Raw genomic sequence first — 113,615 nt, 5'->3', positions numbered from 1 at the left:
TGGCCGAAAGAACCAGGCGTGCCCCCGACATGCCCAACGGATGACCGAGCGCGATGGCTCCGCCATTCGGGTTCACATGTGCCGCATCGTCGGGCAGGCCGAGTTGGCGGAGCACGGCGAGGCCCTGGCTGGCGAAGGCTTCGTTGAGCTCGACGACGTCCATCGCGCCGATGGCGAGGCCGAGCCGCTCGAGCAGCTTCTGGCTGGCGGGGGCCGGGCCGATGCCCATGATCCGCGGCGGGACGCCCGCCACCGCTCCGCCGAGCACCTTCGCGCGCGGGGTCAGGCCATATTTCTCGACCGCCGCCTTGCTGGCGACGATGATCGCGGCGGCGCCGTCATTGACGCCGCTGGCGTTCCCCGCGGTGATCGTGCCGTCGGGGCGAACGATCGGCTTGAGCTTGCCGAGCGTCTCGACGCTGGTCTCGCGCGGGTGCTCGTCGCGGTCGACGAGGATCGGGTCGCCCTTCTTCTGGGCGATCGACACCGGCACGATCTCGGCCGAAAGGCGGCCATTGGCCTGGGCCGCGGCGGCGCGGCGCTGGCTCTCGACCGCGAACTTGTCCTGGTCGGCGCGGCTGACCTGGAATTCCTGCGCGACGTTCTCGGCGGTCTCGGGCATCGAATCGATGCCGAACTGCTGTTTCATCAGCTTGTTGACGAAGCGCCAGCCGATCGTCGTGTCATAGACCGCGTTGGCGCGGGAGAAGGCGCTTTCGGCCTTCGGCATGACGAAGGGCGCGCGCGACATGCTCTCGACGCCGCCGGCGATGATCAGGTCGGCCTCGCCGGCCTTGATCGCGCGGGCCGCATAGGCGACCGCGTCCATGCCGGATCCGCACAGGCGGTTGATCGTCGTGCCAGGGGCGTCCTCGCCGAGGCCGGCGAGCAGGGCCGCCATCCGGGCTACGTTGCGGTTGTCCTCGCCCGCCTGGTTGGCGCAGCCGAACAGGATATCGTCGATATGCCCGACGATGCCGGGATTGCGCTCGCGCAGCGCCCGCATCGGGATTGCGGCCAGGTCGTCGGCGCGGACCGCGGCGAGGCTGCCGCCATAGCGGCCGATCGGGGTACGCGCTGCGTCGCAGATATAGGCGTCAGCCATGGGAATCTCCTTCGGAATCGTCGATGATCGGGCCGCCTACCGTGCGGGAGTGGCCCTGGAACTGGGCGACCGCACGACCGTCGCGGGTGCGGATGGCGACGCCGTAGGCGCCGCTGCGGCCGGCCATAGCGGCTTCACTCGCTTCGGCAACCAGCTCCTCGCCGGGATGGGCCGGGGACAGGAACAGGATCGAGGCGCCCTGCGCGACCGTCGCCACGTTGCGGCTGTTGCAGGCATAGGCGAAGGCGGTGTCGGCCAGTGCGAAGATCATGCCGCCATGGATCGAGCCGAGGCCGTTGGTCATGTCCGGCCGGATTTTCATCGCGATGCGGGCATAGCCGACCCGCGCCTCCTCCAGCACGATATTCCAGACCGGCGCCGTTCCCTCCTGCGCGAGCAGACGTTCGGCGACGCGGTAAGCTAGGGCGTCGCTCATGCGGGCTCCGACATGCCGATGGCGGGGGAAGGCGCGTAGATCGCATCGCCGGTCGCGGCGGCGATGTTCGACAGCACCGAGCCGAGCCGGGCGGTGCCGAAACCCCGCGCCCAGTCCAGCGGACCCTGGGGATGGTTGGCGCCGAAACGCATCGCGGTATCGACCCCGGCCGCGTCGGCGATGTCGTCGGCGAGCGCGTCGAAGCCCGAATTGGCCAGCTGGGCGAGCGTGCGCAGCACGACCTGGCCCGGCCGGTCGGGCAGCGCCAGCAGCTGCTTGCCGACCAGCTTCGCGAAACCGGCGGCCAGCGCCAGCGCCTCCGCGTCGCGCGTGGTGACGATCAGGGTCGGGGTGGCGGCGAGGTCGCGGGCGGCGTCGAGCAGGATATCCACATCCGCGCGGTCGGCGAGGCGGCGGCCGTCGCCCATCGCCAGCAGCTTGCCATCGATGCGAAGCGCTCCGGGTTCGATGTCGGCGGAGCGGGCCACGGTGCCGCCGGCTGCCTCGGCCAGCGCGATCAGCGGCTCGATCTCGCCCGCATCAGGGCCGGCCTCGATGCTGCCGGGCACCGCGCCGGGTGCGACGAAGGGTGGGGCGGGGAGGTCGGCGGCGTAATCATAGACGCCCTTGCCGCTCTTGCGGCCGAACTGGCCGGAATCGTAGATCGCCTTCTGGCTTGCGTGCGTGCGGAAGCGGGTCTTGCCGGCATAGCCCTCGAACACCTGGCAGGCGACGGTGTAGTTGATGTCGTGGCCGATCAGGTCGGCGAGCACGAGCGGGCCCATGCGGAAGCCGCCCGCGCTTTCCAGCGCATGGTCGATCAGGGCCGGGTCGATCCCCTCTCCGAGGGCGGCGAAGCCTTCGCCATAATAGGGACGGGCGACGCGGTTGACGATGAAGCCCGGCACGTCGCGGACGCGAACGGGAAGCTTCTTCCAGCTGCGCATCAATGCTTCGAGCGTGTCGATCACGCCGGGCGCGGTGCGCGAGGAGGCGATCAGCTCGACCAGCTTCATCGCGGGGACGGGGTTGAAGAAATGGAGGCCGGCGAAGCGTTCCGGCCCCGGAACACCCTCCGCCATCGCCTCGATCGACAGCGAGGACGTGTTGCTGGCGAGGATCGCGTCGGGCGCGACATGCTCGGCGAGCGCGCGGAACAGGCCGGTCTTGACGTCCATCCGCTCGACGACCGCTTCGACCGCCAATGCCGCCGGCGCGGCGCTGGCGACGTCGGTGCTCCAGCCGATCCGGTCGGCGATCGCGGCGGCGGCGGCCTCGTCGACGGTGCCGCGCTTCACCAGCGAGGCCAGCGACCTGGCGATACCCTGCCGCCCGCGCTCCAGCGCGGCTTCCTGGGTGTCGATTACCCGAACCGAGTGGCCTGCCTGCGCCGCGACCAGCGCGATTCCCGCGCCCATCGTGCCCGCGCCGACCACGGCGATGATGCTTTCCGTTCCGATCGTCATAAACTCTCTCTGCGGCATCAGATAAGATGTATCTAGTCTCCAAATTATCCCTTGCCAATAATTGTCTGACCGGGCAGTCTATTAAAAGGAAGTCGAGGATCGTCTATGGCCTATGAAACGATTGAGCTCGTCGTCGAGGACGGCGTAGCCCGTCTGACGTTGAACCGGCCGGACCGGTTGAACAGCTTCACCGTGGCGATGCACGAGGAGGTCGCCTCCGCGCTCGGCACGATCGAGAGCGATCCCGCGATCCGCGCAATGCTGCTGACCGGCGCGGGGCGTGGTTTCTGCGCTGGGCAGGATCTTGCCGACCGGGCGGTGGCGCCCGGCGGGGAGGCGGTCGATCTCGGCGCCTCGGTCGAGAAATATTACGCGCCGCTCGTCCGCCGCCTCGCGGGGATGGACAAGCCGGTGATCTGCGCGGTCAACGGTGTTGCCGCCGGTGCCGGCGCCAACATTGCCTTCGCCTGCGACATCGTCTTCGCGGCGCGCAGCGCCAAGTTCATCCAGTCCTTCGCCAATATCGGCCTGATTCCCGACTCGGGCGGCACCTGGGTGCTGCCGCGTCTCGCGGGGCAAGCGCGCGCGCTGGGGCTTGCGATGACCGGCGATCCGCTGCCCGCCGAGAAGGCCGAGGAGTGGGGCCTGATCTGGAAGTGCGTCGACGACGAGGCGCTGGCGGAGGAGAGCATGAAGCTCGCCCGCAAGTTCGCCAGCGGCCCGACGCGCGGCCTGGTCGCGACCAAGCATCTGATCCGCGGCTCGATGATGAAGACGCTCGACGAGGAACTCGTCATCGAAGGCCGCTGGATGCGCGATCTCGGCTTCAGCGACGACTATCGCGAGGGCGTGAGCGCTTTCACCGAGAAGCGGGCCCCCAGGTTCACCGGGCGCTGACGCCCGTTCCCAGATTGAGGAAGCCATGACCAAGACGCTCAACAACTATGCCGTCGACCAGTGGGTCGCGAGCACCACCGAGAAGCTGCCTGTCCTGTCGGCGATCGACGGGTCGCTGGTCGCCGAGGCGGGCAGCAAAGGACTTGATTTCGCGGCGATGCTGCGCCACGCCCGAGAGGTCGGCGGCCCGGCGTTGCGCAAGATGACCTTCCACGCCCGTGCCCGCGCGCTCAAGGCGCTGGCGCAGGCGATCATGGCCCGCAAGGAAGAGCTGTACGCCCTGTCGGCTTCGACCGGCGCGACGCGCGTCGATGGCTGGATCGACATCGAGGGCGGGGCGGGCACGCTGTTCACCATGTCGTCGCGCGGCCGCCGCGAGCTGCCCGACGACGTCATCCTGACCGATGGCGACCTCGAGCCGATCGGCAAGACCGGCAGCTTCGTCGGCCAGCATGTCTACACCTCGCTCCAGGGCGTCGCGGTCCACATCAACGCCTTCAACTTCCCGGTCTGGGGCATGCTCGAGAAGCTCGGGCCGACGCTGCTCGCGGGCGTGCCGGCGATCGTCAAGCCGGGCACCGCGACCTGCCAGGTCACCGAACATGCCGTCCGCATCATGATCGAGGCCGACGTGCTGCCGCCGGGCGCGCTCCAGCTGATCGTCGGCGGCGTCGGCGACCTGCTCGACCATCTGACCTGCCAGGACGTCGTCTCCTTCACCGGATCGGCGGCGACCGCGATGAAGCTCCAGACCCACCCCGTCATCGCGCGGGAATCGGTGCGCTTCGTGGCCGAGCGCGATTCGCTCAACGCCTCGATCCTCGGTCCCGATGCGGCGCCGGGTACCCCCGAGTTCGACCTGTTCGTCAAGGAGGTCGCGCGCGAAATGACGGTGAAGGCGGGGCAGAAGTGCACCGCGATCCGCCGTGCGTTCGTGCCGGCCCAGTGGCTCGACGCCGCCGAGGAAGCGCTGAAGGGCCGTCTCGCCAAGGTCGTCGTCGGCGATCCTGCGCAGGAAGGCGTTACCATGGGGCCGCTCGCCGGCATGACCCAGCTCAACGACCTTCGTGCCAAGGCGCGGGAATTGGCGACCGAGGCGACGCTGGTCTTCGGCGACATCGACACGGTCGCAGTGCAGGGCGCCGACGGTACCAAGGGCGCGTTCGTCTCGCCGCTGCTGTTCCGCCGCGACGACCCCTGGACCGCCAAGCTCGTCCATGACGTCGAGGCGTTCGGCCCGGTGTCGACGCTGATGCCGTATACGGATTTCGAGGACGCGATCGCGCTCGCCAATCGCGGTCTCGGCTCGCTCGCGGTTTCGCTGTTCACCTATGACCCGCAGGTCGCGCGACGGTTCGTGATCGGCGCGGCCGCCTATCATGGCCGCATCGTCATCCTCGATCGGGACAGTGCGAAGGAATCGACCGGTCATGGCTCGCCGCTTCCCATGCTGGTCCATGGCGGCCCCGGCCGCGCCGGTGGCGGCGAGGAAATGGGCGGCGTGCGCGGCGTGAAGCATTATATGCAGCGCAGCGCCCTCCAGGGACATCCGCGCAGTCTGAGCGTCGTCGCCGGCCGCTGGCTGGCAGGGGCGCCGCAGCCCGAGGGGGCGGTCCATCCGTTCCGCCAGCGCTTCGGCGAGCTCGAGATCGGCTATACGCTGCGCACCGCGTCGCGCACGATCACGCTCGAGGATATCGAGCATTTTGCCAACTTCACCGGCGACACCTTCTACGCGCACATGGACGAGGAGGCGGCCGCGGCCAATCCCTTCTTCCCGGGCCGGGTGGCGCACGGCTACCTGATCCTGTCGTTCGCGGCAGGCCTGTTCGTCGACCCGGCGCCGGGCCCCGTGCTGGCCAATTACGGTCTCGAAGGGCTGCGCTTCGTGAAGCCGGTGTCGCCCGGCGAGGCGATCAAGGTCGCGTTGACCGTCCGCAGCAAGACGCAGCGCAACGACGAATATGGCGAGGTTCGCTGGGCCGTCTCGGTAACCGATTCGACCGACGAACTGGTCGCGACCTACGACCTGCTGACGATGAACGCGATCTGAGGGCGGGGCGGGCGGTCCTCCTGGGGTCCGCCCGAGCCCGGCCTGGCTTGATCGATCGGACGGCGCATGCCTATGGACCATCGTCCCCTTTTTCGAGAGCTCCCCCGATGATCATTCTCAGCGCCCGCGACGTCCGCGAACTGCTTCCCATGACCGATTGCATCGGCCTGATGCGCGAAGCGATGACGGCGCTTTCGGAAGGGCGCACGCACCAGATGCTGCGCCAGATCTTCCCCGCGCCGGGCGGGGTCTACGGCGTCATGGGCGGGGTGATGCCGGGCAGCTACGGATCCAAGCTGATCAGCGTGGTCCATGCCGCGGCGGACGGCGTCTCGCGACCGTCGCACCAGGGCGTCGTGCTGCTGTTCGATCCCGCGACGGGCGAGCCGAGCGCGGTGATCGAGGCGGGATCGGTGACCGCGATCCGCACCGCGGCGGCGAGCGCGATGGCGACCGACGTCCTCGCCCGCCGCGATGCGACCGTGCTCGGCATCCTCGGCACGGGCGAGCAGGCGCACGGCCATGCGCAGGCGATCTGTGCGGTGCGTCCGATCGCGACGATCCGGATCTGGGGCCGCGATGCCGCCAAGGCCGCGGCGCTGGCGGAGCGGCTGGGCAAGGAGCTGGGCGTGGCCGCCGAGGTCGCGGCGACTCCGGCGGATTGCGCGCGGAGCGCCGATATCCTCTGCACGACGACCGCCGCCGCCGAACCCCTGCTGCGCAGCGAGGATATCGCGGTAGGCACCCATATCAACGTTGTCGGATCGAGCCGGGCGGGGCCGAGCGAGATCGACACGCGGCTCGTCGCCATGGCGCGCTTCTTCGGCGACAGCCGGGAATCGGTGCTGAGCCAGGGCGCCGAGTTCATCAACGCCCGCGCCGAGGGCCTCGTCACCGATGACCATTTTCTGGGCGAGATCGGCGAAGTGCTGCTCGGTCGCTGCGAAGGCCGCCGCGACGATGGCGAAATCACGATCTACAAGTCGCTCGGGCACATCGTGCAGGATCTGGCGGCGGCGCAGCATGTCGTGCAGGCGGCGGCCGGAGCCGGGCGGGGCGTGACGGCCGATCTGTAGCGCGGATTGTTCCCCGTCGTCGGGACGACGGCATGACGCCGCTCAGTCGCCCGAAGCCTTCAGATTTTCCGCGACCCGCCGGAGCAGGCTGGTGAGCTGTTCGAGCTCGGCATCGCTCATCCCGGCGAACGCCTGGCCGTAGATCGAATCGGCGCAGGCCCAGGCTTCGTTGCCGGCGACTTCGCCGGCATCGGTCAGCACCACCTCCATGACATGTTCGCGACCGGGGCGGGGGCGGCGGCGGACAAGCCCGTCTGCCTCCATTCGCTGGATGATCCGGGTCATCGTCGGCAACTTCTCGCTCGAATGCGCCGCGATCTCGCTGACGCTGGCCACCCGGTCCTGATGCAGAGTCATCAGTACCCGCCAGCGCGGCATGTCCAGGCTCGTGCCGCGCAGCATTTCCTCCATCCTGCCGCGATAGCGTCCGCTGGCCCGGGCGATCCAGTAGAAGGGCCAGCTGCGGTAATTGAACCGCTCGGCCCGGGCGGGGGGCCCCATGTCATGCTTCGCGGCCATATGTTTCTCCATGCGCCGACCTTCTGTATCCGGATGGAACGGCGGCGACAATCTAGTTGAATATTCAACTCTTCATGATATGAACAGGTTGAATATTCAATCTGAGGGATCTCGCGTGGCGTCGGACAACATCTTCGTCGAACGATTCGAGCTTGGCGGCACCGGTCCGACGGTTGCGGTCAAGGATTGCATCGACATCGCCGGCAAGCGCACCAGCGTCGGCAGCGAGGCCCTGGCCGACGCGCCGCCGGCGGCCGCGCACGCGGCGGTGGTCGCGGCGCTTCTCGCCGGCGGTGCGCGCATCGTCGGCAAGACCAATATGCACGAGTTCGCCTATGGCGTGACCGGCGTGAACCGCTGGCTCGGCACCCCGATCAATCCGGCCTATCCCGACCTGATCCCCGGCGGATCGTCGAGCGGCTCGGCGGCTGCGGTTGCGGCGGGGCTCGCCGACATCGCGATCGGCACCGATACCGGCGGTTCGATCCGCATGCCCGCCACCTGCTGCGGCGTGTTCGGCCTGAAGCCCAGCTTTGGCCGGGTCAGCCGCGAGGGATGCGTTCCTGCCGATTCGAGCCTCGACTGCGTGGGGCCCTTCGCACGTAACGTCGCGGGGCTCGAGACGGCGATGGCGCTGATCGACCCGACCTTCGTTCCGGCCGGCCGGCCGGCGTCGGTCAGGATCGGCTGGGTCGAAAGCTCGGCCGATCCGGAGATCGCGGCCACCGTGCTCGCCGAGATCCGGCGCAGCGGGGCGGAAGTCGTACCGGTCGACCTGCCCGGCCTCGACCAGGCGTTCGAGGCGGGTATCACCATCATGGCGGGGGAGGCCTGGTCGACCTTCGGCGACCTCGTCGAGGATCCGCGGCTCGGCGCCGACGTCCGCGCCCGGCTGCACGGCGCCAGCAAGGTCTCGGCCACGCAGCTCGCCGAGGCGGAGAAGATCCGCACGCGCTTCACGGCGGCAGTCGACCAGGCGCTGACCGGGGTGGACGCGCTCGCCCTTCCGACCCTGCCGGCGCTGCCGCCGGCGCTCGACGATCTCGGCGATGCCGCGCGGATGCTGCGCCTGACCGCGCTGATCCGGCCGTTCAACGTCACCGGCCATCCGGCTCTCACCATTCCCGTCGCGGGCCGGCCGATCGCTACTCAGCTCGTCGGCCGGCGCAACGACGACGAGACGCTGTGCGCGGTCGCCGCACGCCTTTGCGAGGGGATCGCGGCGTGACCCTCGAAAGCGAGATCGCCATCCTCCGCGCCGAACTCGCCGGCCTGCGCGCCGAGCGCGAAGTGCGCGCCGTCGTGATGCGCTATTTCCGGCTGTGCGATACGCTGGGGCCCGAAACCTCGATGGAGGATGTCGGCCTGTGCTTCACCCGCGACGCGCTGTGGGAAGGGCGGGGGCGCTACCGCGAGGCGTTCGGCCGGCACGAGGGCCGCGCCGCGATCACCGCGATGCTCGGCAGCTATGCGGCGCCGGTCGCCCATTTCGCGATGAACGCGCATTTCCTCTCGACCGAGACGATCACCCTCGACGGGGCCGATACCGCGACCGGCCGATGGTCGATGCTGCAGACCTCGACCTATCGTGACGGCCGTTCCGACCTGCGCTCCGCCGCGCTGACGATCCGGTGCGCGGTCGAAGACGGAGTCTGGCGCATAGCCCATTTCGTCACCGAGAATCTCTTCGCCCGCGACGTCGACCACTGGTCCGATGCCGCCCCTATCTCCGTACCCGACAGCTCGTCAAAGGAGCCCTCATGAGCAGCAGCACAGATTTTGCCACGCTGGTGCGGGACGATCGCGTCCTGACGCCGATGTACACCGATGCGGCCATCTTCGAGGAGGAGATGGACCGGATCTTCAAGAACACCTGGGTCTGGGTCGCGCATGCCAGCGACGTGCCGACCGGCAATACCTTCAAGACGTCCTATGTCGGGCGCGAGCGGGTTATCGTGACCCGCGACAAGCAGGGCCAGATCCACACCTTGCTCAACCGCTGTCGTCACCGCGCCGCCACGGTGTGCGAGAAGCGCAAGGGCAAGGCCAGCGTCTTCGTCTGCCCTTATCATGGCTGGAGCTATGACGTGGACGGCAAGCTGCGCAAGGTGCCGCATATCGCCGGCTATGGCGAGGGGCTCGACACCGACGAGCTCGGCCTCGTGTCGCTGCGCACCGAGGAATATAACGGCATGATCTTCGCGACCTATCGCGACGATATCGAGCCGCTGGTCGATTTCCTCGGCCCGGCGAAGAAATGGATCGACCTGTTCATGAAGCAGGGCGGCGGCTACGGCGTGAAGACGCTGGGCGAGCATCGCTTCCGCTTCCCGGGCAACTGGAAGATCCAGCTCGAGAACACCACCGACGCCTATCATTTCCCGATCGTCCACAAGACCTTCCTCGACTCGCTCGACGCCGAGGCGGAGAATGTGTTCGACGTGCTGGGGCAGGGCGGCTGGGTCGAGGACCTGGGCAATGGCCACAGCGTCATGGTGATGATCCCCGATCTGATCGACCTCGAGGACAATCTCGACGCGCCGATCCCGCAACGCTTCGAGGAATTGGCGGCCGAACTGGCTGCCGAAGGCATGCCCGACGATCAGGTGCGCCGCGTCGTGCGTGCCGTCGGCGGTTCGGGTTTCAACCTGAACATGTTCCCGAACATCGCCTGCTCGATGGCTTTCTTCCGCGTGCTGCGCCCGGTTTCGGTGGACGAGACCGAGATCACCCATGTCGCGATCGGCATGGACGGCGGTCCGGTCCCGGCCAACCGCATGCGCCTTCGCCTGCACGAGCATTTCCAGGGGCCGATGGGCTTCGGCACACCGGACGACGCCGAAGGCTGGGAACGCGTCCAGCGCGGCGCCAATGCCGGCGAGGATTTGTGGATCATGGTCAATCGCGGCGTCGACGCCCCCGCGGGCGTCGCTGCGCCGGGGCATAATGCCGGCGACGTCAGCGCCGAGACCGGCATGCGTGCCGCCTATCAGATGTGGAAGAGGATGATGACCGCGTGAGCACGCTCGCCGAAACCCGAACCGAAACGCCCGCATCCGCCGCGCCGTCGCTGCAGGACGCGATCCAGTTCATCTGGGCCGAGGCCGACATGCTCGATCGGCTCGACTACAGGGCCTGGCTGCCGCTGTGGACCGAGGGCGGCCGCTATGTGATACCGACCGAACGCGACATCGCCGACTATGACGACCGCCTCAACATCGTGAACGACGATGCCGAGATGCGCCAGGCGCGCGTCAAGCGCCTGCTGTCGGGCTTTTCGATGTCGTCGGCGCCCCCGGCGCGCACCGTGCGCACCGTCTCGCGCTTCGTGCCGGTCGCGGTCGAGGACGGTGCGATCACGCTGCGCGCCGCGATGATCCTGGTCGAATATAAATATGAGCGGATGCGCACCCTGGCGGCCGACGTCGACTACCGCATCGTGGCGACCGGCGACGGCCTGCGGCTCGACCGCAAGATCGTCACGCTGGTCAATTGCGACGATTACCAGCATGGTATCGGCTATCTTCTGTAGGCAGGTATAAGGTGATGTTCATGAGCGTCGAAGAACAGGCGGCGACGTTCGTCGAGGCGCGTAGCGCGGCGGTCGGTTTCCCCGATTATCCGGGCGCGCTGCCGGTCGATCTCGATCAGGCCTATGCGGTCCTGCAGGCGGAGATCGGCCTGTGGCCCGATCGGATCGCCGGCTGGAAGGTCGGGCGGATCGCGCCGCCGCTCGTCGAAACATTGGGTGAAGACCGTTTCGCGGGCCCCATCTTCGCGACCAGCATCCAGCAGGCCGGCGGGGACAATGATTTCCCCGCCATCGCCAACGGCTTCTCCGCTTTCGAGGCGGAGTTGGTCATCGTGGCCGCCGCCGATGCGCCGGCCGACAAGAGCCGGTGGACCGTCGAGGAAGCAGCGTCCCTGGCAGGGGCGATGCACATTGCGGTCGAGGTCGCGGGTGGCCCCTTTGCGGCAGCAAACGATCTCGGCCCGCTGACCACCATCGCCAGCTTCGGCGGCAATAACGGGCTGATCCTGGGGCCCGAGGTGGCCGACTGGCGATCGCGGTCGTTCGACGACATCCGTTGCACCACCACGATCGACGGGACCGTGGCAGGGCAAGCCGCGGCCAGCGCGATCCCCGGTACGCCGCTTGCCGCGCTCGCCTTCGTGCTCGGCCGCGCCGCGCGGATGGGATTTCCGATCCGCAAGGGCGACCTGATCTCGACCGGTGCCATCACCGGGGTTCACGTCGTCGGGATCGGCCAGCGCTGCGAGGCCGATTTCGGCGAGTCGGGCGTGATTTCGTGCAAGGTCGTGAAGGCGAGGCCCGCCGCCGTACGTTGACGGCCGCGCGCGCCGACGCCTATTTCGCGAATGTCCGGAAGATCGCGGCGTCCGCTGCTTGGCCGGGGTCTTCGGCCGCGCTAGTAAGCCGGCAATCGACGATCGAAGGATAGGTGAAGCTCTTGGTCCATCATCACGGCGCTGACGATCTGGCCCTCGGCCGTCCCGCCGAGCAGAGTTCGGCCTGTCAGTGGTCCGCTGCGGGCTCGACCCGGGCGGACGCCGCGTTCGTCGTCGAAGGCATTATCGACCGGCCCGATCGGGAATATGCCAATCACACCGCCGAAGAGCTGTTCCCGTGGTGGCAGGTCGATCTGGGCGATGCCTATCGGATCGATACGGTTCGCCTGTTCAACCGGCGGACCTGTGCCGAGCGGCTCGCCCGTTTCAGCATCCTGGCCTCGGTCGACCAGTCTAACTGGATGACGATCTACAGGCATGACGGGACTTCGATCCTGGGGGCGGGCGACGACGGCGCGACGATCGCGATCGATCGCCCAAACCTGTCTCGCTACGTCCGCGTCCGGATGGACGGCTTCGGTCACCTGCACCTGCGGGCCGTCCAGATATTCGGGCATCGTCCCGATCGGAGCGACAGCGAAGCGTTCGCCGCGTTCGCCGCCAGCCACTCCGCCGAGCGCGATGCCGCGGTCGCCGGCCGCACGGGGAGAATGCTCAACATCGGCGCGCTCAAGGTGTTCGCCGACGAAGAGCGATACAGCCCGCCCATCATCAGGTCGCTCGAAGACGGCGGATATGAGGCGCCGGAGCGGAGCATTCTCTACACGGCACTACGCCCCCAAGATCGCGTGCTTGAGATCGGAACGGCGGTCGGCGTCCTCTCGATGACCGCGGCGTCGATCGTCGGGGCGGAGAATGTCGTCACCTACGAGGCAAACCCTTATATCCTCGAGGACGCTCGCCGGAACTTCGGCGTCAACGGCTTGGGCGAAATCCGGTCCTTCAACGCCGTTTTGCAGGCACGGGCAAAGATGGCGGGCGTTCCGCCGACGATGCCGTTCGCCGTGTCACGGGACTTCTGGGCGTCCAGGCTCGGCGCCACGATCGACGATCCGGATATCGTCGACGTCGTCGACATCCCGACCGCCAGCCTCGAGGATGCGATCGAAGCGCATCGCGCCAATTTCCTCGTGTGCGACATCGAGGGGGGCGAAGCCGATCTCCTGCTGCAGGCCGACCTGCGTTCGATCGACACGATCGTCATCGAAACCCATTACTGGGCCGCCGGCAAGCGGGCGATCTCCGACCTGGTCCGCAAATTCACGATCGATGGCTTCGATATCGATCTCGATCTGAGCGCGCATCATGTCAGCTGTTTCCGCAGGGGGCTGTGCTAGACCCGAATGCGGCTTCGGCTTCTTACCAATCGCTGAGATTGCCGAAGATCTGCTCCATCAGCCGGTTGAGCCGCAACTTGTCGTCGCCCCCGATATCGCGGAACGCCTGGACATAAAGCTTGTTGGCGATGCTCCAGGCATTCTGCTTGGCCTCCAGTCCGCGCTTGGTCAGCGATACCTCGGTCACCCGCCCGTCCGATGCCCGCGCCTCGCAGGTGACGAGGCCGTCGGCCTGCATGCGCTGGACGATCTTGGTCATCGTCGGCAGCTTTACGATGGCGAGTTCGGCGATTTCGCTGACGCTGGTCGCCCTGTCCTGCTGCAGGCACATCAGAACGCGCCAGCGCGACACGTCCAGCTCGACCCGCTTCAGCGCCGTTTCCAGCCGCTGGAGATAGCGGCCGACCGCCTGGGTCATCCAGAAGAACGGCCAGTTGTGCGGGTCGAATCCGGACGCGTCGTCGTCGGGCGAGCTGTCGCGCTCGGCATTGTCCATCATGATGTCGTTCTCTCTCCCCCGTCTGGATGGCGTGCAATGGCGGCATCCGCCTAGCCCGAGTGTCGCACGCCGTCACGCCATCAACGCATATAGAGGCCGCCATTGATGTCCCAGGTCGCACCGCTCACGAAACCGGCGTCGCGGGCGCACAGGCGCGCGGCGATATCGGCGACGAAGTCCGGGCTGCCGAGCTGGCGGACCGGGATATTCTCCAGGAAGCGCGGCATGTTCTCCTCGGAGATGGTGCGGTGGACCATCGGCGAGTCGATGGGCCCCGGCGCGATGGCGTTGGCGGTGACGCCATAGGCGGCCAGGTCGCGCGCGAAGACCTTGGTCAGGGTGATGATCGCGCCCTTGGACGCCGCATAATGCGCGCCCGTCGCGGTGCCGCCATTCTGCCCCGCCAGCGAGGCGAGGTTGACGATGCGGCCATAGCCCTGCGCCTTGAACAGGCGACCGAAGACCTGCGATCCGACGAAGGTACCGCGCACGTTGATCGCCATCACCGCGTCGAATTCGTCGGGAGTGATGTCGAGCACCGGCTTGGCGGCGGTGGCGGCGGCATTGTTGACCAGTCCCTCGACCGAGCCCCAGCGTGCGACCAGCGCGTCGCGGGCGGCTTCGAACGAGGCCTGCTCGCGTACGTCCAGCGCGATGCCGACGGCGGTAGCGCCGGTCGGATCGATCTCGGCCGCCAGCGCCGTGGCGGCATCGGCATCGAGATCGCCGATGCCCACCCGGAAGCCGCGCTGCCGCATGCCGCGGGAGATCGCCGCGCCCAGGCCGCCCGCGCCGCCGGTGACGAGGACGACGTCGCCGCCGATGCCGTCGGTCATGCCGGGATCACCAGCTCGCGGCCGAGGCGCGCTTCGACGCGCATATATTTCCACAGCCGATATTCGCCGACCTCGATGGTGCGGAACAGGTTGCACGCCGCGACGGCGGTCTCGCGATCGGGAATCTCGGCGAGGATATAGAAGGTCCAGGGCCAGCCGGTGGGCGAGGTGCCGACCATCGTCTGGTCGTCGTCGATGGTGCCGAGGATCTCGACGCCGGGCAGGTCGCGGATGCCCTTGAGCATCTCGCCCGTCGCCGCCCACACCTTGCCGATGTCGCCGGCGGGAAGATCGAAGAAATTCTGCAGCACCGCGCCGCAGAAGAGGACGCGAAGACGCTGCTTCTCAGTATCGGCCATGGTTCATCCTTTCAGTTCAGGCTTTCCGGTTCAGGGAAATCCGGGGGGGGATTCGAGGCCCAGCAGCACCTTGCCGGCATTCTGCCAGGTCGTGTCCGCCAGGAAGGCATGTTGCGGGATGATCTGCGCATCCTGCATCAGGCGCGCGATCCAGTGATCGGCGAAGACGCCGGTCGTTCCGCCTATGCGGTAGATGTCCAGCGTGATGTCGGCCGCGACGCGTGCGGCGTTGGTCGATGCCAGGCGCAGGAGCGCGCGCGTCTCGACGGACAGGTCGTCGCCCGCGACCAGGGTCGCATAGGCTTCCTCGGTGATCTCGTAGAAGAACGCGCGTGCCGACCGCAACGCGGCCTCGGCCTTGGCGATGTCGGTCTGGACATAGGGCCGGTCCGCAAGGGTCGGCTGGCCGGTGATCGAGGTCCGCCCGCCAGCCAGGCCGATCATCTGGTCGAGCGCGGTGCGCGCGATGCCGAGACCGACCACCGCCAGCACCTGCGCCGCCAGCGGCATCGACGGATAGCGATAGAGCGGCGTGTCGAGGCTCGACTTGCCGCCGCGCACGAACGTCCACGCCTCGGGCACGACGACCTTGTCGATCGTCATGTCGTGGCTGCCGGTGCCCTTCATGCCGATGACGTCCCAGTTGGGAACGATCCGCACCTTTTCGGCCGGCATCACCGCGATCAGCGGCAGGCCCCCGGTGGGGCCGCCGCCCTCGACCTTGATGCCGACGCCGATCACGTCGGCACCGGTGCAGCCGCTGCCCCAGCTCCAGCGGCCCGAAACCTCGAGGCCGCCGGGAACCGGTATCGCCTTCTGCGGCGGGAAAATGCCGCCCGCGAAGACGACGTCCGGTCCGTTGGCGTACATCGCTTGCAGCGTCTCGACCGGTAGCGCCGAGAGGTAGACCGCCGAGAAGCCGAAGCTGGCGACCCAGCCGGCCGACCCGTCGGCCTTCGAGATCGTCTCGATCAGGCGGAGGAAATCGGCCGGCGACTTCTCGTCGCCGCCGAAGCGCTTGGCGACCATCGCGCGATAGACGCCCGCCGCTTTCATCATCTCGACGACGTCGGTGCTGATCTGCTGATTGCCGGTGAACTCGTCGCTGCGCGCGCGCACCGCCGACAGCAGTTGTTCCAGCGCGGCCGTCCGATCGGTCTGTTCGGGCTTCACTTGCTCCATCGCGTCCATGCCGAATGCTCCTGGCTGGTGGGACGGGGGCGGATGTGGTGCGTCGCGCCGACGATGTCGACGGCCGCGCAGCATCTTTCCCTCGCCGAAATCTCCTCCCGGCCGACGCTATATATATTACGTGAAAATGCAACTAACTTATGACGGGGCGGCTGATATTGCTTTGCTGCATCCTTGTCACTCAGCAGCATGAGCCCCGTTTTCCGCGAGTGCCGCAGCATAAGGCCGGAGTCCCAGCGCCAGAAGCGCGACCGCCGCGATCGAGGCGCCGGCGGTGACGAGGCCAAGCGAGCTTCCCACCGCGGCCGGTCCGCCGAACATGTGATCGTTGAGCAGGCCGACGAGCAGCGAGCCCAGCGTCAGGCCGATGAGCGAATTGCTGCACAGGAAGATCGCTGCGACCCGCGACCGCATGGCGGGTGGTGCGATGATCTGCATGACGGCGGTCGACGGCGGCATCGGGAAGGACGCGAAGAACAACGCGACGGCCAGTAGCGTCAGCCCGATGCCGACGGACGGCGCGATGAGAAGTTTGTGTCCCCTCCACCGACGAGTCTTTGACCGGATCCGGATTTTCGGTTCACAATTCATCTAATTTTTGTTGGGGGGCAATCTCACGGGAATGCGGTTTCGTCAGAAGTTGCCGAGATCGTGCGGCTCTGCAGAAATTGGGCAGGAAGCAATTCCCGGAGGAACCGAGTAAGCGATAGGGCGCAGTCTTCCGACCGTCTTGCAGCAGCCTCGGCATTATTTCTCGGAGGTACAATCGCGGCGCGATCACGCAGCCGGCGTCTAGGTGCCGATCAAAGCGGCGAGGTCGACCGGCGCAACGTTTCCGACGGATTGCAGCCATATTTGGCTGTGTAATAGCCGGCATATCTACCGAAGTTGACGATGCCCGCTTCGGTCATCGCCTCGGTCACGCTGATTCGGCCCTTCGCGTTGATCAGCTTGTGATGCAGCTTCTCGATGCGGAATTGACGGATATAGGCGGCCGGGGTGGTGTCGAGGAAATCGCGAAAGCCGTTGTGGAGGCTGCGAACGCTGACCCCGACTTCCGATGCGAGCAGTGCAGTGGACAGGGGGTCGCGAAAACGCTCCCGAATGACCGCCTTCGCCTTGTGCACGTGGCGCGGCGTCGCCGAGGACATGGTTTTACGCTGTGAATAATCGAGGCTGTGGACCTGGTGGCTGAACAGGAGTTCGCACATCAGGGTCGTGTAGCAGCGTTGCGTATTGAGGTTCTGCATCAGGTCGGGGGCAAGTTCGAACTGGCGCACGATATGACCGAGATAGTCCCGCCACAGGGCCGGTAGCGAACTGGTCGCCGGGGAAATCGGATCGAACTCGATGGGATGGCTGATCGCTATGCCATGCGCTTCCAGCACATAGCGACGGACGATCGCGGCCGGCAACCGAACCGTCAGATGTCGGGACGCCGATGTCAGGTGGATATGCGGGGTCGTGCCCGGGGAGCTGATATGCAGAGTGCCGGTGGTGGCCTGGGCCATCTCGCCGTCGTGGCGGAGCGTGCTACAACCGCTGATCAGGGCATGGATCAGATAGCAGTCGTTGAGATTAAGGGGTTCGATGTCGACGTCCGCGCCGTAATGAATGTCGGCGATCAAGGCGTCGCCGATCTCCACGAAGCGGAAGTCCGCGTTCATCGCGTCGCCGTTGACGGTCATCCTGTGCGGTGCAAGTCGTTCGGAGACGAAGGCCCGCGTCTGGGCGGCGGATTTCGATCGGAAATAGGTGATCGGGCGATGATTCATCGCCGACATGGACATCGACCGTCCGAATGGTGAACCCGTGTGAAAAACCGCGTAGCCCGTACCATCGTCATCCCTCCGCCAGCATGGCCGCAGACGATCCCTATACGAAGAGAGGATGAAGGATGCTTATGAAAATGCAACAGATTCTCCGTAGTTCCGGGATCATCCACGGCGGAAACGAAGCCGCTCCGAGATAATTCCTGCTGGTCTGTCACGGGCTTTTGCCGGGCTCCAGCCCAACGCGCTGCTGCCCAGCATGCCGGCCCTGGTGTGAGAAGCTATTGATATCCGGTATTTATTGGCGCCGATTGTCTATCGCGTTGTTCGGACCCGAAGCCGATGCCGGCTTCACTGTGGAGCGCAGCGGCACGACCGCCGCGGGCTTCATATCGAAACATTGATGCAGATTGCGGGTCGTCCATGCAGATTGCGGATAGTTGCGCCAAGGGCCGTGTCGCAAAAGGCTCGCCAATGACGATTTTTGTCTGGGAGAATTCCGGAATGCGTGTGGCGGTACTGGGCGGGGGGCATGGCTGCTATGCGGCGGCGGTCGAATTGAGCGAGCGGGGGCACGAGGTCTGGTTCTGGCGGCGTGGCGCGGAGGCGTTCGCGCCGGTGCTGGAGAAGCGCAGCATCCGGGTCCGGGACTCGAAAGGCGACCGCGACGTCGCGATCGCGCATCCCACGCTGTCGCTGGAAGAGGCGATCGGCGCGGCCGAGCTGATCGTGATCCCGCTGCCTGCCGATACCCATGAGGATCTGGCCGTCGCCTGCGCGCCGCATTGGAAGGATGGGCAGGTCGTGTTCCTGCCGCCGGGGACGCTGGGCTCGATCCTGTTCGCCCAGGCGACACGCGCCGCCGGCAACGCCGCCGACGTCAGCTTCGCCGAAACCGGCACCTTGCCCTATCTGGTCCGCAAGCACGGGCCGGCCGAGATCGTCGTCAGCGCCTATGCGACCCGGCTGCCGACCGGCGTGTTCCCGACCAGGAACGCCGAGCACGCCTTCGCCCTGCTCGAACAAGCCTATCCCTCGATCGAGCGGATCGAGGACGCGCTGTCGGGCGGGCTGATGAACGCCGGCCCGATCATCCATCCGCCGCTGATCCTGATGAATGCCGGACCGCTCGAATATTTTCCGGCCTGGGATATCCACAATGAGGGCACCCAGCCGTCGATCCGCGCGGTGACGACCGCGCTCGACGATGAACGTATCGCGCTGCGCGAGGCGCTGGGTTACGCCGCGCCGCATTTCCCACTCGCCGATCACTATACGCTCGACGGCGACGAGTGGATGTACGGCAACGCCGCGCATGAGAAGCTGACCGACAGCGGCGACTGGCGCGAGAAGATCGACCTCAAGACCCATCGCTACATGCGCGAGGATACCGCTCTCGGGCTCAGCATGCTGGTCTCGATCGGTCGGTGGCTGGGGACGCCGACCCCCGTTGCCGAAGGCCTGCTCGCCATGGCGTCGGCGATCACCGGGGAGGACCTCTACCGCGACGGTCGCACCCTCGAACGCTTGGGGCTGGCGGCCCTCGACCGGCAGGCGATGAAGGATTTCCTCCGCGATGGCATCTGAGATCCTGAAGGTCGGGGCGCTCGGAGCGGGGCGGATGGGACGGGGCATTGCCGTCGCCTTCGCCCTGGCCGGCCATGAGGTCGTCCTGATCGACGTGAAGCCGCGCGATGTCGACGGCGTCGCCCGGCTCGCGGCCGATGCGATGCGCGAGATATCGCAGGATCTCGCTTTCCTGGCGTCGGTCGGGGCGATGGACGAGGCGGCCGTCGCGGCCGCGCTCGGCCGCGTTACCTTCGCCGGCCGCGCGGCGGCGCCGGCGGCGATCGCGGCCTGCGACCTGCTGTTCGAAGGCGTGCCCGAGACCGTCGACGCCAAGCGCGAATGCTTCGCCTTCGTCGGCGAGCATGCCCGCGACGCCGCGATCATCGCCTCGACCACCTCGACGATCGACGCCGATACACTGTCGCCGCTCGTGAAGAGGCCCCAGCGATTCCTCAACGCGCACTGGCTCAATCCCGCCTATCTGATGCCGCTGGTCGAGGTCTCTCCATCGGCCGATACCGATCCCGAGGTGGTGAAGCGCCTGCGCGACATCCTCACGGCGATCGGCAAGGTTCCCGTCACCTGCAAGGCATCGCCCGGCTATATCGTTCCGCGTATCCAGGCGCTGGCGATGAACGAGGCAGCGCGCATGGCGGAGGAGGGGGTCGCATCGGCCGAGGATATCGACACCGCGATCCGGGTCGGCTTCGGTCTGCGCTTCGCGGTGCTGGGGCTGCTGGAATTCATCGACTGGGGTGGAGGCGACATTCTCCATCATGCCAGCGCCTTCCTGTCGGAGAAGATCGACGCCGGGCGCTTCGCGGCACCGGCGATCATCGGCGAGAACATGGCGCAGGCGCGGCGCGGGCTCCGCGATGGCGCGGGCTTCTACGATTATGATGGCGTCGACGTCGGTGCCTATCGCACGGGACGGCTGGCCGATTTCGTCGCCCTGCTGCGCCAGCGCGGACTGATGCCGACGTTCGCCGACGGCGCGGAGCAATGATCATCGACGGGCTCGCCGCGGTCGTCGGCGCCGAACATGTTTTCGGCCCTGACGCGGTCGAGCCGCGCTATCTGGAGGACGAGACCGGCGGCGAGGCAGGCCGCCCCGCCGGCATGGTGCGCCCGGCCGACGCCGGACAGGTCTCGGCGGTGCTCGCGCGGTGCCATGCCGTCGGCCAGCCGGTCGTCGTGCAGGGTGGGCGCACCGGCATGGCGCGCGGCGGCCTTCCCCGCGCCGGCGAACTGATCCTGTCGCTCGAACGGATGGCGGCGGTCGAGGCGATCGACGGCGACGCCGGGCTGATGACGGTTGGCGCGGGTTGCATCCTCGAAGTGGCCCAGAACGCGGCGGCGGAGGCCGGCTGGCGGCTCGCAGTCGACATCGGCGCGCGCGGAAGCTGCACGATCGGCGGCATGATCGCGACCAATGCGGGCGGGACCCAGGTGTTGCGCTATGGCATGATGCGCGACCAGGTGCTGGGGCTCGAGGCGATCCTCGCCGACGGCACGGTCATCTCGTCGCTCGGCAGCATGCTCAAGAACAATACCGGCTACGACCTCAAACAATTCTTCATCGGGTCGGAAGGAACGCTGGGCATCGTCACCCGCGCGGTACTGCGGCTGCGCCCGCCCGCGATCGGCCGCCAGACCGCGCTCTGCGCCGTCGCCGATTATCCGGCGGCGGTTCGGCTACTGGCGCGGTTGGAGCGGGCGATGCCGGGCCAGCTTTCGGCCTATGAACTGATGTGGAGCGACTTCTTCGACGCCGCCTGCGCGGTCACCGGGCAGGCCTATCCCTTCGCTGATACCCATGAACTGATCGTCCTCGCCGAAACCGAAAGCGCCGACCCCGACGCATTGACCGCGGCGCTCGAGGAGAGCTTCGGCGACGGCACCGTACATGACGCGCTGGTCGCCCAGTCGGATCGCGACCATCAGCGCTTCTGGCGCTTCCGCGATGCGATCGGCGAACTGGTCGGCGCCATGGCCGTCGTCGAGCCGTTCGACGTCAGCGCGCCGATCGGTGCGATCGGGGGCCTCGTCGCCGACCTGCGCGGACGGCTGCGCGTCGAAGCGCCCGGAAGCCGGCCGATCTGCTTCGGGCATATCGCCGACGGCAACCTTCATCTGGCGCTCGAACTGGCAAGCGAGGCGCAGCGGCCGATCGCGGAGGCGATCGTCTATGACGCGGTGCGCGCGGTCGGCGGATCGGTGTCGGCCGAACATGGCATCGGCACGCTCAAGCGCGCCTGGCTGGGCCACAGCCGCAGCCCGGCGGAAATGGCGATGATGCGGACGATCAGGGCAGCGCTGGATCCGAAGGGGATACTGAATCCCGACCGGATATTTTAGCTTATCCAAGATCCTCCCCATCTGCGATGGGGAGGAATATATCGTTCAGCAGGGCCGCCGGCTGCGCAATGTGTCCGAGGGGCGGCAACCATATTGCAACCGGTAATATTGGGCGTAGCGGCCGAAATTGACGATGCCGCATTCGAGCATCAGTTCGGTCACGCTGGCCTCGGGGCTGGCGTCCGTCAGCGCCCGGTGGAGCTTCTCCAACCGATGGCGCCGGACATATTCGACCGGGGTCACGCCCAGGAACTGGCGGAAGCCGTTCTGGAGGCTGCGCACGCTGACCCCCACCTGGGTGGCGAGATCGGTGACCGAGATGCTGTCGTCGAACGAGGCGTGGATGATGTCGCGGGCGCGGCGAACGTGCCAGGGCGAGATGTCGTTGCCATAGAGCGCGATCTGGTCCGAGTAGCTGTTGCAGTAGTTGCTCAGGAGCAGTTCGATCATCAGCATCGAATATTGGCGCTGGGTGCGGTTGTTGGCCATCAGCATCGGACCCTGGGTGGTCTGGTCGATGAGATGGTTGAGCAGGTTGCGCCAGACGACCGGCAGTTCGCGGCCGCTCTCGCGCCCCGGATAGAAGACCAGCGGCCGGTTGGCCGGGATGTTCATGATCCGGGTCAGGTAATCCTCGAAGGCGGAGTGCGCGATCCGCACCGTCAGGTGGCGGCAGGCCGGGGTCATATGGATTCGGATCGGCGCGCCGGGCGAACTGATGTGCAGGTTGTCGGGGCGGATCGCGCCTTCCGAGCCGCCGGCCCACACCTCGCTCGATCCCTCGATCGACGCATGGACCAGGAAATGAGCATCGAGTTCGCCGGGGTCGATCCAGACGTCGGTGCCGTACTGGATGTCGACGATCTGGGTCGGGGCCACCTCGATGCAGCTGAGCTTGGCGGACATGCGCTTCGGGTCGCCCATGTCCATCCGGTGCGGCGCCAGCGTCCTGCCGACATAGTCTACGATTTCGCCGGGGTCGTTCGACTGGAAATCGCGCGTCGCCCGCCGACGGCCGTTGCTTCTCGCTAAGGTCAGCATATCGCACCTCCTGGCCCGCGCCGCTGCGGGCAGTGGCCGGATGCAGCCGGCTCTGGCGCCCAGGCTTTCCGGGAAGCGAAGGACAATCCAAGTTAGTTGAAATGTCAAGTGGTGCGCCGCCGGCGCGGACTTGTTGTGCGATATGCGGCTTGCCGGTTCGCATTGCGGATAGCGGCCGTCGATCGCTCGCGCCTAGCCTGCCGCATCTTTCGCAAAGGCTTGAGGAGTGGAAATGTCGGACGTCATCGATCAGAAGGGCAGGCTCGGCGCAGCGGCCCGCGCCTTTGTTTCGGCTCCTGGACAGATGCTGATCGACGGCCAGTGGGTCGGATCCGAGTCGGGCCGCACGATCACGGTTACCGATCCGGCCACGGGCCTGCCCATCACCACCATCCCGGCCGGAACCGCCGGCGACGTCGATCGTGCGGTCAAGGCCGCGCGCAGGGCGTTCGAGGGCAGCTGGGCCGCGTTCCGCCCCGTCCAGCGCGAACGGCTGCTGCTCAAACTCGCCGACCTGCTCGAACGGCATGCCGACGAGTTCGCCGAGCTTGAAACGCTCGACAACGGCAAGCTGCTGATGATGGCGCGGCACGGGGATCTCAACATCGCGATCGACTCGCTGCGCTACATGGCAGGATGGGCGACGAAGATCGAAGGCACCACGATCAACCCGTCCTTCGCCTATATCCCCGACATGCAGTTCACCTCGCAGACGCTCCGCGAGCCGGTCGGCGTGGTCGGGCAGATCATCCCATGGAACTTCCCGCTGGTCATGGCGGTGTGGAAGATCGCCCCGGCGATCGCTGCGGGTTGCACCGTCGTCCTGAAGCCGGCCGAAGACACGCCGCTGACCGCGTTGCGTCTGGGACAGCTGATCTGCGAGGCGGGCTTCCCCGATGGCGTCGTCAACATCGTCACCGGCGATGCCGAGCCGGGTGCCGCGCTCGTCGACCACCGCGACGTCGACAAGATCGCCTTCACCGGCTCGACCGAGGTCGGCCAGATCATCCAGCGCCGCGCGGCGGACACGATGAAGCGCATCTCGCTCGAGCTTGGCGGCAAATCGCCGGTCGTGATCCTCAAGGATGCGGATGTCGGCATGGCGGTGCAGGGTGCGGCGCAGGCTGTGTTCTTCAACCATGGACAGGTCTGCACCGCGGGCTCGCGGCTGTTCGTCGAGCGTCCGATCTACGACGCGGTCATGGACGGCCTGGCCCAGGTCGCCGAGGGCTTCACGCTCGGATCGGGCTTCGATCCGTCGGTGCAGATGGGTCCGCTTGTCTCCGCCAGGCAGCGCGAGCGGGTGCAGGGCTTCCTCGACATCGGCCAGGAGCAGGGCGGCCGCCTGATCGCCGGCGGTAAGGCGGTCGACGGCGACGGCTTCTTCTTCCGTCCGGCGGTATTCGCCGACGTGCGGCCGGACATGACCATCTACCGCGAGGAGATCTTCGGCCCGGTGCTCGCCGCGACACCGTTCGACGACCTGGAGAGCGCGACCGCGATGGCGAACGACAGCAGCTATGGCCTCGGCGCCAGCGTGTGGACCAACAACCTGTCGATCGCGAACCGCATGGTCCGCAAGCTCAAGGCCGGAACCGTCTGGGTGAACTGCCACAATCTGCTCGATCCGGCTGTGCCGTTCGGCGGCTACAAGATGTCGGGTTATGGCCGCGAGCTTGGCCATGTCGTCCAGGACCTCTACACCGAGAGCAAATCGGTCACCATCGCACTGGGGTAAGGGCCATAGCCGACGTCTCGAAACTCGAAGGTCTGATCGACCGGGCGAGGGCGCTCAACGCCATCGCCGAGGTCGATATGGACGCCGTCGCGGCCTGGGGCGCGCTTCCGGATGGGAGTGCGCCCCTGGTGCTCGTGAAGGACAATATCGCCGTCGCCGGCATGCAATGGACGGCCGGGTCTCCGGGCTTTGCGCACGTGCGGGCGGAGATCGACGCGACTGCGGTCCGGCTGTTGCGTGACAAGGGCGCGGTCCTGCCGGTCAAGACGACGCTCCACGAACTGGCCTTCGGGGTCACCGGCGCCAATGGCTGGACCGGCGCGATCGCAAATCCGGTCGATACGGGCCGCGCGTCCGGCGGGTCGAGCGGCGGATCGGCGGCGGCGCTCGCCATTGGCCTGGGCGACGTTTCGCTGGTCACCGATACCGGCGGATCGGCCCGGATCCCCGCCGCCTTCTGCGGCCTCATCGGTTTCCGGCCGTCGATGGGGCGCTATCCTTCGGACGGGCTGATCGGGCTGTCGCCGAGCCGCGACACGATCGGCCTGATGGCGCGCGAGCTGCGCTGGATCGAATGGGCCGATACGATCCTCTCGGGTGAGCAGCCCCGCTCGCCGGCGGAACGCGCCTTCACCATCGGCATCGCCTCCGACGCGGACCTCGGCGAGGTTGAGCCTGCCGTCGCCGATGCCTATCGCGGCATGATCGACCTGCTCCGGGCGGGCGGCCACCATATCGTCACCGTCGATCTGGCGCAGGTCAACGCGCTCGACGACGCCTGCGGCTTTCCGATCGCGCTCTACCAGACGCACGAGACGTTGCGGGCTACCGCGCCGGATCTCAGCGGCAAGCCGTTCGAACATCTGCGCGCGGCTGTCGCCAGCCCCGATGTCGCGCATCTGCTGGGCCTGGCGGCGGACGGCGCGGTCAGCGCTGCGCAATATGCGCAGGCGATCGGCCAGAACTGGCCCGCGCTGCGCAATGCCTATGCCGCGATCTTCGCCGGGATCGACCTCATCCTGCTGCCGACCGCGCCGCTGGTCGCGCCCGCGATCGACACCGGTGCCGAGCTTTTGCTCAACGGTGCGTCCGCGCCGACCTTCCCGACGATCACGCGCTATACCCGGCCGGACAGCATGGCGGGCCTGCCCTCGATCAGCCTGCCGTTCGGCAAGGACGGGCAGGGGATGCCGATCGGTATGATGTTCACCGCCGCGCGCCACGCCGACGGGACGTTGCTCGCCTTCGCGCGGGCGTTGCTGAACGAGCACAGTTATCCGGTCATCCAGTTTTTGCCGGATGTTTCGTACCCATGACGCACAACGGCTGCCGAAACTGGATAGTCGACCGCCCCGTTAATTGAGACGCTCCCCTCGCAAGATCGGCTGAGACCGACGCGAAATTCGCAGGTCACTATAATGCGAAAGGGGTATCTCATGGTTTCTACAGGTTGGACGAAGCGCCGGATTCTGACGTCGGCGCTGGTCGCCGGGGCGCTGTGCGGCGTGAGCCAGCAGGCGCTGGCGCAGGGGGCCGCGACGGAGGGCGAGGTCGCCGGTCTCGAGGAGATCACCGTCACGGCGCGTCGCCAGACCGAAAATCTCCAGAGCACGCCGATCTCGATCACCGCCTTCTCGGGCGAACGGCTCGAGGCACAGGGCATCACCCAGGTCAGCCGCATCCAGGATTTCACCCCCAACCTGACCTTCGCCAACATCCCGTCGAACAGCGGCATCGCGTCGAACGCGGCGGTCTATATCCGCGGCATCGGCCAGAACGACTTCGCCCCGACCGTCGAGCCGGGGGTCGGCATCTATATCGACGGCGTCTATCTCGGCCGCACCGCCGGCGGCGTGTTCGACCTGATCGACGTCAATTCGGTCGAGGTGCTGCGCGGTCCGCAGGGCACGCTGTTCGGCCGCAACACGATCGGCGGCGCGATCAATCTGACGACGATCCAGCCGAGCGACGAGTTCAAGCTCAAGGGCGACATCAAATATGGCACCGACGACCGCATCAACGTGCGCGGCATGGTCAGCGGCCCCATCGCCGAGGGCCTCTACGCCAAGGTCAGCGCCGGCCTCTTCTCCCAGAGCGGCTATGTGAACGCGCCCGCGCTCGGCAAGAAGCTGGGCAACCAGGACACCAAGATGATCCGGGGCGCGCTGCGCTTCGCGCCGGTCGACAGCAAGTTCGAGGCGACGATCGCGGGCGACTATACCCGCGACAAGAGCAACGGCGCACCGGTCACCATTTCCGGCATCGACCCCACCGCGACCGGCAGCTTCGTGGCCTTGCAGAACGGCATCGCCAGCGGCTTCGGCGCTCTGCCCGACTGCTTCAGCGCGGCCGGCGCGGCGAACACCCAGTGCTACAACCAGCGGCTGTATTCGAAGGACACGAACAACGCGACCGCGCGGACCTTTTCGGACCTTGAGCTGTGGTCGGCGTCGCTCACCGCCTCCTATGACCTGACCGACGACATGCAGATCAAGTCGATCACCGCGATCCGCCGCATCAACGGCACCTTCGCGCAGGACCGCGACGGATCGAACCTGCCGATCAACCATGTCTACGACGATTTCACCCAGAAGCAGTTCAGCCAGGAATTCCAGTTCACCGGCAAGGCGCTCGACGACCGGCTCAACTGGGTCACCGGCCTCTATTTCTTCAAGGAAAAGGGCCAGGATCTCAACCGGATCGACTTCCTCGTCGTGTCGGCGGAATCGGGCGGCTATTATGATTACAAGAACTGGGCGGCCTTTGCCCAGCTCGGCTACAAGATCACCGACAAGCTGACGCTGACGGGCGGCCTGCGCTACACCCAGGACCGCAAGGACTATCTGCCCGACCAATATGTGATCTCGACCCTGGCGCCGTTCCTCGTCATCCCGCCGGGCACCCGCATCGTCCCGTTCCAGACCGTCAAGGCCGACGTCAACAAGTGGACGCCGATGGCCAACCTGTCCTACCAGGCGACATCGGACGTCATGCTCTATGCGACCTATTCGCAGGGCTTCAAGAGCGGCGGCTACACCCAGCGCATCTTCCCGCCCGAGCCCAACCTGCCCAACTTCAAGCCCGAGACGGTCGACTCCTACGAAGCCGGCTTCAAGGTCATGGCGCTCGGCAATCGCCTTCGTCTGAACGGCGCGGCCTTCTACACCGACTACAAGGACATGCAGCTGCTGGTGGCGGACGCGACCCGCGTCGGTCCCTTCATCACCAACGCCGGCAAGGCGCGCATCCAGGGCTTCGAGCTGGAGACCAACTTCGCCCCCGGCGACGGCTGGCGCCTCAATGCCGCGGTCGGCCTGACCGACGCCAAGTTCAAGCAGCTCAACGCGGGCGTCCAGGGCCTGACCCTCGACTCCAAGTTCGTCTACGTCTCGAAATGGACGGTCAGCGCGTCGGGCGAGAAGGAGATCGGCTTGGGCGACAACGGGTCGGTCACGCCCCATGTCGACTGGTCCTACCGCTCGGGCTTCTTCACCAACGCCAACGGCATCAACAACCCCGAACTCTACCAGCCCGGCTACAGCGTCTTCAACGGCAACATCCGCTGGCAGAGCGACAGCAAGACCTTCTCGCTGACGGCCGGGGTCGACAATATCGCCGACAAGAAGTTCCGGACGTTCGGCGATTACCAGCCTTCCTTCGGCTTCTTCATGCAGGCCTACGACCGCGGCCGGCAATATTATGTGAAGGCGGGCTTCTCCCTCTGATCGACCGGGACGTGACGATGACCAGGCTTTCCATGACGCGGCGGGGGCTGATGCACGGCATCGCCCTCGCGGCCGCCATCCCGCTCGCCTGCGGCAAGGCGATGGGCGCCGCCGTCGCAGCGGTAGACAGGCGGACGGCCTCGACGGCCGCGCTGCTGCGGGTGGCCTTTCCGCATGCCCGGCTGACGCCGGACTTCTACCGCCGCGTCGCGGAAACCTATGTGACGGAGATCGCGGCGAAGCCCGCCGCGATCTCCGAGCATGATCGCGGCCTGGCACTGCTCGACGCCAGCCATATCGCGCCCTTCGCCGACCTGCCGCCGGTGATCCAGAAGGGCCTGGTCGAGAAGGTCGACCAGGAGCCCTTCTTCAAGGCGATCCTGTGGCGCGGCGCCGAGCTCGTCTACCGCGACCGATCGGTCTGGAAGATGGTCGGTTATGAGGGATCGTCGCTCGAATATGGCGGCTATCACGACCGCGGCTTCGACGACATCGACTGGCTGCCCAAGGCTGGAGTTCGCTCGTGACCGCTCGCTTCCATCTCGACGACGGCTCGGTCTTTGTCGTCATCGGCTCGGGCGCCGCTGGCGGCACCCTGTCCAACGAACTGGCGCAGAAGGGACATAAGGTCGTCTGCCTGGAGGCCGGCCCGCGCCTGTTGCTGACCGACATCGTCAATGACGAGGCGGTGATGTTCGAAAAACTCACCTGGCTCGACCGCCGCATGGCGACCGGCAAGCCCGACCCGAACTTCCCGGTCTGGGGCTGCAAGACGGTGGGCGGCACCACCATGCACTGGACGGGGGCCTGCCCGCGCATCGAGCCGCACGAGATGCGCGCGCGGACGACCTATGGCGACCTGCCGGACACGACCTTGGTCGACTGGCCGGTGACGCCGGAGGAGATCGCTCCCTGGTACGACAAGGCCGAGGTCCGCATGGGCGTCACGGGCAAGCATGGCATGCCCTTCCTGCCGGCCGGCAACAACACCAAGGTGCTCGAGGCCGGCGCGCGGCTATGCGGCTATACCGACATCGACACGCACAACATGGCGATCAACTCGGTCGAGTACCAGGATCGGCCGCCGTGCCAGCAGCTCGGCTTCTGCACCTCGGGCTGCGCGGTCGGCGCCAAATGGTCGACCCTCTACACCGAGATCCCGAGGGCCGAGGCCACCGGCAAGTTCGAGCTGCGCCCGGAATCGATGGTTACCGCGATCGACCTCGACGATGCGGGCCGGGTCGCGAGCGTAACCTATCTGAGCAAGGGCAAGACGGTCACCCAGAAGTGTCGCGCGGTCTCGGTCGCCGGCAATGTCGTGGAGACCACCCGGCTGCTGCTCAACAATCGCAGCGCGCGCTTCCCGAACGGCCTCGCCAACCGCAGCGGGCTCGTCGGCCGCAACTATATGCGCCACTTCACCATCCAGGTGATGGGGGTGATGCCGGGCAAGGTGAACTTCCACCGCCAGACCCACCTCGCCGGCGTCGTCCGCGACGAGCGCGCGCACAGGCCCGAGCGCGGTTTCGCGGGCGGCTTCCTGATCAGCACCGTGCCGTTCACGCCCGAGATCCTCGCGAAGAACATGATGATCGGCGGCTGGGGCGACGATCTCACGTCGGTGCTCGACAAATATGATCATCTGGCGGGCATGCTGCTGACCGGCGAGGACCCGCCGCAATTGTCGAACGGCATCACCCTGCATCCGACCGAGCGGGACGGCTACGGCCTGCCGGTGCCGGTGATCCATTATGAGGACCACCCCAACACCATCGCGATGAAGACCTATGCCTGGAAGGCGGGCCGCAGGATCTACGAGGCGCTCGGCGCCGAGAAGGTCGTCGAGATGGGCGACTATATCCCCGCCACCCACAATATGGGCACCGCGCGGATGGGCACCGATCCGAAGGCGAGCGTCTGCACGACCTATGGCCGGACCCACGATGTCGAGAATCTGTTCGTCTCCGACGGCAGCCTCTTCCCGACCTCGGCGGGCTGCAACCCGACCCTCACGATCGTTGCGCTGGTGCTGCGCCAGGCCGAGCATATCGACGGCCAGATCCGGGCGGGGAAACTCTGATAAACCCAGGCCGTTGCACCATCCGAGCGCGATGGCCGTCCAACCCTATTCGAGCCGGGGATCAGGTCCGAAGCGGTTGAGGCCGATCGTTCCAGGCAGGAAGGTCAGAACGAGAGCGGTGAAGACGAGAGGGAGGCCGATCCACAGCTCGATCGGCGAAGGGTCGGTATCAGCCTCCGATCCGGCCCCGTAAATGACCAAGATGAACCGGATCGTCGCGAGAATATCGAGGCTCAGGATGGCAGGCAGCATCAGTGCCCACCAGCCTGGGCGGTCCTGGTCATGGAGGCGACGCACCAATAGCGCGAAAAAGGGCAGGGCAAACGTAAGTTTGAGGATCTGATTTATGACCAGCGCTGCTACCAGTGGCAGCAGCGTTGATATGATGAAGGCGAAAACGGTGCTCAGCAACGCCGTGGCGATCCAGTAATATACGACCTCGGTTCGACGGGATCGGCCGGAGAAATCCAGGCTCTTGGCGAGAGTACGCCCGAGCAGCGCGATATATTCCGTTTTGTTGTTATGGGCCATCGACGCCACGCCTCCTGCATGGAAGGCATAGCGTTCGTATAGCGTTGTCGGCAATTGGTCAGAACTCGCCGATTGATCCGATCTGGTGCTGCGCCGGGCAGGCCGCGCGACCGGGCGAGGAACCTCCGAGAGATGCGTGCGCCGATCTTTTTCGCGAAGGCCGGGCTGCGCTTTGCAATAGGTGTCCGCCGAGCGCCACCGCCATAGACCGAGGGTGACTGTCCTCGGAGATCGATCATGCGGATCATCATTGCCGGCCATCTGAAATTCGCAGGCGGCGATATTTGCGGAGAGATCGTGCGGGGCGGGGCGGCGCATATCGCCGCGAGCCGGGCCGAGGCCGGCTGCCTCGCCTATGACTGGTCGGTCGACCCGCTGGAGCCCGGGACCCTCCACGTGTTCGAGGAGTGGGAGTCGGAGGCCGCGCTGGGAAGCCATTTCCGGGACCGGTCCTACCACGCCATGCGTGCGCATCTCGAAAGCCACGAACTTATCGGGTTCGACGTGAAGCTCTATTCCGTCGCGGGCGTCGAGCCGGTCTATGCCGAAGACGGCCGGCCGCGCGACACGATCTTCGGCGTCCGTATCGCTTGAGCGATTGCTCCCGGGAGCGGGCGTCCGTTCCTCATATTGCCAAGCGGCCACCGCGCGGCGCATCCTGCGTGCGGCAGGAGATTTCGCATGACCCCAGTGATCACCGGTTTCGAATGCTCGCCCGACCGGGGCAGGGGGCTGGCGCGCGACATGCGTATCCGCTGGGCGTTCGAGGAGGTCGGGCAACCCTACGCCGTCCGCCTCCTGTCCTTCGCCGAGATGAAGCAGCCGGCACATCTGGCCCGGCATCCGTTCGGGCAGATACCGACCTACGAGGAGGACGATCTCGTCCTGTTCGAGTCCGGTGCCATCATTCTGCATATCGCCGAACGCCATGCGGGCCTGCTTCCCGACACCGCGACCGCGCGGGCCCGTGCGATCGGCTGGATGTTCGCCGCGCTCAACACGGTGGAACCGCCGATCCTCGACCTTCAGGTCGCCATGGTGCTGGAAAGCGACAAGCCTTGGCACGGGGATCGCCTGCCCGCCGTTAAGGCCCGTATCCGCGATCGCCTGCAGCAGCTGTCCGATCGGTTGGGCGATGCGGACTGGATCGACGGCGGATTCAGCGCCGCCGACCTGATGATGGTGTCGGTGCTGTTGCGGCTGAAGAGTTCGGGTCTGGTGAACGACTATCCGAACCTTGCAGCCTATGTCGCTCGGGGCGAGGCGCGGCCTGCCTATCGGCGCGCGTTCGACGCGCAGTTGGCGGTGTTCGAGGCGGCGTCGGCGGGCGGATAAGTCTTCCAGGGCGGAAGCGGACTTCCTCCTTTACCCCGCAATGCCGAGGTGGTTCGGCAGGACGGATCGGGCGCGCGGGGCGTCCGGCCGCCCGCGGTTCCGGCGCTCTCCTGGCCCAGCCGAATCCCACCTGCATTCGGTGGCGAAAAGCGGCTTCCCCTTGCAGGGGGCGTCTTGGTGCATGGCCGGGACCCCGGCACCATGGTCCCATAAGAAAACCACATGTCAGGGGTATGACGATGAAAAGGGGTATAGGGATTCTCATGGGTTCGGCCGCGGCGGTGGCTGCGTTCTCGCCGAACGCCGGCTGGGCGCAGGAAGCGGCAGGACCGGTCGTTGCCAGCGGTCTCGAGGAGATCACCGTTACCGCGCGGCGGCGCGAGGAGAATATCCAGTCGGCGCCGCTCTCCGTTTCGGCCTTCAGCAGCGCGGCGCTCGAAGAGCGCAACGTCCAGAGTTCCTCGGATATCACCAGCTTCGTTCCCAACGTCCAGTTCGATAGCGCCGCAAGCGAGGCCGGCGGCGGCGCGTCGAGCCAGATCTCGATCCGCGGCATCGGCCAGACCGACTATGTGCTGACCGTCGAGCCGGCGGTCGGCGTCTATCTGGACGGCGTCTATATCGGCAAGTCGATGGGCTCGCTGCTCGACGCGGTGGATATCGACCGGCTCGAAGTGCTGCGCGGCCCCCAGGGCACGCTGTTCGGCAAGAATACGATCGGCGGCGCGATCCAGCTCATCTCCAAGCGGCCCACCGACACGCTCGAAGGCTATGGCGAACTGACCAGCGGCAGCTACAGCCGCTTCGACGCCAAGGGGGCGATCTCGGGGCCGCTGAGCGAAACCGTCCGGGCGCGCCTGTCGGGCGCCTATCAGAGCCGGGGCGGCTTCGTGAAGCGCGTGACGGAAACCGGACAGGACACCGGCGACCGGCAGGGCAATATGGACCGGCTGAGCGGCCGCCTCGCGATCGAGGCCGACCTGACCCCCAACCTCACCGCGACCCTCGCGCTCGACGGCACCCGCATCCGCGAACAGTCGCCGGGTCAGGTCCTGGTCAAGGCCGACGAGGGTGCCGCCTTCTCGGGCGCCTATAATGCCGGCGTGCCGGGCGGGGTCTGCCTGCCGACGGCGGGCGCCAGCCGCTTCGCCAATCCCTATTGCTTCAACAGCCAGTGGGTCCGCCCGCTCAAGTCGCTGGAAACCACCAACAGCGGGCCCAACCAGGCCGACACCGACGTCTATGGTGCGGGGCTGAACCTCGAATGGAAGGTCGGCGGCGCGACGCTCAAGTCGATCACCGCCTGGCGCAAGGTGAAGGTCGACATCGCGCAGGACATCACCGCTTCCCCCCATTATTTCAACTTCATCGAGCAGCACATCAAGACCGAGCAGTTCAGCCAGGAATTCCAGCTGCTCGGCGATCTGGCGGAAGACAGGCTCCATTACGTCCTCGGCCTCTATTACCTGCACGAGAGCGGCACCCAGCTCTTCCCGGTCGAGCTCACGCTCGTCCAGTTCCTCTCGGGCGGCAAGATCCGCAACGACAGCTATGCAGCTTTCGGACAAGTCAGCTACGACCTGACCGACCAGTTCTCGATCACCGCCGGCCTGCGCTATTCGGACGAGACTCGACGCTTCAACCCGGGCGTGCAGGCGTTGCAGGGCTATGTCGCGCAGACCGACGTGCCCGGCTTCGTCAATCTGTTCGACGGCGCGGTCGGCCCGGTCGGCACGCCGCTCTTCCCGGCCGGCTGGTACTCGCGCGGGTCGAAGTCGACCACGCCGATGGTGTCGGCCAACTACAAGTTCAACCGCGACGTCATGGCCTATGCGAGCTTCTCCAAGGGCTTCAAGGGCGGCGGCTTCACGATGCGCTATTTCCCGCCGGTCATCCCGGCGGCGGGCACCGACCCGGACGACATCGTCTCCTATGCCGGCCCCGAGAAGGCGACTTCCTACGAGATCGGCCTGAAAAGCGAGCTGTTCGACCGCCGCCTGCGCTTCAACGTCGCGGCCTTCTACACCGACTACAAGGACATCCAGGTCACCTATAATATCGATCCGGACGGCGCGGGCCCGATCGGTGCCTTCGTGCCGGTGCTCGCCAACGCTGCCTCGGCCAAGATCAAGGGCTTCGAGGTCGAAGCGTCGGCCCGGCTGGCGGACTGGCTCCGGCTCGACGGCAGCCTCGGCTATACCGATGCCGACTATAAGGACTTCTCGGCGCAGGCGCTGGCGAATTATCCGGGGGCAGGAGGCTTCCGCGTGCCGAACACGCCGAAATGGACCGCGAACATCGGCGGCACCGCAACGCTGTTCGACAGCGACGACAGGGGCAGCGCGCTGGTCCGGGTCGACTATGCGTACCGGAGCAGCCAGTTCAAGGAGTTCAGCAACGATCCGACCCTGTTCCAGAAGAGCTTCGGTCTGCTGAACGCGAGCGCGACCTACAGGCTGCCCGGCGACCATATCGAGCTGTCGGCGGGAGCGACCAACATCACCGACAAGACCTATCTCGTCAGCGGCGTCTCCAACACCGGCATCGGCTATACCCAGGCGACCGTGTCGCGGCCGCGCGAATGGTTCGTCCGCGCCAAGTACCGCCTCTGACGGCGCCGGCCGCAGCCTTCAACACCAGACACAGGATGGTCATGCCGACACGTTTCAGCATCATGGTCACCGGGGCCCTGCCGATGAAGGACTATGTCCCTCTGGCGCAGCAGGTCGAGGCTTATGGCTTCGACCAGATGCATATCGCCGACGATCTCGTCTTCCGTCCGGCATGGCCGATCCTGACGATGATCGCGATGAACACCGACCGCCTTCGGCTCGGGCCGTTCATCGTGACGCCGCAGGTCGCCAATCCGGTCTACCATGCCGCCAACCTCGCCGCCCTCGACGAACTCAGCGGCGGTCGGATGGTGTGCGGCGTGGGGCGGGGTGGCTTCAACCCGCTGCTCGGCATCACCAATCCGGTGAAGCCGGTGAAGATGCTGAAGGAAGCCTGGCAGCTGATGACCCGGATGCTGGAGGGTGACCGGGAACCGTTTGACGGCGAATTCTTCAAGGCCACCGCCGATCTCTATTTCCAGTTCGACGTGCCGCGCGCCATCCCGCTGTTCATCGGCACCTGGGGGCCGCAGATGGCGAAGATGGCCGGATCGATCGCGCCGGGCATCAAGATCGACTGCACCGCCAGTCCCGAGCATATCGGCGAGCTGCGCCGCCAGTTTATCGCGGGCGCCGAGGCGGCCGGGCGGGACACGAGCGCGATCGAGATCATCGCGGGACCGCTCGCCTCGATCGACGAGGATCGCGCCGCGGCCGAGGACAATATCCGCGGCATGCTGGCGCTGCTCCAGCCCTTCCTCGCGCCGATGACCTTCGCGGCGGGAATCACGCAGGAGGAGATCGCCGCCTCGTACGACGCCTTCACCGCCGGCGAGGTCGAGAAGGCGAAGGCGCTGGTCACCGACAAGGCGGTGCGCGCCTTCAGCCTGACCGGCACGCCGACCGACGTGATAGGCCAGATCGAGGCGATGATCGCGGGTGGGGCAGACCATATCGCCTTTGGGCCGCCACTCGGCCCCGATCCGGCCGGGTCGCTGCGCCTGATCGGCGAGAAGATCCTGCCGCATTTCCGCAAGGCGCGGGATCGCTGACGAGAACCGGGAGAAGAGCCATGGTGACCGAAGCCATTTTCGACGAACTGGAACAGGCCTGGACCGACAAGGACATCGATCGGCTGGTGTCCTTGTTCACCCCCGACTGCATCTATGAGGACCTGGCGCTAGGCGCGCGCCATCACGGCCATGCCGGGGTGCGCGAGTTCGCCGAGGGCGTGTTCGCGACAATGCCCGATTTCAACCTGCGCTTTCCCGTCCGTCTGGTCACGCCGGAGCGCGGATCGAGCCATTGGACGATTACCGCGCATTGGAACGGCGCCTTCGAGGGAATCGACCGGACCGGCCATCCGATCGAGTTCCACGGCCTGTCCTCCTACGTCTTCCGCGACGGCCGGATCGCCCACAACATCGACTGCTGGGATTATGTCGCGATGATCAAGGGCTTCGGGGTTCTGCCGCTCGGCCTGGCCGCGCTGCCGACTGCCGAATCCGCCGCGTAATTTCAATGAACGTTGCGCGTTCGGGCTAGACAGGCATGGCGATTGGGATGATCTTCGAAGGCCGGGGGAAGCCGAAGGCGCCTTGTGGGCCCCGACGGGGGCGGTCGGCTCGATGGGAGCAAGCCATGCTTGGATTTGGACCTGCCTTGCAAGAAATGGCCAGCGACCATCGCTTCCTGGCGAACAGCGTCGCGCCGGCTTCCGAGACCGTCCACCGCCACAGCTTCGCCAGCCCTCGGCCCGCCGACGCGCTGGACAGCGTCAGCCGCGTCTTCTTCCCGCACGAGGTCGTCGTGCGCAGCAGCGACAAGCATCTCGACTTCAACCATTGCTCGGCATCGCTCGGTGACATCAGCCTGAACCAGATCGCATACGGCGCCGACGTCGACGTGCTGATCACCGAGCTGCAGCGCACCCATTTCGTCTTCGTGGTCGCGCTGATCGGACAGGCGGTGGTCGAATTCAATCAGCAGCACTGGTCCTTCCAGAGCGGCGACTGCGTGCTGCTGGCGCCCAATGTCCGCTACAGCTTCCAGATGGGCCAGGATCACACCCATCTCGCGATCGGCATTCCCTGCAACCGTCTGATCGGCAGCGGACGTCCCTACGAAGCCGTTCACAATGTCGTCGAGCGCGCCGCCGACGCTCCAAATGGCGGCGCCGCCAACCTGATGGGCTTCATCGAATATCTCTGCGCGGAGTTGCATCGCGGGTCGCCGATCTTCGGCCTGCAGGATGTGGTCGCCGCGAACGAGAACAGCTTCCTCACGATGATGCGCGCGGCACTGTTCGATCGAGAGGTGCCGGTGCGGCAGGCGTCGGTGCTGCCGGTCTTCGTCCGTCGCGCCGAGCAGTTCATCGCCCAGCATCTCAAGGACGATATCCAGCTCAGCGATATCGTCGAGGCGTCGGGCGTGCCGGCGCGGACGCTATACCATGGCTTCGAGCGCTTCATGGGACACAGTCCGATGCGCTGGCTGCGCCTGCGGCGGCTGGAAAGCGCGCGCGCGGACATCATCGCCAGCGGTGGCGATATCTCGGTCACGGCGCTCGCCAACCAATATTGGATCGGCCATGGCGGCCGCTTCGCCAACATGTATCGGGAAATCTATGGCGAACCGCCCTCGGCGACGCTCGGCCGCTCGCGGCAGGCGGCGCTGGGCGGATCGGCCGGCACCAGATCTTCGCGGCGCATACAATGACGGCGCCCATGACCTAATCGGCATCCGCCCGGTCCAACGAGGAAGGTCTCTCGCCGACCCGGGCCATCAGGAGCAAGAAGCGTGAAATTCCAGGCTGTTTCAGCGGCCATGCTAGTGGCTGCGCTGGCGTCGTGCGCGCCGCATCGGTCGGTCGATGTCGATTGGCCGCTCCACGGTCTCGACGCCGGCGAGAACCGGTTCAGCACCCTCGGCGCGATCAACCCCTTCAATGTCGGCCAGCTTGGCGTCGCCTGGTATGCCGATTTCGATGCGCGCTCGCTGCGCGGCGTCGAGGGCACGCCGCTGGTCGTGGATGGAGTGATGTACGCCTCTGGACCGTGGAGCAAGGTGATCGCGCTCGACGCGCGGACCGGGCGCAAGCTCTGGGACTATGATCCGCAGGTCGCGGGCGGGATCGCCCGGCGCGGCTGCTGCGACGTGGTGAATCGCGGCGTCGCCTATGCCGACGGCAAGGTCTTCGTCGGCGTCCTCGACGGGCGGCTGGTCGCACTCGACGCGAAGACCGGCAAGCCGGTCTGGACCGTCCAGACCACCGACCGGGAGCAGTCCTACACGATCACCGGTGCCCCCCGCATCGTCAAGGACAAGGTGGTGATCGGCAATGGCGGCGCCGAATATGGCGTGCGCGGCTATGTGACCGCCTATGACGTCGCGACGGGGAGGCAGGCCTGGCGTTTCTACACCATCCCCGGTGATCCGAAGAGGGGCTTCGAGAACGGCGCGATGGCGATGGCCGCCAAGAGCTGGCACGGCGAATGGTGGAAATATGGCGGCGGCGGCACCGCGTGGGACTCGATGTCCTACGATCCCGAGCTCGATCTGCTCTACATCGGGGTGGGCAATGGCGGGCCGTGGGACCGCACGGTGCGCAGCCCGGGCGGCGGCGACAACCTGTTCCTGTCGTCGATCGTCGCGGTTCGCCCGTCGACCGGCGAATATGTCTGGCACTTCCAGGAAGTCCCCGGCGACGAATGGGACTATACCGCCACCCAGCACATGATCCTCGCCGATCTCGAGATCGACGGGAAGCCGCGCAAGGTGCTGATGCAGGCGCCGAAGAACGGGTTCTTCTATATCCTCGACCGGACCGACGGTACCTTCATCTCGGGTACGCCCTATGTGCCCGTCACCTGGGCGAAGGGGCTCGACCCCAAGACCGGCCGACCCGACATCGTGCCCGAGGCGCGCTACAGCAGCACCGGCAAGCCCTTCCTCGGCATGCCGTCGCCGGCGGGCGGGCATAGCTGGCAGCCGATGAGCTTCAATCCGAAGACCGGCCTCGTCTACCTGCCGACCGCCGAGATCCCCTATGGCTATGTCGCGGGCAAGGCCGAGGATTTCCGCTTCGACCAGCGCGGCTGGAACACCGGCCAGGATCCCGGCAAGACGGCGATGCCCGAGGATCCGGCGATCCGGGCGCAGATCCGCGGCATGATGCGCGGCGCGCTCGTCGCCTGGGATCCGAAGGCGGGCAAGCGCGCCTGGTCGGTGCCGATGCCGTTGCCATGGAACGGCGGGGTGCTGTCGACCACCTCCGGCCTCGTCTTCCAGGGTACCGGCACCGGCGACTTCGCCGCCTATGACGCGAGCAGCGGCAAGCGGCTATGGTCGATGTCGATGGGATCCGGCATCGTCGCGCCGCCGATCACCTATGCGATCGCGGGGGTGCAATATGTCTCGGTCGCGGTCGGCTGGGGCGGTATCCTGCCGCTCAACATGGGCGAGGCGCTCAAGGCGTCGGTCAAGCCGCGGGTCAACCGGGTGGTGACCTTCCGGCTCGGCGGCACCGCGACGCTGCCGCTTCCGCCCGAGGCGCCAGAAGCGCCGCTCGCCCCGCCGCCGTCGACCGCCAGCGCGGCCGTGATCGCGCAGGGACGCGAACTCTACCATGTGCGTTGCTGGATGTGTCATGGCGACAGCGTCGTGAATCACGGCGGCGTCCCCGATCTTCGCCGGTCGATGGCGATCGCAGATCCCGACACTTTCCGCGCCTTCGTGCTGGAAGGCGCCGCCGAACCCCTCGGCATGCCCAACTTCTCGAAGGATCTGAAGCCCGGCGAGGTCGAGGCGATCCGCGCCTATGCCATCAAGCGCGCCAACGACCTGAAGGCCGATCCGTCCATGCCGTGACGGCGGGGCGGAAGCCCCGAGCTTCCGCCCCCGACGGTCGGGCTCTAGGCGGCCAGCACCGCCTGCGTCGCCGGGTCGATCAACGTGCCGGTGATGCGAATGCCGGCGCCGTCGACCTGATAGGTCTTGTTGAGGAAGATGAGGATCGAGGTCAGCGCCTCGGCGGCCGCCGAATTGACAAGGGCACCGCCATGGATGCCGCGCAAGCCGATCGCATTGGCGAGCGCCACCACCTGCTCGCGCGCGGCCTTGTCGTCGCCGAAGATCAGCACGTCGCAGCCGATATCCTCGTCGGTTGCCAGCTTGTGCGCCGCGACGTTGTGGAAGCCCGAGACGACCGTCGCGCCTTCGCCCAGCAACCGGGCGGCGCGGACGGCGGCGCTGCCTTCTTCGGGCAAGGAAACCCGCATGACCTTGGGCGGGACGAGGGGCACCGTTGTGTCGACGACGACCTTGCCCGCCACATGCGGCGCGATCTCCCGGAGCGCGCCTTCCTGGGCAGCGAACGGGACCGTGACGATAACGAGCTCGGCACCCGCCGCCGCCTCGGCATAGCTGGCGGCCTTCACGCCATGGCCAAGCTCGGCGGCGGTCGCGCGCGCGCGGTCGGGATCGCGCGAGCCGAGCGTCACCGTGGCCCCGGCGCGCGACAGGCGGCGGGCGAGCGCCGCGCCCAGCTTTCCGGTGCCGCCGATCACGGCGATGGTCTGCGAAAGGGTCATGCGAAAGGCTCCAGGGATGGGATCGGCTCGTGGCCGATCGGTTGATATAGCGTGGTGCGCTGGCGGGCCGGACGACCGGCGCCGGCGGCCAGCGCGATCATCTCGGTGCGGTCGAAACATTGGCCGTTCCGTCCGCCCGCCGAGCGGGTGATCGATTCGTCCATCAATACGCCGCCCAGGTCGTTGGCGCCGGCGTCGAGGACGGCGCGGGCGCCGTCGGTGCCCATCTTCACCCAGCTCACCTGGATGTTGGCGATGACGGGATGGAGCACGATCCGGGCAACGGCGTGCATCAGCACCGCCTCGCGGTAGCTCGGGCCCGAACGTGCCTTGCCCTTGCGCCAGATCGGCGCCTCCATATGGACGAACGGCAGGGGGACGAACTCGGTGAAGCCGCCGGTTTCGGTCTGGAGCGCGCGAACCCTCAGCAGGTGGCGGGCCCAATGCTCATAGCCGTCGACATGGCCGAACATGATCGTCGCGGTACTGCGCAGGCCGACCCCGTGCGCAGTGCGCATCACCTCGATCCACTCGTCGGCGCCGAGCTTGTCGGGACAGAGGATCGCGCGGATCTCCGGGTCCAGGATTTCGGCCGCGGTGCCGGGCAGGGTCGAGAGCCCCGCCGCCTTCAGCCGTGCCAGATAATCCTCGAGCGGCAGGCCCAGCGTCTGCGCGCCGTGGGTCACCTCGAGCGGGGAGAAGGCATGGATATGAACCGACGGCGCGGCGGTGCGGACCGCCCTGACGATATCGAGATAGGTGTGGCCGTCGAATGCGGGGTGAATGCCGCCCTGCAGGCAGACCTCGGTCGCTCCCCGTTCGACCGCCTCGGCGGCGCGGCGGCCGACCTCGTCGAGGTCGAGCCGATAGGCGGGGCCGCGCTCTGCCTTGGTGCTGCCCTTGGAAAAGGCGCAGAAGCCGCATTTGTATAGACATATGTTGGTGTAGTTGATGTTGCGGTTGACGACATAGGTCACCGCGTCGCCCACCGTCGTGCGCCGCAGCTCGTCCGCCGTCGCGGCGATCGCCGAAAGGTCGCCATCCTCTGCCCGGAACAGCGCGACGATGTCGCGTTCGTCGAGCGTCGCGCCCGATGCGGCCTTTGCCAGGATCGCGGCGGTGCCCGGGCGTGCGCGTGGCGCGGCGTCGAGGCCGATCCCCGGAACCGCGCCGCCTTCTCCCGCGGACCAGCCGTCGCTCTTCGGCAGGCCGCGCCCGTCGACCATCCGCCTGATCCGCGGCGCGAGCGCGGGGTCGGCCCAGCGGTCGACCGAGCGGGCATGGGCCGGGCCGATGGCGAGCCGCTCGATCAGGGTGCGGCCCGCCTCGGCGGTCGCCTGCGCCAGCACCGCGAGATGCGGCCAGGGGGCCTCGGGGTTCACATGGTCGGGGGTCACGGGCGAAACGCCGCCCCAGTCGTTCACCCCCGCGCGCAGCAATGCCGTCAGCTCGGCGCGGTCGTGGAGATTGGGCGGCGCCTGGATCGTCATGTCCGGTCCCAGCAGGAGGCGCGCCGCGGCGATCGTCCAGAGATGCTCTTCGAGCGAAGGCTCCACATGGTCCGCCATCCGCGTGCCGGGCTTGGCGCGGAAGTTCTGGATGATCACTTCCTGGACATGGCCGTAGCGGGCATGGAGGTCGCGGATCGCCAGCAGCGCCTCGATCCGCTCGCGCCGCGTCTCGCCGATGCCGATCAGCAGGCCGGTGGTGAAGGGTATGCCTGCGCGACCGGCCGCTTCGATCGCCGCGAGCCGCGCGGCGGGCAGCTTGTCCGGCGAACCGAAATGCGGGCCGCCCGGTTCGCACAGCCGATCGGACGCGCTTTCCAGCATGATTCCCATCGAAGCCGATACGGGGCGCAGCGCGGCATAGTCGTCCGTATCCATCAGGCCGGGGTTGAGGTGCGGCAGCAGGCCGGTCTCGTCGAGCACGGCCTGTGCCATGTCGCGCAGATAGGCGAGGGTGCTGGCATGGCCTGTCGCCGCCAGCGCGTCGCGTGCCGCGGCATAGCGGTCCTCGGGCCGGTCGCCGAGGGTGAACAGCGCCTCGCGGCAGCCCGCCGCCTCGCCGGCGCGGGCGATCGCCAGCACCTGCTCGCGGCTCAGATAGGCGGCGCCCGCCTGGCGCGGCGTGGTGGCGAAGGTGCAATAATGGCAGACGTCGCGGCACAGCCGGGTCAGCGGGATGAACACCTTGCGGGAATAGGTGGCGAGCGCGCCGTGCGCGGCGAGGGTCATTGCCTCGCTCTCCGCGATCATCCGCTCGATGCTCATGGCACCGAGCCGCGCCACGACATCGTCGGCGGTCAGCCGATCGAAATCATATCCGCTGGCCATCCGATCCATCCCCTCGCGCCGTCGATGCTGATGCGGCTCACTTAGCCCCTGGCGATACAGCCGGAGCAAGCCGTTTCTAGCCATGGACGCCTGGTTCTGGCCAGTGATGGCCGCCTGGGCTGCGCTTTTCGGTAAAGGTTTCCGGGCTGATTAAGCAAATGGCGCCGAACGCCTATAGCCGCTTGCGAAACTCGCGCGGACACATGCGGTAAAGGCGGCGGAAGCGCGCGGCGAAATAGGACGGGTCCTCGAAGCCGCAAGCGACCGCGATCTCGCCGATCGACTGTTTCGTGTGCATCAGCAGGTTGCAGGCGCGGACCAGGCGCCGTTCGATCAGATAGGCGTGCGGGGTCAGCCCTACGCTGTCCTTGAACAGGCGGATGAAGTGGAAACGGCTGACTCCTGCCACGCGGGCCAGCTGGTCGAGCGAGAGATCCTCGGCGATATGCGCTTCGACATGGTCCTTCACTCGCTGGAGCACGGGGCTCGACAGCACCGATCGCGCCGCGGGCTTCACCACGATCGCGCCATTGTCGGAACAGAGCAGACTGGAAATCAGGTGGTTGGTGATCGTCTCCATCAAAAAGGCGGAGATCGGGCGGGGCGACTGGATCGTTGCCAGTATCGACTGCATCAGCAGCAATATGCTCGGGTCGTCGAACACCAGCCTGGCCTGCAGGTTCACGCGCGCGGGATCGCCCTTGAAATGCTCTGCCCAGGCGGCCTGCATCAGTTCATAGGGCAGATAGACGTCGAAGATGTCGAGCGGTTCGCCGGTCCAGCGCCAGTCGCAACCGAGAAAGGCCGGGGTCAGCGTCAGCGATGCGCGACGCAGTTCGGCGCGCTCCCATTTTCCCTCTACCGAACGGTCGACGATGCCGTCCGGATTGATCGACAGGCTGATCACCGGATCGGTCGACTGATCCTTGATCGTCGCTGTTTCCCGGTCGAGCCGGTGGATGAAATAGCTGACCGAGCGGCGCGACTCGCTGTAGCAGCGAGTCAGGCATTCGACCCCTGCGGGCAGATCCCCATACCAGTCGAACCCTGCCTTTGCCGACATGTCGCGATCACCCCAGACGGGCGCTTGTTGCCACGTCATTCAAGCTGCGTGAAAGTTCAATTAAAAGCAATTTATTCCGGTTTTGCGCAATTCCTATCGCGCCGACTGGAAGCGATACGCGCATCCTCCTCTCCAGGCGATCAAAGTTGCCGGAGATATTATGAGCATCGTAGAAGCAGACGACGGCTACCCGCTCCACGACCTTCGCGTAGAGGTCGTCGCGTCCGACGATGGGAAGCCGTTCGTCTGCAAGCATCGGGTCGGAGATTATTTCACCGTTACTGACGATGACCTAATCACGATGGGCGAGGGGGTTCGTTTCCCGATGTATTCGCTGGCCGCGATCCTGCCGCTGTTGCCGCCGAAGCAGCGCGACCTTCATCCCAACGACTGGATGAACACCGATGCGGTGATCGCCTGTCCCGATCCCCATTGCGGCGGGCGTTTCCGGATCATCCGCGAAACCCGCCGGATGCACCGGCATTCCGAGAATTCGGCCCTGCCGCTGACCGGAGCGCCGCTCGAAAAGACCCAACAGGCAGAGGACGATGCATGACGATTCCCCGCGTAGATCTGCGCCCCGACTTCTCGGTTCCCCGCGTCATCAAGGGGAACTGGCAGATCGCCGACGACCATAGCAGCAGCGTGCGCGACGATGACGACATGTACCGGCACATGGTGTCCTTCGTCGACGCCGGAATCACGGCGTTCGACTGCGGCGACGTCTATTATGGGGTGGAGGAGCGGATCGGCCGCTTCATCGAGCGCTTCCGCCGCGAGCGGGGCGTCGAAGCGGCGTCGAAGGTCGCCGTTCACACCAAATATATCCCGGCTTTCCTGCAGGAGGACGAGCTTCGCACCCACAGCCGCCAGACCGTCGTCGACACGATCGACCGCTCGCTGTCCCGGCTGAAGGTCGACCGGCTCGACCTCGTCCAGCTCCACTGGTGGAACTATGCCATCGACGGCAATGTCGAGGCCGCGCTGATCCTCAAGGAGCTCCAGCAAGCCGGCAAGATCCATCATATCGGCGGCACCAACTACAACGTCGCCGAGCTGGCGAAGATGGTCGATGCGGGTGTCGATATCGTCGCCAACCAGGTGCAATATTCACTGACCGATCGCCGCGCCAAGAACGGCATGGAGCAATATTGTGCGGAAAACCGCATCCACCTGCTCGGCTACGGATCGATCGGCGGTGGGCTGCTCTCGGCCAAGTGGCTCGGTATTCCCGATCCGGGCCGTCCGACCTTCGAAAATGTCTCGCTCGACAAATATTACCGCATCATCGTCGATTTCGGCGGCTGGGCACTGTTCCAGGAACTGCTTCGGGCGCTCGACGCGATCGGGCGCAAGCACGGGGTCGCGATGGCTGCAGTCGCCAGCCGCTACGTCCTCGACCAGCCGACCGTCGCGGCGGTGATCCAGGGCGCCCGTCACGATCGGCATCTTGCCGAGAACCTCAAGCTGTTCGAATTCGCGCTCGATGCCGATGACTGCGCGGCGATCGACGCGGTGCTCGCGCGGTCGATTGGCCCAGCGGGCGATTGCTACGATCTCGATCGCGACGAGGATCGCGATGCGATCGAGAATGTCGCGACCGAATATTTCGACGTCGAGGACGGCAAGCTCGTCATCCGCCACCGCGACCCGGTCGTTCTGGCCGAACCCTATGGGCATCATATCAAGGCATGAGCCAGGCGCCCCTGATCGGCTATGGCGACCGCTTCGAGGTCGCACCGGGCGAAAGCCTCGGCTTCCACGTGAGCGCGCCGTCGGGCGGCTTCGAGGCGAGGCTGATCCGGCTGGCGCGGCGCGCCGAGGACCAGGTAGCGATCGCATCGGCGATCGACGGCCGCCATGCCGGCCGGGAAGAACCGATCGTGACGGGTAGCTTCATGGCGGTGCCCGATGGCGTACCGCTGCCCGCCCGTCCCGGGATTTCGCTGTGGATACGTCCGACGCTGCCGAACGACGGGCGCGACCAGGCGCTGCTCGGCTGGCACGAGACGCACGGGCTGCTCATCGATGGCGACGGTCGCCTGCGCCTGCGCTGGGGTCCCGCCTTGATCATTGCGGACACGCCGATGGCCGCGCTGCGCTGGAGCGAAGTGCGGGTGGACACCAAGGACGGCCGGATCAGCCTGTCGGTCCATGTGGTAGACGGGGATCGTCCTGACTGGTCGGGCGAGGCCGATCTGCCGTCATTCGATCTCAATATCGATCCACAAGCTTTTCATATTGCAGCGATTGTCGAAGGTGGTCATGTCGCCGCCTGCTTCGACGGCAAGATCGCGCGTCCCCGCATCGCGGATGGCGAGCAGCTGCTCGCCGCCTGGGCGTTCGCGCGGGAGATCGGGAGCCCCGTCGTCGTCGACGAAGGTCCCGCCGCCCGCCATGGACGGCTGCTTCAGACGCCCCAACGCGGGGTCACCGGTCCGGGCTGGGACGGCGAGAGCCAGGGCTGGAGCGAGAATCCCGATGGCTATGACGCAATCGCCTTCCACAGCGACGACCTGAGCGATGCGGGCTGGCCGGAAAGCTTCGCGGTCACTCCGCCGGCGGACCTGCCGAGCGATGCCTATGGGATCGAGCTGCGGAGCGGGGACCAGCGCGATGTGGTGCCGTTCTTCGTCATGCCGTCGCCGGACGCCGCGCCCGCGCCGCTGGCGCTGCTCGTCCCGACGTTCAGCTATCTGGCCTATGCCAATGAGCGCCATTGGTGGAGCAATCCCGGGGTCGAGGCGATCGCGGGAAAGCCGCTCGATGCCATCGTCGCGCCGATAGAGAAATGGGCCGAATGTCAACGGCTTGTCAGTGCTTATGACTATCACCGCGACGGTTCGGGCTGCGCGCATGCATCGCTCCGTCGACCGCTGGTCAACATGCGCGCGGACTATGTCCATCCGCTGTTGCGCGGCCCGCACCAACTGGGTGCCGACATTGCCACGATCGAATGGCTGCGCGCGACCGGCCAGCCCTTCGACATCGTCACCGATCATGTCCTCCACCAACGGGGCCTCGAGGCGCTGAATCCCTATCGCGCAGTGATGACGGGTAGCCATCCGGAATATGTGAGCACGGAAATCTTCGACGCCGTGGAGCAATATATTGGGGATGGCGGCCGGCTGATCCATCTCGGCGGCAACGCCTTCTATTTCGTGACCTCGATCTTCGCCGAAGAGCCCCATGTGATGGAGGTCCGTCGCGGCTATGCAGGGACGATTCCGTGGCAGTCCGAACCCGGCGAAATCCGCCAGGCGGCGACCGGCGAGCCGGGAGGCATTTGGCGCTGGCGTGGCCGATCGGCGCACGGCGTGCTGGGAACGGGCACTGCGGCCGTCACCTTCGGCGAGGGCCGGCCCTATGTCCGCGAACCCGCCAGCCATGATCCCGCGCTGGCCTGGATATTCGAGGGTACCGATGGAGCGCAGGTCGACGCCCGCGCCGAACTGCTCGGCGGCCCCTCCGGCTTCGAGGTCGATGCGATGCGCAGCGATCTCGGCACGCCGGCCGACACCGTGCGCCTCGCCACCGCCACCGGCTTCGATCCGGCGCTGACCATCATCGCCAGCGAGGACGTGTTGTCGACCGGTACCAGGGGCGCGATGGAATCGCACATCGCCTATCGGCGGCTGGCCGGGGGCGGGCGGGTGTTCTCCGCGCCATCGATCGCCTGGACCAGCTGCCTGGCCGATCGGGGCGGCGACAACGACGTCGCCCGGATCACCGCCAACGTCATCCGCGCCTTCACCCGACCCGAGGGGCCGGCCGACCGGGAGTCTCCCAATGACTGACGCCATCACCGCGACCGTCGAGCACAGCTTTCCGGGCAAGACGCCCGATCAGATCTTCCGCGCCTGGATCGACCCGGACCTGCTGCCGCAATGGCTCGCGCCCGATCCCTACGACCTCGTCCATGCCGAGATCGAAGCCGTGCGGAGCGGTCATTACCGGCACGACATCGTCGGCCCGGACGGCAAGCATGTCGTGATCGGGGAATTCCTGCGCTTCGAGCCGGGACGGCGGCTCCGCAAGAGCTGGAACTATCGCGGTCCCAATCCGGCGCCGCGCCCGGAACCGACCTTCGTCGACGTCATCATCGAACAGGGAGAAGGCAATAGCAGCCGCCTCATCCTCACGCATCATGGGCTCCGCGATCAGGTGGAGTGGAACCATTACGACAGTGGGTGGCGGGTCTGCTTCGAACGGCTGGAGACATTGGACCTGTAATCATCAGTCATTGAAGAAGGGGAATTGAAATGGACGCGAGATATATAAAGCGCGCTCTTTTTATTACGGCTTCGACCTTGCTGTTCCTGCCCGCCGCACCCGTGCTGGCGCAGGCCGCCGACGCTGATACCAGCTATAATCCGGCCTCGCTGGGCGACATCGTGGTGACCGCTCGCAAGCGCGAGGAGTCGGTCCAGACCACGCCGCTCTCGATCTCCGCCTTCGGTGCCCAGGCGTTGCAGGACCGCAACGTCCAGTCGTCGGCGGACATCGCCAATTTCGTCCCCAACGTCCAGTTCGACAGCGCCGCGAGCGAATCCGGCGGTGGCGCGTCGAGCCAGATCTCGATCCGCGGCATCGGCCAGACCGACTATGTCATCACGGTCGAGCCAGCGGTCGGCCTCTATCTCGACGGCGTCTATGTCGGGAAGTCGGTCGGCTCGCTGCTCGACACGGTCGACATCGAGCGGATCGAGGTGCTGCGCGGGCCGCAGGGCACGCTGTTCGGCAAGAATACGATCGGCGGCGCGATCCAGTTCATCTCCAAGCGCCCGAGTGACGAATTCGAGGGGGAAGCGGAGGCGACGGTCGGCCGCTTCAACCGGATCGACGTCAAGGGCATCCTGTCCGGCCCGCTCTCCGACAAGGTCCGCGCGCGTCTGTCGGGAGCCTATCAGAGCCGCGACGGCTTCATGGATAGGGTGACCCCCGCCGGGGTCAAGACCGGCGAGCAGGGCAATATCGACCGGCTGAGCGGCCGGCTGGTCATCGAGGCCGACCTGGCCGACAATCTGCTGGCGACGCTGTCGTTCGACGGCACCCGCATCCGCGAGCAGTCGCCGGCGCAGGTCCTGCTCAAGGTGGTCGAGACCGACGGCTTCGCCGGCATCTACAACGGCGCGGTGCCCGGCGGCGTCTGCCTGCCGACGGCGGGCGCGGCGCGGTTCAGCAACCCCTATTGCTACAACAGCCAATATGTCCGGCCGATCGACAGCCGCACCACCACCAATTCGGGACCGAACCAATCGGATACCGACATCAAGGGCGCGGCGCTGAACGTCGAATGGAAGGGCGACGGCGTCACCCTGCGGTCGATCACCGCCTATCGCGACGTCGGCGTCGATATCGCTCAGGATCTGTACGGCTCCCCCTATTATTTCGGCGGGGTCGAGCAGCACATCTCGCAGAAGCAGTTCAGCCAGGAGTTCCAACTGCTCGGCGACCTGATGGACTCGCGGCTGCAATATGTCGCGGGGCTCTTCTACATGCACGAGAGCGGGACCCAGGTCTTCCCGGTCAACCTGCCGCTCGTGCAGTTCATCTCGGGGGGCAAGATCCGGAACGACAGCTATGCCGCCTTCGGCCAGGTCACCTATGACCTGACCGACCAGCTCTCGGTCACCGGCGGCCTGCGCTATACGCACGAGCGCAAGCAGTTCAATCCGGGGCTGCAGGTGCTGACCGGCTACGACTATCTCGCGACGACGCCGACGCCCGGCGTGACCAACCCGATCGTCGACGCCTTCGGGCCGGTTGGCACGCCTCTGTTCCCGGCCGGCTGGTACAAGCGGACCAGCAAGTCCGCGACGCCGATGGTATCGCTCAGCTACAAGTTCGATCGCGATCTCATGGCCTATGCGACCTTCTCGCAGGGGTTCAAGGCCGGCGGCTTCACCATGCGCTACTTCCCCGCCGTGATGCCCGCGCCCGGCACCGATCCCGACGACATCGTCTCCTATGCGGGCCCGGAAAAGGCGACCTCCTACGAGGTGGGCGTGAAGAGCGAACTGTTCGACCGGCGTCTGCGCCTCAACGTCGCCGGCTTCTACACCGACTACAAGAACATCCAGGTCACCTATGTGGTCGATCCCGACGGCCCGGGGCCGATCGGCCAGTTCGTGCCGGTGCTCGCCAATGCCGGCACCGCGCATATCAAGGGCATCGAGGTCGAGGGGTCGGCGGTGCTGACCGACTGGTTCCGCTTCGACGGAAGCTTCGGCTATATCGACGCCAAATATGTGGATTTCAGTGCCGATGCGCTGGCCAATTTCCCGGGGGCGCTGTCGCTCAAGATCCCGAACACGTCGAAGTTCACCTATAATGTGGGCGGCGTCGCGACCTTCTTCAACGACGACAAGGGCACATTGTTCGCGCGGGCCGACTACAGCCGGCGCAGCGGGCAGTACAAGGAGTTCTCGAACGATCCCGCGCTGTTCCAGCCGGCCTATGGCGTGCTGGGTGCGTCGCTGACGTACCGGTCGCCCAGCAAGCGTTGGGACGTGGCGGTCGGCGGCACCAACCTGACGAACAAGGCCTATATCGTCAGCGGCGTGACCAGCTCCGAATATTCCCAGGCGGTCCGGTCGCGCCCGCGCGAATGGTTCTTGCGTCTGCATTACAAGTATTGATCATGTCGAAACGGGCTCTCCCGTCCCGGGGGAGCCCGTCCGGGTAGGGGGCTTGTTTGGAACGAACCGCCAATGTCCGACGCGTGCTTGCCGGGATGGCCCTGGTGGTCATCGGCATGCAGGTGTTCATCATCCAGCCCGGCCTGGTATCAGTGCTGATCGCGGGTGGGGCCGGGGAGAGCATCGTCGGCTATGCCGCCTCGGCCGAGATCTTCGGCATCGCGCTGTCGACCATCGCCGCCGCGTCGATCGGTACCCGTTTGAGCTGGAAATGGCTGGCGGGGCAGGCACTGGCGCTGATGGCGGGAGCGAATCTCGCTTCCGCCGTCCAGACGACGGGCGAAGCCTTCCTGCTGCTGCGGCTGCTCGCCGGGCTCGGTGCGGGGATCGTCATCTCGCTCGGCTATGCGATGGTCGGGATGGCACCCGATCCGGACCGCAGCTTCGGCCATCTCATCATCGCGGTCCTCGCTTATGGCGCGCTCGGCATTTTCGGCCTGCCGGCGGCGGCCGCGCTGCTGGGAACGGGCGGTGTCTTCGTCCTGCTCGCGCTGATGGCGGCGGCCGGGCTGGGGTTGCTCGGGCTGGTCGCGCAGCCCGCGCCCGTTGAGCGCCCGACCGAGCCGCAGGCCGGCAGCCGCGCGAGCCTCAACATGTTGCTCGCCGCCATATTCCTGTTCTTCCTGGGGCAGGGCGTCGTCTGGGCCTTCCTATCGCTGATCGGCGAACGCATGGGGATAGCGCCGCAGGCGGTCGCCAACGGCCTGACGATCGCGCAACTCGCCGGTATCCCGGGCGCCTTCGCGGCGTCGCTCGGCCGGCGGATCGGCCATCGCCTGCTGATCGCAGTCGGCACGATCGGCTGCGTCGCGCCGCTCGCCGTCATGACGATGCGGCTCGACGCGGTCGGTTATGGCGTCGGCATCAGCATCTTCAACGCCGCCGCCAACCTGATGACGCCGCTGCTCGTCGCGATCGTCGCGGGGATCGACCGGGGCGGTCGGCTGGTCCAACGCGCCGCTGCGCTGCAGATGCTCGGCCTCGCGGTCGGGCCCGCGCTATCGACACCCCTGATGGGCCATGGCTTCACCCCGATCCTCGGGCTGTCGATCCTGCTGTTCCTGTCATGCTGGCTGCTCTCGGCGCTTAATCCAAGTCGAACTGGCGGCGGCAAGGCCAGCAACGCCTGACGCCATTATTGGTCAAGCGGTTGCTTGATAAATAGGTTCATGGCATCTTGGTCATTCCGATCAGACGGCGAAAGCCCGCGTCAGGATCAAGGGGAGGCTGGGATGCGGTTCTCGATCTATGTGCCGACGTGGCGCGATCCTTCGGATCCGGTGCCGCTCAGGAAGACCTTCGAATTCGTCCGCCTCGCGGAGGAACTGGGCTTCGATACCGCGACCCAGGGCCATCACCATTTCATGATGGGCAATTTCAGCGATCCGCTGACCTTCCTCGCCGCGCTTACCGGGATCACCAGCAAGATCCGTTTTTCGACCACCATCTTCCAGTTGCCCTTCCACAATCCTCTCAGGGTCGCCGAACAAGTCGCTGTGATCGATCAGATTTCCGGCGGGCGGGCCGGGATCGGGGTCGGCACTGGCTGGCGCGAGCTCGAATATCAGGCCTATGGCGCGCGCTATGCCGATCGCGGCGCGCGGATGGAGGAAGCGCTCGAGATCATGCGGCTGCTTTGGACACGCGAGAATGTGTCCTACGAGGGTCGCTTCACCAGCTTTCCCGAACTGACCCTCCATCCGCGCCCTATCCAGCAGCCCAACCCGCCGGTCTGGGTCGCGGGAGGGGTCAAGGTGGCGATCGAGCGCGCGGCGCGGCTGGGCGACGCCTGGCTGTGCGGTCCCGTCGAATCCCACGACACGATCCTGTCGATGAAGGCGATCCACGACGCAAAATGCGCCGAGCTCGGCCGCACCAACGACTGGGTGCTGCGCCGCTACGCCTGGATCTCCGAGGATGGCGATGCGATCGAGAAGGACGTGCTGCCCGAATATATCGATGGCCTGCTCGAGCATTGGCGCGAGTCCAACCGCGATCATGACCGCGCCGAGCTGCTGCACCGGATCGACGTGCTGGGCGAGCCGGTGCCGGTGCGCGAGATCGCCGATGCGCGGCTGCTCTGGGGCGATCCCGATCGCGTCGTCCGCCAGATCCGCCACCTTCGGGCGGAAACCGGCATCGAGCACCTGGTGCTCGGCTTCGGAACCGGTCTGCCGATGCGCTCGCGCCTCAACCAGTCGTTCGGCAGCTTCGAGGAAATGAGCAGGATGGTACGCCTGTTCGCGCGCGAGGTGATGCCCGCCTTTCGCGACTGAGGCGGCGTCGATCCGTAACCGCGTAGCCCAGCCTGGCCTATGCCGCTATTTCCGCGAGACTTCGAAAGCTGATCGACCAGCGTGTTTGCTCGATCGGGGCGATGCTGTGTTCCCAGTCGTTCCGGGCCTCGCCGTCCAGATGGTAGATCGACCGCGGGCTCAGCGGCGCGGCGATGCGCGCGAAGCGGCCCGCTCGCCGGCGGCGGAACCGGAGTGCGGCCGGCGCGCCAAGGGATATGCCGATGACCTGCCCGAACACCGGGCGGTCGCGATGCCAGCCGATGCCCGCGCCCGGGTCGTAGCGGATGACGAGCGCCTGGACGAGGACCTCCGGATCGAGACCGCCGAAACCGGCGGCGCGCTCCCTCAGAGGCATGAGCCAGTCGGGAAGCGGGTCGGTCATGGCGAAGCGGCCCGTCTCGAAATCATGGCTCCAGCCATAGGATCGCGTGAGACGCTTGCCGGTCCATTGCTGGAAGCGGAACGGGCTGGGCCGGGCCTCGTCGATCCGGGCGATCAGCGCGCGCTCCTCCGCCGCGTCCAGCAGGTCCGGACGAAGGTCGAAGCCTGGCAGGAGCGGCAGCTCGAAGAGATCGCATGCGGCGGTCACGGGATGTGGCATCAATGGAACATAATAAGAACTATGGCAGGCGCAACCCCAGGCATATCGTCAGGAGCCGTCATCCCACTCGGCCAGCTTCCGCTCATATCGATCGCGAGCCGCTTCCTGCCGCTCCGTCAGTCGATCGATCTTGCGGTCATGCTCCTGCCGCATGGCACGGCGCCGAGCGGTGAGATCTTCGATCTGGCGATCGAGCGCGGCCAAGGCGCTTTCCTTCACGGTCTCGGCAGTCCCGACCGCCTTTTCCGCCCGGTCCAGTTCGGCACGGCTCGGTCGCGCGCTCCTCGGACGGGCGGGAGGGGTTGCGTCCGCGATCTTGGCCGATTTGGACCCCGCCTTCTTCCTGGGAAGGGCGGCGAGATGCTGTTCGGCCGTTCCGCGCGCGATCCTGATGAGCTTGCCAGGCTCCGCCAGCGCGGCCGACACGGGCTTCCCCGCGGTGACCTGCTCGGCGGCGCCCGTCGCGAAGAGGTCCGATCGCTGCCCCAGGCCTCCAGCGCGGCCTTCTGGCTCGGGGCGGCGATATAGGCATCGTGAAAACCGATCGCGGTACGGAACACCTTCAGTTTTCGCGCGGCCATGGTCTTCAGCCCCCTAGCGGGCCGCCATGGCCATCGCCCGGGCGCGCTCGCGTTCGGCCGCGCGTTCGTGCTCGAGAGCCAGGTTGAGATGCGCGCGCCGGGCCTCGGTACATTGGCTCCGGGCGGCGGCTTCGCGCTCCTGACGGGCGCGTTCTTCGAAATACTCGATTTTTTCTGCGATCGTCATTGAGAAACCCTTCGTGGCGTTGGGAATTCGAATGTTGGATTTGGGGGTCTCGGCCCCAACATACATCGATTAGGTCGGTCGACCAGCCGTTGCGAATGTGCGGTGGGCCGAATGATCCGGCTCGGCCGGAACCAGCCCGCGCCGCCGGCGTAGTGATGGTGGTGAAGATCGCGACCTATAATGTGAACGGGATCAACGGGCGGCTGGACGTGCTCCTGCGCTGGCTCGCGCTGGCCGAGCCCGACATCGTCTGTCTCCAAGAACTGAAGGCACCTGACGAGGGCTTTCCCGAACGGGCGATCCGCGATGCCGGCTACGAGGCGGCGTGGCACGGACAGAGCCGATGGAACGGGGTCGCGATCCTGTCGCGCGTCGGCGCGATCCACGAGACTCGGCGCGGACTGCCCGGCGACCCCGACGATATGCAGAGCCGCTATATCGAGGCTGCGGTCAACGGCGTGCTGGTCGCGGGGCTCTACCTGCCCAACGGCAATCCGCGTCCGGGGCCGAAGTTCGATTTCAAGCTGCGCTGGTTCGATCGGCTGCACGATCACCTGGCCGGACTTATCGGGCTCGATGCACCGGTGGTGGTCGCTGGCGACTTCAACGTGATGCCCACCGAACGTGACGTCTATGTGCCCGAGCGATGGCTCGACGACGCGTTGTTCGCGCCCGAAGTGCGCGCGGCCTATCGGCGCCTGATCGAGCAGGGATGGAGCGACGCCATCCGCCAGCTCCATCCCGACGAAACCATCTATACCTTCTGGAAATATTGGCGGCGCTCCTTCGAGCGCGACGCGGGCCTGCGCATCGACCATCTCCTGCTCAACCCGCCGGCCGCCGCGCGGCTGACGACGGCCGAGGTCGATCGCCGTCCGCGGGGTTGGGAGAAGACAAGCGACCATGCGCCGGTGTGGATAGAATTAGGGCCGAAGCGGGCGAAGGGCCGATAGGTCCGGTCGGCCCTTTCCCCGAGGGGCAGAGGCTGATATCGTTCGTGCTTCGTTCCTGAAGGTGGACCATGGCCCAGCGCGCCGGCAGTGCCGATCTCCCCTTGCATGGCGGCCGCGTTCCGCCATGGCTCGGCCAGCGCATGGCGCGCCTGGGCGCGGTGATGACGCAGGCGATCATCCACCATTATGGCCGCGACGAGTATCTCCGCCGGCTCGCCAATCCCTTCTGGTTCCAGTCGTTCGGTGCGGTCATGGGGATGGACTGGCATTCGTCCGGGATTACCACCAGCGTCATCGGCGCGCTCAAGCATGGGCTCAAGCCGCTGGCCGGCGAACTGGGGCTCCGTGTCTGCGGCGGCCGCGGCAGGCATAGCCGGCGGATTCCCGACGAACTGCTGGCCGCCGGGGATTTGGCAGGTTTCGACGGGGCGCCGCTGGCCCGCATCTCGAGGCTCGTCGCCAAGGTCGACAGCGCCGCGGTGCAGGACGGATTCGATCTTTACCTGCACGGCTTCATCGTCGCCGACGACGGGGCGTGGACGGTTGTCCAGCAGGGCATGAACGACGCCAGCCGCCGCGCGCGGCGCTACCACTGGCTGTCGGAGGGGCTCGAAAATTTCGTCGACGCGCCGCACGCCGCGATCGAGGGGCGGGGCGGGGGCGAGATCGTCAATCTCACCGACCGGCGGGCGCTGCCGTCGCGCGCCGCGCAACTCGACCTGCTCGGCACGATCGGCCCCGACGGGATCGCGCGCGAGATGGCGGCGTTGCGGCGCGGGACCGGCGAGGCGCCGATCGAGGCCGAGCCGCTATTGCCTCTGCTGATCCTGCCCGACCATCATGACGTCCGTTCCGGGGATGTCGTCATCCGCCGGTTGCACGGCGCGCTCGCCGCCGCTGCCGATGCGGGACCGAGGGATTTCGCCGAGCTGCTGATGATACCCGGGATCGGCGCGCGCACGGTCAGGTCGCTCGCGCTGGTGGCGGAGGTCATCCACGGCGCCCCTTGCCGTTTTTCGGACCCGGCCCGCTTTTCCTTCGCCCATGGCGGAAAGGACGGACACCCGTTTCCCGTGCCGATCAAGGTCTATGACAAGACGATCGGTATTCTGAAAGGCGCGGTGGAGGCGGCCAAGCTCGGCCAGGACGAGAAGATCGGCGCCATCCGGCGGCTGGATGCGCAAGCACGCGCTCTCGAAGCTACCGCCACCGGGCCGTCTTTCGAAGCCTTCATCGCCGAGGAGCGGCGACAGAGCCATGCTTATGGAGGCCGCTCCGTATTCGGCTGGGAAGCAGCTACGGCGACGAATGGCGAAATTGCCAGGAAGAGCGTTAGGGGCGGGTAACGCCGCGCCGCAGGGCGATGACGGCCGGGCGAGAGCCGGCCGTCGGTCGCGGATCGCTTATTCAGGCAGGCCGAAGTTCTTCGGCTTGCCGAAATCGACGGCGCCGCCCTGCGCGCCCATGCCGCCTGCGTGGCTGGCATCGGCATCGTCGACGGCTGTCGCCATCGCACGCCGACGACGGAGTTCCTGGCGCTGCTCGGCGGTGAGAGTCACGTCGTCGACGCCGTTCTCCGCGGGGCCGCCGGCGGCGGCTCCGGCTTGCGATGTGCGATTGGGGAGGTTGTCGTTGGCCATTGGTCTTCTCCTTCGCTGTCAGAACGAAGGGCCCGCGCCACCGTTCCTCCCAGGGCCGATATCCGCGGCATTCAATCGAAGACGGCCTTCGGTATGTGGGTGATCCGGCAGGCGAGGTCGGCCTCTCCCGATGCGACGACATAATGGTCGCCGGCGTCGGCGATGCCGGTGGTGAAGACGATGTCGCGAAGATACATCTGGTGCTCGATCGGGCGCGTGAGACCTGGATTGGCCTCGAGCAGCGGCCGATGGTCGGTTCGAATGATTTTCGCCGGATCAGCCGCATCCATGAGTGACCAATACGTCCGGTAGATGCCGACGATCTCCTTGGGCTCGACGCCGTGCCACAGGCTGAGCCAGCCCGCATCGGTCAGGATCGGTGGCGTCCCTCCACCGATGCGCGCGGTCGCGACGGTACCGGCGTGCGGGCGGATGCCGGGCTCGACATGCGGTCGCCAGTGGAGCGCGTCGTGCGAGGTCGCGAGGTTGATCGAAGGCCCTGCGCGCCATTCGCTGCCCGGCGGATAAGCGAAATAAAGGTCGCCCAGCGGACGGGTCTGGGCCCAGTACTGCCCGTCGATCAGCCCTTCGAAGATCAGCATGTCCTTGTTCTGGTGATCCAGCACAATGGCTGCGAAGGTCCAGTCGAGGCCGTCGTCTGAGGTGTAGAGCGTGGTCGAATGGCGCTCGGGGCTGACCGAACAGCTCGTCATCAGATAGCGGTCGCCGATCCTGCTGATCCGCGCATCCTCGACGCCGTAGCATTGAAAGCTGTATGCGGGGGCCACCGCCTTGTCATAATGGATCGCGACGACCTCGAGCCCGTCGGGGCGGAGCTCGACGGGGAGCAGCCAGGACAGCGACGTCAGCGCCATCACCTTCCAGCCGCCGCCTCTCAGCATGAACTTGCGGGGATCGGCGGTGTCGGCATGTTCGAGGGGCCAGGCATCGAGGACATAGCGTCCGGCGCCGTCCTCGTCGGTCCGGCGGATCGCATGGACGTGATTGTCCCGGATCGGATGGCGAAGCGCCTCGGCGACGCGCACCATCATCAGCAGATTGCCGTTGGCGAGCCGTGTCAGGCCGGGATTGAAGGCGCCCAAGACATAGGTCTCCGCGTCGAGATGGCCCGCGAGCGGCGATCGGCGCAGGTCGATGTCATCGGGGACCAGGACGAGCTTGTCGACCATGTGCGCGCTCATTCCGAGGCCTGCCTGCGCGGGGTGATGCTGAGTTGCTGAACCACCGCGCGGCGGGGCTGGGTCAGGAGATAATGGACTCCGACCGCTATGTCCTCGGCGCGCAGCATCGTTTCCTCATGGATCATCCGGCGCTGTTCTTCTGCCGGGATATCCGGATATTGCATGTCGGCGCCGGTCTTGCCCGGCTCGACGAGCGAGACCTTTATGCCCTTCGGCCCGAGCTCGCGGCGCAGCGCTTCGGCGAAACCGGCGATCCCCGCCTTGATCGCGGCGTAGACGGTCGAGCCGGGGCCGAGGACATGGGCCGACATCGATCCGATCAGGACGATATCGGCGGGACCGTCCTTGTCGGCGGACATCGCCTGCTCGGCCGCGTGAGCCGAGACCAGATAGGCGGTGAAATCGGTCGCGATCGCGTAGCGGACCTCCTCCTCGGTCATCTCCGAGAGGGCGCCGGCCGGGATGGCTGCGTTGATCACCGCTATGTCGAGCCCGCCGAGATAGGCCTTGGCCTCGTCGAAGAAGCGCTTGAGGTCGGCGGGTCTGGCGACATCGACGGCGATGCCCGCGCCGTCACCGACCTCGCGGATGCGTTCGAGCGCATCGGCGAGGTGATCCGGGTCGCGTCCGCAGATGAAGACGCGCACCCCCTCGCTCGCCAGCAGCACAGCGATGGCGCGACCGATCCCCGTGGTGCCGCCGGTCACGATCGCCTTGCGGCCGCTCAGTGGCGGTTCGTCGGTGTGGGCATCGGAAAGATCCTTCATCGGTCGTCCTTGATATCGGCGGAGGCCCAGTTGATCGTCACCCGCGCATTCGCCGGGACCGCATAGTCGATCCGGTCTGGGGTGATGTGCTTCGGGCGGACCGTCGAGCCGTCACCGAGGGACAGGCGGATCTTCGGCAGCTTGCGGCGGGGCAGGCGCACGACGCTGAGGGCCGCCTCGCAGCGATCGCCGCCGGCGAGTTGCGCGCTGAGGGCGCAGGCGCCGTGGCGCTCGCTCTCCAGCAGGAAATGGTCGCAGAACAAGCGGAAAGGAGCGCCGTCGACGCTGTGGAAGGAGCGCGTGGCGAACACGAAGGCGGCGCCGGCGCCGTAGATCTCCTGGCCGACCTGACCCGCCGGCTGTCCGTCATGGTAGAGGTCTTCGAGCGGAAAGGAGAGCTTGCGGTCGATATGGCCGTTGCGGTTCTCTTGGGCGAGGATCTCGGCGGGTATCGCGTCGGGATAGTAGAACCAGGCCCGGTGCAGGGCATATTTGCAATATTCGCAGATCAGCATCCGCGCCGCAGGGTCGAGATCGGGGCCGCTGTCCTTCAAATAGCGTTCGAACGCAGCGAAACTGTCGAAGCATTCGTAGATCGCCATATAGGGCGCGTCGTGCAGGCAGGTGGCGCCAAGGAAGTTGCTGTAATGCCGCGCATGCGCGATCTCCGATTCCCAGATCGCGCAATTGTGGAAGAAGCTGGCGAGATAGACGTAGCTCTGCCGCAGATAATAGCTCTCGTTGGTGATCCGCCACAGTCGCATGCAGGCCGAAGCCCCCCAGGCGGTCAGGTTGGCCTGATAGTTGAGCTCGAAGCGCATGTCCCTCGCGGCATCGATCGCGGCGCGCGCCTCGTGGAGGAAGCGTTCCTCGCTGGTCAGCTCATAGGCCTGCAGCATGACATAGGCATAGAGCCCACCGACGTCGGTCTGGCCAAGGCCGTCGTCGTTGCGCGCCGCGACGATGATGTCGAAATCGGTGACCTTGAACTGGATCGGCCAGGCGTAGCGGAAGTGCCGCGCCGCCTTGATCGCATAATCGAGCGAGCCCAGGAAGAAGTGGCGCGCCCTGACGTCTCCGTCGAGTGCCAGCCGCCCGAGGTTGAGGAGAGGGTGGTAGAGATACCAGCTGTCGACGGCATCCTTGTCCTTGTCCTTGCCGACATTGGGCAGGTAGCGGCGCATGGTGCCGAGGCCGGTGTCGTGGAACTTGACGAGGCCGGCGGCCAGTCTGGCCGCCAGGTCGATCGGGGTGCCCGTCCAGGCGGCATAGTCGCGAATGGAGGCGATCAGCGACATCTGGACCATGACGTCGGGATATTCGGCGGCGGTATAGGGGTGGACGTAGAGATGACCATAGTGGCGGATCGTCGCTTCCGGCGCCGTATCGAGGTCCTTCAGCGTTCGATCGGCGCGGGCGACCCAGTCGCGGAACTCGGTCGCGGGGCGGTCGGTCAGTCGATAGGCCGCGCCCGACATCTGCAGGAAGCGCAACGCCTGGTCCTGCTCGTCGCCGGCAGCATTTTCGTGTAAGATCAGGACCGCATCGGAGAGCGTTATCGTCCTGCCCGCCGGCAACGGATCGACCGGCGGGGTACCGCTCTGCGGCGGGGTAGGGGGGAGGTAGCCGATTTCCGGCCATTCCCCGCCGACCGCGCCGTCAGGAGTGGTCCGGGTGGCGCGGAAATAATCGTTGAGCGCGGTCAGATTCTGGAAATAGAGCACCGAACCGAAGGCGGGTGCATCGAGGTGGAAATAGATCAGTCCGCTGTTGAGCCCGCGTTGGGCTGCCTCGACCCGGCCCTCGGCCCGCAATGGATCGTCATTCGTCCCGATCGGGTAGAGATCGCGCGGGAGAAACGGGACTAGCAACGGCGCGGCCGGGGTCAGTTCGGTGCGGATCCGCAAGGTCGGAAGTTCGGCCGTGGCATCGCGGAAGCAGATCGTCTGGCGGCCGATCGCGCTGTCGACCTCGAGCCGCAGCGCGTCGCCCGGCGCGCGCCTGACGCGACGGAGTCGACGTGCCCCACCTGGGCAGGGCGCCGCGCGCACCGCGAGCCCGCCCGATCCCGCGCGGCGTATGATTGCCCAGATCGCGTTCCGGCCCTCGGACACGCTGACGTCGCATTGGGCCACGTCGAAGGAAGCAATCTCGCGCATGCCTTCGGCCAGTTCTGCGCGCAGCTCCAGTACCGACGCGCTGACGCCGCCGACCGATGGTTCGAGCCGGATCGTGGTGGCCAAGATCTACCTCTCTGCTGTGCGTTTCGTCGGGGAGGCCGCCGATGGAGCGTATCGTAGCAGCGCCGCGGCGCCGACGTCTGGCGTCGCGCGCGAAGGGTTCAGGGCCGGCTTTTCGCGCGGTCCGCCTCTGGGTAATCCTCGGGAGTCACCGTGCTCACCGCGGGTCGATCTTCGACATCTTCCTGCGGCTGCCCTCCGCGGGTTCGCGGATCGGGGTCCTGGGCGTTTGGCCTGGCGTCGCCGGCCGGGCCGCGACGTGGCATCTGATCGGTCTGTTTGGCGCCTGGTTCCAGGCCGTCGTCGGTGCTGGCTGGGGTATCGGACATCATTCGTCTCCTTCGCACGAAAAATGGGCCGTGGTGGCAAGAGTTCCCGGTCAGGGCTGCAGAGACCGCCCGTTCAGGCGAGCCATCATAGCTTCATTGCCTTGCGCCGCGGCGACCGAGAGAGCGCTGTTGCCCGCCACATCCCTGGCCTGCGGTTCGGCGCCTTTCGCCAGAAGCCGGTCGACGATCGCGCCATGGTCGAAGAGCGCAGCCATCATCAACGCGGTCTGGCCGGCATGGTTGGTCCGGTCGACCTCCGCGCCGCCTTCGAGCAACAACGCTGCGATCGCGTCATGGCCCTTGAAGGCGACTCCCATCAATGCCGTGTTGCCCCGGGCCGCATCCGCTGCATTCACATCGGCGCCCCTGGCGAGAAGCAGGGCGGTCGCCGCCTCCTGGCCGTTATAGCTGGCGAGGATGAGAGGTGTGTGGCCCCGGGGATCGCGCGCTTCGATGTCGGCGCCCGCGATCAGCAACGCCGGGAGGACGTCGATCCGGCCGAGCCGGGCGGCATCGAACAGCAGCTCCTGGATTCGCGCGGACGGCGGGAGCGGCGGAGCCGCCGCATCCCGGACGCGCTCCGTCTGCTCATTTGGCATCGAGGTCCACCTCCAACTCGCGCGGCCAGAAGCGCAGGGCGGCGATCGCGGCGACGAAGCCGTCGGCGTCCTTCGCCGTCGCCAGCGCAATGCAGGCATCGTCCAGCAGATCGGCGATGCCGGCCTTGACGAAGATCGGCTGGGCCGCTCGCGTCAGGCCGATATATTTGCAGTGGCCAAAGGCGTCGCGCACGAAATCCTGGGTCGCTGCATCTCCGGCAAGGAGCTGGGCACCCTCGTCAGAGACGACCACCGCCACCGCATCGAACAGCACCGATGGCCCGCCGTCGATCTTCTGCTTGGCGGGTACCCGCGTGCCATCCGACAAGGTGACGCCGCCGATCTTCGGGGCGATCACCTCATAGAGCGCTTCGGCCTTGCCGATCGCCTTGACCAGTCCGTTGAACAGGCCGGCATCGGCGCCGTCGCTCAGCAGGATGCCGAGCTTGCGGCCCTTGAAGCTGGCCGGACCGTTCTTGACGATGCTGAGCGCGTCGGATGGAGGCAGATCCATCACCGTCGGCCGCGCCGCTTGTGCCGGCGCGGGCAGGGGCGCGAGACCGAGGCCGTCGGCGACCGTGGCCGCGAGGTCGGCGTCGATGTTGAGCAGATGCGATACCATCCGCGCGCGAATGTCGGGGCGCTCGACCTTGCTCAATTCGAACACAAGTGCATCGCCGATATGCTTCCGTTCGATCGGCAGCTGGCTCGTCAAGAACTGGCGCGCCTGGCTGTAATGGTCGGCGAAGCTCTCCGGTCGCAGGCGCAGTTTCGGGCCTTCCTCGGTCGCGGCGAAGCTCTTGAAGCCGCGCCGAGGATCCTCGCGCGGACCCCCGATCTCGGCGCCCCAGCTGTTGGGTTCGTAGTTGGCGCGGCCCTTGGGGTTGGTCATCGCCATATGGCCGTCCTGCTGGAAATGCGCGACGGGGCATTTAGGCGCATTGATCGGAATATGGGTAAAGTTGGGGCCGCCCAGGCGCTTCAGCTGGGTATCGAGATAGGAGAAGTTGCGCCCCTGAAGCAGCGGGTCGTTGGTGAAATCGATCCCCGGCGGCACATTCTGGGTGCAGAAAGCGACCTGCTCGGTCTCCGCGAAGAAATTGTCGACGACGCGGTCGAGCACGAGCCGGCCGACGATGCGGACCGGCAGAACCTCCTCGGGGATGATCTTGGTCGGGTCGAGCACGTCGAAGTCGAAGCCGTCGGCGAAGGTCTGGTCGAACAGCTGGACGCCCAGCTCCCACTCCGGGAAATCACCGCCGTTGATGGCGTCCCACAGATCGCGGCGATGGAAGTCGGGATCGGCGCCGTTGATCTTGACCGCCTCGTTCCACAGCACCGACTGAAGGCCCTGCTTGGGTTTCCAGTGGAACTTCACGAAGGTCGAGGCGCCGTCGGCATCGAGCAGGCGGAAGGTGTGAACCCCGAAGCCCTCCATCGTCCGGAAGGAGCGCGGGATCGTCCGGTCCGACATGATCCACATGATCATGTGCATGCTTTCGGGGGTGAGGCTGACGAAGTCCCAGAAATTGTCGTGGGCGGTCTGCGCCTGCGGAAAGTTGCGATCGGGCTCGGGCTTGGCGGCATGGATCAGGTCGGGAAATTTGATCGCATCCTGGATGAAGAAGACCGGGATGTTGTTGCCGACGAGGTCCCAATTGCCCTCTTGGGTATAGAGTTTGACGGCGAACCCTCGGACGTCGCGGGCAAGGTCGAACGAGCCCTTCGAGCCGGCCACGGTCGAGAAGCGGACGAAGGCGGGCGTGCGTTCGCCGACGCGCTGGAAGATGTCGGCGCGGGTGACGTCGGCAAGGCTGTCGGTCAGCTCGAAGAAGCCGTGTGCACCGTAACCGCGTGCATGGACGACCCTTTCGGGGATGCGCTCATGGTCGAAGTGAAAGATTTTCTCTCGAAAATGTGCGTCTTCGAGCAGGGCCGGTCCGCGTGCGCCATATCGAAGGCTGTTCTGATCGTCGGCGACGGGTATCCCCTGCGCGCTCGTCAGGGTCGCCACGCCCTGCTCCGCGACCTGATGGGTTTCGCCGCCTTCGCCCTGCGGCTCGATGAAGCTCTCCGATAGTTCGGCGGAGGCGGGCTGCCGCGGTTGCTTCCCCGAGGCTTCGGGCTTGGTTTTGGGAGCGGTGGACTTGCGAGCCATCGGCGGGTTCCTTGCAGGGAAGAGGAAAATCCGCGTCCGTGAGGACGAAGATATGCATGCAGAACCCCTGCGACGGCTCTCGGTTGCGGCGGCATTGCCTAAACTAACACAGGGCATGACGATTTATCGCGGCGGCGGCCGATAAAGGGCCGATGATCGGTGCGCGGACCTTTCGGGCTGCTGCCGGGTTAGGGCTGGATGGCAGCCGTCTTATCCGAGGATTTGATTGTCGCGCCGATGGAGGCGAAGCTCGTCGATGCCCTGCCGACGGACGCCGGTTGGCAATATGAGCCCAAATGGGATGGCTTCCGGGCGATCGCCTATCGGGACGGCGACGATGTCGAGATCCTGTCCAAGTCGGGCAAGACGCTTGCGCGCTATTTTCCCGAACTGGTGGCGCTGCTGCTCGCAACCACCCACCGGCGCTACGTCGTCGACGGGGAGATCATCCTGCCCATCGGCGACGTGCTGTCATTCGATGCGCTCCAGCAGCGGCTGCATCCGGCGGCAAGCCGGATCGCCAGATTGTCGGTCGCGACCCCGGCCCAGTTGATGCTGTTCGATTGTCTCGCCCTCGACGGCAAGAGGCTCGCGGGCAAGCCACTGCGCGAGCGCCGGACCTTGCTCGAAGCCTTTCACGGGCGGGATGGATCCCCCAACCTGCTGCTGTCGCCGCGCACCGAAGACCTCGCGGTCGCCGGGGCCTGGCTGGCGGGCAGCGGCGGCGCGCTCGACGGGGTGATCGCGAAACGGCTCGATGAAGCGTATCGCGCGGGCGAGCGCGCCATGTTCAAGGTCAAGCAGCGTCGTTCGGCCGACTGCGTCGTCGCGGGCCTGCGTCGCCAGAAGGACGGGCCGGGCGTGGCCTCACTGCTGCTCGGGCTTTACGACGATGCCGGGAAGCTCAACCATGTCGGCTTCACCTCGGGGATCAAGGCCGCCGAGCGCGCCGCGCTCGGCGAGATCGTACGGCCGTATCTCGGCGGGGCGGGTTTCACCGGCAAGGCGCCGGGTGGACCTAGCCGCTGGAACGACGGACGGGAGAGCGCGTGGGAGCCACTCGCACCCGAGCTCGTCGTCGAAGTGCTGTACGACCAAGTCACCGGCGATCGTTTCCGCCACGGCACGCGTCTGCTGCGGTGGCGGCCCGACAAGTCCCCGGCCCAGTGCACGATGGATCAGCTGGTCCACGAGGTACGGCCCGCCGAACTGGCCGCGATCGGCTGAGATGGCGATCGCGGCACGAGCGCCGGGAGCGAATCCTACGGCGTGGCGAGGATTTCTCGACAAAGCTTCGGCTGATCGAGTGGTTAGCCGGTCGTGGCGGAGCCCTTGCCCGCCCGACGATACTCGGCGATCGCCTGGTCTATCGCGGCGCCGACAAGCGACGAGGTCGCATGATGGCTGCAACCGTCCAGAGCGATCTCGTCGACGATCGCCGATCGCGCGACTCCACTGATCTCACTCGCGCGCGCCGCGATGCGGTTGCGCAGCTGGATGTCGTCGGCGGTCATGGCGCGTCAACCGTCGCCTCGATCGCCCTGGCCGGGTTTGACCTTGGTCTTGGCATGATGACGGCCGTCCGCGCTGAGCGATTTGCCGACGTCGTCCGATTCCTTGAAGGTCCCGTCGTCATTGCGGCGCACATAGCGTTTGTCGGTGCCCGTATCGATGAGTTCGCGCTTGGACATGATCTCTCTCCTATGGTCTGCATCGCTGTCGGGCGGTGAACGCGCCATGGACTATCGGGTTTCGCCGCGCATATGGGCCACGGACACGCAGCCGCACGCCCGGGATACTGATGGGCATAAGGCTATTCTTCAGCCGCGAACCGGGGTGGCATGACGCGCAGGGAACAAGCACGGCCAAACGGCGTCTTGAACCGCGTGTCATCACCACAGGGAGCCTGTCGTGGCCGAAGAATCTACCGATGCGATTGCGGTTTTGAAAGCCGATTCCTGCCTCAATGCGAGGGCCGCCTGACATGAACCGGGCAGTCCGACATATCGGCCAGTTTCCAAACCGCGTTGGCGACCGATGACCGGCTTACCGCTCCTGACGGCGCCTGATTTCAAGGATCCCGCGGTCCTGCTGTCCGGGCCGGTCGACTATGACATGTACCGCGATTTTCGCGAGAAGCTTGAGAAGGCGCTTGCGGAGGTTCCTGCGACCGGGCGTGTTCATGTCGAGCTTTCGACACTCGGCGGCGATCCCGAAGTCGCCCGCATGATGGGAGAGGATATCCGCTTTCACAGCGATCTCGCGCCCGACCGACGATTCGTGTTTCTCGGCAAGGCCGCGATCTACTCAGCCGGCACGACCTTCATGAGCTTCTTTGCGATCGAAAACCGCTTCCTCACCCGCGGCACTCGTCTGATGGTTCATGAGCGCAAATTGTCGAAGACGCTGCAGATCGATGGACCGCTCACCACCTGCATCGCCAATGTCACGGCGACGCTTCACGAGATCGAAAGCTCGATCGAGATCCAGAATGAGGGATTTGAGAACCTCATTCGGGGCAGCCGGGTGACGATGGATCAGGTGCTCGAGAAGGCGCCGTCCAACTGGTATATCGAGGCGAACGAAGCGGTCGAACTCGGGCTGGTGACCGCGGTCATCTGACAGGAGGGGCGCGCGGCGGCCGGCGGTTCGGGAAGCAGTCTGTTCTTCGCGACCGACACCTCCGTAAGCCACGACCGTGGGCGGCGGAAAACCGGCTGAGCAGATTGTGGCGCAGTGCCGCTCGAAATCATTATCGTCCTGATGTGGATCAGGTTGCGGGCCGGACCGGGAACCGGCGGCGGCGCGAAGCGCTTTTGCCCATAATTGTCCGCGAAGGTGATGATGAAGCTCGACTTTTACCCTGGCGCCGGCGGCGCGCTGTTGTCACGTCCGAAGCTGGAAAAGTGCAGTGTCTGGAGCGAGACCGACCGGCTGACCGACGTGCTGCTGTGCCGGCCGGTCTTTCTTGAGCCGGTGCCGTGCTGTTCGGTCACGCAACAGTCGTTGCGCGATGGCTTTACCACCTCGGTACCGGCGGCGCTCGCCCAGCATCGGGCGCTCCAGGCAGCGCTCGAGCGTCATCGGGTCCGCTGCCATTTTCTCGATCCGAGCGAGTCGATGCCCGACATGTGCTTCACGCGTGATGCCCTGCTCACCACGCCGTGGGGACTGCTCGCGCTCAAACCCGCCGCGCTGCACCGCCAGGCCGAGGCCGACCATGCCCTAAAGGCGCTGCGATCGATCGGCGCGCCGCTGGCGGCGCGCGTTCGCCGCGGCACGGCCGAAGGCGGCGATATCGCGATCGTCCGGCGCGGACTGGTCGTGATCGGCTGCTCGGGCGAGCGTACCGATGAGGCGGGCGCCGAAAGCGTTGCCGAAATCTTCATGGGGCAGGGCTGGGACGTCATCGTCTATCGGTTCGATCCGCATTTCCTCCACCTCGATACCCAGTTCGCGATGGTCGGCGAGGGGCTGGCGCTTGCCTGCGTCGATGTGCTGTCCGATGAATTTCTCGCCCAGCTCGAGGCTCGGGGGATCGAAACGATCCCGGTCAGCTACAAGGAGGCCCGGGCACTAGGGTGCAATGTGCTGTCGCTCGGCGAGCGCCGCGTGCTGGCGTGCGCCGACAATGGCCGGGTTACCGACATGTTGCGCGGGCGGGGTTATACGGTCGAAACGATCGACCTCGACCAGTTCACTCGCTGCGGCGGGGGCGTCCACTGCCTGACGATGCCGCTGGCGCGCGCGTCCAAATGAGGGCGTCGTCCGCTCGGCCGGCGGGCGGATCGACATCAGCGAGAGGTGACAAACAGCGGCCAGCGGTAGATTCCCAAGAGGCTGAAGATCGTGCTTCGGTCCGCGAGACCGCATGCTAAACCCAGCGTTGCGCCTCGGAATCGGTCATGGAGCCTTATCGGTCTTTCCATGGGGCGGCGCCTTCTCGATACCGCCGGAATAAGCGCGATCGAGATGATAGCCGGCAAGGCAATAATGCGCTTTGGCGGCCAGCGGATGTATCGCCTCCTGGGCGAGCCGCAGCTCCGCTTCGGCCCGTTGCAGATGATAGCCGGCTTCCTGGTCCATCGTTCGACCATTCTAAACGATCGAGGCCAGCGGGCATTAAACTGGATCTATTTCCTTCACCGCGTTCTGCTGCCTTCAAGCAGCAGGGCAGGGCATGACACTGGCCGAGCATTCGTTGAACATGAACAGTCGTTTCGAGCCGCTCGTTCAGGCCTCGATGATGCCCGGGTTGCCGATCATGCCGGCAGCAGCCTTTCGAGCAAGGCGGTGACGGCCGCCAGCGGATCCGGGCCGGGGTCGCCGCGCAGCAGCAGGCGCTGGCCCTTGGCCTCGAGGCCGTCGACCCAGGCGGCAAAGTCCGGGCGAGGGGTGAGCGCGATCGCCGCCGGCCCGGCATCGATCCGCGCGATTCGGGCCGCCTGCGCAAGCCTCCGGATGCGGGCGATCGCGATCAGGCGTTGTGCGGGAAGCGGCAACGAGCCGAAGCGATCCTCCAATTCCTCGGCGAAGCGGTCGACCGCGTCGTCGTCGCCCAGGCGGGAAAGCCGCAGATACAGGTTAAGCCGGATTTCCTCCTCGGCGATCCAGTCGCCGGGCAAGCCGGCGCCACCGCCGAGGTGCAGTTCGGGCGTCCACCGCTCGACCGTTTCACCGCGTGACGTCGCCAGCGCTGCCTGGAGGAGATGCTGATATAGGTCGACGCCGATCATTCGGACATGGCCGGCCTGCTCTTCGCCGACAAGGTCGCCGGCGCCGCGCAGGTCGAGATCCTGAGCGCTGATCGCGAAGCCCGCACCGAGGTGGTCAAGCGCCTCAAGTGTCTTGAGCCGCTTGATGGTCGCGGGGGCGAGTTCCTGTCCCGCCTCGGTCATCAGCAGGATCGTACCGCGTCGCGCGCCGCGGCCGACACGGCCGCGCAGCTGATGGAGCTGGGCGAGGCCGAAGCGGTCCGCGTGCAGGACCACCATCAGATTGGCACGCGGCACATCGAGGCCCGCTTCGATGATGTTGGTTGCAAGCAGGATGTCACCATCGCCTTGGGCGAAGGCGACCATCGCCTGATCGGCGTCGGCGGCGTTCATCCCGCCATGGGCCTGGTGCACGAGGAGATCGGGCACGAGCCGGACGAGCTGCCCGGCCAGCGGTTCGATATCGTCGATCCGCGGCACGACCACGAAACTTTGGCCACCGCGTGCCCGCTCGCGTAGCAATGCCGCGCGCAGCTTCTCGGCATCGAAGGCTCCGGTCGAAGTGCGGATCGCCTGCCGCCGCGCGGGTGGGGTCGCGATCACCGAAAGATCCTGTAACCCGACAAGCGCGCTCTGCAGCGTGCGTGGGATCGGGGTCGCCGTCAGCGTCAGGACATGGCCGTCCGCGGCGCGAGCGCGCAGTTTCGCCTTGTCGGCTGCGCCGAAGCGCTGCTCCTCGTCGATGATGACGAGGGCGAGATCGGCGAAGGTCACGCTCTTGGCCGCCAGCGCCTGGGTGCCGATGACGATTGCGATCGATCCATCGGCGAGCCCGGCCTTGACGGCCTTGGTCTCGGCAGCGGTCGAGAGGCGCGACAGTCCAGCGATGGTGATGCCGAGGCCGGCGAACCGCCGGGTAAAGCTCTCGAGATGCTGGCGCACGAGTACGGTGGTCGGGGCAATCAGCGCGACCTGGCGCCCGGCCAGCGCCGCGGTCGCCGCCGCTCGCAACGCGACCTCGGTCTTGCCATAGCCGACATCGCCGATGACAAGCCGGTCCATCGGCCGGCCGCTCGCGAGATCGTCGCGGACCGCTTCGATCGCGCGCAGCTGGTCCCGGGTGGCGGTGAACGGAAAGCGGCCCACGAAGCGCTCGAACCGCGCCGGCGGTGCGACGATTGGAGCGGTCGTGCGCGCGGCGCGTTCGGCGGCATGGACGGTCATCGCCTTGGCTGTCACCGCGATAGCCTCCTCGATCGCGCCGCGACGCCTGCTCCAGCTGGTGCCGTCGAGCCGATCGAGGCTCACTGCGTCGGCGCCCGCGCCGTAGCGCCACAGGCGGTCCGCCTCGGTGACCGGCACGAGTCGCTGCGCACCCTTGGCATATTCGATGCGGATCGCGTCGCTGCTGTCATCGCCGACCGCGATGGCTTCGAGACCGCGCAGCAGGCCAATACCATGGTCTTCGTGGATGACGATGTCGCCGACATGGACTTCGGCGACGCCGCCAAGCGGACCGGTGGCGCCGCCGGCGCTGGCCCCGCTACCGGCACGGCTGCCAAGTACGTCGGCCGCCGCGATGACAGCGAGACCGGGCGTCCGCCAGCCCGCGTCGATCGGAAGAACCAGGCGAATGATGCGATCGGCTGGCGCTGCCAAGGCCTCCGGCCAGGAGGACGCCTCAGCGGTCTCGACCGCCCCGCCGCGTTGCATGCGGCGGGCAAGGAACCGCAGGTCTCGCGCGCTACCCGCCAGAATCACTCGGTCGCCATCGGCGCGGTAGCGTTCTATCGCGCGCAACGCGGCGCGGTCTGGCCGGCGTTGCTCGACGAAGCGCTCGACGGGCCGTTCATCGCCGCGGCCGATGTCGACCCGTGGCGCGCCTTCGATCAGCGCATCCCATCGGTCGGCGGCGACCAGCGCCGCGGCGCCGCGCGGCAGGGCGCTCGCACCAATATCGTCCGCGACAGCTCGCAGTTGAGCGATCCGCCTGTCCGTGCCGGCGTCGAAGGCGAGCGCGGCGCCCGGCAGGTGCGCCAGCGGGCTGGACCAGTCGGCATCAGGCGCGGGCCAAGCCGCCGGCGCCACCACTATCCCGTCCAGCAGATCGGTCGAGCGCTGGCTGATCGGATCGAACGCGCGGATCGCCACGAGTTTGCCCTCCTCGACATCGAGCCGCACCGGCACCGGCGCAGTGGTCGGGTAGAGTTCGAGCGAGCCGCGCAGTGCCATCTCTCCCGGCTCATCGATCCGGTCGTCCAGATAATAGCCGAGCGAGTGGAGCGCGTGACCAAGGCCGTCCAAGCCGACAGCGGCTCCGGGGGCGAACTGCAGCAGCTCTTGGCTCGTGAACGCCGCGGGAGGCGTCGGGGCGACGGCGGCGTCGGCAGCGAGGACCAGCGCGCGGGGCTTGCCTTGGGCCGCGGCAAGCCGGCGCAGCGCGAGATGCCGCGCCCCGATATTGGCGGGGGACGAGATCATCGCCTCGCCCGGCAGGGCATCCGGAGATGGAAGGTGGACGACGCACGCATCGGGCATGGCAACGACCAGTGCTTCCGCAATCGCCTCGGCGCGCGGCTCGTCCAGCGTCACGCAGATCAGATCGCCGACAGCCAGCGCCGTCACAAGCCGCGCCACCGTCGGACCGACCAACGCGGGTTTGTCATCCGCCGCCGCGAGTTCGTCCGGGCTGACGATCTCGATGGTGTCCGGCTTTGCCACCTGCATAACTGCTTCCCCGTTCGGCGCTGTCCACGGCCTGATGGCAGCCATCAGCGCATCGTAAGCCGTCAACGCGGCAGGAGGCCTTCGGGTGGCCCAAATTCGTCCTGATCTGGATCAGTCGCCGGGCCGACCTTTACGCACGGGTGCGAAAGCGGCGAGAGTCGGTCTTGGCCGAACAGGTAAACAGATCCTGCCGCTACGCGATCGAGGCGTGAGGATATTCTTGCAGGCCGGGACGGATATGTCAGGCCAGCTTGAAACCTTCCTTGTTGGCGAGAGCGGTGATCCGGGCATTTTGGGGCCCGTCGAGCGCGGCATGGAGCGGCGGGAAGATCGCGTCCTCCTCTTCGCGGATATGCGCCTCGAGATCGACGCGGAAGGCCGCGATCCTATTGAGGAAGGCAGGCGAGCTCTTGTCGAGCGCGTCGAGTTCGTAGAGATATTGCTTCACATAGCCATGATCGTGATTGAGCTTGTCGGCATCGGCCTTGTCGCCCCAGTTGCGCAAGGCCGGATAAACGACGTTCTCCTCGGTGAAGGCGTGTTTGCCAAGGGCATGCTTGAGCTGGGTGAGCAACAGCGCGCGCTTCGCAGGCTCAGCGTCGGTCGTCTTCTCAATCTGGTCGAAAATGCTCAGAGCGAAAGCGTGCTCGGTCTTCAACGCTTCGAACCAGTCGCCCGCCATGACGCTAGGGGCCTGGACGACGGCCTTGCGACCGAGATTGACCGCGAGGCCCGTCACGAGGCCCGCGGCGGCCGCACCGACCAATGCAGCGGTGCGACCGGTCGCGGCGGTCTTGGTCGCGCGGAGCGCCTTGCCTGCACTCTTGACGGCCGCAGCCGGCGCGGCCGCAACTCGCTGCCGCGCGGATAGGGACGAACGACGCGTGGCCGAAACGACAGTCTTGGCGCGGTCGGCGACGGTCTTCGCGGCGGGCGCCACGGTGCTGGTGACCGGTTTGGTGATCGCAGCGGCGCGTCGTCCCACGGAAGTCGTCCCTGCCTTCGCGGGGTCGGCCACCGCGGCGACGACTGGTGCCACGGCGGCAGCCTTGCTGGGCGAGGCTGTTCTGGTCGCCCGCGCCCTCGTCGACGGTCCGGCCTTTGCCGGCGTCCGGGATGCCCCCGTCGAAGCCCCCCGACGCTTGCCTGATCCCGCCTTGGCAGCACGCTTCGGTGCGGTCTTGGTGGACCGGGCGGCGCGCGCCTGCGCCGCTGCGTCGAGTTTCTCGCGGTCATTGCCCACCTCGGCGATCAGATCGCGCGCCGCTGCCTGGCTCAGGCCGTGCTTCTTCGCGAAATAGGCGACTTCATAGCCTTCGTCGGCGGCGACCTGGCTGCGGTCGGCAGCACCCTGTTGCTTGGTATCATCGGCCATGAAGTGCTCCTTTGCTCCTCGCAGAACCCAATAGCGACAGCCGAGTTCCGAGGTTGACGGCGCGGTAGGATGCTTTCGACATAACCTGCATCAGGGTCGTTACCGACGGCCGGCTCATGCCCCTTTTGCTGGCTTTCGCCGCCCGCGACACTTCCGGCGCCGGGCCGGAACCATGGGAACGCGACGCCAGCGATCATGGTTGTCCGCGCGTAGTTTTGCGAGGAGAGGATGATGGTCCAAGCCAACCAAGGGGCGTGCCAACCCGGCGATCCGGCGATGTCGACGAAACGCTCGAGCGCGATACGGCGGTGAACGGAAGACCGGATAGTGGCGTCGATGACGCCAGCAATCGCGGAAAGTCCTTATCGCAGCCTGCGGAAGGGGGCAATGACGCGCCGCCGCCCGGCGAGGGCTCGCCGGAAAGCCGAAGGAGAAACCGAGATGAACTCAAGGGCGATGAGCTTGGGGCTCGGCATCTTTTCGATCGTGCTGGGCGCGGCTGAATTGCTGGCGCCGCGGCGGATCGCGCAGGGACTCGAGGCCTGAGGCCATGTGGGCGTCGCGGAGGCGTCGGCGTGCGCGAGATCGCCGGCGCGGGCAGGCGTAAGCGACCTGCCCTCGGCAACGCACGCGGCATGACCGATCCGCCGCTCAAGAAAATCTGCAGGCCAGCGGGCGATGCAATCGCCGGACCGGCGGCGGTGGAGAAGTCGTGCCCAACCGGGCAGCCCCACCGCGAACATGCGATGTACCCTCAGGCCAACGCCAGCACGCCGATCTCGTCGGTCGGCCTCATCCGCGGGGCGGTGGGACATGGTCGATCTCCTCGCGGTCACAGCCCTTTGCGGCCGAGCAAGTCCCTGTCCCGGCGCGAAACCGATGCGGAGCGGGAGCATTGTAAGCGCTCGCGGGCCCAACGATAGCCGCCGAGCGTTGCCCGACCATTTCGACCGTAGCCAAGGAGGGGTAGATGTTCACCGATCGCTTCCTGCGCCATCGCCGGGGCGCTGTCTTGACCGCCGAGGAGCGCTCCGTGCTCGAGGCAGGGGTCGCCCATGTCAGCTCCGTTCCTGCGCGCGAGACGATCATCTGCGCGGGCGAGGCTCTATCGCAGAGTACGCTGCTGGTGGAGGGGTATATGTGCCGTTATCTGGACGACCGGCGTGGCTTGCGCCAGTTGGTCGGTTTCCATGTGCCGGGCGACTTCGTCGACCTGCACGCTTATCCCTTGCAAAGCCTCGACCATGACGTTGCGACCCTGACAGAGGCGACGATCGCCACGGTACCCCACGCCGCTTTCGACGCTATCATCGAGGATCATCCGGGGATGGCACGTAAGCTCTGGTATTCGACCCTGCTCGATGCCGCGATCTATCGGGCCTGGCTTTTCCGGCTTGGTCGTCTGGATGCGGGCGGCCGGATCGCGCATTTCCTCTGCGAGACGAACGCCCGCCTGCAGGCCGTGGGACTGAGCGATGGCCGCCGGTTCACGCTTGGGATCACGCAGACCGACCTAGCCGAAATCTGTGGACTGACCGCCGTCCACGTCAATCGGGTAATGCGTTCGCTGCGAGAGGAAGGCGTGGTAAGTTTCCGCTCCTCGGTCGTCGAGATACATGACATGGCTCGTCTCCTGCGCCACGGGGAATTCAATCCCAATTACCTGTATCTCGACATGGATGCTCCGCCAGCCTCGTCCTATTGAGGCAGCCATGACTCGCACGGCGTAAGATGGATACCCGCGCGGACGGCGTGGCGCGGGAAAGTTCGAGAAATTCATCCAGTCCCACGAAAAGGTGCTTGCATGCACTCGATGACCGGAGAGTAGGATTATATCGTGGCGCGTTGTGGTCGACGACGCCCGGGAGTATGAAAAATTCCCGATGAACGAATTGCTCGGTCAGGACAGGGTGGCCACCTCCGCGTCACATTTCTCATTGAAATGAGCCAAATATACGACCGCTGTTCCCGTCCAGCGCTGGGATGTCGGCTTCTGCCCAGTCGGAGCGGCCGGGTTGACGGGCAGGCTAAGTCGGTCATTGATTGATCGTCCATTAAGGGTGCCGAAGAATGCCAAAATTGCCAGCCGATAAGCTCAATACGCCCAAGGGAGAGATGCGTCGTGTCCAGATCAGGGAAATGGCCGCGCGTATCTTCGCGCAAAAAGGCTATCACGGAGCGTCCGTACTCGACATCGTTCGAGAGATGGAAATAAACAAGCCAACATTATATCATTATTATCGATCAAAAGAAGAAATACTGTTCGACATACTCACATTCATGGATGAAGAAATTAAAACGATAATGGAAGATATAATAAATGGTGATCTTCCGCTATTCGACAGATTTAGAGGGCAGATCGCGGCGCATGTGACGTGGTGCCTCTCTCATCCAAACGTGGCCAAGGTCGCATTTCGGGACTGGGCCGAGCTCAGCGACAGTCGACTGCAAACGCAGATCGCGCGGCGCCGCAAATATAAGAGCTATCTCAGGAATACGGTCGAGGAGTGTCGCGCTGCCGGGCTGATTCCCGAGAACACCAATGCGACGCTTTTGCTCAACTTCATCAATGGAGCAATATCAGCATCCAACATCTGGTATGATCCGAACGGCGAAGCCATCCCCGAGCAGATCGGCATCGTATTCGGAGCAATGGCGGAATCGTTGCTCAAGGATTTGCACCATCGTGTGCAGACGGGTTCCATCATTCCGTCCTATTATGTCGATGTGATGCAAAAAGTCGCCAAGCAACGCAGCGGCAAGGCCGGTAGCACCAGGAGAGCGGCTGGAAAGAAGGTCTGATCCGTCTCCTGCGGGCTTCAGGCGAGGCTGGACGGGCAGAACCATCGGCTCGCGCTACCTCATTGCAGGACGAGTATCTGTCCTGTCTCAGTCGTTCCTCGACCCCATTCTTCACCTCAGCGACCGAAGAGGCGTGGCGGGAACTTCCAAAGGATGTTGCATCTTCCCATCTCGCCAGCCGTTCCTCCGCCGAGAACTCGTTCTGGAAGAAGACACCTTCGATCTGCTCCCAGCGGACCTGAGCTACCCATCTGCCGCCGGCTTCGAAAAGCTTGCCCGCCACGTTGCTGCTCATGGGTGAGCAGGACGATGGCCGCGTCACATATTCGGGCTTCAGTACCTCCGATATATTTCGGGGAGGACGGAGGGGGTAAGGCGTGAACTGGCAACCGGGGGGACCGCATTCACCAGAATGTTCTTCGAAGCGCCTTCGAGCGCCAGCGTTTGCGCCAGGCCGACAAGGCCATCGATCGCATCGGATCGGTCGCTCTAGACGGCCACTTTTGCGGCCACGCCTTCGACAGTCTCGACGCGTTCGCTGTAGTGGCGGGCGAGCACGGCGCACACGATCAGCTGAAGCTGATGAAACAGCATCAGCGGTAGGATGATCATCCCGAGGCCCGGGCCGGAAAAGAGCACGATCGCCATCGGTAAGCCGCTGGCCAGCGATTTCTTGGTTCCGCAGAACTGGAGAACGATCGCATCCTCGGTGGACAGTCCCATCACTCGTCGCCCGACGAAGGCGGTGATCGTCAGGGCGAGAGTTAGCAACAGGACTGACAGGCCGATCAGCAGGGCAAGATCGGTAAGAGCCAGTTTCTTCCAGATGCCGTCGACCATTCCGCGCGAAAAAGCGACGTAGATGATCAGCAGGATGGACCCCCGGTCGGCGTAGCCCAGGATCTTTTTGCTCCGCTGCACCCAGTCGCCGATCCATGGGCGCAGCAGTTGTCCGGCGATGAATGGCACGAGAAGCTGCAATATGATGTCGCGGAACACGTCGAACGAAAGCACCATCTCCTGTGTATGCAAGAGCCAGCTTGCGAGCAGCGGGCTTAAGAATACGCCCAGGATGTTGGAGGCCGACGCGGCGCCCAACGCGGCAGGGATATTGCCGCGGGCGATCGAGGTGAAGGCGATGGACGATTGCACCGTGGAGGGCAGGACACACAGGTAAAGGATACCAGTCACCAGCGCCGGCGGCAGGCTGCTCCGTGCGAACGGCTCGATGGCGAGCCCCATCAACGGGAACAGAAGGAAGGTGCTGAGCAGGATCGCGATATGCAGCTTCCAGTGCATCATGCCGTCGAGCGCCGTCCTAGGAGAAAGGCGCGCGCCGTAAAGGAAGAACAGGAACACGATGCCGGCATCGGCTACCGCGCCGGCGATCATCGCGCCCTCGCCATGGGCAGGCAGTATCGCCGCGATCGCGACGACCAGTAGCATCATCCCAATATAGGGATCCAAAACGAGCCTGCCCCAACGACCTATCACAATCCGCTCCTGCCCCCCGTGCGTCACATTATCCCTGTCTGATAAATTGCGCCCATTGTGAATACCGTTTACGGAGATTATAGTTATCGAATTTTAGGATAACGATATGTTCGATCCCGTCTGGCTGACGAGCTTCATCGCCGTGGCGGAAACCTCGAGCTTTACCGCTGCCGCGGCGCGGCTGGGCCTTCGTCAATCCACGGTCAGCGAGCATATTCGCAAGCTCGAGGCGGTCTGCGCGCACCGCCTGTTCATCCGTGACACCCACTCGGTCATGATCACCCGCGACGGTGAGGCGATGATGGGATTTGCCACGTCGATTCTGGAAACGAGCGCCAGGGCGATGCGTCACTTCGCCGGGGACGATGTCCATGGGAAAATCCGGCTCGGCGTATCGGAAGATGTTGTGCTGAGCGGCCTTCCTCATGTCCTGCGCCGCTTCACCGGCGAATATCCGCGCGTCGAGCTCGAACTTACGGTCGGCCTCAGCCAGACGCTGCGGCAAAGTCTCGATGCAGGCGATCTCGATATTGTTTTCCTGAAGCGCAGAGTCGGCGACTGTTATGGCCATCTCGTGTGGCGCGAGCCGCTGATATGGATCGCAAGTCCTGAATTCCGCCTAGACGCCGGACGACCGGTGCCGCTGATCGTTCTGACGCAACCCGCCTTTACGCGGCAGGAAGCGCTGGAGGCGCTTGAGCGCCATGGAAGACGCTGGCGCTTCGCATGCTCGAGCGACAGCCAGAGTGGCGTGCATGCCGCGGCGCTGGCTGGGCTTGGCGTCGCCCCTCATGCGAAATCGCTAAAGCCGGCAGGGCTGGTCGAGATCACGGATGCCTATCTTCCGCCATTAGCCGATACCGAGTTCGTCGTGATAGCCGGGCGTGCCGCTAACAAGGGCGCGACGGCGGCGCTCAGCGACACGTTGCGGGCAAGCAGCATGCTCCTGCGACGCAGACTGAGCTGAAGGCGCGCCGCCCGTTCAGCTGGTGACGCTCATGCCGCTCCCTTGATGCAGGATGTTCTTCCACCCATCCTGCCGCCGAACATAAATTCGGCAATGCCTGCCCTGCCTGACGTGGGACATGCCATCGCCGTCCACGGATTCATTTTCGAAGCGGCCGGTCACGATAGCCGCTTCCCCGGCAAATCGAACGACATTCTCCAACGCGTCGTATCGAACGAAGCGGGCGGCGCCGCTCGACAGGGCTTCCAGGAATTCCGATTTATCCCGGAGGCGGCCGTTCATTTCGACATGCGTGTAGTCGGTGTCGGTTATGTCGTTGAGAACGCGGATGTCGGCGTCAACGATCGCCTGGGACCGGGCTGCTTCCAAACGGAGTATGGCATCTAGATCGTCGCTCATGGTGCTCTCCGTTCGCATGGTGCAGGAGTGTCTGCGCGCCGCAACATCATCGTTGGTCGATCGGCGCCAGGCCGGCGGGGCATCTCCCGCAGGTACGTATCTCTCAAGCCAAACTCAAGGCTGCTTTCTCCAGCCTGTCCATAGCGCTGACGATCTCGCTCTCGGTGAGGCAGGCATAGCCGAAGAACAGCATCTTCTTGCCCAGGCCGGCATTGGACAAATCGATCGCTGGACTGTCGTCGATCGAATAGACGCCGACACCGCGATGAAGGCATTGATATTGGATCGTGCGCGCATCCGGCCTATCATCGGAAAGGTGCCAGGCGAGATGCATGCCCGCTGCCTCGCCGCTGATCTCCACATCGCCGAAGCGCAGCCGCAACTGTTCGAGAAGCGCATTCCTGCGCTGGAGATAGGTATGCCGTATCTTCCGCAGATGTCGCTCAAAACCACCCGAACCGATGAACTCAGCGAGAACGGCCTGTTCAAGCCAGGGATTGCCATTGTTCAGCAGGGCCTTTGCTTCCCGCGCGGCGCCAACAAGTTCTTCCGGCACCACGAGATATCCGATCCGCAGTCCTGCTCCGAGTGATTTGGAGAAGGTGCCGACGTAGATGACCGACCCGCTCCGATCGAGGCCGGCGAGGGCCGTGAGTGGCGAGCCGTCATAGCGGAAGTCCCCGTCATAATCGTCCTCGACGATATAGGTGCCGTTGCTGTCGGCCCAATCGAGCAGGCGGAGCCGACGGTTCAACGACATGGTGACTCCGACCGGAAATTGATGTGAGGGCGTCACGCAGACGAGCCCGCGCTCCTTTCCCAGGAGCGCATCGACGCAAAGCCCTTCCTCATCCACCGGAATCGGGACGACCGTGGCGCCGTAGCTCTCGAAAACATACGGAACGCCCTTGTAGCATGGGTTTTCGGAATAAACCGTAGACCCCGGTGGTGAGAGGATCTTGGCGACTATATTGAGACCTTCCTCGCTTCCGGCGACGATCAGGATCTGGTCTGGATGTGCGTTGATGCCGCGGGCAACTTTGAGGTGCTCGCCGATCGCAACGCGCAATTCTTCAAGGCCCGACGGATTTCCATATTCGGTGAGACGCCTGGCGCTGCCACCCATCTTTTCGACAAGGAGCTTGGTCCAGAGCCGCTTGGGAAAGCAGTCGTTGGCAGGCCGCCCTATGCGAAAATCGAGTTCGAGCCTTTCGCGCAGGCGCTGATACAGCAGGGGGCTTCTGTTTCGCATGGGCAGGATGCGGGCAGAGGGCAGGGGCGCGCGCGTTTCGGGGTGGCTGCGTGCATTGATGATCCTTAGCGATTTTTCGGGAATATGAGGGCTGACAAATATCCCAGCACGTTCCCGGACCTCAAGATAGCCTTCCGAAACAAGGCGGTCGTACGCAAAGATGACGGTGTTTCTCGAGACCGCGAGCTGACTGCTGAGATCGCGGGACGATGGCAACCGCCTGCCGGGCTCCAGCTGCCGCTGGAGGATCAGTTCCCGGATTTTGATCATCAGCTGATGCTGGAGCGATAGGCTCGAAGCTCTGTCGACTTCGATCGGAAGCTGCAAGATTTGGATCTCCATTTTGCCGGAATGGCGAAAGGCTATCGTCAGACTGGAGCCTGGGGCAATCCGATTTCACGCAGGGTCGTGGATCCAACAAAAATGATGCAGCTGGCCCTGTCCGGTGCCGGCGTAATGACGAACTCTGCGATCCAGAGATATCTTCCTGGCTCATTTCTGAAAGCGAGAAAAGCATATGGCCGGTCAGCCCCTGCCCAAGTCCCTGGATCGGAACCCGCGCACGATGGAAGAGGCGCAGGTACTCGTCAAATATGTCGAGTCATTGTTCGATCCATGGGATGTCGATGCGCTCGTGGATGGCTTCACCGATGATTGCATCGTTCGGTTCGCCGATATTCCGCAGTTCACCGGCAAGAAGATCCTGCACGATCTCTTCACGGCACGAAGCCGGCGGCAGAAAGACTATAGGCTGGTCAAAACACTCCGCGCGTTCATGAACAATATGATCGCCATCAAGGGTGAAGGACAGTGGTTCGACCTCGTCACCGGCCAGCAAATGGCGGGATGGGGATGCGAGATCTGGCAGCTTCGCGATGGAAAGATCGCCGTATGGGAAGGCGCCTTTGTCGGTGGTCCGGCAGGGGAAAACCGGACTTCGTTATATACGGCGTCCTGACCGCGTCGGATCTGCCGATCCGGCCCCGCCCATCATCACCAAGCCGAATAAGAGCGACGTCGCACCGGAGAGGGCAATCCACGATATAGGGGGAAATCATGGTTTATCTGAGCATGCAGCGGGTTCGTTTTTCCAGCCCTGATGGCTATGAGAAATTCAAGGTTCTGTTCGCGGACGTAGGCAACCATCTTACCAAAATTCCCGGATTTCTTCACCTGACCTGGTGGACGCACCCCAACGATCCGAGCTGGCACAATGAAGTTAGCTTCTGGAGTTCGTTCGAGACGCTCAAGGCATGGCACCTGAACCCGTATCACAAGCATAGCAAGGAATGGGCGGTTCGCTCGGGCGCCATCATGGAAGATATCATCACCAACTTCGAACTGAAGAACACGCGGCTTATCCGCGTGTGCCCGACCTGTGGCACGGCATCGGACAAGTCCTATGAACTCCGCCAGGAACAAGCTGTGCTCAAACAGCCCTGTGGCGTTTGCGGGTTCAACTTCCCGGTCATGCCAGACACCGAAAACAGCTTCGCATTGTTCAGGGACGAAATTCTCGCGACGGGCTGAGCGCATGGAGGGATGCAAATGTGCGCTCCAGGCGGCACGGCGAGGCGTAAGGGAGTAGCATGATGTCCCCTCAACCAGAGGCGATCATTGCCCGTCATGTCGCGACGTGCCGTTACGAGCAGCTATCCGAGGACGCGATCGCCGTAGCCAAGCGCAGCATCGTGGATGGACTTGCCGTGATGGTGGCGGGGCGCGGTGTAGAAGGGATGGGGGCTCTGGGTACGCTCGTCGAGCGTTGGGGCGGCACTCCCGAAGCGCGCGTCTACACTACGGGTCGCCGCGTGCCGGCCCCGGCCGCCGCCTGGGTGAACGGCGCGCATAGCCGCGCCGTCGAACTCGACGACTGCACGGACTATGTTCCTATCCATCCGACGGCCGCCGCATTTCCGGCGCTGCTCGCCTTTGCCGATCTCCTTCCGATGTCGGGAAAGGACTTCGTCCGTGCCATCGTCGTCGCGCAGGATCTGAATGTTCGGTTCGGTCTGGCGATTGCCAGGAATCCCATGCAGTCGGGACGCAACGACATATATCGCGTGCTGGCGGCGACGGCGGGCGCGGCGGTCGCGCTGGAACTGGACGAAGAAGCGACATGGAACGCGCTGGGCCTCTCGATGGTCTACGGTGCGGGCGATCTGCAGGGCGTGCTCGAGGGGAAAACGGCGGCGGCGGTGCAATATGGCAACTGTGCCGCCGCCGCGGTGCAGAGCGGCTTGCTGGCACAACTCGGCGCAACGGGCGCCAAGGCGTTCCTGCTTGGCCGAGGCGGATATCTGACTGCGTTCGAGCCCGAGCACGACCTCGATAAGTTGGTCGGCGGATTGGGCGAGCGTTTTTACGGCACCCACATTTCCGTAAAGCCCTATGCCGCCTGCCGGGCCGTTCATGCGATGATCGACATGGCCCGGTCTGTCCGGGACACCCATGGTGCGATGTCGGCGGACCAGATCGACCGTATCGATATAACCGTATCGCCAGAGGTCTTTAACGTAGTGGGTCATCCGCGCGACGCGAAGCTCCGGCCGCGAACCAGCGGCGATGCGCAGTTCTCAGCCTATTTCGTGGCAGCCTGTGCCTTGCTGCACGGCAGGATGGGATTGGCGGACAGTTCTCCGTCGCGTCTCGGCGATCCGCGCGTTGCGGCGCTGGCCGCCAAGGTCCACGTCCACCCTAGCGAAGCTCATCGCACCGACCGGATCATCGGACGTACCGATTTCACCGTCCATACCGCCGCAGGCGACAGAATTGTCGAAAGCAGTGATTGCCCATTGGGAGCGCCGGAGAACCCTGTCTCCGCCGAGATGTTGCGCGCGAAGCTGGTCGACTGCTTTGATCATGGCGGGTTCGAACCCGAGTCTGAGGACGTGGATCGACTCATGGATCACGTCGACAATATCGAAGCCGTTCCCATCGTCCGGACCATTTTCGAGCCCTTTGCCTAGGAACGATGGGCATCCGCATCAGCATTTTTTAATTGACTGAACGGTCGGGTTTTATTAAACCATTTTCGAGCCGCTCGGACAGTAGGGCGCCGCGAGGTTCACTTTTCGATAATCCATAGGGCGAGCGTCAAAATGGGACGAACTGCGTCAAGAGCATGTCTCTCTGATATCGGGTCATCGCTACCGGATGAGGATGACTTATCATGCGTAGAAGCGTGTCATGCTTGAGCTGGCCGTTGATCGCCGCAGTTTGCTCATGACCAGCGCTGCTGCCGGCGCACCCAAAATATGGCTCAACTTCGATCAGGCCGCGCTTGATGCGGCCTACGACCAAACGGTTTACGCGCCCAATTACGCGCAAGTCATAGAGCGCATGATTTCGAACAGCGCCTCCACTGTCGAGCGCATCGGTTACCCGCAGACGATCGGTTACGGACCCTCGACGATCGAGAAGCTGCATTATTATCCGGCGCGGACGGCCGGTGCCCCCCTCCACATCCATGTTCATGGCGGCGCATGGCGGCAGCGTAAGGCGGAGGGCATGTTCTTCATGGCCGAGACCTTCATCAATGCCGGCATCGGCTTTGCCATTCTGGATTTCACGTCCGTCGAAGAGACGGGCGGGGATCTGACGCCCATGCTGGATCAGGTGTGCGGAGGACTGGCTTGGTTGGCCAGGAACGCGCGCACCCTCGGCGGTGACCCTGAGCGGCTCTATCTTTCAGGCTTTTCATCCGGCGCGCATCTGGCGAGCGCCGCAATGGTGGCCGACTGGTCGCAATTCGGCTTTGCGAGAATGCCGTACAGGGGCGCGGTGCTGGCGAGCGGAATGTACGATTTGCGGCCCGTTCGGCTTTCCGCACGCTCCCGATATGTCGCGTTCACCGACGAGATCGAGGAGCGCATGAGCGTCCAGCGCCACGTCGAACGATATGATGTGCCGACCATCATTGCCTATGGCACCTACGAAACGCCGGAATTCCAGCGTCAGGCAGTCGATTTCGCCAAGATTCTCCAAGAAAAATGTGCGGATGGGAAGCTGCTCATCTGCAAGGGGTACAATCACTATGAAATGCTGGAGATGTTTGGAAATCCCTACAGCCCGATAGGCCAGGCCCTGATTTCTCAGAATATTTGAATTCGCTTAATCAATTGAAGGATTTCTTAATGCCGCGTGTCCCTGTCAATCTGGAAGGTCTGGCTCCGCCGCCCGCGCCTCTGTCGTCCGGTATAGTTGCCGATAACATTCTCTATGTTTCCGGGATCCTGCCGTTCGACAAGAATTGGAAGACTGTTGGGGCGGGCGATATCCGTATCCAGACACGACAGGTGATCGAGAACATCAAGGAGGTGGTCGAGACCGCCGGCGGCACACTCGACGACGTCGTCTTCAATTCGATCTTCCTGCGCGACCTGGATGACTATCGGGCGATGAACGAAGTCTACGCCGAGTATTTTCCGGTCAATCCGCCGGCCCGCTACTGCATTCAGGCCAGTCTCGCACCGCCCGATTGCCTGCTGGAAATTTGTTCAACCGCACATTTGCCACGGTAAGTCGGGCGAAAGCCCGCAGCGCGCGTCGGTCATCCGCCGACGGATTTCCTCAGAAGGGCCTGAATAATGAATCAATTGGCACATTTTGTTTCCGGGCGATCGATGGAGTCCGTCGGAACGGCTGCTCCGATAATCAACCCGGCGACAGGATGCCGGCTCGGCCTCGTGCCCGCCGCACCGGATGAAGAGGTCGATATCGTCGTCGCCGCGGCAAAGGCTGCGCTTCCCGCATGGTCAGGGCTGGCCGTGCAGCAACGCATCAATCTGATGTTCGACCTTCGGCGGGCGCTGGAGGTCAACAAGGAAGAAATTATTGATTTCGTCCTGACCGAAACCGGGAAGACGCTGACGGACGCAACCATGGAGGTCAACCGGGCGGTCGAGATCATCGGGCATGCGACGGCGACCACGGTGCTGTCCGCGACGCCTTATACGCGCGGTATCGCCACCGGGATCAACACGTATGAAGTGCGCTATCCGGTGGGCGTCGTCGCGGCGATCAGCCCGTTCAACTTCCCGGTCATGATACCGCTTCTGCAAACGATGATGGCGATCGCCTGCGGCAACACGGTCGTCGCCAAGCCGAGCGATCGGAATCCCTCCGCGCTGCTCCGGCTGGCCGAATATTTCAGCAAGGCCGGCCTGCCGGACGGGGTGTTCAATGTGCTGCTCGGCGGGGCGGCAGCCGTGGACCGGATCATCGAGCATCCCGACGTGGCGGCGATAACCTTCGTCGGATCGACGCCGATCGCGCGCCACATCCGTACCAAGGGCGTGGCGCATAACAAACGCGTGCAGGCCTTTGGCGGCGGCAAGAACCACCTTGTTGTCATGCCGGACGCGGATGTCGATTCCACCGCCGATGCGGCGGTATCCGCGGCGTTCGGTGCGGCGGGCCAGCGCTGCATGGCGGTCTCCGTGATCGTCGCGGTCGGAGCCATCGCCGATCCTCTGGTGGACGCGATCAGCAAACGCGCCGCCGCTCTGCCGATCGGCAATATCACGGACCCTTCAGCCGTGCTTGGTCCGGTGATCAGCGAGGAAAGCGTGCAGCGCATCGCTGGCCATGTCGAGCAAGCAAAGAAGGAAGGTGCCACCGTTGCTCTGGACGGCCGTCAGCACGGCGCCGGCGACGATGGCTGGTATCTCGGCCCGACCGTGCTCGACAATGTCCGTCCCGGCATGGCTGCGCATAGTGACGAGATATTCGGGCCGGTCCTCTCAGTCGTGCGCGTGAACAGCTACGAGGAAGCTGTCGCGGTGATAAGCGCCAGCGACTTCGGAAACGGGGCGTCCATCTTCACACGCGATGTGGGCCTCGCAAGCCGTTTCACCGACGACGCGCCGGCCGGTCAAATCGGTATCAACGTGCCGATACCATCCCCGGTTTACTTCCATGGCTTCGCTGGATGGAAGGACAGCGCCTTCACCGAGACGAAGATGCATGGTCGCGACACCATCGACTTTTTGACGCGAACAAAAACCGTCACGGCCAGGGCGCTTTAACTGTCGAGCGGGATTGGAGCCGAAATGAGCTTGGACCAGAAAGACTATATAGAATTAAGCCGCCGTTCGATGAACCTTCTGACCAAAAGGGGAAAATGGAGTCCGGCTCCAATAAGATCGGATATTCCCAGAGAGGTTAGGTTTTTCTTGGATGGGTTTGACATAATTGGTCGTCAGCTCGGTAGAGAAGTGAAATTTAGGACATCCTATAATGGAAAGGTCTGCATTTCGGGCACAGCTTCTATAAATTGGTTTACAGAAGATGGGAGCTTTGACGTAAAGCCCGCTGAAATAGACGAAGAAATAGCAAGAAAGTTGATGGACGTTTACAATGATCAGTTGCCAGGAAAGCTGAAAGGCTGAAGAATAAAATATAAGATCGTCATTATAAGGAAGATTGTCACGGCGGTTTGAAGATGTGCTCAATATGAAAATATTAACAGGGAGAAAGTTATGTCATCCAGAATGGTGAAGTCTCTTGCACGCGGCCTGACAGTGGCGCTGCTGACTACGGCATCCTCGGTCTCATATGCGCAAAGTGCGGTCGGCGTTGCGGCGAGCGAGGCCGGGGCGGAGGCTGGTAGTGGGGAAATCCTCGTTACGGCCCGGCGTTTCACGGAAAGCCTCCAGAGCACGCCGATTTCGGTTTCCGTGCTTACCGCGCAGGACATCGCGCAGCGCGGCGTCGAGAGCGTCTCCGACATAGCTACCCAGACCCCCAATGTGAATTTCACCTCGTCCTTCGGACCGGGCGGTGGTTTTCTTACTGTTCGCGGGCAAACCCAGGAGCGTTTTTCATCGCCTCCCGTCGCCGTGGTCGTTGACGGCGTGCTGCAAATCCTTCCGGCCCAATTCAATGTCGACGAGTTCGATCTCGAGCAGATCGAAGTGCTCAAGGGGCCGCAAGGCGCGATCTACGGAAGAAACGCGATCGCTGGAGCCATCAATATAACGACCCGCAAGCCGGGCAACGACTTCGTCGCACATGCGATGGCCGGCGCCGCCCGCGGCGAGGAATATAAGGCGAAATTGTCCGTGAGCGGGCCGGTCGTCCAGGATAAGCTATTCCTGCTCGGCGGCCTGTCTTGGAAAGATCGGCGTGGGCAGGTGCAGAATATCACGACCGGCACCTATTCCGACAAATATAAGGACTTTAGTCAGCGCGTACGGCTGATAGCGACGCCCACCGATGATCTCGAACTCGACATCAAATATACGCATTCTAAGACGCACGGGAACGATCCGAATTTCGTCGAGAGCAGCACGGGGCGGCCGAACGACAACGATGATCCGCTGAATGTCGACATCGCCGGTTACGGCATCCGCAATCTGAACGATGTTTCCGGCAAGCTCAGCTATGATCTCGGACCCGTCTCGCTGATCGGCACGCTGGCCTACGTCGAGCATAAGGAGCGCTTGAGGCTCGATCTCGACAGCACGGCTTTTCCGGTGACGGACGCCAGGCAGCTTCAGAACGACAAGGGCTTTTCGCAGGAGTTGCGGCTGGTCTCAAATGCGGAAGGGCCTGCTCATTTCGTGGTCGGCGGCTATCATGCGCGATCGCGTGCGATCCTCCGGCGGCAGATTTTCGCGGATCCCTTCTTCTTTGGCCTGTCGCCGGTTCCGATCGGGCCGGTCGCTCCGTTCGGCGACAATGCCAACCGATATCGAAGGGATGTCTGGGCGGTCTTCGCGCAGCTTGGCTATGACATCACGCCGGAACTGCGCTTTGACCTGGACGTGCGATACGACCATGAGAAGGTCAGGCTCCTAAGCACCGACTTCCTGCTGCCGGTCCTGCCAACTTCCGATAAGACCGACTTCAACAAGCTTCAGCCCAAGGGCACGCTTACCTATCGGCCCGATGCCGATCTGACGGTCTATGCTTCGGTCGGCCAGGGATTCCGCGCCGGCGACTTCAATCCCGGCCTTCGTAGCTTTGGTAACAATATCATCAAGGCGGAAGTGGCCACGACCTACGAAGTCGGCGTCAAGACCCGTTGGCTGGATCGTCGATTGACGATCAATGCGGCGGTCTTTCAGAGCGATCTTAAGAACGCGCAGTTCCGATTGTTCGATCAGGCGACACTGGCCAACATCGGCGTCAACACCGACAAGTCGCGCCAGCGGGGGCTGGAGATCGATGCTAATCTAAGGGCGGCCGACAATCTCAGCATCAATGCGGCCATCGGCTATATCGATGCGGAGGTCCTGAGGTTCACGGCGCCTGCCGGATATACCGGCGCCCAGCCTGCCCGTGGTGACCGTCCACTGCGCGCGCCCGACTTTACCGCCAATCTGGGTTTCAACCTCACGGCGCCGGTAAGCGACGCTCTGGAGCTCTTTCTGCGTCCCCAATATCGCTACACGGGCGCCTATTATTGGGATCCGGCGAATGCCTATAAGCGGAAGGCGCAGAACATGCTCAACATCCGTGCGGGCGTGCAGAGTGCCGACGATCGCTGGTCGATCACCGGATATGTCGAGAATGTCCTGAACGAGAAGATCACGGTAGATTACCAACCCGCATCCGTCACGGGCGGTACGTTATTGAACGGCGCCGACACCTATTTCCCACCAGTCGGGTCGGTTTACGGGATCGAGGTGACGTTCCGCTTCTGACGGACGAGTGGTTGTAAATTTGCGGACTTAACCGAAGCCGGCCGGGCGATTTTATTACCGTCCGGTCGGTATTTATCGACGGGTCGAGGATTAAATGGCTGATATACAGGCCTTTTCCGCGACCGTCCTTTTGGCGCGCGGCCTTTGGGTATGACGTTAGTGAGGAAAGCATGACCGACTTGAAGAACTATGCGCTGGATCTAGTGCGCACGTCGCAGCCCAGCTTCCTGTTGTTGATCCTCGGCAACCCCGCGGGCGCCCAGGGGCCGGCCTTTCTCGAATGGTTCAAGGGGCAGTTTCGAGACGAGCTGCGGAAATTATCGCCAGTGTTTCGAGCACGCTTATTCGAGCGTGACGGCGTGGACATCACATGGGGGCGCTTTCCTCCCGTCCCCATGAAATATCTCGCGCTCGTCGATATTCTCGGCGGCGGCCCCGAAGATGCGCATAAGGTAATCGAATTCGCTCAAAATGCCTACGCCACCGAGGCCTCGGCCGGCGAGGTCGCGACCTGGCTCTATTATCCCGTCAGCCCGAAATATGGTCTTGAGTGCGGCGATATGCCGACCACCGTAATGGTGCACTACACGAACCCGGTGGCCGGCATGGAGGCCGAATATGCGGAGTGGTTCAACACCCGCTTGCTCGGCCATGCGCCGGTCTTCGATCCGCTGGTAAGTGCGCAGCGCTTCGAACGGAGCATGTATCAAAATCCTGGCGCTCTGGAGCCGGACTATCAAACGGTTGCCGTTTACGACCAGGTGGGCCCCTCCGAACAGCTTATGGAGGCTTTCAAAAATCCGCCTCCCGAACTTCTCGATATGGTGTCGCTCGACAATGAGCATTTCACGGAGTCCGCCTACCTGCCGCTGGTCTGATGCGGCGGTAGACGAGGAGGCCGTGCATTATCACGGCTTCGCCGTTTAAAATCATAAGGAGTAGGAACGGCATGGCGAACGATGTCGAAGGCTTCACCGAAATCCGTTACGAAGCGCCCGCAGTTCGCGTAGCCCGCATCGTTCTGGCGCGTCCCGACCGGCGCAACGCGCAAGACATGAAAATGCTGTACGAAATCAATCGCGCGCTCGATATCGCGATGCATGACGATGAGGTTAGGGTTGTCATCATTGCGGCCGACGGACCGCATTTTTCGGCTGGCCACTTCCTCGGCGATGATGGCAAAATCGGTGACTTCGGGCCCCCGGTACTGGGGGGCGGTGGCTATGAATTGCCCGGTCCCGAAGGTCATGTCGCCAAAGAGCAGGAATTCTATCTCGGTTTTTGCTGGCGCTGGAGGAATTTGCCCAAGCCGACCATCGTGCAGGTTCAGGGCAAAGCTATCGCGGGCGGATTGATGCTGGTGTGGCCGTTCGACCTGATCGTGGCGAGCGATGATGCGGAATTCTCCGATCCTGTGGTGGCTTTTGGAACGAACGGCCATGAATTCTTCGTGCATGCGTGGGAATTGGGCCATCGTAAGGCGAAGGAAATGCTGTTCACCGGCGAGGCGATCGGAGCGGAAGAGGCTAGGACGCTCGGCATGGTGAACCATGTCGTCCCCCGGGAGCAACTCGATGGATTCACGCTGGCGCTCGCCGAAAAGATCGCGCAGCGGCCGACGATCGGCCTCAAATTGGCGAAGATGTCCGTCAATCAGTCGCTGGATGCACAGGGCATGTGGTCGGCGGTGCAATCGGCTTTCACCCTCCACCATCTCGGCCACGCCCATAACCAAGTCGTCCACGGTATGATCGTGGATCCTGAAGGCGCCGAGATCATCCGCAAACAGGCAAAAGCAAGCAAGCCCAAGACCGCCGGATGATGGGCTCGGCGCCCCGATGCTCGGGGGGCCTTTCGAGAAGGCCGGGGTTCGTGGACGCCGGCGTGAGCCCGGATGCCCGGTGCCGCCTGATTAAGGTCGACAGAGCCATGCAATGGCCCCGCAGGAGATGCCCGAATGCAATTTCAATTCTCTGAAGAACAGAACGAGCTGCGCAATATCATACAGCGTTTCCTGGAAAAGGAATGCCCGATTTCCGCGACGAGAAGCGTAATGGATTCGGCGGCTGGCCACGACGCCGCGCTATGGCAAAAAATTGGAGCGAATGGCTTTCTGGCCGCAGCCATTCCTGAAGAATTTGGCGGAGCCGGCAGTGGCTATCTGGAGCTGTGCGTGGTCGCCGAAGAATGTGGCCGGGCACTGGCCGCGGTGCCTACGGTTTCCACGGTCTATCAGGCTGCGGAACTGCTCCAGCTGGCGGGAAGTCATGCACAAAAGGCCAAATGGCTGCCGCAAATCGCCGCAGGAGAGGCGATCGGCGCTATCGCGCTGCAGGAGGGGATCGGCGAGATGATACCCGAGCGCGTGACGGCGCATGTTCGCGGGGGCAAGCTAAGCGGTGGAAAAAGTCCCGTCGCTGACGGTCTCGAAGCCGACTTCGCCATCGTCATGGCGCGCGACGAGGCAGGCGGTCACTCCCTTTTTCTTGCCGACCTCCGAAACGAGGGCGTCGAGCGGACCTTCATCAAGACGATCGACCCATCCCGCAAGCATGCGAAGCTGCATTTTGCCGAAACGTCGGTGGAACCATTGGGAGAAAGCGGACAAGGCTGGCGGCTGTTGCAGCAGGTGCGCGACCGGGCGGCGGTGTTGACGGCGTTCGAACAGGTCGGAGGCGCTGACCGGGCTCTCCGGATGGCGCGCGATTACGCGATGGAGCGCTATGCCTTCGGTCGGCCCATCGCATCGTTTCAGGCGATCAAGCACACTCTCGCGGACAGTTATGTCGCCAATGAGCTGGCCCGCTCGAACGCCTATTATGGCGCTTGGGCGCTATCCGTGGGAAGCGACAAGCTTCCCATCGCCGCCGCCGGGGCGCGTGTGGCGGCCACGCAGGCGTTCCAGCTGGCTTCCGCGAACAATATCCAGGTGCATGGGGGGATGGGCTTCACCTGGGAATTCGATTGTCATCTGTTCTACCGAAGATCGAATTTCCTCGCCCTGACCCTCGGAGGACCGGCGCTGTGGGAGAGCCGGCTGATCGAACGGCTTCATGCGGACATGCGTGAAGGGGAGAAGATGATATGAATTTCGACGACACGCCCGAAGAGGCAGCGTTTCGCGCCCGCGCCCGCACATGGATCCAGCAAAATGCCCCACATGAGCTTGCCGAGGAGCTGGGGCAGGAGGGTGCTGCGCGGCTTACCCTGAAGAGCGTCGATCCGATGACCGCGGCCCGGGCCTGGCAGAAGAAGAAGAGCGATGCGGGATGGGCGACCCCGCATTGGCCGAAGGAATATGGCGGCGCCGATCTGTCCCCGATCGAGCGGGTAATCTGGTCTCAGGAGGAGGGGGTTTTCGCCAGTCTCTCGGCGCCCTTCTTCATCGGCCACGGGATGTGCGGACCCACGCTGATGGCATGGGGGAGCGACGAGGATAAGAAAGACAGGCTGCCCCGCCTCAGCTCCGGCGAGGAGAATTGGTGTCAGATGTTTTCCGAACCCGCCGCGGGATCCGATCTGGCGGCGGTTCGCACCCGTGCGATCCGGGACGGCGACGACTGGGTCGTCAACGGCCAGAAAATCTGGACTAGCTATGCCCACGAAGCCGATTGGGGGCTGCTGATCGCACGGACCGATCCCACATTGCCGAAGCATCGAGGCCTGACCATGTTCTTCCTAGACATGCGCAGTCCGGGCGTGGTCGTGCAGCCCATTCGCCAGATCAGCGACGAGACCGAGTTCAACGAGATATTCCTCTCGGATGTGAGGATACCGGACGCCCAGCGCCTGGGTAATATCGGTCAAGGTTGGGAGGTCGCGCTCACCACGCTCATGAACGAGCGCGCTTCGCTGGCTACGGGGGCGGCGACGGGATTCGGCGTCGCGCTCAAATTCTGCTCGGAACTGGAAATCGCTCTCGGCAAGCTGGCGATCGACGATTCCCGTGTGCGGTCGAGACTGGCGACCTTCGCGATCCGCGACAGCGGCCTGCGCTTTACCGCCTTTCGCAACATTTCCGCGCTGTCTCGTGGAGAGCGCCCGGGTCCCGAAAGTTCGATCAGCAAGCTTGTATGGGCATCCACGATGCAGGATGTGGCGCGGTTCGGCATGGACCTTCAGGGCGAGGCAGGGTTGCTGGACGACAGCGAGCAACCTTCGGCGGATGGCGGGTTCCATGGAATGCTGATGCGCGGTGCGGGAATGCGCATCGCTGGCGGCACCGATGAGGTCATGCGGAACATCATCGCCGAACGCGTGCTCGGATTGCCGGCGGACATGCGCGCAGACAAGGACGTCCCCTTCGATCAGGTCCCGACATCCGCGAGATGAGCGGGTGTGCGCGCCGATCATGGCGCGCATGTGATTATTAACCGACCGTTCGGGCGGTTTTATATTGCACTTCGCCCGGTCGCTAGGTACCTTCCCGAGAGACCGCCAAAACCAACGGGAGGGATGATGTCTGACAAGCTTGCCCGTCGCCTGCTCGTCACGGGCCACGACGGGGCAGGGCGTTCTCAACTGGCGTGCGACACCATCGTTCGCGGTGAGGAAATGCCCGGCCAAGGCGGCATGGAATGTAGTGTGATCTGGGGATCCGATCACAGGATGCATTATCCTGACGACGGCTCGAAGCCTGCATATTCGGGCTTCTTCCCGCCCATCGACGGCTATCGGCTGGTCGAGTGCTATCTGCCGCCTCACCATGAGAATGAGGATATGTCGGCGCAGGGCGAGCATGCCGAAGCGATCGACAGGCTGATGCCCGGAGTGACGCATGCGATGGACGGCAATCGCCCGGGCATGCACCGCACGGAGACCGTCGATCTCATCATCGTGCTGCAGGGCAGGTGCGTTCTTCAGCTGGACAATGGCGACGTCCAACTGAGCAACGGGGACATATTGGTCGAAAGCGGCACGATACATGCCTGGACCAATCCATTTGACCAGCCCTGCCGCTTCTTGTGCGCCGTTATCGGGGCGCAAAACGACCTCTGCCGATAATGTCATTGTTAGGGAGGCTGGGATGACTGCTCTCGAAGGCCGTTCGGCCCTGGTCACCGGCGCCGCGTCCGGGATCGGGCTGGCTACCGCAAAAATACTTGCTGCTCGCGGGGCGCGGGTCATGCTGTCCGACATCAACGCCGAAGCCGTCGCCAGCGCGGCGGAAGCCATTCGGGAAATGGGTGGCGAGGCGGCTGCCGTGAAATGTGACATAGGTGACGAACGGCAGATCAGGGATTCTGTCGCGCGCACGGTCGAGGCGTTCGGCCGCCTGGACATCCTGCACAATAACGCGGCGCTGGTGCGGCCCGATATATCCGCCGCGGACACCGACATTCTGGAGGTGCCGATCGAGGTGTGGGACGCCGTAATGAACGTCACCCTGCGCGGCACCATGCTCGGATGCAAATTCGGTATCGAGGCCATGCTCGGGAACGGCGGCGGCTCGATCATCAACACATCGTCGATGTATGGGGTGTCGCCGCCTTTGCTCATGCCCAGCTATTGCGTCTCCAAAGCCGGGATCAACATGCTGACGAGGCATGTGGCGACGACCTTCGGACGGAAGGGAATCCGTTGCAATGCGGTTGCGCCGGGCCTGGTAAGGACGCCCGCGGCCGATGCGATCATCCCCCGGCCGTTTGCGGAGGTGCATGAAAATGCCTCGGCATTGGCTCACCAGTCGACACCGGAGGATATCGCCCATGTGGTGGCATTCCTGGCGTCGGATGACTCGCGTTCGATGACCGGGGAAATCCTGCATGTGGATGGCGGGACGACCTCTCACCTGGCCACCTATGCCCAGGCGCGCGGTCTGGGAGGGTAGATCCGGGGTCGCCGGCCGCTTTGAGGGGAGATCGCGCATGTTGTCTGACTTCTATCTTCAGTCGAAAGACATCTGGCATGTCGGCGACGGGCTCCAGCGCCCCGAGACCGTCGAAGTCGGAGGCGATGGATCGTTGTGGGCCTGCGACGCGCGTGGCTTCGCCCGGATCTGTCCCGATGGGGCGCAAATCATCATCGGACAGCCAAACGATACGTCCTACGTACAACAGCAGGACGTGAATATCCGCATGTCGGACGGCGTGCTGCCGACGGGCTTCGCGCTCGCGGAACAGGGCGACATAATCTTCGCGGCCTATGGTGACCGCAAAATCTGCCGGATGAGGCCTGACGGCCGGATCTCGACATTCTTGGACAGCGTGGACGGGGTTGAGCTCGCTCGCCCGAACGCCGTCGTTCGTGACAAAAAAGGGCGTTACTGGATCACGGTCTCGACACGCGATTTCCGGTGGGCCGAAAATGTCGCCGCGCACCCGGAACAGGTGTCGAGCGGCTTCGTCGTCCTCTTGGACGGATCGCGCGCCAGGATCGTCGCCGATGGCCTCCGCTTCGCCAATGCATGCCGGCTCGATGCCGATGAGCGATATTTCTACGTCGCGGAGTCTTTTGGCGCGTGCCTTACGCGGTTTCGCGTCATGGAAGACGGCACGCTGACGGGCAGAGAGCAATATGGGCCCACCTTTGAAGGCAACATAGACGGCTTTGCATTCGACCGGGACGACAATGTCTGGGTCACGCAGCCCATGTTGGAGCGCTTGCTCGTCCTGACGGCGCGTGGCGACGTCTTGAGGGTCGCCGACTTCGGCAATCCGAGCGCCCTCGCACAGTTCGGGAGAGCGGTGGAAGCAGGGATGTTCGACTTCAACCTGGCGGCGCGTTGCGCAAGCCCGGAACTGGGCGGCCCTACCAGTATCGCCTTCGGTGGCGACGATCTCAAAACCGTGTATGTCGGCGCCGTCTTCGGAAACAGGATAGCCTCCTTCCAGTCCCCCGTCGCTGGAACGCCGCCGATCTACGGATGAGGCGGGAGCAGGCTGACCGGCTCCGTCGCACGAAGGTTTCCATGCCGATATTTAACGATCCTACAGCCATGGTCGATCCGGATACCATCCCGCGGCAGGTGCTCGCCTTTGGCATAGCCGACGTCGATAACGGCTTTGAGCTCGAGGCGCATTCGCATGCCAAAGGCCAACTCATGATGACCATGCGGGGCGCCTTGACCTGCGAGGCCGCCGGCGGGCTGTGGATCGTGCCCCCGCAATGCGCGATCTGGATTCCGGGCGACATCCTCCATAGCGTGAAGGCGTCGCCTTCGATCGAGGGCTATTCCCTGCTCGTCGATCCCGCCATGTCCTCGACGCTTCCCGAAGCATGCTGTACGGTTTCGGTGACGCCCTTGCTTCGTGAACTCGTCATACGCTGCGCCACTTTTCCCATTTTATATCCCGAGACCGGGATGGAAACGAAACTGGTGTCCTTGCTCGTCGACGAGCTGGGGATGGCGCCGCTCGAGAAATTTCATTTGCCGATGCCGGAAGATCGACGGTTGCGGACCATGGCGGAGGAGATGATTTCCTCTCCTTCGAGCCGGCTTACGGTCGGCAAGTGGGCGCGCCGCATCGGTATGAGCGAACGGACGTTGCACCGGTTATTGCAAAAGGAAACGGGGCTCAGCTTCAGCCGATGGCGGCAGCAATTCCAAATCGTCCTCTCGCTCCAACTCCTGTCCAAAGGGGAAACCGTGCAGAATGTCGCCACCGAACTCGGCTATGAAAGCCCAGCGAGCTTTGTGACGATGTTCAAGAAGTCTCTCGGCTCCCCTCCGGCCCGTTATATGATTGCGCGGCAGGGCGGTCAGCGCCCGGGAGCATGATCATATAGTCCGCGGTCCTTTGGCACCGATCGGTCAACGTCGCTGGGGCATCTGCCCCGATCTCAGGCTTTCTGAGAAAATCGCTCCACCAGAAGATATTTCTGAACCTTGCCGGTGGGCGTGCAGGGGAAGGGTTGATCGTCGACGATGAACTGCTTCGGGATGCAGTAGCCCGGCAGGTTCTGGCGGCAGAGCGCCTCGAGCTCTTCGGTGTCGAGCACGGCGTCTTCCCTGCCGATCAGCAGCGCGACGACACGTTCGCCCCACAGCTCATCCGGAAGACCGAAGACGGCACAGTCGGCAACGCCCGTATGCTTCAAGATGATCTTTTCGACGTCGCCCGCGTACACATTCTGGCCGCCCGTTACGATCATGTCCTTTTTTCGGCCGCGGATGGTAAGAAAGCCCTCTTCGTCAAGGCTGCCGAGATCCCCGGTATGAACCCACCCATTGCGGAAAGTCTCGACCGACTTTTCCGGGTTGTTGAAATAGGCGGTCACCGCGGTCGGCGCCCTTCCTATGATCTCGCCGATCGCATCCGGCGCGCAGCGCCTTCCATGCTCATCGACGACCAGCACCTCGGAAAACGCGATTGCCTTGCCCACCGATCTCGGACTCCGGACGCGGTCGTCGGGCGTGCTGAGCGTGAGCACGCCCGTCTCTTGCATCCCGTAAAACTCGAAAACGGCCGGACATAGGTTCGCCACGGTCTGTTCGCGTACCGCATCCGGCAGAAGCGCTCCAGCGAACACCAGTCCGCGAAGGGAACTGAGATCCCTGGGCGTTGTCACTTGTGCCGAAATCATCATGGCGGCCATGGTGGGAACGAGATTGAAGATCGTGACGCGTTCCGCCTCTACGAGACGCAGGACCTCGTTCGGCTCGAAATTGGTAATCACATTAGGAATGCCATAGAGCATCGCGCCCGCGATCCAGGCGAAGCCCACCCGGCCGAACGCCGGAAACACGGTCATAGCGACGTCGCTCCGGCAGAGGTCGAGTTCCCGGTAGAGGGGCCCCAGGGTGCTATTATTATATTGGGTGAGAATATAGGATTTCGATAAACCCGTCGTTCCGGATGTCAGGTTGAAATAAAATGGGTCGCTCTCCTCGACTTCTATGTCCAGAGCGCAGGAGGGGGAATTGGAGAGAAAATCCTCGTAAGCCAGGGCAGAGTCTGGAGCTTCGCCGCCTATTTGGATGAGGCTGCGAACCAAGTGCGAAGCCTGCTGCGCCGTGGCGGCGAATTTGTTCTCATAAATCAGGCCGCTTGCTTCAACAGAACGCATCATGTCGAGCACTTCATTCGGCGAGAAGCGGTAGTTCAGCGGCAGTCCGATGATGCCCGTGCGCGCCAGCGCAAAATAGATCTCGACGAGTTCGGATCGATTTGAAGAGAGGAACGCGACCACATGCCCCTTCCTGAAGCCGGCATTGATCAGCGCGTGCCCAAGCTGGTTCGTACGGTTGTCGAGCTGCTCGAAAGTAAAGCGTCGGCCCGTACCGGCGCAATAGATCGCCGGCGATTTTGGATGTCGGATTGCAGCGGTGGCCAGGATGTTGCCTACGACCATTTTGCCCAAGGCCCGATCCATGACGTCTCTCTCCGTTCGAGGCGTTATTCGCCAATATTGTCGTTCGGTCATTGCGGAGCGCGGCCCGTCTCGATGACAGGAGGCTTCACCCGTTCTTCTGAAAGGTCAGGATCGCCTGCTCATATCGCAGCGCATTCGAGACCGCCATCGACGTTCAAGATGACGCCGGTGATATGGCCCGCAAGATCGGACGCGAGAAACGCCGCAGCATGAGCAACATCAAAGGCCGTGCCGTGCTCGCCCCGTAGCGGAACCTTCGTACGTGTCTTGTCGAGCTGCGCCTGGCGCTCCTCCTCGGTCGTCGAGGTGTCGAGGTAGCGCAAGGCAGCGGGAGTTTCGGAAAAGCCGATCCGAATGCAGTTCACGCGAATGTTGTCCCGTCCGTAAAATGCCGCGCAGGAACGGGTCAGCGCCTCGACGCCAGCCTTGCTGACCGAATAGGCGGTCGTCGCGCGCTTGATGAACCGCAGCGCGAAAAGGGAGGATGTGTTGATGATGACGCCGCCACCCTGCTGACGCATTGTCGGCGCCACCACCCGCGTCCCCATATAGGCGGAGGTGATGTTCTGCGTCATTTCGAAGTTCCAGTCCTCGAGCGGGACCTCATCGGGAAGGCCTTTGGATCTACCCACGCCAACATTGTTGTGCATGACGTCGATCCGACCCGTCTCAGAAAGCGCTTTCGTCACGACGGATTGCATATCCGCCTGATTGGCCGCATCCGCTCGAAGCGCGATCGCCCGGCCGCCCTCGGCGGTAATGACATGGGCCGCCTCCTCGGCGCGATCGAGGTGATAGTCGACGCATGTCACGAACGCCCCTTCGCGAGCATAGACGGCAGCACAGGCTTTCCCGTTACTCCATCCTGTCAGGCCCATCGATCCGGCCCCGACCACGACGATGCTTTTGCCGTCCAGCCGCCTGCTCCCATAGTCCATATCTCGCAACTCCGATTACACGCCGACGAAGATCGGCTCGCGCTTTTGGTTGAACGCAGAAACCGCCTCGTCAAAATTGGGGCTGTTCATGCACATGAGCTGGGTGTGTTGTTCGATTTCGATGATCGCGCCCAATTCGTTGAGCTTCATCGCGAGATTGAGCGTTTCCTTGGTTTTGCGCAGACCTGTCGGTGAAGTGCGCAGCAGGTCGGTCACCAGCGTGCGGGCGGCGCTTTCGAGATCGGCATCATCGGTCGCTTCCGATACGAGCCCGGTGCGCAACGCGCGATCGGCGCCGATGAAGCGGCCGGTCATCATCAATTCCGACGCCACTGAAAGCCCCACCATACGCGGAAGAAAATAGCTGCTGCCCAGTTCGCATCCCGAAACACCGAGCTTCACGAAAGCGAGGTTCATCCTCGCGCTATGGCCGGCGATGCGGATGTCCGCCGCCAATGCCAGCGAGAAGCCGCCGCCGCAGGCTGCCCCATGTACGAGCGCCACGATGGGCTGCGGACAGGAACGCATCTTGAGAATGAGGTCGGGGAGGTAGGGGCGTGGCTTTTCGTCGGGTGCCCCGGCATCGCCGGAGCCGTGGGCCCGGAAGCTCTTCAGGTCGAGGCCCGCGCAAAATGCCCGACCAGCGCCGCGAAGGACGACGACACGACGCGAATGGTCGCTCTGCAAAGCGGAGAAATATGCCGACAGCTCTTCGATCATGAGGTCGTTGAGGGCATTGAGCTGGTCTGGACGGTCGAGCGTCAACCAATCCGCCGCGCCGTCTTGAACGACCTGGATCGTCTGGAATCTTTCCACTTCGCATCTCTCTCTGGCGGCGTTCTTCATGATGTGCGGCAGCGTGATGCTGCTGCCGCGACTATGAGAACATTGGTCCACCACGCCGCGGCACCCATGCCGCGGCATTGTTTCGTCGCTGAATTTATACGGCTTTTTGCAGATCGGGTCGCACCACGGTATCCGCACCGAAGGAAAGTTCGATGATGATATTGTTGTACGAATCCTTGGTAACCAGCAGCACGAGATCTTTCACTGCCGTCTCGTAACGCTCATAGTCGAGGTTCATTTCCTTCAGGCGGGAAATGGCCAGATCATAATCGCGGCAATCGAAGGCGACATGGTTGATGCGACCGGTGCTCACGCCATCCGGCTCGACATCGCCACCTTCTTCGATCGCGTTGACATGGACGATCGCGCGGCCATTGTCCGCGAACAGCCAGATATTGTTCGGGTCAGGCATCGCCATTCCCTCGGCGCGCTTGAGACCCATCAGGCGTTCGTAGAATTCAAGCGTATCTTCGAAATGCTTCATGGTTGTGCGGATGTTGATATGACCAATTCTATCGATCATGATTCACTCCTGTTGACGCTGGTTTGTCGCATGGTCGAAGATACGCCGCCAATTGCCGCTCAGCTTAGCTTGAAACCCTGCAGATCGCCGGCCGCACGCCATTCCGCCATGAGGTCCAGGAAAGCGATGATGCCGGGGCTATAGGCTTCCGAAAGCACCCCGCCGCGGAGGGCGCCCTCGTTGTTGTAATATCCTGGCGTGCACGCCTCGAGAAACTCTCGGTTGAGACGGGAATTGTCCCTGATCGTGCTCACCCATTGCGCTTCCGCGCCAGGTTCGACCTCGGTTATCTCGGCTCCGCGCTTCAGCACTTCCTCGATGATGTAGCTGACATGTTCGGTCTGCTCATCCAGAATGAGTCCTTGGTTGAACGCGAAGGCGTTTTGGGAAAAGCCCACGTAGAAGAAGTTGGGGAAGCCGACGGTCGAATGGCCGTGAAGCGTTTTCAACCCATCGCCCCAATGGTCGTACAGCGAGATGCCATCCCTGCCCACCACATCGATGTCCATGCCGCGGCGCAGGTTCTGAATGGTGATTTCGAACCCGGTCGCGAACACGATGAGATCGACGTCATACGCCTTCCCATTGGCTACCAAGCCCGTTTCGGTAATGCGGTCGACGCCCTTCGATGCAGCCACGTCGACGAGATGCAGATTGGGGCGATTAAAGGCCGCGAGATACTCGTCATTGAAGCCGGGGCGTTTGCAGCCCGGCCGGTACCAGGGCTTGAGCAGCTCGCATACCTGCTTGTCCTGAACAATTTCCTCCATTTGATCATGGAATTCCTTGATCAGAAGATAGTCGTTGATCTCGGCGAGCTTGGCGACATCGGCGGCGGGCTTGCCGATCAGGCCGGACCGGCTCTTCTTGAGCATGTCGGTCCAGCAGTCGTTGACCAGGTCTTCCAGCGGATGGCCGCTCACGACCTTTTCGAAGTTGATCCGCCGTTCCTTCTGCCAGCCTGGCTCAAGGGAGCGGATGAACTCATTGCTGGTCACGGGGTTGCCGCCACGCAGGGCCACGGCATTGGGCGTGCGTTGGAAGACATAGACCTCCTTCGCATCGCGGGCGAGGTAGGGAATGCACTGGATCGCCGTGGCGCCGGTACCGATCACCGCAACCTTCTTGTCGGCCAGCTTATCCAGCTTTCCGGTGGCGCCCCCTCCGGAGGATTCCACATCCCATATACCGGCGTTGGGGTTGCCGCCGGTAAACCCATAATCCCAATGGCTGGTGTGGAAGCTCGTGCCCTTGAAATCGCCGATACCCGGGATGCCTGGAAGCTTGGGCTTGCCGGTGGCTGCGCCCATGACGACGAACTGCGCCTTGACCCGATCGCCACGGCCGGTGTGGATGATCCAGCGCTGGATGTCCTCCTGCCATTCGACGCGGGTTACCCGTGTCTGCAGAAGCGCTTTCTCATAAAGATTGAACTGCCGCGCCACGCGCTGACAATGTTCGAAAATCTCGGCGGCAAAGGAGTATTTTATCCGCGGGACATAGCCGGTTTCCTCGAGCAGCGGGAGGTAGATATAACCTTCGATGTCGCACTGGGCTCCCGGATAGCGGTTCCAGTACCACGCGCCGCCAAAATCGCTCGCCGCTTCGAAAATGCGGAAATCATCAAGGCCACGGTTGCGCATCTGTGCGCCCATCAATAGCCCCGTAAAGCCGCCGCCCAGAATCGCGACCTGCACCTCGTCGAACATCGGCTCGCGGACGATCTTGTTCTGAATATAGGGATCAAGGTCATTGAAGCGGGCATATTCGCCGCTGGCCTGAATATACTGACCCTCTCCATCCGATCGCAGTCGTTTGTCGCGCTCTCCGGCATATTTGGCCCGTGCGGCCTCAAGCTCGGCCTCGCTTACTTCTGGCTTCGTGCCACTATCGATCATCGTCGTTCCTACAGTTCGGCGGTTGCGGGGCTTGGTGCAGCATTGGATTCGCAGCAGCGGTTCCGGCCGTCAGGCGCCTGCCAAGCCAACCCAACCGATGTGCGACCGCAATCCTATGCCCAAAGAATTCGCTCCGCAATAAAAAACTGAACGGTCGGTCGGGTTATATGCGATTGCGCCGGCCTTGGCGCACCTCCTTCGCGGAATCTTTGACTATCAAGTGGTCGAAGCGCGGGACGACCCACTCAATCTTTCGAAGTCGGCAGCAGGTTGCGGCGCTCGCTCACACCGAACCGATCGGCGACTTCCGCGCCGGTGGATCCTCCCGTGCGCGCAGCGAGGTTCAGCGGCAGCATCGTCTTGTTCCAGCTGTCGAATGCGGCCTTGAGTTCGGCAAACTTCTCCGGATAGCGTTCCTTCAGATTGGCGCGTTCGAGCGGGTCGTCGACGACATTGAAAAGAAAGCTGTTGTCGAGGATTTTCAGATATTTCCACGCGCCGCTCCGGCACGCTTCCTGGTTCATGTTCAGATAGCGCCAGTATAATCTTCTCGAAGCCGGGGAACTGCCCGCCAATATGGGGGAGAGATCCATACCGTCCGGCGGATATGCCGGGTCCGGTTTCGTGCCCGCTATCGCGAGCAGCGTCGGGAGCCAGTCCATGGAAGCCATCATCTGATCGCTGATCGCACCTTCGCCTATTCGCCCGGGCCAGCGGATTATGGCAGGGATGCGGAGGCCGCCCTCGAGGAGTTCGGTTTTTCGGCCGGAAAACGGCCATGTGTCGGAAAATCGCTCGCCGCCATTGTCGCTGGTGAAGACGACGATCGTATCCTTTTCCAGATCCAGCCGTTTCAACGCCGCGATCAATCTCGCTATCTGCCGGTCCATTCCGGTGACCATCTGCGCGTAGGTCTTCGACGATCCGCCATCATAATGGGCGATGGCCCATGGCGACCTGCTCTCGTCCAGTCTTCGCGCTTCCGCTTCGTCGGCGGGTCCCTCCCACGGCCAATGTGGAGCAGTGAAATGCAAGCTCATGAACCAGGGCTTGGCAGAACGACTATGCTCGCCGATGAACTCGACCGCCTTGTCGCCCAGAAGGTCGGTGAGATAACCCTGCTGGCGGATCTGGTGCTGATCGTCCCAGAGGTCGGGTGCGCCCATCGCCTTATGGGTGAAATAATCGACGGCACCCCCGCGTATACCCCAGAAATGGTCGTATCCGCTCCTGCCCGGATCGAAATCCGGCAGGGCGCCGAGATGCCATTTGCCGATCAGCGCCGTGGTGTAACCGGCCTTGCGCAGCAAAGACGGGAGCGTCGGGTGTTCCGGAGGCAGCCCGATGTTGCCCGGTCCCAGTGGCTCCTCGAGCCCGACGGGGAGGCGGTACTGATAGCGGCCCGTGATGAGGCTCACGCGGGTGGCAGAACATACGGCCGAGTTTGCATAAGCCTGCGTGAAGCGCATGCCGTGTGTCGCCAGCGAGTCGATCGCCGGCGTCTGATAGTCGCGGCGTCCGTAGCAACTCAGATCCGCATAGCCGAGATCATCGGCGAGGATGAAAAGGATGTTCGGCTGGCGCGGTGAAACGGCGATCGATGGACCGGTGAAAAAAGCAGCCGCTGTCGCCGCGCTCGAGAGCAGAAAGGCGCGTCTGCCCTGCATGAAGTGGCGGCTGCCTTCCGCCGTTTTGGCCTGTGGTTGCATCAGGTTGCTCCTTTGGATCGAACCCCGCTTTGACTCCCCGGACTGGGCCGGGGGACGGGCGACAGCGCTTCGATTGACTATTCGGCAGGGCATCGGTCGAGCTTGCGACCTATTCCGCTCCCCGCGCGGCGCGCCTTGCGATTTCCGCATTGCGGATCACATTTCGCTGAATCTTGCCGCTGGGTGTCTTCGGAAGTTCGGCGGTGAATTCGATCTCGCGTGGATAGGCATGCGCGGAGAGACGGGCGCGAACATGCGCCTTGAGCTTCTCGGCGAGCGCTGGAGAGGCCGTCGCGCTGGCACTGAGAACGACGAACGCCTTCACGATTTCCGTGCGCTGTGGATCCGGAACGCCGATCGCCGCCGCTTCCGTGACCGCAGGATGTTCGATGAGGGCGCTTTCCACATCGAACGGTCCAATCCGGTAGCCGGACGACGTTATCACGTCGTCAGCCCTCCCGATGAAGGAGATCGTTCCGTCATCCCCGAGTTCGACGGTATCGCCTGTCCGGTAATAGCCTCCGGCGATAGCGGGCGTTTCCTGGTTGAGATACCCGCTGAACCAGTGCAGCGGCGACCGGGCGATATCAATCGACAATATGCCCGGCTGGCGCGGTCCCAACTCGCGGCCCTCGTCATCCAGCACGGCGACCCGGAAACCTGGCATCGCGAAGCCGGTCGATCCCTGACGAACCTTGTGGATCAATCCGTGGTGGTTGTTGACCACCATTGCCAGCTCCGTCTGACCATAATGGTCGTGGATCGGTACCGCCAGATTGGCTTCGAACCACCGGATGACTTCGGGATTCAGCGGTTCACCGGCGCTGCTTACCGCTCGCAGACGTCCCTTCAGGGCGGCGGCGGCATCCGGGCCGGCGTCGATCAAGCGCCGGAAGGCGGTCGGCGAGCCGGCAAGATTGGTGACCCCGAGCCGATCGATGACCTGATAGGTGCTCTCGACGCTGAAAGCCCCGTCATAGAAGGCCGTGGCGTTGCCGAGCAGGAGTGGACCGGTGACGGCGTAATAGAGGCCATAGGCCCACCCGGGATCGGCGATGTTCCAGAAGATGTCCTCGGGTGTCAGATCTATCGCGTCTCGCATATAGGTGATGAGCGCGAGAAGCGCCTTGGTCGGCACCGGCACTGCTTTTGGAAGGCCCACCGTGCCTGATGTGCCCATCATGAGAAACAGGTCTTCCGCGCGTCGCATCACAGGCTGGAATTTATCCGATCCCTCGGCCAGCGCGGCGCGAAGATCGACGTCGCCCGCAGGCGCGCTGGCCCCCGGGGCCGCTAATGTCGCCATCGGCGGGCAATTGGGAACATCCGCCAGCGTAGGGCGATTTGCCGTGTCGGTAACGACGAAGCGCGTTTCCGCTATCTTGAAGCGATGCTCGACCGTCTTTGGCCCGAACGCCGTGAAGAGAGGCTGGTATACCGCACCAAGCCTCCAGACACCGAGGACCGTCGCGAGGAGGGCGGGGGTGCGGGGCAACATTCCCGCCACGACGTCGCCCGGCTGGATGCCCTGTCGCGCGAGCATGTTCGCGATCCGCGCCGACATATCGCGCAGCTGCTCGAAACTGTAGTTTTCCTGCCGTCCGTCGGCAGATACCCAGCGCAGCGCGACCCGATCATTTCCACAATGACGATCGCAGCATTCGATGCAGACGTTCAGGCCATTTTCAAGATCGCCATTCAACTCTGCGGCCAGACGCTGCAGGCTGAACGTCGCAACGGCATCTTCATAGCGGCGTTGCGGTTTGCGGGTAGGCATGGCTTCCAACTTCGCTCCTTTCGCGATGCGCCGGCGGAAATTCGAGGATCTCGGTTTCCGTCACATTGGTCGGCCGCTGCAACTTCGACGAGTTCACCGGAGACTGCCTACGTAAAAAGCGCCGGCTTCGCAATTGAATTACCGTCCGTTCGGTTTATTATCGCGCGCTGCCGGAATTAGATCGAGCGTGGCGGAGCGTGCAGGGAATATTGGCATATTATCGAAATCGCATGGCGGGCTTGCCACATGCTGCCACGGAGCCGTTGCGCTATCTATCGGTCCGAACCCATGACGCGTGCGTGTGACCGGATCACCGTGAGCGCGCTTCTACCGATCACGAGCAGGCGAGGTCCTAGATGAGCGATATGATAACCACCGTCGACGAGCTGCGGCAGGTAATCGCCAAGCCCATAGCGATGATCGAAACGAAGGAGATCGACTTTCTCGACGAAGGCGCACGCGCCTGGATCTCGAAGACGCCGCTGGCCGTTTTTGGCTTCGGTGACGAACAGGGCATTGCGATAACTTTGGGGGGAGGGTGCCTAGGCTTCGTAAGCACGGACGTTCACGAACTCCGACTGCCTTCGGCCATGCTCGATGATCCCTCCGCGGCCCGGCAGGGCGCCGGTTTCGGCGCGATATTCCTGCTCCCCGGCATCACTGAAATCCTTCGCGTCAATGGCAAGGTGGTGGAGATTCTCGATGACGAAATCCGCGTGGCGGTTGAGGAGTGCTATACCCATTGCGGAAAAGCGCTGCTGCGTTCCGAATTCTGGTCGCCACCGGCCGATATCGTTGCTCCGGACGATCTCGCGGCATTCGCGCTGGCCAGTCGCTTCATGGCGCTCGCCACGATGAGCGCGCAGGGGCACGCCGACGTGAGTCCGAAGGGCGACAAGGCTGGCACGATGGTGAATATCGACGGAGAAGATCTATGGTTCGCTGATCGTCCCGGTAATCGGCGTGCGGACAGTTTTCGCAACATCATAACCCAGCCTAGGGTGGCTGCCATGCTGTTGATTCCGGGTACCGCAAATGTGGCCTGCCTGTCAGGAACCGCGCAGATCACGACGAATGAAGCGATCCGCTCCCAGTTCGCTGTTCAAGACAAAGTGCCGGCTTTGGCGACGCGCATCAGAGACCTCTCCGTTGAGTTGCGCCACAGCCCTGCACTCGCTCGAGCCGACCTATGGCCGGTCAGTGCGCCCACGGAAGGTATCAATCCCACGAAGATCGGGATCGCGCACCTTAAGTACAAGAAAGGCGTCGGGGTTAAACTCGTGGCGGCCATGGCCTCGATCCCAGGTCTCATGGATAAGGCTTTGAAGGACGATTATAAAAAGAATCTTTTTTGATTAGTGAACCATGGCGAAAAATAACTCCGCGATCCTTGCCTCGATATCGGGCCGCGGAACCCCTGCGACGGTTTCGGTCGAACGACGTCATCGACGTGCTGGCCGAGCTGTCCATCGAGCATGGGTCGCCTGATCATATCAGGTCCGATAATGGTCCCGAGTTCGTCGCCCATGCTGTGTGCGAACGGTTGGCCGCCTCGGGTCACCATCCTCTCTATCGAGTCGGGCAGACCTTTGGAGAAGGTCTATATCGCGAGCGTCAACCGGATGGTTCGAACGCAGCGGAAGATGCTGTGGCTGCTGCCGAGTGTCCCGGCGTGGTCACTGTCGCGGGGGTCGGGGAGCATAAGAAAGTCGCGAGTACCAGGGCGGCGATCCTGAAAAGCCGTTCGATTGATCGCGTCCTTGCCGCTGACGTTCCAGGCCCGCCGGATCAACTCGGTCCGCCGAGCATCTTCCTGAGCCCGCTGGCTCAGCGGGCTCTTCTGCCGGGCATAAAGACCACTGGGCTGGATGCGCAGGCCGACACATTGACCGAACCCTGAACTGGCCACGATGCGCGGCAACAAACGCGTCTCTCACTTTGCATCCCTGGCGAAATACGCGGTGGCTCTTTTTAGGATGTCGCGCTCCTCGGTCGCCCGGGCAGCTCCCGCTTCAACTGGCGGATCTCGGCGTCCTTGTTGGCATCGCCCGACACTTGCCTGGCAAGCTGCCGCTTTCACGCATAGAGCGAATGCCGACTGACCCCGAGCCGCTGCGAAACCTCCGCCACCGGATAACCTCGCTCCGTGATCTGCGACACCGCATCACGCTTGAACTCATCGCTGAAATTGGGCTTCCCCATCACCGCCTCCTGTCCTCAAAATTAGGATCGAAGGCGTCCAGAAACCTAGGGGCTACTCAGCCCTTAAAGTGGTTCCCCCCACCACGGGTGGGTTAGAGGCTAGAGATATTGCCTAGCTCCGCTGCTTCTAGAGGATTTGCGGAGCGGAGATGCGGATGTCCAAATGGCAGTTTACCAAGGGTTTGCACGAGACTGGTGATGGCGTGTATGCCTATCTGCAGCCAGATGGTTCGTGGGGCTGGAGCAATGCCGGCCTCATTGAAAGCCAGGGCGAAACTTTGCTGGTCGATACGCTGATGGGCGTCGACATCACCCGTGACATGCTGGAGGAGATGCGCCGGAAGGTTCCGCAGTCGGCGAAGATCGATCGGCTCGTCAACACCCATGCCAACGCCGACCATTTCCTGGGCAACGAGCTGGTCGCCGGGGCCGAGATCATCGCCGGTAAGAAGGCGGCCGAGGATATCGCCGCCACCAACATGGCGCGTCTGGAGCGGATTTTCGCCAAGGAAGAGACGGATCTCGGCGAAGCCGGCGAATTTCTCTATGAAACGATGGGTCAGTATTTCGACGTTTCGGGCGTGACGCTGACGCCGCCGAACCGTACCTTCGAAGGCGAATTGGACCTGATGGTGGGGGAGAAGCTCGTCAAGCTGATCGATCTCGGGCCGGCGCACACCAAGTCGGACACAATCGTCTATGTGCCCGGCGATCGCACGATCTTCACCGGAGATCTCCTGTTCAACGAGGGAACGCCGGTGATGTGGGCGGGCCCGGTCCAGAACTGGATCGATGCGTGCGATTATATGCTAAACCTCGATGTCGATGTTATCGTGCCCGGCCACGGGCCTATCGCCGACAAGGCCTCGGTTCGCAGCCAGAAGGTTTATTTCGAGTTCGTCCGCGACGAAGCGCGTAAGCGCTACGACGCCGGCATGGGCTGGGAAGAAGCGGCGCGCGACATGGTGCTGGGCGAATATGCCAAGTGGCTGGACGCCGAGCGGATCGTCGGCAACGTCTTCACCCTATACCGCGAGTTCGGCGAGACCTTCCCGGCGGGATATGAACTTCATGTCTACGGAGCGATGTCGCGGTGGCGCGACATGGTACGCGATGCCCATAGCAACCACGATCATCGCAATTGTAACCACGCCTGATCCAGAGCTGGCCACGGCGACCCGATGGCGCGACGTCATCGGGTCGCCGTGGCCGTATCGCTTCCTGAAAAGCGCAGGGCGGCGGCGCTCAGGCTTTCAATAAGCTGCTTTTCGAGCGCCCCGAGCGATCGTCCGGTGCGCAGGCTGTCGCCCTTCATCGAGGTGACGTCCACCTCGGTGGTGATGGTGAGCGAATGGGCGGCAAGTTCGAGCACGAAGCTGACATCGGCGCGCGAGGCGGACGGCAGCGACCGGTGCAGCGCGGAGACGAAGCGCCTGAGGATGGGTGCCAACGTCCGGGCGTTGACCTCATACCAGATTTCCGTCCCCATCTCGCGGCGATAGGCGCGGATGAAATCGCTCCAGAGCGCCCCATCCTCCTCGATCAGCAGGAAGACCGGGTGAATGAACGCATGCATTATCTCCTGCACGGGTGGCGCGGCCGGGGAGTAACGGTGATCGAGCTCTTCGAGGATCGCGATACGGGCGGCGCAAAGGGCGTTGGCCGTCGATTCGATGACCGTGGCGTACAGATCCTCCTTCGAACCGAAATGGTAGGAGATCATGTTGCCGTTCACGCCCGCCGCCCGGGCGATCTCCCGCAGGCCGGCGCCGTGCAGGCCCTTTTCCGCAAACAGGCTGGTTGCGGCATGGACGATCCGATCCTTCGGAACGATCGTCTCGTCGGGCTTGCGCCGTTTTCCTGTTGCGGTCATGTGCCCCCGACTTTCCGTTCTGCGAATGATCAAAAAATATCGCGCAGTTGTAGAAACCCCTGCGCCGTAGTGCAACGAGGCCTTGGCGGCCAAGGCCGGAGGCCGCGCTAGACGGTCAAACGGAGCTTGCCTTTGAGGAGCTTGCCCTGTGGCGAACGCGGAAGTGGGCTTTCCCAGAACTCGATCGATCGCGGGCATTTGTAGGAGGAGATCAGGCTCTTGCAGTGCCGTACCAGCTCATCCTTGTCGGCGACCGATCCCTCCACCAGGCGCACGATAGCGTGCACCCCTTCGCCCCATATCGGATCGGGGCGACCGATCACCGCGCATTCGGCAATGGCGGGATGCGATGCGAGCGCGTTTTCAACCTCGCTCGAATAGACATTCTCGCCGCCGGAAATGATCATGTCCTTCAGGCGGTCGACAACATAGAGAAAGCCGGCTTCGTCCATATAACCGGCGTCCCCGGTGCGGACCCAGCCATTGACGATGGTTTCCGCGGTGAGCTGCGGCTGATTCAGATAGCCCAACATGACGCCCGGGCCGCGCGCCATGATCTCGCCGACCTGCCCGAGGGCCACGTCCTTCAATTGCTCGTCAACGATGCGGATATCGGCGGCCATGGTCTGGCGGCCGGCCGACCGCAGATAGGAGCGGCTGTCGGAAGGATGGTGAAAGCGGGGCTCGAGGACGGCAACGGACGGAGACAATTCAGTTTGGCCATAACCCTGCTGAAACTCGGCGTTGGGAAACATCTCCATCGCTTCGGTGAGCAGTTCGGCGGAGATGGCGGTCGTGCCGTAGCGCACCCGCCGCATCGAGCCGAGATCCGCCAGGCGCTCGCGCAGATGGCGGCGCAGCATCACGAACATGGTGGGGACGAGCATGGCCACCGTTACGGCCTCGCGCTCGATCGCCTCGATCACCGCCGCCGGGCTGAAGGCGGGCAGCACGACATGCGTGCCTGCGAACATCGTCGTTCCGAGCACTGCGCCCGCGCCAGCAAGATGGAACATCGGCGCCGAATGCAGGAAGACGGGCTCGGGCGGGAAAGGCGCGATCGCGTTGACGTCGAGAATGTTGGAAATGAGGTTATAGTGCGAGAGCATCACGCCTTTCGATCGTCCGGTCGTCCCCCCGGTATAGACGATCATGCAGAGCGCATGGCTCTGTCGGCACGCATCCTTCATCGGTGTTGCGCTGGCGATCATATCCTCGGTGCGCAGCAGGCCGTCGGGGGTGGAAGCATCGCCGGCCGCCAGCACGACAAGATGCACGATGCCGCAGCGTTCGGCGAGCGACTGCCCCACCTCGTGCAGGTCTTCGCCCACGATCAGGACATGCGCTTTGGTTTCTTCGAGCGCCTGGCAATGCTCGGTCTCGGTCCAGCGGTAGTTTCCGGGCACGAGCACGCCGCCCGCCCACCAGGTCGCATACATTGCCTCGATATAGAGATCGGTGTTGCCGGCGATCAGCGCCACCCGGCCGCCGGCTTCCAGGCCGAGCGCGCGCAAGGCCGAGGCCAAGCGGGCGACGCGGTCCTGAAGCTCCTGCCAGCTGTGTCGGCGGCCGTCGAACACCGTGGCGTCCGCCTGGGCACGGATCTGAACGGCCCGGTGAATACCCTGGGTGATGTACACGTGCGTCTCTGCCCCTCGATCGGCTTGCAGGCGCAGAAGTGCGGCAAGATGCAGAGGTCATCCCCCCCTTTCTAGGGTGGGGACCGGGCGCCGCCGATTGCCGATGCGGCAGGGGCAATGGCGCGGCCCCGCTGCTCCGACAGTTTCTCGAGCGGAGTAGCCCAGCGCGATGACGGAGCGGCGCAGTTTTGGAATCGGCTTGCGCCTCGTCTCGGTGTTTCTCGCCGCGGTCGCCAATGCGACGATGAAACTGGCGGACGGCTATGGCGCGCGGCTGATCGACCTCCTCATATTCCGTCAGGCGGGAACGCTGCTGCTCGTGCTGGTGCTGGCGACGATGGGCCCCGGGCTCGCCAGCCTGAAGACGCGCAGGCTGGGCGCGCATATCGCACGATCCACCGTCGGCCTGACCGGCATGACCTGCATCTTCGCGGCGCTGCTCGTCCTACCTCTGTCGGAAGCGACGACGATCCAGTTCACTGTGCCGATGGCGGCCACGCTGCTCAGCGCGATCATCTTGGGCGAGGCGGTGGGGTGGCGGCGGTGGATCGCGGTGATGATCGGGTTTGTCGGCGTCCTGATGCTCGTCCAGCCGGGCTCCGTCGGCCTGCAATCCTGGGGCGCGCTGCTCGCCATCATCGGCGCGTTCTTCACGGCCGGCGTCCTCGTCCTATTGCGGCGCATCGGCCAGACCGAGGCCGCACTCACCACGGTTTTCTGGTTTTCGATCCTGTCGCTTATCGTCGTGTCGCCCTTCTACGCCATCTTATGGCGGCCGCATTCGCCCCATGTCTGGGCACTGCTCATCGCGGCGGGCATCATCGGCGGGGCCAACCAGTTGACTATGACCGCCGCGCTCCGCTTCGCGCCGGTCTCCGTCATCGTGCCAATGGATTATACTGCACTGATCTGGGCAATACTGTTCAGCTGGCTGCTGTTCGATCGGCTTCCGGGGCCCGCCATCTGGATCGGCGCGCCGCTCATCATCTGCAGCGGCCTGATGATCGTCTGGCGGGAACATGTGCTCGGTCGGGAGAGGACCGAGCGCGCCATCGTCTGACAGGCTCCCCGGTAAGGGGGGGGAGGGCCACAGGGCGACGGCGCTATCCACGGCCGACAACCGAAAGTTTTCGCCGCATGGATAGCAGTTCTCTTTTTCGTCTGGATGACCGCGTCGCTCTGGTGACGGGCGGGAGCAGCGGCATCGGCAAGATGATCGCCGCCGGCTTCGTCGCGCAGGGCGCGAAGGTCTACATCACCTCCCGCAAGGCCGGGATGTGCGCGGCGACGGCCGAGGAACTCGGCAGCGCCTGCATCGCCCTACCGCAGGACGTATCTTCGGTCGAGGGCTGCGCTAGGCTGGCGGCGGCGCTGGGCGAGCGCGAAGCGCGCCTACACATATTGGTCAACAATGCCGGGGCGGCCTGGGCCGCGCCGTTGGGCGACTTTCCCGAACAGGGGTGGGACAAGGTTTTCGACATCAACCTGAAAGCGCCCTTCTTCCTGACCCAGTCGCTGCTGCCGCTGCTGAAAGCCGATCGCGAAGGCGGGCATCCGGCGAAGGTGATCAACATCGCGTCGATCGAGGGCATCCGGCTGAGCGCACTCGAAACCTACAGCTATCACGCATCGAAGGCCGGGCTAATCCACCTGACACGAAGGCTGGCGGCGCAGCTCGTTGTCGATGGAGTGATCGTCAACGCCATCGCTCCTGGCGCCTTTGCGAGCGCGATGAACCGCAATGCGCGCGAAGACTCCGATAGGCTGTCCCGTCTCATCCCGGCCCGCCGCATCGGCGATCCCGAGGATATCGCGGCGGCTGCCATTTACCTCGCCAGCCGGGCGGGCAATTACGTCGTCGGTGAGACCATCGCGGTCGATGGAGGCTTGGCGCTGGCTTCGACGGGCGCGACGGTGGAGCCGTGAGGCGGGGCGACGCTGCGGCCGCTGCATTCGAGATTCACGTCATGGGGAAAGTCGCATGATCAAGACGCGTTTTACGAAGTTGTTCGGTGTCGATCACCCTATTGCGCAGGGTGGGATGCAGTGGGTCGGGGTCGCCGAGCTCGTGTCGGCGGTCGCCAACGCCGGCGCGCTGGGTTTCCTAACCGCGTTGACCCAACCCACGCCCGAAGCGCTGATGAAGGAGATCGCCCGGACGCGGGAGATGACCGACAAGCCGTTCGGCGTGAACCTGACGATCCTGCCGGCGATCAATCCGCCGCCCTATGCCGAATATCGCCAGGCGATCATCGAGAGCGGCATCAAGGCGGTGGAGACGGCGGGCTACAAGCCGCAGGAACATGTCGACGAATTCAAGAAGCACGGCATCAAGGTCATTCATAAATGCACCGCGGTCCG

At 64.4% G+C, this 113,615-nt stretch carries 102 protein-coding genes and 1 pseudogene (2 of these 103 only partly in view); 60 read left to right on the top strand and 43 right to left on the bottom strand.

Features of this window, described 5'->3' with window-relative positions; all coding sequences use genetic code 11:
* The 3 genes in view from pcaF to ASE22_RS02060 are tightly spaced (each overlapping or abutting the next) and all read right to left on the bottom strand, a layout consistent with a single transcriptional unit that may run on beyond the window.
* Positions 1-1,105 carry the 5' portion of a 3-oxoadipyl-CoA thiolase gene (gene pcaF / locus ASE22_RS02070; RefSeq protein WP_056354267.1) on the bottom strand. The gene continues 95 nt to the left of window position 1, outside the view, so the window shows 1,105 of its 1,200 coding nt (coding positions 1-1,105); the start codon lies at positions 1,103-1,105; its stop codon lies beyond the left edge, outside the window.
* Positions 1,098-1,541: a hydroxyphenylacetyl-CoA thioesterase PaaI gene (gene paaI, locus ASE22_RS02065; RefSeq protein ID WP_056354264.1), complete on the bottom strand. Its 444-nt coding sequence runs from the start codon at positions 1,539-1,541 to the stop codon at positions 1,098-1,100. The genes pcaF and paaI overlap by 8 nt, the downstream gene beginning before the upstream one ends.
* Complete coding sequence (locus ASE22_RS02060) at positions 1,538-3,007, bottom strand: 3-hydroxyacyl-CoA dehydrogenase NAD-binding domain-containing protein (protein ID WP_056354259.1); 1,470 nt, start codon at positions 3,005-3,007, stop codon at positions 1,538-1,540. The genes paaI and ASE22_RS02060 overlap by 4 nt, the downstream gene beginning before the upstream one ends.
* A gap of 105 nt (positions 3,008-3,112) precedes the next feature.
* On the opposite strand from ASE22_RS02060, the gene paaG reads away from it, so the two are divergent.
* The 3 genes from paaG to ASE22_RS02045 all read left to right on the top strand — a co-directional run bounded on the left by paaG (position 3,113) and on the right by ASE22_RS02045 (position 7,033).
* The gene (paaG, locus tag ASE22_RS02055; RefSeq protein ID WP_056354257.1) at positions 3,113-3,904 is read left to right on the top strand and encodes a 2-(1,2-epoxy-1,2-dihydrophenyl)acetyl-CoA isomerase PaaG; all 792 of its coding nucleotides are present in this window, start codon (positions 3,113-3,115) and stop codon (positions 3,902-3,904) included.
* 25 nt (positions 3,905-3,929) lie between these two features.
* Positions 3,930-5,957 carry a phenylacetic acid degradation bifunctional protein PaaZ gene (gene paaZ / locus ASE22_RS02050; protein ID WP_056354254.1) on the top strand — a complete coding sequence of 676 codons (2,028 nt, stop codon included), beginning with the start codon at positions 3,930-3,932 and terminating at the stop codon, positions 5,955-5,957.
* 107 nt (positions 5,958-6,064) lie between these two features.
* Complete coding sequence (locus ASE22_RS02045; protein WP_056354252.1) at positions 6,065-7,033, top strand: ornithine cyclodeaminase family protein; 969 nt, start codon at positions 6,065-6,067, stop codon at positions 7,031-7,033.
* Positions 7,034-7,075: 42 nt separating this feature from the next.
* Here the strand turns inward: ASE22_RS02045 and ASE22_RS02040 are convergent, their stop codons facing one another.
* A complete protein-coding gene (locus ASE22_RS02040) occupies positions 7,076-7,552 on the bottom strand; it encodes a MarR family winged helix-turn-helix transcriptional regulator (RefSeq protein WP_056356225.1) in 477 nt (158 codons plus the stop codon).
* A gap of 115 nt (positions 7,553-7,667) precedes the next feature.
* Here ASE22_RS02040 and ASE22_RS02035 point away from each other — a divergent pair, with 115 nt between their 5' ends.
* From ASE22_RS02035 to ASE22_RS02010, 6 genes are all read left to right on the top strand, one after another.
* On the top strand, positions 7,668-8,780 hold the full coding sequence (locus ASE22_RS02035) for an amidase (RefSeq protein WP_235536099.1): 1,113 nt from the start codon (positions 7,668-7,670) through the stop codon (positions 8,778-8,780).
* Positions 8,777-9,316: a nuclear transport factor 2 family protein gene (locus ASE22_RS02030; RefSeq protein WP_056354246.1), complete on the top strand. Its 540-nt coding sequence runs from the start codon at positions 8,777-8,779 to the stop codon at positions 9,314-9,316. Before ASE22_RS02035 ends, ASE22_RS02030 begins: the two co-directional genes overlap by 4 nt.
* Positions 9,313-10,572: an aromatic ring-hydroxylating oxygenase subunit alpha gene (locus ASE22_RS02025; RefSeq protein WP_056354244.1), complete on the top strand. Its 1,260-nt coding sequence runs from the start codon at positions 9,313-9,315 to the stop codon at positions 10,570-10,572. Before ASE22_RS02030 ends, ASE22_RS02025 begins: the two co-directional genes overlap by 4 nt.
* Complete coding sequence (locus ASE22_RS02020) at positions 10,569-11,084, top strand: aromatic-ring-hydroxylating dioxygenase subunit beta (RefSeq protein WP_056354241.1); 516 nt, start codon at positions 10,569-10,571, stop codon at positions 11,082-11,084. Before ASE22_RS02025 ends, ASE22_RS02020 begins: the two co-directional genes overlap by 4 nt.
* Positions 11,085-11,104: 20 nt before the next feature.
* Positions 11,105-11,902, top strand: coding sequence for a 2-keto-4-pentenoate hydratase (locus ASE22_RS02015; protein ID WP_056601320.1), 798 nt, complete (start codon positions 11,105-11,107; stop codon positions 11,900-11,902).
* A gap of 113 nt (positions 11,903-12,015) precedes the next feature.
* The gene (locus tag ASE22_RS02010; RefSeq protein WP_156397466.1) at positions 12,016-13,260 is read left to right on the top strand and encodes an FkbM family methyltransferase; all 1,245 of its coding nucleotides are present in this window, start codon (positions 12,016-12,018) and stop codon (positions 13,258-13,260) included.
* Positions 13,261-13,282: 22 nt separating this feature from the next.
* Here the strand turns inward: ASE22_RS02010 and ASE22_RS02005 are convergent, their stop codons facing one another.
* From ASE22_RS02005 to ASE22_RS01980, 6 genes are all read right to left on the bottom strand, one after another.
* The gene (locus ASE22_RS02005; protein WP_056354235.1) at positions 13,283-13,759 is read right to left on the bottom strand and encodes a MarR family winged helix-turn-helix transcriptional regulator; all 477 of its coding nucleotides are present in this window, start codon (positions 13,757-13,759) and stop codon (positions 13,283-13,285) included.
* 80 nt (positions 13,760-13,839) lie between these two features.
* On the bottom strand, positions 13,840-14,595 hold the full coding sequence (locus ASE22_RS02000) for an SDR family NAD(P)-dependent oxidoreductase (protein ID WP_056354232.1): 756 nt from the start codon (positions 14,593-14,595) through the stop codon (positions 13,840-13,842).
* Complete coding sequence (locus ASE22_RS01995; protein ID WP_056354229.1) at positions 14,592-14,954, bottom strand: hypothetical protein; 363 nt, start codon at positions 14,952-14,954, stop codon at positions 14,592-14,594. The genes ASE22_RS02000 and ASE22_RS01995 overlap by 4 nt, the downstream gene beginning before the upstream one ends.
* Before the next feature lie 30 nt (positions 14,955-14,984).
* Complete coding sequence (locus tag ASE22_RS01990) at positions 14,985-16,145, bottom strand: acyl-CoA dehydrogenase family protein (protein WP_056354226.1); 1,161 nt, start codon at positions 16,143-16,145, stop codon at positions 14,985-14,987.
* A 177-nt stretch (positions 16,146-16,322) separates the two neighbouring features.
* Positions 16,323-16,583 (bottom strand): hypothetical protein, encoded by a 261-nt coding sequence (locus tag ASE22_RS01985; RefSeq protein WP_200933262.1) that lies wholly within the window; start codon positions 16,581-16,583, stop codon positions 16,323-16,325.
* A 365-nt stretch (positions 16,584-16,948) separates the two neighbouring features.
* Positions 16,949-17,920 (bottom strand): AraC family transcriptional regulator, encoded by a 972-nt coding sequence (locus ASE22_RS01980; RefSeq protein ID WP_235537507.1) that lies wholly within the window; start codon positions 17,918-17,920, stop codon positions 16,949-16,951.
* A gap of 501 nt (positions 17,921-18,421) precedes the next feature.
* Here ASE22_RS01980 and ASE22_RS01975 point away from each other — a divergent pair.
* From ASE22_RS01975 to ASE22_RS01965, 3 genes are read left to right on the top strand one after another with little or no spacing between them, the layout of a single operon-like run.
* The gene (locus ASE22_RS01975) at positions 18,422-19,504 is read left to right on the top strand and encodes an NAD/NADP-dependent octopine/nopaline dehydrogenase family protein (RefSeq protein ID WP_056354218.1); all 1,083 of its coding nucleotides are present in this window, start codon (positions 18,422-18,424) and stop codon (positions 19,502-19,504) included.
* Entirely contained in the window at positions 19,494-20,492 is a 999-nt protein-coding gene (locus ASE22_RS01970; RefSeq protein WP_056354215.1) for a 3-hydroxybutyryl-CoA dehydrogenase, read from the top strand. Before ASE22_RS01975 ends, ASE22_RS01970 begins: the two co-directional genes overlap by 11 nt.
* Positions 20,489-21,844: an FAD-binding oxidoreductase gene (locus ASE22_RS01965; RefSeq protein WP_056354214.1), complete on the top strand. Its 1,356-nt coding sequence runs from the start codon at positions 20,489-20,491 to the stop codon at positions 21,842-21,844. Before ASE22_RS01970 ends, ASE22_RS01965 begins: the two co-directional genes overlap by 4 nt.
* 45 nt (positions 21,845-21,889) lie before the next feature.
* Here ASE22_RS01965 and ASE22_RS01960 read toward each other — a convergent pair whose 3' ends face one another.
* Positions 21,890-22,885, bottom strand: a complete 996-nt coding sequence (locus ASE22_RS01960; protein WP_056354211.1) for an AraC family transcriptional regulator — start codon at positions 22,883-22,885, stop codon at positions 21,890-21,892.
* A gap of 232 nt (positions 22,886-23,117) precedes the next feature.
* Here ASE22_RS01960 and ASE22_RS01955 point away from each other — a divergent pair, with 232 nt between their 5' ends.
* The 5 genes from ASE22_RS01955 (at position 23,118) to ASE22_RS01935 (ending at position 30,428) form a co-directional block, all read left to right on the top strand.
* Positions 23,118-24,623, top strand: a complete 1,506-nt coding sequence (locus tag ASE22_RS01955; RefSeq protein ID WP_082545780.1) for an aldehyde dehydrogenase family protein — start codon at positions 23,118-23,120, stop codon at positions 24,621-24,623.
* Between the two features lie 77 nt (positions 24,624-24,700).
* Positions 24,701-25,939, top strand: a complete 1,239-nt coding sequence (locus ASE22_RS01950) for an amidase family protein (protein WP_235536132.1) — start codon at positions 24,701-24,703, stop codon at positions 25,937-25,939.
* A 120-nt stretch (positions 25,940-26,059) separates the two neighbouring features.
* Positions 26,060-28,348 (top strand): TonB-dependent receptor, encoded by a 2,289-nt coding sequence (locus ASE22_RS01945; protein ID WP_056354208.1) that lies wholly within the window; start codon positions 26,060-26,062, stop codon positions 28,346-28,348.
* A gap of 17 nt (positions 28,349-28,365) precedes the next feature.
* Complete coding sequence (locus ASE22_RS01940) at positions 28,366-28,875, top strand: hypothetical protein (protein ID WP_056354204.1); 510 nt, start codon at positions 28,366-28,368, stop codon at positions 28,873-28,875.
* Complete coding sequence (locus ASE22_RS01935) at positions 28,872-30,428, top strand: GMC family oxidoreductase (RefSeq protein ID WP_056354200.1); 1,557 nt, start codon at positions 28,872-28,874, stop codon at positions 30,426-30,428. The genes ASE22_RS01940 and ASE22_RS01935 overlap by 4 nt, the downstream gene beginning before the upstream one ends.
* A gap of 45 nt (positions 30,429-30,473) precedes the next feature.
* Here ASE22_RS01935 and ASE22_RS01930 read toward each other — a convergent pair whose 3' ends face one another.
* Positions 30,474-30,959 carry a DUF805 domain-containing protein gene (locus ASE22_RS01930; protein ID WP_056601322.1) on the bottom strand — a complete coding sequence of 162 codons (486 nt, stop codon included), beginning with the start codon at positions 30,957-30,959 and terminating at the stop codon, positions 30,474-30,476.
* A 237-nt stretch (positions 30,960-31,196) separates the two neighbouring features.
* On the opposite strand from ASE22_RS01930, the gene ASE22_RS01925 reads away from it, so the two are divergent.
* The 7 genes from ASE22_RS01925 to ASE22_RS01895 all read left to right on the top strand — a co-directional run bounded on the left by ASE22_RS01925 (position 31,197) and on the right by ASE22_RS01895 (position 39,775).
* Positions 31,197-31,553, top strand: coding sequence for a putative quinol monooxygenase (locus ASE22_RS01925; RefSeq protein ID WP_056354194.1), 357 nt, complete (start codon positions 31,197-31,199; stop codon positions 31,551-31,553).
* Positions 31,554-31,640: 87 nt separating this feature from the next.
* Positions 31,641-32,294: a glutathione S-transferase family protein gene (locus ASE22_RS01920; protein ID WP_056354191.1), complete on the top strand. Its 654-nt coding sequence runs from the start codon at positions 31,641-31,643 to the stop codon at positions 32,292-32,294.
* 263 nt (positions 32,295-32,557) lie between these two features.
* Entirely contained in the window at positions 32,558-34,906 is a 2,349-nt protein-coding gene (locus tag ASE22_RS01915) for a TonB-dependent receptor (RefSeq protein ID WP_235536135.1), read from the top strand.
* 41 nt (positions 34,907-34,947) lie between these two features.
* Complete coding sequence (locus ASE22_RS01910; protein ID WP_235536148.1) at positions 34,948-35,958, top strand: LLM class flavin-dependent oxidoreductase; 1,011 nt, start codon at positions 34,948-34,950, stop codon at positions 35,956-35,958.
* 20 nt (positions 35,959-35,978) lie between these two features.
* Positions 35,979-36,422, top strand: coding sequence for an ester cyclase (locus tag ASE22_RS01905; RefSeq protein WP_056354184.1), 444 nt, complete (start codon positions 35,979-35,981; stop codon positions 36,420-36,422).
* A gap of 155 nt (positions 36,423-36,577) precedes the next feature.
* On the top strand, positions 36,578-37,624 hold the full coding sequence (locus tag ASE22_RS01900) for an AraC family transcriptional regulator (RefSeq protein WP_056354180.1): 1,047 nt from the start codon (positions 36,578-36,580) through the stop codon (positions 37,622-37,624).
* A 108-nt stretch (positions 37,625-37,732) separates the two neighbouring features.
* A complete protein-coding gene (locus tag ASE22_RS01895) occupies positions 37,733-39,775 on the top strand; it encodes a PQQ-dependent dehydrogenase, methanol/ethanol family (RefSeq protein WP_082545777.1) in 2,043 nt (680 codons plus the stop codon).
* Between the two features lie 44 nt (positions 39,776-39,819).
* Here the strand turns inward: ASE22_RS01895 and npdG are convergent, their stop codons facing one another.
* The 3 genes from npdG to ASE22_RS01880 all read right to left on the bottom strand — a co-directional run bounded on the left by npdG (position 39,820) and on the right by ASE22_RS01880 (position 43,935).
* Positions 39,820-40,497, bottom strand: a complete 678-nt coding sequence (npdG, locus tag ASE22_RS01890; RefSeq protein WP_056354172.1) for an NADPH-dependent F420 reductase — start codon at positions 40,495-40,497, stop codon at positions 39,820-39,822.
* The gene (gene cofH / locus ASE22_RS01885; RefSeq protein ID WP_056356215.1) at positions 40,494-42,833 is read right to left on the bottom strand and encodes a 5-amino-6-(D-ribitylamino)uracil--L-tyrosine 4-hydroxyphenyl transferase CofH; all 2,340 of its coding nucleotides are present in this window, start codon (positions 42,831-42,833) and stop codon (positions 40,494-40,496) included. The genes npdG and cofH overlap by 4 nt, the downstream gene beginning before the upstream one ends.
* A 172-nt stretch (positions 42,834-43,005) precedes the next feature.
* Positions 43,006-43,935, bottom strand: a complete 930-nt coding sequence (locus ASE22_RS01880) for a helix-turn-helix domain-containing protein (RefSeq protein ID WP_235537506.1) — start codon at positions 43,933-43,935, stop codon at positions 43,006-43,008.
* Positions 43,936-44,056: 121 nt separating this feature from the next.
* Between ASE22_RS01880 and ASE22_RS01875 the strand changes: the two genes are divergently transcribed.
* From ASE22_RS01875 to ASE22_RS01845, 7 genes are all read left to right on the top strand, one after another.
* Positions 44,057-44,452, top strand: a complete 396-nt coding sequence (locus ASE22_RS01875; RefSeq protein ID WP_056354166.1) for a TIGR04076 family protein — start codon at positions 44,057-44,059, stop codon at positions 44,450-44,452.
* Complete coding sequence (locus tag ASE22_RS01870) at positions 44,449-45,591, top strand: aldo/keto reductase (RefSeq protein WP_056354163.1); 1,143 nt, start codon at positions 44,449-44,451, stop codon at positions 45,589-45,591. The genes ASE22_RS01875 and ASE22_RS01870 overlap by 4 nt, the downstream gene beginning before the upstream one ends.
* Positions 45,588-47,693: a N,N-dimethylformamidase beta subunit family domain-containing protein gene (locus ASE22_RS01865; RefSeq protein ID WP_056354160.1), complete on the top strand. Its 2,106-nt coding sequence runs from the start codon at positions 45,588-45,590 to the stop codon at positions 47,691-47,693. Before ASE22_RS01870 ends, ASE22_RS01865 begins: the two co-directional genes overlap by 4 nt.
* Positions 47,686-48,129: an SRPBCC family protein gene (locus tag ASE22_RS01860; protein ID WP_056354157.1), complete on the top strand. Its 444-nt coding sequence runs from the start codon at positions 47,686-47,688 to the stop codon at positions 48,127-48,129. Before ASE22_RS01865 ends, ASE22_RS01860 begins: the two co-directional genes overlap by 8 nt.
* A 77-nt stretch (positions 48,130-48,206) precedes the next feature.
* Positions 48,207-50,537 (top strand): TonB-dependent receptor, encoded by a 2,331-nt coding sequence (locus ASE22_RS01855; protein ID WP_235536153.1) that lies wholly within the window; start codon positions 48,207-48,209, stop codon positions 50,535-50,537.
* Positions 50,538-50,632: 95 nt separating this feature from the next.
* Complete coding sequence (locus ASE22_RS01850; protein ID WP_056354153.1) at positions 50,633-51,727, top strand: MFS transporter; 1,095 nt, start codon at positions 50,633-50,635, stop codon at positions 51,725-51,727.
* A gap of 102 nt (positions 51,728-51,829) precedes the next feature.
* A complete protein-coding gene (locus ASE22_RS01845) occupies positions 51,830-52,873 on the top strand; it encodes an LLM class flavin-dependent oxidoreductase (RefSeq protein ID WP_056354149.1) in 1,044 nt (347 codons plus the stop codon).
* Positions 52,874-52,910: 37 nt separating this feature from the next.
* Here the strand turns inward: ASE22_RS01845 and ASE22_RS01840 are convergent, their stop codons facing one another.
* From ASE22_RS01840 to ASE22_RS26595, 3 genes are all read right to left on the bottom strand, one after another.
* A complete protein-coding gene (locus tag ASE22_RS01840; RefSeq protein ID WP_235536158.1) occupies positions 52,911-53,483 on the bottom strand; it encodes an alpha-ketoglutarate-dependent dioxygenase AlkB in 573 nt (190 codons plus the stop codon).
* Positions 53,484-53,543: 60 nt separating this feature from the next.
* Positions 53,544-53,699 (bottom strand): hypothetical protein, encoded by a 156-nt coding sequence (locus ASE22_RS26600; protein ID WP_156397464.1) that lies wholly within the window; start codon positions 53,697-53,699, stop codon positions 53,544-53,546.
* 390 nt (positions 53,700-54,089) lie between these two features.
* The gene (locus ASE22_RS26595; RefSeq protein ID WP_156397463.1) at positions 54,090-54,263 is read right to left on the bottom strand and encodes a hypothetical protein; all 174 of its coding nucleotides are present in this window, start codon (positions 54,261-54,263) and stop codon (positions 54,090-54,092) included.
* A 161-nt stretch (positions 54,264-54,424) separates the two neighbouring features.
* Here ASE22_RS26595 and xth point away from each other — a divergent pair, with 161 nt between their 5' ends.
* On the top strand, positions 54,425-55,216 hold the full coding sequence (gene xth, locus ASE22_RS01825) for an exodeoxyribonuclease III (protein WP_056356212.1): 792 nt from the start codon (positions 54,425-54,427) through the stop codon (positions 55,214-55,216).
* A 68-nt stretch (positions 55,217-55,284) separates the two neighbouring features.
* Complete coding sequence (locus ASE22_RS01820) at positions 55,285-56,562, top strand: DUF763 domain-containing protein (protein WP_056354139.1); 1,278 nt, start codon at positions 55,285-55,287, stop codon at positions 56,560-56,562.
* A 57-nt stretch (positions 56,563-56,619) separates the two neighbouring features.
* On the opposite strand, the gene ASE22_RS01815 is transcribed toward ASE22_RS01820, so the two are convergent.
* From ASE22_RS01815 to ASE22_RS01790, 7 genes are all read right to left on the bottom strand, one after another.
* Positions 56,620-56,856, bottom strand: coding sequence for a hypothetical protein (locus tag ASE22_RS01815; RefSeq protein WP_056354136.1), 237 nt, complete (start codon positions 56,854-56,856; stop codon positions 56,620-56,622).
* Positions 56,857-56,927: 71 nt separating this feature from the next.
* On the bottom strand, positions 56,928-58,046 hold the full coding sequence (locus ASE22_RS01810) for a glycosidase (protein WP_156397461.1): 1,119 nt from the start codon (positions 58,044-58,046) through the stop codon (positions 56,928-56,930).
* An 8-nt stretch (positions 58,047-58,054) separates the two neighbouring features.
* Positions 58,055-58,825 (bottom strand): SDR family oxidoreductase, encoded by a 771-nt coding sequence (locus ASE22_RS01805; RefSeq protein WP_056354130.1) that lies wholly within the window; start codon positions 58,823-58,825, stop codon positions 58,055-58,057.
* A complete protein-coding gene (locus ASE22_RS01800; protein WP_235536161.1) occupies positions 58,822-61,068 on the bottom strand; it encodes a hypothetical protein in 2,247 nt (748 codons plus the stop codon). The genes ASE22_RS01805 and ASE22_RS01800 overlap by 4 nt, the downstream gene beginning before the upstream one ends.
* A gap of 98 nt (positions 61,069-61,166) precedes the next feature.
* A complete protein-coding gene (locus ASE22_RS25985) occupies positions 61,167-61,397 on the bottom strand; it encodes a hypothetical protein (protein WP_082545776.1) in 231 nt (76 codons plus the stop codon).
* Positions 61,398-61,444: 47 nt separating this feature from the next.
* The gene (locus ASE22_RS01795; protein WP_082545775.1) at positions 61,445-61,993 is read right to left on the bottom strand and encodes an ankyrin repeat domain-containing protein; all 549 of its coding nucleotides are present in this window, start codon (positions 61,991-61,993) and stop codon (positions 61,445-61,447) included.
* The gene (locus ASE22_RS01790) at positions 61,983-64,151 is read right to left on the bottom strand and encodes a catalase (protein WP_082545774.1); all 2,169 of its coding nucleotides are present in this window, start codon (positions 64,149-64,151) and stop codon (positions 61,983-61,985) included. The genes ASE22_RS01795 and ASE22_RS01790 overlap by 11 nt, the downstream gene beginning before the upstream one ends.
* A 237-nt stretch (positions 64,152-64,388) precedes the next feature.
* Here ASE22_RS01790 and ASE22_RS01785 point away from each other — a divergent pair, with 237 nt between their 5' ends.
* Positions 64,389-65,378, top strand: coding sequence for an ATP-dependent DNA ligase (locus ASE22_RS01785; RefSeq protein ID WP_235537504.1), 990 nt, complete (start codon positions 64,389-64,391; stop codon positions 65,376-65,378).
* An 83-nt stretch (positions 65,379-65,461) separates the two neighbouring features.
* On the opposite strand, the gene ASE22_RS01780 is transcribed toward ASE22_RS01785, so the two are convergent.
* Entirely contained in the window at positions 65,462-65,665 is a 204-nt protein-coding gene (locus tag ASE22_RS01780) for a hypothetical protein (protein WP_056354124.1), read from the bottom strand.
* 6 nt (positions 65,666-65,671) lie between these two features.
* Positions 65,672-65,842, bottom strand: a complete 171-nt coding sequence (locus ASE22_RS27240) for a hypothetical protein (RefSeq protein ID WP_156397459.1) — start codon at positions 65,840-65,842, stop codon at positions 65,672-65,674.
* Between the two features lie 346 nt (positions 65,843-66,188).
* Between ASE22_RS27240 and ASE22_RS01775 the strand changes: the two genes are divergently transcribed.
* Together ASE22_RS01775 and ASE22_RS01770 are read left to right on the top strand one after the other, a co-directional pair.
* Positions 66,189-66,773, top strand: coding sequence for a ClpP family protease (locus ASE22_RS01775; protein ID WP_056354121.1), 585 nt, complete (start codon positions 66,189-66,191; stop codon positions 66,771-66,773).
* A gap of 219 nt (positions 66,774-66,992) precedes the next feature.
* Positions 66,993-67,910, top strand: a complete 918-nt coding sequence (locus ASE22_RS01770) for a dimethylarginine dimethylaminohydrolase family protein (protein WP_200935102.1) — start codon at positions 66,993-66,995, stop codon at positions 67,908-67,910.
* A 144-nt stretch (positions 67,911-68,054) separates the two neighbouring features.
* Here the strand turns inward: ASE22_RS01770 and ASE22_RS01765 are convergent, their stop codons facing one another.
* The 3 genes from ASE22_RS01765 to ASE22_RS27435 form a co-directional block, all read right to left on the bottom strand.
* Complete coding sequence (locus ASE22_RS01765) at positions 68,055-68,237, bottom strand: hypothetical protein (protein WP_056354118.1); 183 nt, start codon at positions 68,235-68,237, stop codon at positions 68,055-68,057.
* Positions 68,238-68,413: 176 nt separating this feature from the next.
* A complete protein-coding gene (locus ASE22_RS01760; protein ID WP_082545773.1) occupies positions 68,414-71,593 on the bottom strand; it encodes a helicase-related protein in 3,180 nt (1,059 codons plus the stop codon).
* Positions 71,594-71,834: 241 nt separating this feature from the next.
* Complete coding sequence (locus ASE22_RS27435) at positions 71,835-72,968, bottom strand: hemerythrin domain-containing protein (protein WP_235536173.1); 1,134 nt, start codon at positions 72,966-72,968, stop codon at positions 71,835-71,837.
* Positions 72,969-73,938: 970 nt separating this feature from the next.
* On the opposite strand from ASE22_RS27435, the gene ASE22_RS01750 reads away from it, so the two are divergent.
* Entirely contained in the window at positions 73,939-74,673 is a 735-nt protein-coding gene (locus ASE22_RS01750; RefSeq protein WP_056354115.1) for a Crp/Fnr family transcriptional regulator, read from the top strand.
* A gap of 374 nt (positions 74,674-75,047) precedes the next feature.
* Positions 75,048-75,770 carry a TetR/AcrR family transcriptional regulator gene (locus ASE22_RS25975; protein ID WP_162248284.1) on the top strand — a complete coding sequence of 241 codons (723 nt, stop codon included), beginning with the start codon at positions 75,048-75,050 and terminating at the stop codon, positions 75,768-75,770.
* Positions 75,771-76,259: 489 nt separating this feature from the next.
* Here ASE22_RS25975 and ASE22_RS01740 read toward each other — a convergent pair whose 3' ends face one another.
* Positions 76,260-77,219, bottom strand: a complete 960-nt coding sequence (locus tag ASE22_RS01740) for a bile acid:sodium symporter family protein (RefSeq protein ID WP_056356199.1) — start codon at positions 77,217-77,219, stop codon at positions 76,260-76,262.
* Positions 77,220-77,370: 151 nt separating this feature from the next.
* Between ASE22_RS01740 and ASE22_RS01735 the strand changes: the two genes are divergently transcribed.
* Positions 77,371-78,231: a LysR substrate-binding domain-containing protein gene (locus ASE22_RS01735; RefSeq protein ID WP_056354109.1), complete on the top strand. Its 861-nt coding sequence runs from the start codon at positions 77,371-77,373 to the stop codon at positions 78,229-78,231.
* 15 nt (positions 78,232-78,246) lie between these two features.
* On the opposite strand, the gene ASE22_RS01730 is transcribed toward ASE22_RS01735, so the two are convergent.
* Entirely contained in the window at positions 78,247-78,630 is a 384-nt protein-coding gene (locus tag ASE22_RS01730; RefSeq protein WP_162248283.1) for a nuclear transport factor 2 family protein, read from the bottom strand.
* 103 nt (positions 78,631-78,733) lie between these two features.
* Positions 78,734-80,209 (bottom strand): MocR-like pyridoxine biosynthesis transcription factor PdxR, encoded by a 1,476-nt coding sequence (gene pdxR / locus ASE22_RS01725; RefSeq protein WP_162254003.1) that lies wholly within the window; start codon positions 80,207-80,209, stop codon positions 78,734-78,736.
* Positions 80,210-80,399: 190 nt separating this feature from the next.
* Between pdxR and ASE22_RS01720 the strand changes: the two genes are divergently transcribed.
* From ASE22_RS01720 to ASE22_RS01650, 16 genes are all read left to right on the top strand, one after another.
* On the top strand, positions 80,400-80,840 hold the full coding sequence (locus tag ASE22_RS01720; RefSeq protein ID WP_056354100.1) for a nuclear transport factor 2 family protein: 441 nt from the start codon (positions 80,400-80,402) through the stop codon (positions 80,838-80,840).
* Positions 80,841-80,938: 98 nt separating this feature from the next.
* On the top strand, positions 80,939-81,412 hold the full coding sequence (locus ASE22_RS01715) for an antibiotic biosynthesis monooxygenase family protein (protein ID WP_235536176.1): 474 nt from the start codon (positions 80,939-80,941) through the stop codon (positions 81,410-81,412).
* 59 nt (positions 81,413-81,471) lie between these two features.
* Positions 81,472-82,851 carry an MmgE/PrpD family protein gene (locus ASE22_RS01710; RefSeq protein ID WP_082545771.1) on the top strand — a complete coding sequence of 460 codons (1,380 nt, stop codon included), beginning with the start codon at positions 81,472-81,474 and terminating at the stop codon, positions 82,849-82,851.
* 220 nt (positions 82,852-83,071) lie between these two features.
* Positions 83,072-83,989: an alpha/beta hydrolase gene (locus ASE22_RS01705; RefSeq protein ID WP_056354090.1), complete on the top strand. Its 918-nt coding sequence runs from the start codon at positions 83,072-83,074 to the stop codon at positions 83,987-83,989.
* A gap of 29 nt (positions 83,990-84,018) precedes the next feature.
* Complete coding sequence (locus ASE22_RS01700) at positions 84,019-84,405, top strand: Rid family hydrolase (protein WP_056354087.1); 387 nt, start codon at positions 84,019-84,021, stop codon at positions 84,403-84,405.
* Positions 84,406-84,471: 66 nt separating this feature from the next.
* A complete protein-coding gene (gene mmsA, locus ASE22_RS01695) occupies positions 84,472-85,911 on the top strand; it encodes a CoA-acylating methylmalonate-semialdehyde dehydrogenase (protein ID WP_056354084.1) in 1,440 nt (479 codons plus the stop codon).
* A 24-nt stretch (positions 85,912-85,935) separates the two neighbouring features.
* Positions 85,936-86,274 carry a hypothetical protein gene (locus ASE22_RS26585; protein ID WP_156397457.1) on the top strand — a complete coding sequence of 113 codons (339 nt, stop codon included), beginning with the start codon at positions 85,936-85,938 and terminating at the stop codon, positions 86,272-86,274.
* Positions 86,275-86,364: 90 nt separating this feature from the next.
* Positions 86,365-88,533, top strand: coding sequence for a TonB-dependent receptor (locus ASE22_RS01690; protein ID WP_082545770.1), 2,169 nt, complete (start codon positions 86,365-86,367; stop codon positions 88,531-88,533).
* Between the two features lie 170 nt (positions 88,534-88,703).
* On the top strand, positions 88,704-89,411 hold the full coding sequence (locus ASE22_RS01685) for a hypothetical protein (protein ID WP_056354079.1): 708 nt from the start codon (positions 88,704-88,706) through the stop codon (positions 89,409-89,411).
* 71 nt (positions 89,412-89,482) lie between these two features.
* Entirely contained in the window at positions 89,483-90,355 is an 873-nt protein-coding gene (locus ASE22_RS01680) for an enoyl-CoA hydratase (protein ID WP_056354076.1), read from the top strand.
* 135 nt (positions 90,356-90,490) lie between these two features.
* A complete protein-coding gene (locus tag ASE22_RS01675) occupies positions 90,491-91,621 on the top strand; it encodes an acyl-CoA dehydrogenase family protein (protein WP_056354073.1) in 1,131 nt (376 codons plus the stop codon).
* Positions 91,618-92,865 (top strand): acyl-CoA dehydrogenase family protein, encoded by a 1,248-nt coding sequence (locus tag ASE22_RS01670; RefSeq protein ID WP_056354070.1) that lies wholly within the window; start codon positions 91,618-91,620, stop codon positions 92,863-92,865. Before ASE22_RS01675 ends, ASE22_RS01670 begins: the two co-directional genes overlap by 4 nt.
* Positions 92,866-92,991: 126 nt before the next feature.
* Complete coding sequence (locus ASE22_RS01665; protein ID WP_162248281.1) at positions 92,992-93,537, top strand: cupin domain-containing protein; 546 nt, start codon at positions 92,992-92,994, stop codon at positions 93,535-93,537.
* Between the two features lie 22 nt (positions 93,538-93,559).
* Complete coding sequence (locus tag ASE22_RS01660; RefSeq protein WP_056354063.1) at positions 93,560-94,363, top strand: SDR family NAD(P)-dependent oxidoreductase; 804 nt, start codon at positions 93,560-93,562, stop codon at positions 94,361-94,363.
* Positions 94,364-94,400: 37 nt separating this feature from the next.
* Complete coding sequence (locus ASE22_RS01655; RefSeq protein ID WP_162248280.1) at positions 94,401-95,402, top strand: SMP-30/gluconolactonase/LRE family protein; 1,002 nt, start codon at positions 94,401-94,403, stop codon at positions 95,400-95,402.
* Positions 95,403-95,443: 41 nt separating this feature from the next.
* A complete protein-coding gene (locus tag ASE22_RS01650; protein WP_056356197.1) occupies positions 95,444-96,253 on the top strand; it encodes an AraC family transcriptional regulator in 810 nt (269 codons plus the stop codon).
* Between the two features lie 62 nt (positions 96,254-96,315).
* Here the strand turns inward: ASE22_RS01650 and ASE22_RS01645 are convergent, their stop codons facing one another.
* The 7 genes from ASE22_RS01645 to ASE22_RS01615 all read right to left on the bottom strand — a co-directional run bounded on the left by ASE22_RS01645 (position 96,316) and on the right by ASE22_RS01615 (position 105,539).
* The gene (locus tag ASE22_RS01645; RefSeq protein ID WP_056354058.1) at positions 96,316-97,848 is read right to left on the bottom strand and encodes a class I adenylate-forming enzyme family protein; all 1,533 of its coding nucleotides are present in this window, start codon (positions 97,846-97,848) and stop codon (positions 96,316-96,318) included.
* Between the two features lie 119 nt (positions 97,849-97,967).
* Positions 97,968-98,786, bottom strand: a complete 819-nt coding sequence (locus ASE22_RS01640) for an SDR family NAD(P)-dependent oxidoreductase (RefSeq protein ID WP_056354055.1) — start codon at positions 98,784-98,786, stop codon at positions 97,968-97,970.
* Positions 98,787-98,801: 15 nt separating this feature from the next.
* Positions 98,802-99,632: an enoyl-CoA hydratase/isomerase family protein gene (locus ASE22_RS01635; protein ID WP_082545766.1), complete on the bottom strand. Its 831-nt coding sequence runs from the start codon at positions 99,630-99,632 to the stop codon at positions 98,802-98,804.
* A 94-nt stretch (positions 99,633-99,726) separates the two neighbouring features.
* Positions 99,727-100,155, bottom strand: a complete 429-nt coding sequence (locus tag ASE22_RS01630; protein WP_156397455.1) for a VOC family protein — start codon at positions 100,153-100,155, stop codon at positions 99,727-99,729.
* A gap of 59 nt (positions 100,156-100,214) precedes the next feature.
* Positions 100,215-102,053: a flavin-containing monooxygenase gene (locus ASE22_RS01625; RefSeq protein WP_056354049.1), complete on the bottom strand. Its 1,839-nt coding sequence runs from the start codon at positions 102,051-102,053 to the stop codon at positions 100,215-100,217.
* A 245-nt stretch (positions 102,054-102,298) separates the two neighbouring features.
* The gene (locus tag ASE22_RS01620; protein ID WP_200933261.1) at positions 102,299-103,762 is read right to left on the bottom strand and encodes a sulfatase family protein; all 1,464 of its coding nucleotides are present in this window, start codon (positions 103,760-103,762) and stop codon (positions 102,299-102,301) included.
* 109 nt (positions 103,763-103,871) lie between these two features.
* Complete coding sequence (locus ASE22_RS01615; RefSeq protein ID WP_056354047.1) at positions 103,872-105,539, bottom strand: AMP-binding protein; 1,668 nt, start codon at positions 105,537-105,539, stop codon at positions 103,872-103,874.
* A gap of 356 nt (positions 105,540-105,895) precedes the next feature.
* On the opposite strand from ASE22_RS01615, the gene ASE22_RS01610 reads away from it, so the two are divergent.
* Positions 105,896-106,894: a pyridoxamine 5'-phosphate oxidase family protein gene (locus tag ASE22_RS01610; RefSeq protein WP_056354044.1), complete on the top strand. Its 999-nt coding sequence runs from the start codon at positions 105,896-105,898 to the stop codon at positions 106,892-106,894.
* A 404-nt stretch (positions 106,895-107,298) separates the two neighbouring features.
* Here ASE22_RS01610 and ASE22_RS26580 read toward each other — a convergent pair.
* Positions 107,299-107,741: pseudogene (locus ASE22_RS26580) on the bottom strand (transposase); the annotation flags it as partial.
* A gap of 155 nt (positions 107,742-107,896) precedes the next feature.
* Between ASE22_RS26580 and ASE22_RS01595 the strand changes: the two are divergent.
* The gene (locus ASE22_RS01595; RefSeq protein ID WP_056356190.1) at positions 107,897-108,898 is read left to right on the top strand and encodes an MBL fold metallo-hydrolase; all 1,002 of its coding nucleotides are present in this window, start codon (positions 107,897-107,899) and stop codon (positions 108,896-108,898) included.
* Positions 108,899-108,933: 35 nt separating this feature from the next.
* Here ASE22_RS01595 and ASE22_RS01590 read toward each other — a convergent pair whose 3' ends face one another.
* Together ASE22_RS01590 and ASE22_RS01585 are read right to left on the bottom strand one after the other, a co-directional pair.
* On the bottom strand, positions 108,934-109,707 hold the full coding sequence (locus ASE22_RS01590) for a TetR/AcrR family transcriptional regulator (protein ID WP_162248279.1): 774 nt from the start codon (positions 109,705-109,707) through the stop codon (positions 108,934-108,936).
* Positions 109,708-109,721: 14 nt separating this feature from the next.
* Positions 109,722-111,254: an AMP-binding protein gene (locus ASE22_RS01585; RefSeq protein ID WP_056354037.1), complete on the bottom strand. Its 1,533-nt coding sequence runs from the start codon at positions 111,252-111,254 to the stop codon at positions 109,722-109,724.
* 169 nt (positions 111,255-111,423) lie between these two features.
* On the opposite strand from ASE22_RS01585, the gene ASE22_RS01580 reads away from it, so the two are divergent.
* The 3 genes from ASE22_RS01580 to ASE22_RS01570 form a co-directional block, all read left to right on the top strand.
* Entirely contained in the window at positions 111,424-112,314 is an 891-nt protein-coding gene (locus tag ASE22_RS01580; RefSeq protein WP_056354034.1) for a DMT family transporter, read from the top strand.
* A 77-nt stretch (positions 112,315-112,391) separates the two neighbouring features.
* Complete coding sequence (locus ASE22_RS01575; RefSeq protein ID WP_056354031.1) at positions 112,392-113,180, top strand: SDR family oxidoreductase; 789 nt, start codon at positions 112,392-112,394, stop codon at positions 113,178-113,180.
* Between the two features lie 55 nt (positions 113,181-113,235).
* Positions 113,236-113,615: the beginning of an NAD(P)H-dependent flavin oxidoreductase gene (locus ASE22_RS01570; RefSeq protein WP_056354028.1), read on the top strand. Its footprint extends 619 nt past the window's final position; the window shows 380 of its 999 coding nt (coding positions 1-380); its start codon is at positions 113,236-113,238; the stop codon falls past the right edge of the window.

It is taken from the genome of Sphingomonas sp. Root720 (genome assembly GCF_001428605.1).
In the GTDB taxonomy this organism is placed as follows: domain Bacteria; phylum Pseudomonadota; class Alphaproteobacteria; order Sphingomonadales; family Sphingomonadaceae; genus Rhizorhabdus.
This window is presented reverse-complemented; position numbering and strand designations above follow the sequence as displayed.

What these genes read in the sequence shown, in the direction of transcription:
- ASE22_RS01945 (WP_056354208.1), top strand. Translation starts at nt 26,060, where the DNA reads ATGGTTTCTACAGGTTGGACGAAGCGCCGGATTCTGACGTCGGCGCTG.
- ASE22_RS01925 (WP_056354194.1), top strand. Translation starts at nt 31,197, where the DNA reads ATGCGGATCATCATTGCCGGCCATCTGAAATTCGCAGGCGGCGATATT.
- npdG (WP_056354172.1), bottom strand. Translation starts at nt 40,497, where the DNA reads ATGACCCTTTCGCAGACCATCGCCGTGATCGGCGGCACCGGAAAGCTG.
- ASE22_RS01575 (WP_056354031.1), top strand. Translation starts at nt 112,392, where the DNA reads ATGGATAGCAGTTCTCTTTTTCGTCTGGATGACCGCGTCGCTCTGGTG.
- ASE22_RS01785 (WP_235537504.1), top strand. Translation starts at nt 64,389, where the DNA reads ATGGAGGCGAAGCTCGTCGATGCCCTGCCGACGGACGCCGGTTGGCAA.
- ASE22_RS01630 (WP_156397455.1), bottom strand. Translation starts at nt 100,155, where the DNA reads ATGATCGATAGAATTGGTCATATCAACATCCGCACAACCATGAAGCAT.
- paaG (WP_056354257.1), top strand. Translation starts at nt 3,113, where the DNA reads ATGGCCTATGAAACGATTGAGCTCGTCGTCGAGGACGGCGTAGCCCGT.
- ASE22_RS02025 (WP_056354244.1), top strand. Translation starts at nt 9,313, where the DNA reads ATGAGCAGCAGCACAGATTTTGCCACGCTGGTGCGGGACGATCGCGTC.
- ASE22_RS01820 (WP_056354139.1), top strand. Translation starts at nt 55,285, where the DNA reads ATGGCCCAGCGCGCCGGCAGTGCCGATCTCCCCTTGCATGGCGGCCGC.
- ASE22_RS01715 (WP_235536176.1), top strand. Translation starts at nt 80,939, where the DNA reads ATGGTTTATCTGAGCATGCAGCGGGTTCGTTTTTCCAGCCCTGATGGC.
- ASE22_RS01620 (WP_200933261.1), bottom strand. Translation starts at nt 103,762, where the DNA reads ATGCAACCACAGGCCAAAACGGCGGAAGGCAGCCGCCACTTCATGCAG.
- ASE22_RS01955 (WP_082545780.1), top strand. Translation starts at nt 23,118, where the DNA reads ATGTCGGACGTCATCGATCAGAAGGGCAGGCTCGGCGCAGCGGCCCGC.
- ASE22_RS01690 (WP_082545770.1), top strand. Translation starts at nt 86,365, where the DNA reads ATGTCATCCAGAATGGTGAAGTCTCTTGCACGCGGCCTGACAGTGGCG.
- ASE22_RS01670 (WP_056354070.1), top strand. Translation starts at nt 91,618, where the DNA reads ATGAATTTCGACGACACGCCCGAAGAGGCAGCGTTTCGCGCCCGCGCC.
- ASE22_RS01985 (WP_200933262.1), bottom strand. Translation starts at nt 16,583, where the DNA reads ATGCAGATCATCGCACCACCCGCCATGCGGTCGCGGGTCGCAGCGATC.
- ASE22_RS01680 (WP_056354076.1), top strand. Translation starts at nt 89,483, where the DNA reads ATGGCGAACGATGTCGAAGGCTTCACCGAAATCCGTTACGAAGCGCCC.
- ASE22_RS01705 (WP_056354090.1), top strand. Translation starts at nt 83,072, where the DNA reads ATGCTTGAGCTGGCCGTTGATCGCCGCAGTTTGCTCATGACCAGCGCT.
- ASE22_RS01805 (WP_056354130.1), bottom strand. Translation starts at nt 58,825, where the DNA reads ATGAAGGATCTTTCCGATGCCCACACCGACGAACCGCCACTGAGCGGC.
- ASE22_RS01770 (WP_200935102.1), top strand. Translation starts at nt 66,993, where the DNA reads ATGATGAAGCTCGACTTTTACCCTGGCGCCGGCGGCGCGCTGTTGTCA.
- ASE22_RS01930 (WP_056601322.1), bottom strand. Translation starts at nt 30,959, where the DNA reads ATGGCCCATAACAACAAAACGGAATATATCGCGCTGCTCGGGCGTACT.
- ASE22_RS02040 (WP_056356225.1), bottom strand. Translation starts at nt 7,552, where the DNA reads ATGGCCGCGAAGCATGACATGGGGCCCCCCGCCCGGGCCGAGCGGTTC.
- ASE22_RS01710 (WP_082545771.1), top strand. Translation starts at nt 81,472, where the DNA reads ATGATGTCCCCTCAACCAGAGGCGATCATTGCCCGTCATGTCGCGACG.
- ASE22_RS01685 (WP_056354079.1), top strand. Translation starts at nt 88,704, where the DNA reads ATGACCGACTTGAAGAACTATGCGCTGGATCTAGTGCGCACGTCGCAG.
- ASE22_RS01870 (WP_056354163.1), top strand. Translation starts at nt 44,449, where the DNA reads ATGACGATTCCCCGCGTAGATCTGCGCCCCGACTTCTCGGTTCCCCGC.
- ASE22_RS01735 (WP_056354109.1), top strand. Translation starts at nt 77,371, where the DNA reads ATGTTCGATCCCGTCTGGCTGACGAGCTTCATCGCCGTGGCGGAAACC.
- ASE22_RS02015 (WP_056601320.1), top strand. Translation starts at nt 11,105, where the DNA reads ATGAGCGTCGAAGAACAGGCGGCGACGTTCGTCGAGGCGCGTAGCGCG.
- ASE22_RS01905 (WP_056354184.1), top strand. Translation starts at nt 35,979, where the DNA reads ATGGTGACCGAAGCCATTTTCGACGAACTGGAACAGGCCTGGACCGAC.
- ASE22_RS01975 (WP_056354218.1), top strand. Translation starts at nt 18,422, where the DNA reads ATGCGTGTGGCGGTACTGGGCGGGGGGCATGGCTGCTATGCGGCGGCG.
- cofH (WP_056356215.1), bottom strand. Translation starts at nt 42,833, where the DNA reads ATGGCCAGCGGATATGATTTCGATCGGCTGACCGCCGACGATGTCGTG.
- ASE22_RS01615 (WP_056354047.1), bottom strand. Translation starts at nt 105,539, where the DNA reads ATGCCTACCCGCAAACCGCAACGCCGCTATGAAGATGCCGTTGCGACG.
- ASE22_RS01965 (WP_056354214.1), top strand. Translation starts at nt 20,489, where the DNA reads ATGATCATCGACGGGCTCGCCGCGGTCGTCGGCGCCGAACATGTTTTC.
- ASE22_RS01580 (WP_056354034.1), top strand. Translation starts at nt 111,424, where the DNA reads ATGACGGAGCGGCGCAGTTTTGGAATCGGCTTGCGCCTCGTCTCGGTG.
- ASE22_RS01990 (WP_056354226.1), bottom strand. Translation starts at nt 16,145, where the DNA reads ATGGACGCGATGGAGCAAGTGAAGCCCGAACAGACCGATCGGACGGCC.
- ASE22_RS01660 (WP_056354063.1), top strand. Translation starts at nt 93,560, where the DNA reads ATGACTGCTCTCGAAGGCCGTTCGGCCCTGGTCACCGGCGCCGCGTCC.
- ASE22_RS01970 (WP_056354215.1), top strand. Translation starts at nt 19,494, where the DNA reads ATGGCATCTGAGATCCTGAAGGTCGGGGCGCTCGGAGCGGGGCGGATG.
- ASE22_RS01865 (WP_056354160.1), top strand. Translation starts at nt 45,588, where the DNA reads ATGAGCCAGGCGCCCCTGATCGGCTATGGCGACCGCTTCGAGGTCGCA.
- ASE22_RS01765 (WP_056354118.1), bottom strand. Translation starts at nt 68,237, where the DNA reads ATGGACCAGGAAGCCGGCTATCATCTGCAACGGGCCGAAGCGGAGCTG.
- ASE22_RS01880 (WP_235537506.1), bottom strand. Translation starts at nt 43,935, where the DNA reads ATGACGTGGCAACAAGCGCCCGTCTGGGGTGATCGCGACATGTCGGCA.
- ASE22_RS01790 (WP_082545774.1), bottom strand. Translation starts at nt 64,151, where the DNA reads ATGGCTCGCAAGTCCACCGCTCCCAAAACCAAGCCCGAAGCCTCGGGG.
- ASE22_RS01795 (WP_082545775.1), bottom strand. Translation starts at nt 61,993, where the DNA reads ATGCCAAATGAGCAGACGGAGCGCGTCCGGGATGCGGCGGCTCCGCCG.
- ASE22_RS27240 (WP_156397459.1), bottom strand. Translation starts at nt 65,842, where the DNA reads ATGTCCAAGCGCGAACTCATCGATACGGGCACCGACAAACGCTATGTG.
- ASE22_RS26595 (WP_156397463.1), bottom strand. Translation starts at nt 54,263, where the DNA reads ATGACGATCGCAGAAAAAATCGAGTATTTCGAAGAACGCGCCCGTCAG.
- ASE22_RS01730 (WP_162248283.1), bottom strand. Translation starts at nt 78,630, where the DNA reads ATGAGCGACGATCTAGATGCCATACTCCGTTTGGAAGCAGCCCGGTCC.
- ASE22_RS01750 (WP_056354115.1), top strand. Translation starts at nt 73,939, where the DNA reads ATGTTCACCGATCGCTTCCTGCGCCATCGCCGGGGCGCTGTCTTGACC.
- ASE22_RS01875 (WP_056354166.1), top strand. Translation starts at nt 44,057, where the DNA reads ATGAGCATCGTAGAAGCAGACGACGGCTACCCGCTCCACGACCTTCGC.
- ASE22_RS01860 (WP_056354157.1), top strand. Translation starts at nt 47,686, where the DNA reads ATGACTGACGCCATCACCGCGACCGTCGAGCACAGCTTTCCGGGCAAG.
- ASE22_RS01815 (WP_056354136.1), bottom strand. Translation starts at nt 56,856, where the DNA reads ATGGCCAACGACAACCTCCCCAATCGCACATCGCAAGCCGGAGCCGCC.
- ASE22_RS01700 (WP_056354087.1), top strand. Translation starts at nt 84,019, where the DNA reads ATGCCGCGTGTCCCTGTCAATCTGGAAGGTCTGGCTCCGCCGCCCGCG.
- ASE22_RS02060 (WP_056354259.1), bottom strand. Translation starts at nt 3,007, where the DNA reads ATGACGATCGGAACGGAAAGCATCATCGCCGTGGTCGGCGCGGGCACG.
- ASE22_RS02045 (WP_056354252.1), top strand. Translation starts at nt 6,065, where the DNA reads ATGATCATTCTCAGCGCCCGCGACGTCCGCGAACTGCTTCCCATGACC.
- ASE22_RS01850 (WP_056354153.1), top strand. Translation starts at nt 50,633, where the DNA reads ATGGCCCTGGTGGTCATCGGCATGCAGGTGTTCATCATCCAGCCCGGC.
- ASE22_RS01845 (WP_056354149.1), top strand. Translation starts at nt 51,830, where the DNA reads ATGCGGTTCTCGATCTATGTGCCGACGTGGCGCGATCCTTCGGATCCG.
- ASE22_RS01980 (WP_235537507.1), bottom strand. Translation starts at nt 17,920, where the DNA reads ATGAATCATCGCCCGATCACCTATTTCCGATCGAAATCCGCCGCCCAG.
- ASE22_RS01635 (WP_082545766.1), bottom strand. Translation starts at nt 99,632, where the DNA reads ATGAAGAACGCCGCCAGAGAGAGATGCGAAGTGGAAAGATTCCAGACG.
- ASE22_RS01995 (WP_056354229.1), bottom strand. Translation starts at nt 14,954, where the DNA reads ATGGCCGATACTGAGAAGCAGCGTCTTCGCGTCCTCTTCTGCGGCGCG.
- ASE22_RS01625 (WP_056354049.1), bottom strand. Translation starts at nt 102,053, where the DNA reads ATGATCGATAGTGGCACGAAGCCAGAAGTAAGCGAGGCCGAGCTTGAG.
- ASE22_RS01960 (WP_056354211.1), bottom strand. Translation starts at nt 22,885, where the DNA reads ATGCTGACCTTAGCGAGAAGCAACGGCCGTCGGCGGGCGACGCGCGAT.
- ASE22_RS02000 (WP_056354232.1), bottom strand. Translation starts at nt 14,595, where the DNA reads ATGACCGACGGCATCGGCGGCGACGTCGTCCTCGTCACCGGCGGCGCG.
- ASE22_RS01775 (WP_056354121.1), top strand. Translation starts at nt 66,189, where the DNA reads ATGACCGGCTTACCGCTCCTGACGGCGCCTGATTTCAAGGATCCCGCG.
- ASE22_RS01610 (WP_056354044.1), top strand. Translation starts at nt 105,896, where the DNA reads ATGAGCGATATGATAACCACCGTCGACGAGCTGCGGCAGGTAATCGCC.
- ASE22_RS01920 (WP_056354191.1), top strand. Translation starts at nt 31,641, where the DNA reads ATGACCCCAGTGATCACCGGTTTCGAATGCTCGCCCGACCGGGGCAGG.
- ASE22_RS01595 (WP_056356190.1), top strand. Translation starts at nt 107,897, where the DNA reads ATGTCCAAATGGCAGTTTACCAAGGGTTTGCACGAGACTGGTGATGGC.
- ASE22_RS01950 (WP_235536132.1), top strand. Translation starts at nt 24,701, where the DNA reads ATGGACGCCGTCGCGGCCTGGGGCGCGCTTCCGGATGGGAGTGCGCCC.
- ASE22_RS01910 (WP_235536148.1), top strand. Translation starts at nt 34,948, where the DNA reads ATGCCGACACGTTTCAGCATCATGGTCACCGGGGCCCTGCCGATGAAG.
- mmsA (WP_056354084.1), top strand. Translation starts at nt 84,472, where the DNA reads ATGAATCAATTGGCACATTTTGTTTCCGGGCGATCGATGGAGTCCGTC.
- ASE22_RS25985 (WP_082545776.1), bottom strand. Translation starts at nt 61,397, where the DNA reads ATGATGTCCGATACCCCAGCCAGCACCGACGACGGCCTGGAACCAGGC.
- paaZ (WP_056354254.1), top strand. Translation starts at nt 3,930, where the DNA reads ATGACCAAGACGCTCAACAACTATGCCGTCGACCAGTGGGTCGCGAGC.
- ASE22_RS01645 (WP_056354058.1), bottom strand. Translation starts at nt 97,848, where the DNA reads ATGGATCGGGCCTTGGGCAAAATGGTCGTAGGCAACATCCTGGCCACC.
- ASE22_RS01810 (WP_156397461.1), bottom strand. Translation starts at nt 58,046, where the DNA reads ATGGTCGACAAGCTCGTCCTGGTCCCCGATGACATCGACCTGCGCCGA.
- ASE22_RS01940 (WP_056354204.1), top strand. Translation starts at nt 28,366, where the DNA reads ATGACCAGGCTTTCCATGACGCGGCGGGGGCTGATGCACGGCATCGCC.
- ASE22_RS01895 (WP_082545777.1), top strand. Translation starts at nt 37,733, where the DNA reads ATGCTAGTGGCTGCGCTGGCGTCGTGCGCGCCGCATCGGTCGGTCGAT.
- ASE22_RS01655 (WP_162248280.1), top strand. Translation starts at nt 94,401, where the DNA reads ATGTTGTCTGACTTCTATCTTCAGTCGAAAGACATCTGGCATGTCGGC.
- ASE22_RS01640 (WP_056354055.1), bottom strand. Translation starts at nt 98,786, where the DNA reads ATGGACTATGGGAGCAGGCGGCTGGACGGCAAAAGCATCGTCGTGGTC.
- ASE22_RS01720 (WP_056354100.1), top strand. Translation starts at nt 80,400, where the DNA reads ATGGCCGGTCAGCCCCTGCCCAAGTCCCTGGATCGGAACCCGCGCACG.
- ASE22_RS01915 (WP_235536135.1), top strand. Translation starts at nt 32,558, where the DNA reads ATGGGTTCGGCCGCGGCGGTGGCTGCGTTCTCGCCGAACGCCGGCTGG.
- ASE22_RS01675 (WP_056354073.1), top strand. Translation starts at nt 90,491, where the DNA reads ATGCAATTTCAATTCTCTGAAGAACAGAACGAGCTGCGCAATATCATA.
- ASE22_RS02005 (WP_056354235.1), bottom strand. Translation starts at nt 13,759, where the DNA reads ATGATGGACAATGCCGAGCGCGACAGCTCGCCCGACGACGACGCGTCC.
- paaI (WP_056354264.1), bottom strand. Translation starts at nt 1,541, where the DNA reads ATGAGCGACGCCCTAGCTTACCGCGTCGCCGAACGTCTGCTCGCGCAG.
- ASE22_RS01650 (WP_056356197.1), top strand. Translation starts at nt 95,444, where the DNA reads ATGCCGATATTTAACGATCCTACAGCCATGGTCGATCCGGATACCATC.
- ASE22_RS01665 (WP_162248281.1), top strand. Translation starts at nt 92,992, where the DNA reads ATGTCTGACAAGCTTGCCCGTCGCCTGCTCGTCACGGGCCACGACGGG.
- ASE22_RS01780 (WP_056354124.1), bottom strand. Translation starts at nt 65,665, where the DNA reads ATGACCGCCGACGACATCCAGCTGCGCAACCGCATCGCGGCGCGCGCG.
- ASE22_RS27435 (WP_235536173.1), bottom strand. Translation starts at nt 72,968, where the DNA reads ATGGCCGATGATACCAAGCAACAGGGTGCTGCCGACCGCAGCCAGGTC.
- ASE22_RS01740 (WP_056356199.1), bottom strand. Translation starts at nt 77,219, where the DNA reads ATGATGCTACTGGTCGTCGCGATCGCGGCGATACTGCCTGCCCATGGC.
- ASE22_RS26585 (WP_156397457.1), top strand. Translation starts at nt 85,936, where the DNA reads ATGAGCTTGGACCAGAAAGACTATATAGAATTAAGCCGCCGTTCGATG.
- ASE22_RS01760 (WP_082545773.1), bottom strand. Translation starts at nt 71,593, where the DNA reads ATGCAGGTGGCAAAGCCGGACACCATCGAGATCGTCAGCCCGGACGAA.
- ASE22_RS01900 (WP_056354180.1), top strand. Translation starts at nt 36,578, where the DNA reads ATGGCCAGCGACCATCGCTTCCTGGCGAACAGCGTCGCGCCGGCTTCC.